The organism is Nonomuraea antimicrobica (assembly GCF_039536965.1).
Lineage (GTDB): Bacteria > Actinomycetota > Actinomycetes > Streptosporangiales > Streptosporangiaceae > Nonomuraea > Nonomuraea antimicrobica.
In genome coordinates this window covers 8384-114369 of sequence record NZ_BAAAZP010000036.1, presented here as the reverse complement: position 1 = coordinate 114369, position 105986 = coordinate 8384, and the positions used below count along the sequence as shown (strand labels likewise).

Sequence of the window (105986 nt, the reverse complement as noted above, 5' to 3'; positions counted from 1 at the left end):
GGGGCCGACGGGCTGATCACCGGCGCGGCGGACCGGCTGGTCGCCGAGGAGGCCGTGACGGTCGTGGGCGGGCTGCTGCGCGAGGAGACGCCCGCCACGCTGCCGGAGTGCCGCGAGGCGATCGACCGGGTCGACGCGGCGCTGGCCACGCTGCTGGAGCGGCGGGCCGGGCTGGCGGGGATCGTGCAGCGGATCAAGCCGGTCGGCGGGTTCGCCGGGCGCGACCTGGCCAGGGAGCGCGCGCTCGTCGCGCGGATGGCCGTACGGGCGCCGTCGCTGGGCGAGACGCGGCTCGCCGCGATCATGAACGCCGTCATCGAGGCCGGCCTGCACCTGGCCGAGGAACGCGCGGGCCGATGAGCGCCGCACCCGAGAGCGGTGGCGTCGGAGGCGGGGGCGGCTGTGCGGGGGCGGTGGCCGTCAGGGGCGTGGGGAGCTGGGGGTGGTGGTCAGGTGGAAGTTGTTCATCGGGCGGCCAGGCCCCCGGGCGATCTGCCCGGTGATCAGCTCGGCGAAGCGGCGGTAGCCGTCGCCCGTCGGGTGGTAGCTGCGGGCGTTGACCTTCAGCTCCTCCATGTCCATGGCCAGCCCGTTCAGGAACGGTTGCGGCTGCCCCACCTCGTGGCCGGTGAACGCCTCGTAGGCGTCCACGTACTCGGCGCTGCCGGGCGCCCCGAAGGCGGCGATCGCCCGGTCGAACTCGGCCACCACCGACCCCACCGTGTCGTTGAGGCGCCGCGTCACGCCGTTCAGCCAGCGCTGGTCCGCCACGCTCAGGTTGTCGACGCTCGCCACCGGGTCGGCGGGGAAGGGCCTGGGGTAGCCGAGCACGACGACCCGTGCCTGCGGCGCTCGCACGCGCAGCTCCCTGAGCACCTTGAGCAGGCTCGTCCGCAGCTCGTCGATGCGCCGGTTGACGGCGGCGTCCTGGTCGACGCAGGCCGACGACCACGGGAGCTTGACGATGCAGCCGGTCAGCACTTTCGAGAACCCGGCGTCGTTGCCCCCGATGCTCAGCGTCACCAGGCTCGCGTCACCGCTCACCCGGGTGATCTGGGGAGGCTGGCCGTGCTGGCCAGTCAGGATCTGGCGGGTGGTGGCGCCGCTGCAGGCGTAGAACGCGGTGCCGCCGCCGAACCGGTACGTCTCGGCCACCAGCGGCACGTACGAGCCCGTGGCCCGATGGCAGCGGTCGGCCCCGTCGTTGACCGGCTCCTTGTCGAGGTCGTAGACCCCTTCGCCGGAGGAGTAGGAGTCGCCGAGCGCCACGTAGGCCCCGCTCTGCGCCACCTGCACGGCCGTCAGCCGGGTGACCTGCGGCAGCGCCCCGGCGGGCGCCCGCTCGGTGGGACAGCCCGCGTCCAGCACGGCGCACGCCAGTTTCGGGAAGACGTCGAGCGCCAGGCACGCCAGCGCCAGTGCGACACCCGTCGCGGCCGCCGCCGCGACCTGGACGATCTTCCGTCTCGCCCCGTCCAGCGCGACCTCCCGAGCGGCGACTCCTTCTGGCTGCGCCATCGAGACTACCCAGCCGATGATCGGCGCGGGCGCCCGACTTTCCTTCCGCTAGGCGGCCGGGCTCAGGCGGAGACAGGGCTCAGACGGCGCGCGGCGGGTCGGGGTGCAGCTCGGGCGGCAGGCGCGCGGTGCGGGCGGCGCCGCGGCGGCGTACGATCAGCCAGCCCACGGCGATGCCCGCCGCCAGGACGGGGATGAGGTAGAAGGCCACCCGCTGGTCCTGGTCGGCGAACGGCATCAGCAGCACCACCAGCGCCAGGAACGCCAGCGTCAGCCAGTTGGTGTAGGGCGAGCCCGGCATCGGGAAGGTCGAGCGGTGACCGGCGCGGCGCAGGCGGGTCTGGCACCACACCAGCACGCCCCACGTGGTGACCACCCCGAGCGAGGCCACGGCGGTGGCGATGTTGAAGGCCCGCTCGGGCAGGAAGTAGAACAGCGCCACCCCGCCCAGGAACATGATCGCGGTGAACAGGATGCCGCCGGTCGGCACGTGCCGGGAGCTGAGCACGCCGGCGAAGCGGGGGGCCTCCTGCTTCATGGCCATCGAGCGCAGGATGCGGCCCGTGGCGTACAGGCCGGAGTTGCAGGACGACAGGGCGGCGGTGATGACGACGAGGTTCATCGCGTCGGCCGCCCACGGCACGCCCAGCCCGGAGAAGACCGTCACGAAGGGGGAGGTGTCCGCCCGGTAGGCGGTCCACGGCAGCACCATGGACAGCAGCGCCACCGAGCCGACGTAGAAGATCGCGATGCGCCACACGACGCCGTTGATCGCCCGCGGCATGACCTCGTGCGGCCTGGCCGTCTCGCCCGCCGTGATGCCGACCAGCTCGATCGAGGCGTACGCGAAGACCACCGACTGCAGGCTCATCAGCACCATGGGGAACCCGGTCGGGAAGAACCCGCCGTGCGAGACCAGGTTGCCCGGCCCCGCCTCGCCCACCGCGAACACCACCAGCACCAGGCCCACCACCAGGAAGACCGTGATGGCCAGGACCTTGAGCATGGCGAACCAGAACTCCAGCTCGCCGAACAGCCGCACCGACAGCAGGTTGACGACCAGGACGAAGCACAGGGAGATCAGGGCGGTGAGCCACTCGGGGAAGGCGGGGGCCCAGTAGTGGATGTACGCGGCGATCGCGGTCAGCTCGGCGATGCCGGTGAAGGCCCAGTTGACCCAGTACATCCAGCCGCTGGCGAAGGCCGCCCACGGGCCGATGAACTCCCCGGCGTACTCGACGAACGAGCCGGAGGCGGGGCGGTAGAGCACCAGCTCGCCCAGCGCCCGCATGACGAAGAACGCCGCCAGCCCGGCGGCGGCGTACGAGAGCACGAGGGCGGGCCCGGCGGCGGCCAGCCGCCCCCCGGCGCCCAGGAACAGCCCCACGCCGATCGCCCCGCCGATGGCGATCATCTGAACCTGGCGGTTGCCCAGCGCGTGGCTGTATCCCTCGTCCGACTGCGTGCGCACCGAGTGACTCCTTGACTACCTTGGGTGAGTTCGAGGATATCGGCGCTGCTGGCCGCGGCGGCCCCGGCACGCCGGTCTGAACGGGGGCGCGAGGCGGCTCCGGGATGTCGGCCGGGCCCACTAGAGTCGGATCACACCACCGCCAGCACACACCGCCATCGAGACCGGGAGGCGCCGCTCCATGTCGTCCAGCGACTCGTTCGTCCATCTGCACGTCCATACCGAATACTCGATGCTGGACGGGGCGGCCCGCCTCAAGCAGATGTTCAAGCAGGTCGGCGACCTGGGCATGCCCGCGATCGCGATCACCGACCACGGCAACATGCACGGCGCCTACGACTTCTACAAGCAGGCCACGACCGCCGGGATCAAGCCGATCATCGGCATCGAGGCATATGTCGCGCCCGAGTCGCGGCACAACAAGAAGCCGGTGCTGTGGGGCGAGCCGCACCAGAAGCGGGACGACGTCTCGGCGGGTGGCTACTACACCCACATGACGATCTGGGCGCGCAACAAGACGGGCCTGCACAACCTGATGCGGCTGTCCTCGCGCGCCTACACCGAGGGGTTCGTGCGCAAGTGGGCGCGCATGGACGCCGACACGCTCGCCGAGCACGCCGACGGCCTCATGGCCACCACCGGTTGCCCCTCGGGCGAGGTGCAGACGCGCCTGCGGCTGGGCCAGTACGACGAGGCGCTCAAAGCCGCCGCGAAGTTCCAGGAGATCTTCGGCAAGGACAACTTCTTCCTGGAGATCATGGACCACGGCCTGGACATCGAGCGCCGCGTCCGCGACGGGCTGACCCGCATCAGCCATGAGCTGGACATCCCGCCGCTGGTCACCAACGACTCGCACTACACCTACGAGTCCGACGCCCCCTCCCACGACGCCCTCCTGTGCATCCAGACCGGCAAGCAGTTGTCCGACCCCGACCGGTTCCGCTTCGACGGCAGCGGCTACTACATCAAGACCGCCGACGAGATGCGCGCGGTCGACTCCTCCGACCTGTGGGCCGAGGGCTGCCGCAACACGCTGCTGGTGGCCGAGCGGGTCGATCCCGCCGGGTTCTTCGAGTTCAAGAACCTCATGCCGACCTACCCGATCCCCGAGGGCATGACGGAGAGCGAGTTCTTCCGCCAGTCCGTCTGGGAGGGCATGGCCAGGCGCTGGCCCGAGGGCTACGACGAGCAGCACAAGAAGCAGGCCGAGTACGAGATCGGCATCATCGAGCAGATGGGCTTCCAGAGCTACTTCCTCGTGGTGGCCGACTTCATCATGTGGGCCAAGGAAAACGGCATCCCGGTCGGCCCGGGGCGTGGGTCCGCGGCGGGGTCGCTGGTGGCGTACGCGATGGGCATCACCGACCTCGACCCGATCCCGCACGGCCTGATCTTCGAGCGCTTCCTCAACCCCGAGCGCGTGTCCATGCCCGACGTCGACATCGACTTCGACGAGCGCAGGCGCGGCGACGTGATCCGCTACGTGACCGAGAAGTGGGGCGCCGACAAGGTCGCCATGATCGCCACGTTCGGCACCATCAAGGCGAAGGCCGCCATCAAGGACGCCGGCCGCGTCCTGGGCTACCCCTACGCGCTGGGCGACCGCGTCTCCAAGGCGTTCCCGCCGGCCGTCATGGGCAAGGACATCCCGCTGTCGGGCATCTTCGACAAGGACCACCCGCGGCACGCCGAGGCCGGCGAGCTGCGCAAGCTCTACGAGGAAGACGTCGACGTCAAGGCGACGATGGACCTCGGCAAGGGTCTCGAGGGCCTGATCCGGCAGACCGGCGTGCACGCCGCGGGCGTGATCATGTCGCGCGAGGTGCTGACCGACCACATCCCGATCATGCGCCGCGACTCCGACGGCGTGATCATCACGCAGTTCGACTACCCGACCTGCGAGACGCTCGGCCTGCTCAAGATGGACTTCCTGGGCCTGCGCAACCTCACCATCATGGACGACTGTCTCAAGATGATCGAGTCGACCACGGGGGAGAAGGTCGACCTGCTCGCGCTGCCGCTCGACGACCGCAAGAGCTACGAGCTGCTGGCCAAGGGCGACACGCTGGGCGTGTTCCAGCTCGACGGCGGCGGCATGCGCTCGCTGCTGCGCCTGATGCGGCCCGACAACTTCGAGGACATCTCCGCGGCCCTCGCCCTCTACCGGCCGGGCCCGATGGGCGCCAACTCCCACACCAACTACGCGCTGCGGAAGAACGGCCAGCAGGAGATCACGCCGATCCACCCCGCGCTGGCCGACCCGCTGAAGGACATCCTCGACACGACCTACGGCCTGATCATCTACCAGGAGCAGGTCATGGCCATCGCCCAGCGCGTGGCCGGCTACTCGCTCGGCGCCGCCGACCTGCTGCGCCGCGCGATGGGCAAGAAGAAGAAGTCGGAGCTGGACAAGCAGTACGCCTCCTTCGAGCAGGGCATGAAGGACAACGGCTTCCCCGACGCCGCGATCAAGGCGCTGTGGGACATCCTGCTGCCGTTCTCCGACTACGCCTTCAACAAGGCCCACACCGCCGCCTACGGCCTCATCGCTTACTGGACCGCCTTCCTCAAGGCCAACCACCCGGCCGCCTACATGGCCGCGCTGCTGTCGTCGGTCAAGGACGACAAGGACAAGTCGGCCCTCTATCTCAACGAGTGCCGGCGCATGGGCATCAAGGTGTTCCCGCCCGACGTCAACGACTCCGACTTCGACTTCACCCCGCGCGGCACCGACATCCGCTTCGGCCTGTCGGCCGTCCGCAACGTCGGCGCCAACGTCGTCGACGGCATCATCTCCGCGCGCAAGGAGAAGGGCCGCTTCGCCGACTTCAAGGACTTCCTGCGCAAGGTGCCGGCCATCGTCTGCAACAAGCGCGTGATCGAGTCGCTGGTCAAGGCGGGGGCGTTCGATTCGCTGGGCCACGTGCGCAAGGGCCTGGTCATGGTGCACGAGCAGGCCGTCGACGCGATCATCGACATCAAGAAGAACGAGGCCATCGGCCAGGACTCCCTCTTCGGGGCGATCGACGGCGGCGAGGACCAGACCTTCGACGTGCAGATCCCGGTCGGGGAGTGGGACAAGAACACGCTGCTGCAGTTCGAGCGGGAGATGCTCGGCCTCTACGTGTCCGACCACCCGCTGTTCGGCGTCGAGCACATCCTGGCCGCCGGGGCCGACTGCTCGATCGCGGCCGTGCAGGACGAGAGCCGGGCCGACGGGCAGGTGGTGACCGTGGGCGGCATCCTGAGCGGGGTGCAGCGCAAGGTCACCAAGAAGGGCGACACCTGGGTGCTGACCCAGCTCGAGGACCTCGCGGGCTCGATCGAGGTGATGATCTTCCCGTCGGCGTACCAGTTGTGCTCGACGATCCTGGCGGAAGACGCGATCGTCTTCGTCAAGGGGCGCATCGACAAGCGCGAGGACGTCGCGAAGGTCATCGCCATGGAGGTGACCGCGCCCGACCTGACCCAGGAGGCCGGGGGGCCGCTGCTGGTGAGCCTGCCGCTGACCCGCTGCACGCCGCCGGTCGTGGGCCGGCTGAAGGAGATCCTGACGACGCACCCGGGCACGTCGGAGGTGCACCTCCAGGTGCACAACGGCCCCAGGACGACGGTGATGCGGGTTGGTGACCGTCTGCGGGTCACGCCGTCGCCGGCGCTCATGGGCGACCTCAAACAGCTCCTCGGCCCGGCCTGCCTGGGCGCCTGACCTCACCGTCCGAGTTCGACGCCTGGGCGCGGCATCCGCCGAGTTCGGCGTCTGGGTTCGGCGTCTGGGTGTTCGTGGCCTGGGTGTGTCGTCCGGGTTCGCTGCGCGTCGTTGGCAACCCTCGCCGTCGCCTCCCGGGTGGCGGTGGGGGAGGATCGCAGGGTGAGCGAACTGCACTACCTGACCGCCACCGAGCTGGCCCGCCTGATCAAGACCCGGCAGGTCAGCGCCGTGGAGGTGCTCCAGGCCCACCTCGACCGCATCGAAGAGGTCAACCCCCGCCTCAACGCGATCGTCACCCTGGCCGCCGAGCGCGCCCTCGACGCGGCCAGGGCGGCCGACGCGACCCTGTCCGAGGTGGCGCGGTCCGGGGCGGCGCGGTCCGGGGCGGCGCGGTCCGGGGCGGCGCGGTCCGGGGAGCTGCCCCTGGGGCCGCTGCACGGCGTGCCGGTGGCGCACAAGGACCTGGTCGACACGGCCGGGATCCGCACCACGTACGGGTCGCCGCTGTTCGCCGAGCACGTCCCCGACCAGGACGACGTGATCGTCCGGCGGCTGCGCGCGGCGGGGGCCGTCACGGTGGGCAAGACCAACACCCCGGAGTTCGGCACCGGCTCCCACACCGTCAACGAGGTGTTCGGCGCCACCAGGAACCCCTACGACCTGGACAGGTCCGCCGGAGGCAGCAGCGGGGGAGCGGCCGCCGCGCTGGCCGCCGGCCTGGTGCCGCTGGCCGACGGCTCCGACATGGGCGGCTCGCTGCGCAACCCGGCCTCGTTCTGCAACGTGGTCGGGCTGCGGCCCACGCCCGGCCGCGTCCCCGACCCGTCCGACCTCGCGGCCTGGTACACGCTGGCCGTGCCAGGACCGATGGCCAGGACGGTCGACGACGTCACGCTGATGCTGGGGGCCATCGCCGGGTTCGACCGGCGCTCGCCGTACTCGATCAAGGAGGTCTTCGCGCCCGAGCCCGAGCAGGGCGTGGCGGGGCTGCGCGTGGCGTGGAGCCCCGACCTGGGCGGGCTGCCGGTCGACGCGGCCACGGCGGCGGTCACCGCTGCCGCGCCCGCCGTGTTCGAGCGGCTCGGCGCGCGGGTCGAGCAGGTCGAGCTCGACCTGAGCGGCGCCGAGGACGCCTTCAGGACCTACCGGGCCTGGTACTACCTGCTCGCCCACGGCGACAAGAGCGGCCTGGGCCCCAACACGGCCTGGAACGTCGAGCAGGGCCGCCGGGTCACCGGCGCCGACCTGGCCCGCGCCGAGGTGGCCCGCAGCCGCCTCTACCAGCGCATGGCCGCCTTCTTCGACACCTACGACGTGCTCATCGCGCCGGTCAGCCAGGTGCCGCCGTTCCCGGTCGAGCACCCGTACGTCGGCGAGATCAACGGGGAGAGGCTGCCCGACTACCTGTCGTGGATGCGCTCGGCGTACTGGATCAGCGTCCTGCACGCGCCGGCCGCGTCGGTGCCCGCCGGGTTCACCCCCGACGGCCTGCCGGTGGGCGTGCAGATCGTCGGGCGGCCGTTCGAGGACGCCAGGGTGCTGCGGGTGGCGCGCGCCTTCGAGCAGGCGACGGGGCACGGCCTGCGCAGGCCCCCGCTCTAGCGGCGCTCGCCCAGGTCGGGCCCGATCCCGTACGGATGCCGCAGCGGCGACTCCCGGTAGCCGTGCATGCCCTCCAGCAGCCCGAAGAACCCCACGGCCAGCAACGGCCACGAGACCAGCACGCCGGAGGCGGTCAGCCGCAGCGCGCCTGGGACGACCTTGACCCCGGGCGCGGCGGCGGCCTCGACCGTGACCGCCCCGATCGTGAACGTGGTGCCCGTCCACAACGTCAGGAACGCGGCCAGCACGCCGCCCGCGCACAGCCCCAGCAGCACCGGCAGCATCCACTGCCGCCCGCTGAACCAGGCGACCCCGCCGCACAGCAGCCCGAGCGCGCCCGTGATCACCGCGTACCAGCCGTCGGCCGCGATCAGCGCCTGCGTGGCGGGGTCGGCGAGCACGGTCGTGCCCTGCTCGGTGACCTGGTAGGGAGCGCGCGGCGTCAGCCCGGACCAGACCAGGCCGGCGGCCACCCCGAGAGCGGCGAGTGTGAGGACAGTTACCGCAAAAGCGCGTACTTCCCTCGCCACGCCACTCCCCCTCACATGTACGTCCGAATCAGCTCGATGGTATCCCCCGGCTAGGCTCGCTCCGTGATTGCAGAAGAGGTCTGGCTCATAGAACCCTCCGGCCCGCTCCGGGGTGACGTCGAAGTGCGCGGTTCGAAGAACGGCGTGTCCAAGCACATGGTCGCGGCCATGCTCGGCTCCGGCGAGAGCAGCATCCACAACGCGCCCGAGGTGGGCGAGGTCGAGATCACCGCCGCCATGCTGCGGGCCCTCGGCATCCACGTGGAGATCTCGGGCACGGAGATCAGGATCGAGCAGGGCACGGAGATCGAGCCGCGCGTGCCCGCCGCGTTCACCGGCCTGAACCGGATCCCGATCCTCATGCTCGGCCCGCTGCTGCACCTGGCGGGCGAGGCGTTCGTGCCGCTGGTCGGCGGCGACCCGATCGGGCGGCGGCCGGTGAACTTCCACGTCGAGGCCCTGCGCGCGATGGGCGCGGAGGTGGAGGTGGGCGACACCGGCATCTTCGCCAAGGCCAAGCGGCTCAACGGCACCCGGATCGAGCTGCCGTACCCGAGCGTGGGCGCCACGGAGACCGTGCTGATGTCGGCGGTGCTGGCCGAGGGCAAGACCGTGCTGAAGAACGCGGCCATGGAGCCCGAGGTGGTGGAGCTGGCGCTGTTCCTGCAGCGGATGGGGGCCAGGATCGAGCTGTCGCCCGACCGCAGGATCGTGATCGAGGGCGTCGAACGGCTGCGCGGCGCCTCCACCTGGCTGACCGGCGACCGCATCGAGGCGTTCTCGTACCTGGCGGCGGGCCTGGTCACCCAGGGCGAGGTACGCGTGCACGGCTGCCCCCAGGACCGCCTGGTCACCGCGATCACCACGCTGGCCAGGATGGGCGCCCAGTTCGACATCAACGACGAGTACCTGTGCGCCACCGCGCCACCCGAGGGCCTGCGCTCGGCGGCCGTCCAGACCGACACCCACCCCGGCTTCATGACCGACTGGCAGACGCCGCTCATGGTGCTGTTCACCCAGAGCCACGGCATGTCGGTGCTGCACGAGACGGTCTTCGAGAACCGCCTGGTCTACGTGCCCGCGCTGCAGAAGATGGGCTGCGAGATCGAGGTGTTCGACCAGTGCCTGGGCGGCCCCGCCTGCCGCTACCACGACACCAACGCCCGCCACTCGGCCGTCGTGCGCGGCGTGTCGCGGCTCAAGGGCGCCGACGTGACGCTGCCCGACATCAGGGCCGGGTTCTCGGCCGTGCTGGCGGCGGCGGTGGCCGACGGGCCGTCGACGCTGCGCGGCGTGCACCACATCGAGCGCGGCTACCACCGGCCGTTCGAGCAGTTCGTCTCGCTGGGTCTCAACATCACTCGGCAACGGTAAAGACGTTGGAAGCGGACGTTTGCCGCTGATCGGGACGTCGCAGATCATCTGACGTGACCGTACTCAGATCCGTCGGAGCTCTCGGGCTCGCGGGGGCGCTGGGCGGAGTGCTGGCGGCAGCGCTGGCCGCGCCGGTGGTGGGCGGGGGTGGCATCGCCGCGAAGGATGTCGCGAACACCTTCGTGGACCTGCCGCCCGCCCCGCGCGAGGAGCCGCTCGCGCAGGTGACCAGGCTGCTCGACAAGGACGGCCGGCAGTTCGCCCAGTTCTACGAGGCCAACAGGACGGCCGTCCGGCTCGGCGCGGTCGCGCCCGTGATGCGCAAGGCCATCGTGGCCATCGAGGACGCCCGCTTCTACGAGCACGGCGGCCTCGACGTCAGGGGCACGCTCCGGGCGCTGCTCACCAACACCCAGGCGGGCGGCATCCGGCAGGGCGGCTCGTCGCTGACCCAGCAGCTCGTCAAGAACATCCTGGTCGAGAGCGCCCGCAGCGATGCCGAACGCGACAAGGCCCGCGCGCCCAACCTGGCGCGCAAGATCACCGAGCTGCGGCTGGCGCTGGCGCTGGAGAAGAAGTACCGCAAGGACGAGATCCTTGAGCGCTACCTGAACATCGCCTACTTCGGGGCCGGGGCCCACGGCGTGGAGGCGGCGGCCAGGCGCTTCTTCTCCACCTCGGCCGCCCGGCTGAGCCTGCCCCAGGCGGCCACGCTGGCGGGGGCGCTGCGGATGCCGTACTCGACCGATCCCTCGCTCGGGAACACGCACAGGGCGCGGCTGAAGATGCGCCGCGACCTCGTCCTCGACCGCATGGCCGGGCTCAAGTGGATCACCCCGCAGGAGGCCGGCGCCGCCAAGGCGACGCCGCTCAACATCCGGCTGCGGCCCGAGCCCGGCGGCTGCGAGCAGAGCGACTACCCCTTCTACTGCCTGTACGTCCAGCGCGAGCTGCTGTCGAACCCCGTCTTCGGCAACACGGCCAGGGAACGGCAGGCCAGGATGGCCAGGGGCGGCCTGGTGATCAGGACCAGCCTCGACCCGATCGCCCAGCGGGCCGCCGAGCAGGCCATCCGCCAGCACGTCTCGCCCGAGGACACCGAGGTGGCCGCCGAGGCCATGGTGGAGCCGCGTACCGGCAGGATCAGGGCGATGGCGGCCAGCAAGCGCTTCGGCCGCAACGCCGGCAACCGCAAGAACGGCCCCAAGACCACCTTCAACCTGGTCGCCGACATCGCCCACGGTGGCGGGCAGGGTTTCCAGGCCGGTTCGACGTTCAAGGTGTTCACCCTGGCCACGGCGTTGCAGCAGGGGTGGCGCTTCGGCGACGGCTTCCAGACGCCGGGCTCGATGACGCCCTCCCAGGGCTACCGCAACTGCGCCGGCCGCTCCGTCAACGACCCCAACGCGCGCGTGCTCAACGCCAGCGGCGAGGGGTCCGGCGGCCCGCACAGCATCGAGACCGGCACCTGGAAGTCGGTGAACATCTTCTACATGATGCTGGAGCGCAAGGTCGGGCTCTGCAGCGTCGTCCGTACGGCCCAGGCGCTCGGCGCCGTACGGGCGGACGGGGCGCCGCTGCGGGAGGTGCCGACGTTCACGCTCGGCATCAACGAGATGGATCCGGTGACGGTGGCGGCGTCGTTCGCGGCGCTCGCGGGGCGCGGGCTCTACTGCCGGCCGCTGGCCATCGTCGAGATCACCGGACGGGACGGGCGGCGCACGCACGTTCCACCCTCGTGCGACCAGGTCATCGAACGGCCGGTCGCGGACGCGGTCAACCACGTGCTCAGCGGCGTGTTCGACAAGGGCACCATGCAGGGGCAGAGCATCGGGCGGCCGGCCGCCGGCAAGACCGGCACCAACAACGGCTACACCTCGGCCTGGTTCGCCGGGTACACGCCCGACCTGGCGGCGGCGGTGAGCGTGGGGGACATCCGGGGGTCGTACCGGTTCCCGCTGCAGGGGGTGCAGATCGGGGGCCAGTACTACGGGTCGGTGCAGGGCGCGTCGCTGCCCGGGCCGATCTGGGTGCAGTCGATGCAGGCGGCCCTGGAGCGTACGGAGCCGCGCGGGTTCTCCGCGCCGGACATGTCACGCTTCGGGGGCGGGCACACGCCGGGGCTGGAGGAGGCGCTGGCCGAGGAGGCCCGCCGCAATCAGGGTGACCATCCCTTCGGGCGGCACCGACGGCTCTTCGAATGGCTTCTCGGGCAGGTGGGGCCGTCGCTGGAGCAGCCGCGGCGCGGGCGCGACGAGCGGTCGGTGGACTGGCCGCCCTCCCGCGAACCGGCCCTGCCGCCGCGCCCCGCCCTGCCGGACCGGTTCGACCGGCCCAACCCGTACGTCCGGCCTGACCCGTTCGTCCGGCCTGACCGCTCGGCCGAGCGGCCGTGGCGCGGCCGTGCGGAGTACGGTCTGCCCGAACGCCGCCGCTACGGCCGCCCTTAGGCCCGCCGATAGCCCGGAGGGACGGGCTGGCCGAGCGCCGCCCGGCCGTCCTGGGAAGGCCGGAGGGGCGGGCAGCGGCGCCGCAACGGCTGCCCTTGGCGCGGCCGACGGGGACGTGGCGGGGGTCAGGCGGTCTTGCCGATCCGGGCGGTGACGGCCCTGGTGAGCGTGATGAGGTTGTCGGGCGCGGTCTCGATCTGCAGACCGCGCTTCCCGGCCGAGAAGTAGATCGTCTCGAAGTCGAGGGCCGAGGAGTCGACCACCGTCGGAAGCTGCTTGCGCTGGCCCAGCGGGCTGATGCCGCCGACGACGTAGCCCGTCACCCGCTCGACCTTCGCGGCGTCGGCCATCGCGGCCCGCTTGCTGCCGAGCGCGGCGGCCAGCGCCTTGAGGTCGAGCCTGCCCGCCACCGGCACGACCGCCACCGCCAGCCCGCTCTCCACCTCCGCGACCAGCGTCTTGAAGATCCGCTCGTACGGCACGCCCAGCGCGTCCGCCGCCTCCTCGCCGTAGGCCAGGGCGGAGGAGTCGTGCGCGTACGGATGGAGCGTGAACGCGGCCTTCGCGCCGGCCAGCGCCACGGTGGCCGGGGTGCCGCCGGTGCTGTGCCGTGACGCGTCAGCCGGAGCCGAGGCGTTGCCGTGAGCTGCGGTTCGGGTTTTCCTGGACATGCCTGTCGACCCTAGCGGGTCACGGCACCCGGCACTGATGTGCGAGCATTCGCAGGTGCAGGGCACCCGCCCCGCCGCCCGGGCGTCCGTACGGACGCGGAAAACAGTCCTGCCCCGCTGCCAACCTTTTCCCCCACCCTCCGCGTTGAGGCCATGTGAGCGACCCAACGGAAGACGCGGCGTACGCCGCCTTCGTCGAGGCGGCCTGGAGCAGGCACATGGCCGTCGCCATCCTGCTCACCGGCGACCGGCACCGGGGCGAGGAACTGCTCCAGGACTGCCTGGTACGGCTGTACGTGCGGTGGCGACGCGTAGGCGCCACCGACCCGCATGCCTACCTGCGACGAATGCTGGTCAACGGGAACGTGAGCTGGTGGCGGCGACGGCAACGCGAACTGCCCACCGCCAGCCCGCCCGATCACGCCGATCCCCGGTCCGGGCCGTACGAACCGCACGAGGACCTGCGGCGCGCGCTGCTCTCCCTGCCCCGCAGGCAGCGCGCCATCGTCGTGCTCCGCCACTACGAGGACCTGACGGAGAAGGCCGTCGCGGCGGCCCTCGGCTGCACGGTCGGCACAGTCAAGAACCAGCACTCCAGAGCGATGGCGCGGCTGCGCACGACTCTGCGGGAAAGCCAGGAGGCGGCACGATGAACGACGACCGGGAACACCTCGCCCAAGCGCTGCGCACCCTCGCCCAACGTGAACCGGCCACGCCCGCACCCGTGTCGGAGCTGGTGCGCCGGGGACGCCGCGCCAAGCGGACCCGTGCCGCGGTGAGCGCCATCGCCGGAACGGCCCTTGCCTCGGCAGCCGTCGTCGTGGTCCTGGGCGCCGGCGGACTCGGCCCGGCCGGCACGCCGCCGAGCGCGGTTCCCGGCACGAGCGCCCCACACGCCGGAGAAGGCACGCGGCCCGCGCAGCCCTCCCGTTCACCCGCTCTGGACGCCCGGTCCTTCCTGCTGGCCGCGGCCGAGACCGCCGCCCGTGAGCCGGCCGAGTCGGGCTCCCACTGGTACACCCGCCAGCGCACCGTCCAGCCGGCGCACCACCCGGGACAGCGGGAACGCGAGACCCCGTTCTCGGCGACCGTGGCGAGCACCCAGGAAACCTGGTACGCCCTCGGCAAGGGCGCGCGCAACCGGACCATCACCGGCCAGGACCAGCAGGTCGCTTTCGCCTCCCCCGAGGACGAGACGGAGTGGAGGAAGCTGGGCTCGCCCGACCTGACCCAGGGCAAGCCGTCGACCAACGACTACGACATGCAGCTCTACTTCCAGATCGGCACCCACCGGTTCACCGCCCAGCGACTGCTGGAGCTGCCGGCCGAGAAGGACGGTCTGGAGACCCTGCTGCGGCGCCTGTTCGACGAGGAGTCCGCAAGCGACTGGGGGCCGAGCAAGCCGGAACTCCCCGGCTACCTGTGGTCGACGGCCCAGGACCTGCTGGCCGGCCCGATCAGTCCCGGCACCCGCTCCGCCCTCTACCGGCTGCTCGCCGAACAGCCCGAGATCAAGTCACTGGGAGAGGTCACCGATCCGCTGGGACGCACGGGCATCGCCCTGACGCTGAACAGCTCGGACAACGGGGACGGCGCGGGCGAGTCCCGCCTGATCGTGGACGACGGCACCGCGGAGCTGCTCGCCTACGAGTTTCGCCCGCAGGGGCAATCGGCTCCGGCACTGCAGGTCACCTATGAGGACATGGGCTGGGTCGACGGCTTGGACGAGCGCCCGCAGAGCTGACCCCGGCCCGAACCGGGGCGCAGGCCGCTCACGGAGTCCGATCGTTGCGAATCTACAGTGTAAAGGCCCGGCCCGGAGTGTAGCCGAACGCCCTCCTGAACACGTCGATGAACGCGCTCGCCGAGGCCCATCCGCACCGATGGGCGACCGTGGTGACGGGTTCGCCGTCGGCGAGCAGGAGCAGGGCGTGGTGCAGGCGAAGCTGGGTGCGCCACTGGGGGAAGCTCATGCCCAGCTCGGCCCGGCACAGGCGGGCGAGGGTGCGGTCGCTGGTGCCCGTACGGGCCGCCAGCCGGGCCAGGGTGCTGTTGTCGGCCGGGTCGCGGTGCAGGGCGTCGCAGACGGCGGCCAGGCGGGAGTCTCTGGCGGTGGGCAGGTGCAGGGGCTGCTCGGGAGCGCGCCTGAGCTGGTCGAGCAGCACGGCCAGCAGCCGCGCCCGCTCCCTGCCGTCCCTGCCGCGGTGCCCGTGCCAGTGCCCGTGCCCGCGACCGTCGCCGTCCTGTGCCTGCTCGCCCGCATGATTGCCGGTGCGGTCGCCCGCCGGGTCGGCGGTGTAGGCGATGATCAGCTCGCGGAGCAGGGGGCCGACCGCGAGCACCGCGGGCCGGTCCAGGGCGAGGGGGTTCTCCGTCAGCCCGACCAGCCGCAGGTCCGTGTCGCCGTGCGCCAGGTGCCGGTGGACGGTGCCCGACGGCACCCAGATCGCCCGGTTGGCGGGCGCCACCCAGGTGCCCGCGTCGGTGGTGACGGAGAGGACGCCGCGGCAGGCGTACACGATCTGGTGGTTGTCGTGCCGGTGCGCGTCGATGCCCGCCCCGGAGGCCAGGGGGCGCCGGCCGGTGGGCGCCTCGGCCAGGTGGCGGATTGTCGACATGGATTGGCATTTTATCGGAAGCGAGCCAGCGGCGGCCGGGAAATCATCGAAGCGTGAGTCGAAGTGTGGGTCGCAGCGTGAACGGGGTGAACAGGATCCCCCTGCTCGCCGCCGGTCACGCCACCGTGGACTTCTACCAGGGCGCGGTCCCCGCCCTCGTGCCGTTCCTGGTCGCGGACCGCGGCTACGGGTACGTCGCCGCCTCCGGCATCGTGCTGGCCGCCACGCTGCTGTCGTCGATCGTGCAGCCCGTGTTCGGCGTGCTGACCGACAGGTGGCGGATGCCGTGGCTGATCCCGTTGAGCATGCTCCTGTCCGGGGCCGGGGTGGCCGCCGGGGGAGTGACGGACTCGTACGTGCTGACCTGGCTGGCCGTGGCCCTGTCCGGGCTGGGCGTGGCCGCCTACCACCCCGAGTCCGCCCGGCTGGCCAGGATCGCCAGCGAGGGCAGCCATGTGCGGATGAGCTGGTTCTCGCTGGGCGGGACGCTGGGCTTCGCCTCGGCCCCGGTGCTGGTGACGCCGCTGCTGTCGGTGTGGGGCCTGGGGGCCTCGCCGCTGCTCGCGCTGCCCGCGGTGCTGGGCGCGGTGCTCACGCTGCCCGCGATCAGGGCGCTGGGCGGACAGGGGTCGCGGTCGCGGGCCGCGGCGCCGGTCGCGGGGAGTGACGACTGGCCGGCGTTCACCAGGTTGTCGATGGTGATCGTCTTCCGTTCCGTCGTGTACGTCGGCCTGAGCGCCTTCGTGGCCCTGTTCATGGGCGGCGGGGCGGCGGGGGCCGTGGCGTTGTTCGTGCTGTTCGCGGGTGGGGCGGTGGGCACGGTGCTGGGCGGACGGCTGGCCGCGCGCTGGGGGCGCGTCCGTACGATGCGGCTGGCGTACGCGCTGGCGGTGCCCGCGGTCGCCGGGGTGGTGCTGGTGCCGGGGCCGGCCGCGTACGCGTTCATCGCCGCCTCCTCGATCGCCCTGTACGCCCCCTTCTCCCTCCACGTCACCCTGGGCCAGGACTTCCTGCCGACCCGGGTGGGCACGGCCAGCGGCGTCACCGTGGGGCTGGCGGTGAGCGTGGGCGGCCTGGCCAGCCCGCTGGTGGGCGCGGTGGCCGAGGCCGCCTCGCTCAGGACGGCGCTGGCCTGCCTGATCGTGTTCCCGGTGCTGGCCTGGCTGCTGTCGCGCGCGCTCAAGGAGCCCGCGGCGGCGGCCTGACGTACGTCCTGCCCTGCCTCGGCGATCGGCGTCCGGGCGTCAGTCAGCCGCGGGCGGACAGGCGCAGTTCGTCGGTGTTGTCGCGCTGGGTCGGGTCCAGGCGGGTGGAGGTGACGCGGGCGGTGATCGGCAGGTTGCGGCCGGAGTTCCGCTCGACGTACGTGCGGGCCGTCAGGCGTACCGGCCTGCCGGGACGGACGGCGCCGATCGTGCAGGCGGCCTCCCGGCCGTCGATGCGGCACGTGGCGCCGCTGACGGAGTTCAGGCGGACGCCCGGCGGCACCTTGAGCGTGACGGGCACCTGCGCGGCGGCCATCAGCCCGCGCATGGTGACCGTGGCCGTGACGGTGGCGGACCGGCCGCGACCTGACGTCTGGCGGGGCCTGGCCAGCTTGACCGACAGCGCGTCGTAGACGCCGCGCGGGTCGGCCTTCTTGACGATGGCGCCGTAGCCTTCGAGGTTGAGCGCGTTGGCGACGGAGTTGCCGTCGGACGCGCCGTCCTCCGTGCCCGCCGATAGCACGCCGACCAGGTCGCCGGTGCCCCTGATGATCCACGCCCCGCCGCTGTGCCCCTTGTACAGATGGCAGTTGTACGTCTCCAGCCGCCCCGTCGTCGCGGGCAGGGCGGCGTGGCGGGCGGCGAGCATGGTCTCCGGCTCGCTGACCCCCTCCGCCTGCCTGGTCCTGGCCAGGCACCAGAGCTGGTCGCGGCCGTCGTACGGCTTCCTGCCGAGCAGGCCCGGGTAGCCGGTGGTGGCGATCGTGTGCCTGCCGCCCTGGTTGAGCATGGGGGTGAAGGCGCCGACCTCGTCCTGAAGGGTGCGCTTGCGGCGGCCGACCTCGATGAGGGCGATGTCGTAGATGGAGTTCCAGTCGCCGCCGCTCATCCCGGTGTAGCCGTCGGGTTTCCACGCGCGCCGCCCGCCCCACCGTCCGTACGGTTCGCGCTGCCGTACGTTCTCCGCCCGCCCGTCGTAGGCCGGTACGAAGGCGAAGTTGGTGTGCCAGCGGCCGGTCACCGTCCCCTCGGGGACGCCGTAGACGCAGTGGGCGGCGGTCACGATCAGCAGCCCGGCGGCCGAACGGACCACGGAGGCGCTGCACGAGTCGCCGGTCCCGCCGGCGTTGACGAAGAACAGCCGGCCGCTGATGCGGCTGAAGGGCGTCGCGGTGTAGGGGCGGCGGACACCGGCGTAGCCGTTGGCGTCCGCGCCGGGGGTGAGCCGCTTGGCAGAGGGCACGCTGCGCAGGACGGCCGTCCGCTCGGCGCCGGAGGTCGCGAACTTCCTTGGGGTGCTCGTCGCCGAACGCGGCGTGGCGTCCCGGACCGCGCTGGTCGCGACGCCGCCGATCCTGGTGCCGATCTTGGTGCCGATGGTGGTGCCGGTGGTCGCGCCGGTCCTGGAGCCGACGGCGGTGCCAGCGGGAGTGCCGGGAGCGGTGCCCGAGGTGCCGCCCGTGGTGGTGCCCGTGGTGGTGCCCGAGACGGGCAGCTCGGCGGCCCTGGCCCTGGCCTGCTTGCCGGGGGTCCAATAACGCACCGCCCGCCCGGGACGCATCAGCGGCGACGCCTCGGCGCCCCACCGCCGGTCGCCCGCGGCCGCGACGGCGGCGGCACGGCCGTCCGCCGGCGGATCGGCCTTCAGCGGCGTCCCATGACCGGCGTTCAGCGGCGTCCCGCGCCCGGCCCGAAAGGGGGTCCCGTCCCCGGCTCGAAACGAGGTCTCACGCCCGGCTCGCAAATGGGTCTCGTGCCCGGCCCACAAGGGCGTCCCGCGTCCGGATGTCAGGGACGTCGCGGGGTGCAGGTCCGCCTGTGCCTGGGCGGGCGCGGGCGGCCGGTCGGCGGCCGCGGGCAGTGCGAGCGTGACGCCGGCCAGCGTGGTCAGCATGGTGGCGAGTGTTTTCTGCACAGTGTCCCCCCGAACGGCTCGACAACCTTCCAGTCACTGTAAGTCACCATAAGATGACGAAGAGTAGCGAGGGGGGTGCGTGTCGGTTATCGGCCCACGGGCACGGATGGTGAGCGCCGGTTGCCGGTCGGCGGCAGCCGGTGATCAGCCTGCGGCGGCGTCGCCGTCGCGGTGCGGGAGCTGTTCGGTGCGCGCCTCGGCGGGCTCCCGGTCCGGCCGCAGCCCTCGCCAGGAGGGGTGCCGCAGCCGCCCGTCACCGGTGACCTCGGCGTACTGCACCTCCCCGACCACCACCGGTGTGACCCAGTGCGTGTCCCTGGCGTGCTCGCGCGGCACCGCCTCGTCGAAGGGCGGGTCGGGGCGCTCCAGCGGCGCCAGCCGCTCGCCCAGGTCACGCAGCACGGCCTCGGTGAACCCGGTGCCGACGTGGCCGACGTACCGCAGCCGCCCGCCGGGGTCGTACGCGCCGAGCAGCAGCGACCCGATCATCCCTGAACGGCGTCCGCCGCCGGGCTTCCAGCCGCCGATGACGACCTCGACGGTGCTGACGTTCTTGACCTTCGTCCATTCGCCGGTACGCCGCCCCGGCCGGTACGGCGAGCCCATCCGCTTGCACACGACCCCTTCGAGCCCGAGCTGCCGGGAGGAGTCGAACGCCCGCGAGGCGTGGTCGGCGAACCAGACGGGCACCTCCCACCGGTAGCCGGGCGTGAGCGTGCCCTCCAGCAGCTCGCGCCGTTCGGTGTAGGGCCGGGCGATCACGCTCGCGCCGTCGAGGTGCAGGAGGTCGAAGGCCATGAACGTCACGGGCGCCGTCCTGGCCAGCTCGGCCACGGCCGCCGGGTGGCGCTGGTGCATCCGGGGTTGCAGGGCCTCGAAGCTGGGCCGTCCCGCCTCGTCGAACGCCACGATCTCGCCGTCGATCACGGCGGCGTGCCCGCCGGTGGCGCCGCCCATGAGCCGCAGTTCGGGGTAGGCGGCGGTGATGTCCTTGTTGTTGCGTGACATCAGGCGGACGGCGCCGTCCTCGACGTAGGCGAGGGCGCGTACGCCGTCCCATTTCATCTCCACGGCCCAGCCGTCGCCCTGGACGGAGGTCAGCGTCCCGAGTTGGGCCAGCATCGGGGAGTAGGACGGCAGCCGAACCATGGTGCATGCCGTACCCCGTCCGCTTGATCGACAGTGGCGGACGGGGGTCTACAGATGGTCAAGTGGCGTGTCTTCCACCAGCTCGGCCAGGTCGACGCCGTGGTCGGCCAGCTCGGAGACCGTCGAGCAGTAGGCGCGCAGGTAGGTGCGGTCGTCGACGCGGTGGGAGACGCGCAGCAGCGGGCGGTCGTCCAGGATGATCGCCTCGACCAGGATGCCGTCGGGCCCGCGCCACTGTCTCATGGCGTAAGGGTAGGAGCCGGGAACGGCGGGTTCGCGGGCAGCCCCCGGGTGGCGCGTCGGGCCGCTCGCGGGCGGCCGCCGCAGGCCGGGACGGCCGATGCCGGAGTGACGGATGTGGCGTCCGTGCACGACACGGACTCCAGGTAAAACAACGTAACGTTACGTTTTCATCACGCAGGATTTTTCTTGGCACAGCGCGTTAGGCGGGGCGAGTCCCGGGCACAAGGCATGCCTCTGGCTTTCCCCGGCCGTGGCCGTACCCCCGTGACGGCCACGGCGCCGGCCCCGGCAGGCCCGGTCCGGGGTCATGACGGCCGCGGAGGCGCGCGTGGCGAACGCCGCCCCGCGGCCGTCAGGCGTCCGGATGGTGGATACACGATGACTCCAGGCCCGGACTCCGTAGACTGTGGGGGTGATTTCCCGTATCGACATGCGCGGCCCCCTGCCCGAGGGCCTGCGCGACGTGCTGCCACGCGCCGAGCTCGACGTCGAGGCCGCCCTGGAGAAGGTGCGGCCCATCTGCGACGACGTGCGCCATCGCGGGGCGGCGGCCGTACGGGAGCTGACCGCCAGGTTCGACGGCGTCGAGATCGCCTCCGCCCGCGTCCCCGCCGAAGCGCTCGAAAGGTCCCTGGCCGAGCTCGACCCGAAGGTCAGGGCGGCGCTGGAAGAGTCGATCAGGCGGGCCCGGCTGGTCCACCGCGACCAGCGGCGGGCCGACGTCACCACCCAGGTCGTGCCCGGCGGCACCGTGACCGAGCGGTGGGTGCCGGTCGAGCGCGTGGGCCTCTACGTCCCCGGCGGCCGCGCGGTCTACCCCTCCAGCGTGGTGATGAACGTCGTGCCCGCCCAGGAGGCCGGTGTCGGCTCGCTGGCCGTGACGAGTCCGGCCCAGAAGGCGTACGACGGTCTGCCGCACCCCACGATCCTGGCCGCGTGCGCGCTGCTCGGCGTGGACGAGGTCTACTCGGTGGGCGGGGCGCAGGCGGTGGCCATGTTCGCGTACGGCACCGAGGAGTGCCCGCCCGCCACCATGGTGACCGGGCCGGGCAACATCTGGGTGGCGGCGGCCAAGCGGCTGCTCAAGGGCCGCATCGGCATCGACTCCGAGGCCGGTCCGACCGAGATCGCCATCCTGGCCGACGAGACGGCCGACCCGGTGCACGTCGCCGCCGACCTGATCAGCCAGGCCGAGCACGACACGATCGCCGCCGCCGTGCTGGTCACCACGAGCCCCGAGCTGGCCGACGCGGTCGAGAAGGAGCTGCCCGGCCAGGTGTCCGCCACCCGGCACTCCGAGCGCATCACCGAGGCGCTGTCCGGCAGGCAGTCGGGCATCGTGCTGGTGAGCTCGATCGACGACGGCCTCGCGGTCGTCGACGCGTACGCGGCCGAGCACCTCGAGATCCACACCGCCGACGCGGCGGCGGTCGCGGCGCGGGTGCGCAACGCCGGGGCGATCTTCGTGGGCCCCTACGCCCCGGTCTCGCTCGGCGACTACCTCGCCGGCTCCAACCACGTGCTGCCCACGGGCGGCTGCGCCTGCCACTCCAGCGGCCTGTCGGTGCAGTCGTTCCTGCGCGGCATCCACGTCGTCGACTACACCCGCGAGGCGCTGGCGGAGGCGGCGGCCCACGTGTCGGTCCTGGCCGACGCAGAAGACCTGCCCGCCCACGGCGCCGCGATCCGCGCCCGGTTCGACTGGCGAGTGCCCACGGAGTCCGTGTGAACCGCGACCTGCCCCGTGACGTGCCCCGCGACACCGACGGCGAGCTGACGCTCGACGCGCTGCCCATCCGCGACGACCTGCGGGGCAAGTCGCCCTACGGCGCCCCCCAGATCGACGTCCCGATCCGGCTCAACACCAACGAAAACCCCTACCCGCCCTCGCCCGAGCTGGTCGCCGACCTGGCCAGGGAGATCGGGGAGCGGGCGGGCGAGCTCAACCGCTATCCCGACAGAGACGCGGTGGAGCTGCGCGCCGGGCTGGCGGCCTACCTCGGCCACGGCCTGACCACGGCGCAGGTGTGGGCCGCCAACGGCTCCAACGAGGTGCTCCAGCAGATCCTGCAGGCGTTCGGCGGCCACGGCCGCACCGCGATGGGCTTCGAGCCGTCCTACTCCATGCACCCGATCATCACCGGCGGCACCAACACCGAGTGGATCAAGGCGTTCCGCGAGGACGACTTCTCGCTCGACCCGGGCAAGGCCACCGCCGCGATCGAGGAGCACCGCCCCGACCTCGTCTTCCTCACCTCCCCGAACAATCCCACCGGCACCGCGCAGCCGATGGAGACCATCGAGGCGGTGCTGGCCGCCGCGCCCGGCATGGTCGTGGTCGACGAGGCCTACTTCGAGTTCGCCCGCGAGGGCACGCCGTCGGCGCTGACCCTGCTGCCCGAGCACCCCAGGCTGATCGTCACTCGGACGATGTCCAAGGCGTTCGCCATGGCCGGCACCCGGCTGGGCTATCTGGCCGCGCATCCGGCCGTGGTGGAGGCGCTGCTGCTGGTGCGGCTGCCGTACCACCTGTCCACGCTGACGCAGACGGCGGCGCTGGTGGCGCTGCGGCACCACGGCGAGCTGCTCGGCACGGTCGACGCGCTGCGGCGCGAGCGCGACGAGACGGTGGCGTGGCTGCGGGCCAGAGGGCTGGCCGTGGCCGACTCCGACGCCAACTTCGTGCTGTTCGGGCGTTTCCCCGACCGGCGGGTGGTGTGGGAGGGGCTGCTGGCGCGCGGGGTGCTCATCCGCGAGGTGGGCCCACCGGAGTGGTTGCGTGTGTCGATCGGCACGGGCGAGGAGATGGCGGCCTTCCGCGCCGCCCTGGAAGGAGTGTTGTGAGCCGGGTAGGTCGCGTCGAGCGTGTCACGAAGGAGACCTCGGTCCTGGTGGAGGTCGGCCTCGACGGCACCGGCCGGGTCGAGGTGGCCACGGGGGTCGGCTTCTACGACCACATGCTGGCCCAGCTCGGCAAGCACGGTCTGTTCGACCTGACCGTCAAGACCGAGGGCGACCTGCACATCGACTCCCACCACACGATCGAGGACACCGCGCTCGCGCTGGGCGCCGCCTTCCGCGAGGCCCTGGGCGACAAGTCGGGCATCAGGCGGTTCGGCAGCGCGTCGTGCCCGCTGGACGAGTCGCTCGCGCAGGTCACCGTCGACCTGTCCGGCCGCCCTTACCTCGTGCACTCCGAGCCCGAGGGCATGGCGCCGATGATCGGCCCCGAGTACGACACGACGATGACCCGGCACATCCTGGAGTCGTTCGTCGCGCAGGCGGCGATCTGCCTGCACGTGCACGTCCCCTACGGCCGCAACGCCCACCACATCGTGGAGGCCCAGTTCAAGGCGCTGGCCAGGGCGCTGCGTGAGGCGTCCGAGCTCGACCCGCGCGCGACCGGCGTGCCCAGCACCAAGGGCGTGCTATGACCGACAACCTGCTCGCGGTGGCGATGGTCTTCATCGGGTTGTTCCTGATCGGGGGTGTGTTCTCGCTGGCCAGGCAGGGTCTCAAGATCGGTGCGGGCATCTGCGTGCTGGGCGCGGCGATGGCGATCACGGCGGGGGTGCTGTGGTGGTGAGCAAGAAGAACGTCGTGGTCCTCGACTACGGCTCGGGCAACCTGCGCTCGGCCGAGCGCGCCCTGGCCAGGGCCGGGGCCGAGGTGACGGTGACGCCCGACTTCGAGGCGGCGCTCGAGTGCGACGGGCTCGTCGTGCCGGGCGTGGGCGCGTTCGAGGCGTGCATGAAGGGCCTCAAGGCCGTGCACGGCGACCAGATCGTCGGCCGTCGCCTGGCCGGGGGCCGTCCGGTGCTGGGCATCTGCGTCGGCATGCAGATCCTGTTCGCCAGGGGCGTGGAGCACGGCGTGGAGACCGAGGGCTGCGGCGAGTGGCCGGGCACGGTCGAGCGGCTCGACGCGCCCATCCTCCCCCACATGGGCTGGAACACGGTCAAGGCGCCCGCGGGCAGCGTGCTGTTCGACGGGCTCGACGCCGCCACGCGCTTCTACTTCGTGCACTCCTACGGGGTGCGCGAGTGGGTGCTGCGCACTGGTGACGGCTTCGCCGAGCCCGTCGTGACGTGGGCCGAGCACGGCGTGCCGTTCGTGGCCGCGGTGGAGAACGGCCCGCTCATGGCCACCCAGTTCCACCCGGAGAAGTCCGGCGACGCCGGGGCCGCCCTGCTGAAGAACTGGCTCAGGACACTGTGAGCAAAGAACGCGCGCGCCGCCGAGCCGAGCGGGAGGCGGAGCGGGCGCGTGCGATGCGGGCCAACGAGGAGCGGCAGGCCCGAAGGGCCCGCCGCCACGCCCTGCTGGCCCGCCTGACACCGCGCCCCGTGCGCTTCTACCGCCAGGGCGGGCTGCTGGCCCGCCGCCACCGGGCACAAAACGCCGTGGTGGGGGTGGGATTCCTGCTCGTGCAGGTGGTCGTCTGGCTGGTGTGGGGGTCGTTCCCGCTCAGCTTCGGCGTCCTGATCCTGTCCCTGCTGCTCGCACCCGTTGTCGTGACCCTCGCTTTCGACCGGAGGATCTGATGTCGCTCGTATTGCTGCCCGCCGTGGATGTGATCGACGGCCAGGCCGTACGCCTGGTGCAGGGCGAGGCCGGGACGGAGACCGGCTACGGCGAGCCCTTGGCAGCCGCGCTCGCCTGGCAGGAGGCGGGCGCCGAGTGGATCCATCTCGTCGACCTCGACGCCGCCTTCGGCCGGGGCACCAACCGGGAGTTGATCGCCGACGTGATCGGCAGGCTCGACGTCGACGTCGAGCTGTCCGGCGGCATCCGCGACGACGAGTCGCTGGCCGCCGCGCTGGCCACCGGCTGCCGCCGGGTCAACATCGGCACGGCCGCGCTGGAGAACCCCGAGTGGTGCCGGAAGATCATCGCCGAGCATGGTGACCGGGTCGCGGTCGGCCTCGACGTACGCGGCACCACGCTGGCCGCCCGCGGCTGGACCGAGGACGCCGGAGACCTGTGGGAGGTCCTCGACCGGCTGGAGGCCGACGGCTGCCCCCGCTACGTGGTCACCGACGTGACCAAGGACGGCATGCTCCAGGGCCCCAACCTCGACCTCTACCGCCGCATCTGCGCCCGTACCGAGCGGCCCGTGGTGGCCAGCGGCGGCGTCTCCAGCCTCGACGATCTGGTCGCACTCGCCTCTCTGGTCCCCGACGGACTGGAGGGCGCCATCGTGGGCAGAGCGTTGTACGCTCACGCGTTCACACTGGAAAACGCACTGGCCGCGGTCCGCGCGTAGCTCTTGTCGGGAGGGGGCGAGATGAGCGTCAGCAGCATCGGCATGGAAAGCACCGGTTACCGGGTGTTCTCTGGTGGCATCTGGGAGGAGAAGTACGGTTACGCCCGTGCGGTGGTGGCGGGTGAACGCGTGATCGTGTCCGGCTGCACGGCCACGGTTGACGGAGAGGTACGCCACATCGGCGACGCCTACCACCAGGCACTGACCGCGATCGACATCGCGCTCGAAGCGGTCCTGATGGGCGGCCTGGCGCGCGAGGACGTCGTCATGGTCCGCTACTACGTGGTGGAGCAGCGCCACTTCGACCCCGTCGGGCAGGCACTGCGCGAGGTGTTCGCGAAGGTGCGCCCGGCCTGCACGGGGGTCAGGGTGGCCGGGCTGGTCGACCCGAGAATGCTGGTAGAGATCGAAATCGAGGCACTGCGAACATGACCGTGGCGGTAAGAGTGATCCCCTGTCTCGACGTGGACGCCGGGCGTGTGGTCAAGGGCGTCAACTTCGAGAACCTGCGCGACGCGGGCGACCCCGTCGAGCTGGCCAGGCGCTACGACCAGGAGGGCGCCGACGAGCTGACCTTCCTGGACATCACGGCGTCGTCCGGGGAGCGGGAGACGATGCTCGACGTGGTGCGCAGGACCGCCGAGCAGGTGTTCATCCCGCTCACCGTCGGCGGGGGGATCCGCTCGGTCGAGGACGTCGACCGGCTGCTGCGGGCCGGGGCCGACAAGGTCTCGCTCAACACGGCCGCCATCGCCCGTCCTGAGCTGCTCACCGAGGCGTCCAGGCGGTTCGGCGCGCAGTGCGTCGTGCTGTCGCTGGACGCCCGCCGGGCACCCGGCACCCCGAGCGGCTTCGAGGTGACCACCCACGGCGGGCGGCGCGGCACCGGGATCGACGCGGTGGAGTGGGCCGCCCGCGGCGAGGCGCTCGGCGTGGGCGAGATCCTGCTCAACTCGATGGACGGCGACGGCACGCTCGACGGTTACGACCTGGAGATGCTGCGCGCGGTCCGGGCGGCCGTGCGGGTGCCGGTGATCGCCAGCGGCGGCGCGGGCCGGCTGGAGGACTTCCCTCCGGCGGTGGCGGCGGGCGCGGACGCCGTGCTGGCGGCCAGCGTGTTCCACTTCGGCACGCTGAAGATCTCCGAGGTCAAGGAGACGCTCCGGATGGCGGGCCACCCGGTCCGCTAAGGGGGGTCAGAAGACCCGCAGGTGCTGGGAGAGCTCGTAGGCGACGTCTCTGGCGGCGAACGCGGCTGCCTCCGACCGCTTGACGGCCAGGTACGCGCTGCGCCGCAGCGGTCCGAGCGCCTCCATGAGCACCTCGTCGGCCTCCAGCGCGTCGAGCGCCTCGTCCAGCGAGGCCGGCAGGCGGGGATAGCGGCCGGGGCGCGTGTCGGGGTCGACCTCGACGGGCTCGCCCGGGTCGAGCCCGCGCCGGATGCCGTCGAGGCCGGCGTGGATGACGGCGCCCAGCGACAGGTAGGGGTTGGCCGAGGAGTCGGACGGTTTCAGCTCCAGGTTCGGCTCGCCGTACTCGCCCACCGGGGAGCACACCCGGACGGCCGCCTCACGGTTGTCCGGGCCGTGCACCGCGTACGCGCCCGCCCACGTACGGGGGATCAGGCGGCGGAAGCTGTTGACGCTGCCGCAGGTCAGCGCCGTGAGCGCGGGGAGGTGCGCGATCAGGCCGCCGATGAACCCGGCGCGCACCCCGCCGTCGTCGGCGAAGACGTTGCGCGTGTCGTTCCACAGCGACAGGTGCAGGTGGGCGCCGTTGCCGGCCTGGTCGGCCAGCGGTTTGGGGGCCAGCGAGGCCCACATCTGCATGCGCATGGCCACGCCGCGCACGCTCTCGCGGTAGATCACGTGGTTGTCGGCGGCGCGCAGGGCGGGCGCGTGGCGTACGGAGAGCTCCTGCTGGCCGGGGCCCAGCTCGGGGTGGTAGTGCTCGACGCGCAGACCCTGGGTCTCCAGCGTGCGGACCAGCTTGATCGTGTAGTCGTGCGCGGTGTCGAAGCCCGTTCCCGCGTAGCAGAGTGAGTCGTCGAGCGGCACCAGCCGGTCGGGCCCGCCGGCCGGGTCGGGCAGCCGCCGCCCCAACGTGAACTCCGGCTCGAACGCGGCCGCCAGCGTGTAGCCCGCGGACCTCAGCTCGGCGATCGCGTCCTTCAGGAACGTACGGGCGCACGCTCCCCACGGGCTGCCGTCGGCCTGGCGCAGGTCCGACAGCATCGCCGCCGCGCCGGGCGCGTAGGGCAGCGGGACGTAGGTGGCGGGGTCGGGAACGATGCGCACCTCGCCCACCGGACCCAGGTGCTCGACCTCCTGGAGCTGGTCGAGCATGTTCATCGCCATCATGGCCACCGTGTGCCCGATGCCTGAGCTGAGCCTTTCGGCCAGCCGTGACCGGGATGCCGCCTTCCCACGAATCACGCCGCCGTGGTCGGCGTACAGGAAACGGATCAGCTCGACGCCCTCGAGCTCGGTTCGCTCGAGGATGCGCCGCGCATCGGCGTCGAGCCGATCGGGCTTGGCGGTGGGGCGATCTCTCATCCTGCCTGCGTAACACGATCCGGCAGCGCGGGGAAGCACCCCGGCGCAGACAGGACCGACCGTCAGGTCAGAACACTTGAGAAGAACACCGCCAACTGATTAGCTCCTTGGATGATTCCGTCGAACACACCGTTGACCGCGGCGGCGGCTTGGGCCGGCCGGGTGAACAGGTAGAAGACCACGAACGCGACAGCCACGTAGGTGATCACCTTCTTGACCTGCATGGGGGGCCTCCTGCAGTCCATTCCCAGCCGTATATACCCGGATCTGGGCGATCACTAGGCATCTTCTGTGAAGATGTTCATGATCCTAACCGGGGGGCTTCTTTCACCTGCCATGGTACGGGCTTGAGGTTACCCGCGAGCGTCCGCCGCGCCGGGATTTCCGCGGTAACCGAGCCCGATCCGACGCGAACGCGGTCACGGGGTGACCGCTCTCCTAGCCCTCGGCGCGGTCACCGCCACGCCGAGGGTGGCGACGACCAGGACGCCCAGTACGGCCAGCGTCGCGGCGTCGGGGTGGACGATCGACTGCCCTCGTAGGGCCTGCCACAGGACGGCCGCGAAGAGACCGGCGTAGAAGAGACCGGCGGCGAACACCAGGCGCAGCCTGACGCCCTCCTGGCGCAGGACCGCCCAGCGCGCCGACAGCGCCACCAGCAGCAGCGCGAACAGCGGCAGCAGTTGCAGGGCGTGCATGCCGACGAAGTGGGGCACGCGCAGGTCGCCGCCGACGGTGCTCCACCCGACCAGCGGCAGCCCGGGGCCGCCGTCGGCGACGCCCACGCTGTGCGCGCCGGCGAAGTCCTCGGCCCAGGTCTGCCCGGGGACGCCGGTGGCCATCAGGGCGCCGGAGGCGACGCCGAGCGTGGAGACGACCAGGCCGATCCGTACGGTCCAGGTGCTGACACGGTCGGCCTGCCGCTCGACGATGACGAAGATCGCGGCGACGAGGTTGGCGAGCATGAGCACGCCGATCGTGGCGCCCATCGCGATCCAGATCGCCCCGTCCAGCGGGGTCGCCTCGTTGAAGTGGCTGTGCCGGCCGCGGGCGGCCTGGAGGGCGATGAGGACGACCTCGCCCAGGCCCGCCGCGGCCAGCGTCGTGCCCATCCACCAGCTCACCCGCCCGGCCCTGTGCCGCAGGGAGAGTAACCAGGCCCAGGTGAAGGAGTAGAGGGCCAGGGAGATCGTGAACTTCAACGGCTTGATCCAGATCGGCAGGCCGTCCAGCATCCGCGGGTCCACGAAGACGAGAACGAGGAGGACGGGGCTCGCCGCGGCCATGAGCGCGGCGAAGAGCATGAGGGGACGGTGCCAGCGGGACATGGGAAGCGCCCTTCTGTTGAGCGGATAGTGGATAGTGCTACTTGTCACTATCTATAGCTAAACTATCCAGGAACTACAAGAGGGGACGTGAAAGCGTGCGGATGGCGGAGCTCAGCCAGACGACCGGAATCCCGGTCCCGACGATCAAGTACTACATGCGGGAGGGACTGCTGGCCCCTGGGCGGCCGACCGGCCGTAACCAGGCCGACTACGGGGAGGAGCACGTACGCCGGCTCCGCCTCGTACGGGCGCTGGTGGAGTACGGCGACCTGTCCATCGCGGTCATCCGCGACCTCACCGCGCGCATCGACAATCCGGACCTGGAGGAGTTCGACCTGCTGGGCGCCGCCCAGAAGACCGTGACCCAGCGGAAGGAGGCGCGGCCGGGGCCGTACAAGGACGAGGCGGAGCAGCGCCTGTACGACCTGCTGTCGGCGCGCGGCTGGCGGATCCGCACCGGCGACCCCGCCTACCGCACCGCCGTGGGCGTGCTGGCCACGCTCGACGAGGTGGGCAGGCACGACATGCTGGAGGCGCTCGACGCCTACGCCGACGGGGCCGAGCGCATCGCCGAGGCCGACGTGCGCCTGCTCGGCGGCGATGTGAGCGATCGGGAGCGGGCGGTGGAGATCGTGGTCATCGGCACCTCGGTGGGCGACACGCTGATCGCCTGCCTGCGGCGGCTGGCCCAGTCCACCGTGGCGGAACGCATCTACGCGCGCGGGCCGTCCGCCGGGGAACGCGAGCCCGGCCTCCCCGGAGCCCGGCGGCCCTGAACCACACTCGCCCCGACCGGCGGGTCAGGGGTGCGGGTCGCGGGCGATGCTCCTGTAACCGTCAGAGGCCGAGGGCGGCCTCGCGCAGGCGGGTCACGGCCTCGGGGTCGCCGGTCAGCTCGACCCTGGCGTGCCGCTGCCGTCCGAAGCAGAACAGGAGCAGCTCGGCGGCCTGGCCCGTGACCTCCACCCGTGCGCCGCCCCTGGGCCCGCCGAGCGCGACGCCCCCGCCGAGCCGGTGCAGCGCCACCCCCACGGGCGCCTTGCGCAGCATCAGCCGCGCGCCGGTCGCGACCCGCTTCCAGATCAGTTGCTCCAGGTCGGCGGGCAGCTCGCGCGGCTCCCACGACGGCTGCGCGCGCCGTACGTCCTCGTGGTGCACGAACAGCTCCAGCGCGTTGACCGCCTCGTCGAGCGCGGGCAACAGGCCGTAGACACCGCCGGGCCGGCGGACCAGGCCGACCAGCTCGGGGTAGGGGTGGCGGGCCTTGAGCCCGCTCTGCACGGAGGCGGTGTATCCGGCCAGGGGCTTGATCCCGATGCCGGCCATGGCGTCGGGCCTGCGCTCGCGCAGTACGAGGTGGGCGGCCAGATCGTAGGTGGTCCAGCCCGTGCACAGCGTCGGCGCGTCCGGGCCGAGCCGGTCGAGCAGGTCGCAGAGCGCGGAGCGTTCGCCAATGGCGTGAGTCACGTATCCAACCCTACCGGCGGGAATAACCACATGATCGGGCGTGATAGGGACATACGTAGAAACGTCGGACATGAGAGGAAACCCGTCGAGTGGCGAGCAAGGTCACCTCGGCCGTGATGCGTCAGGGGCTCCGCGTCCTTGGGGTGGCCATTCGCACAGAGAAGACGGTCTTCACCGTGGCCGTACTGGCCAGCGGCGTCTATGGCGGCATGACCGTGGCCTCCGCCTGGGCGCTCGGCTGGGCGACCCAGAACGTCGTCCTGCCCTCGTTCGCCGAGGGCCGGATCACCACGGGCGCCGTGTGGACCGGTGTGCTGCTGATCCTCGGCACGGCGCTGCTCAAGGCGTTCGGCGTGGCGGGGCGGCGGATCCTGGCCGGGGTCATTCAGTACCGCATGCAGGCCCGCTCGCGCCGCGACGTCACCAGTCAGTACCTGCGCCTGCCGCTGTCGTGGCACCACCGCCACCCCACCGGGCAGCTCCTGTCGAACGCCAGCGCCGACGCCGAGGCCGCCTGGGCGCCGCTCGCGCCGCTGCCGATGGCGGTCGGCGTGATCGTCATGCTGTTCACCGCGGCGATCGCGATGTTAGTGACGGACCTGCCGCTCGCGCTGGTGGGCTTCCTCATCTTCCCGGCCATCGCCGTACTCAACCTGATCTACCAGCGCAGGCTCAGCCCGCTGGCCACCCGCGCCCAGCAACTGCGCGCCGAGGTCAGCGAGATCGCGCACGAGAGCTTCGACGGCGCGCTCGTCGTCAAGACGCTCGGCCGCGAGGACCTGGAGACCGAGCGGTTCCGGCGGCGCGCACACGAGCTGCGTGACGCGAACGTGGCCGTCGGCCGGATCCGCGGGCTGTTCGACCCGATGCTGGAGGCGCTGCCCACGCTGGGCGTGCTCGCGGTGCTGGCCGTCGGCGCGGTACGGCTGTCGGCGGGCGCCATCGGCCCCGGCGACCTGGTGCAGGTCGCGTACCTGTTCACGCTGCTGGCCTTCCCCATCAGGGCGCTCGGCTGGGTGCTGGCCGAGCTGCCGCGCAGCGTCGTCGGCTGGCAGCGGGTGCAGGCGGTGCTGGAGGCGACCGGCTCCATGGAGTACGGCACGACCCCTGCCACGGAGACGGCCGCCCCCGCCGCGCTGGAGATCGAGGACGTCTCCTACGCCTACGGCACGGCCGAGGTGCTGCACGACGTCACTTTCCGCGTGCCCGCCGGCCGTACCGTCGCGCTCGTCGGGCCCACCGGGTCGGGCAAGTCGACGCTGGTCCAGCTCCTGGTCCGGCTGGTCGACCCCGACGCGGGCCGCGTGCTGCTCGATGGCGTGGACCTGCGGGAGCTGCCCTACGGCGGCGTGGCGGCCGCGGTGGCGCTGGTGCCGCAGCAGACGTTCCTGTTCGACGACACCGTACGCGGCAACGTGGCCCTCGGCGCCGACGCCACCGACGAGGACGTGGCGGCGGCCCTGCGCCTGGCCCAGGCCGACGGGTTCGTGGACCGCCTGTCCGCCGGTCTCGACACCCGCGTCGGCGAGCGCGGCGCGTCCCTGTCGGGCGGCCAGCGCCAGCGCCTGGCCCTGGCCCGCGCGCTCGTGCGCCGGCCCCGCCTGCTCATCCTCGACGACGCCACCTCCAGCGTGGACCCGCAGGTCGAGGCCAAGATCCTGTACGGACTGCGGGACGCCGCCGAAGCCTCCACGGTCGTGGTCGTCGCCTACCGGATGGCCACCATCGCCCTGGCCGACGAGATCGTCTACCTCGACCGGGGCCGCGTCGTGGACCGGGGCACGCACGAGCAGCTCATCGAGCGCTGCCTCGGCTACCGGAACCTGGTGACCGCCTACGAGCGCGAGGAGGCCGAGCGCGCCGCCATCGACGTCCCGGCCGCGCCAGGGCCGGTAGCACCCGGTACGGGCCCCGCCGCCACTCGTCCCGCCGACGAGGAACCCATCGAAGAGGAAGAGATCAGCGCATGACGGCGCAGGGCATCCAGCGCAGCTCCGACCGCTCCGCGCTGGCCACGATCCGCCAGGGACTCTCGCTCACCCCCGAGTTCCGCCAGGGATTAGCGGGCACGATGGCGCTGGCCGTGGTCGCCACCATCGGCAAGATCATCGTGCCGATCGCGGTGCAGCAGACGATCGACACGGGTCTCAAGACCGGCACGCCCGACATCCCGTACATCACCAGTGCCGTACTGATCTGTGCGGCGGCGGTCGTGCTGACGGCCCTGGCCGGCTATGTCATGAACGTCCGCCTCTACCGGGCCACCGAGTCCTCCCTGGCCACCCTGCGCGTACGCGGCTTCCGGCACGTCCACGACCTGTCGGTGCTCACCCAGAACACCGAGCGCCGCGGCGCCCTGGTCTCCCGCGTCACCAACGACATCGACCAGATCAGCGCCTTCATGCAGTGGGGCGGCCTGATGATCATCGTGGCATTCGGCCAGCTCTTCGTGGCCACCGTGCTGATGTTCGTCTACTCCTGGCAGCTCACGCTGCTGGTCTGGGCCTGTTTCGTCCCGCTGCTGATCGCGCTGCCGCGCTTCCAGCGGCTGCTGTCGCGGGCGTACACGGTCGTGCGCGAGCGTACCGGGGACATGCTGGCCGCCGTCAGCGAGTCCGTCGTCGGCGCCACCGTCATCAGGGCGTACGCCTCCGAGCGCCGCACCGCGGAACGCATCGGCACGGCCGTGGACGCCAACAGGAAGGCCCAGATCAGGGCGCAGACCATCGTCGGGTTCGTGTTCCCGCTGACCGAGATCGTGGCCGCCCTCGCCATCGCCGGGATCGTGCTGCTCGGCGTGCGGCTGGGCGTGTCGGGCGAGATCACGCAGGGGCGGCTGGTGGCGTTCCTGTTCCTGGTCACGCTGTTCGTCTCGCCCCTGCAGACCGCCACCGAGGTGCTGAACGAGGCCCAGAACGCGGTCGCCGGCTGGCGGCGCATCCTCGGCGTCATCGACACGCCGCCGGACGTGGCCGACCCCGGCGAGAAGGGCGTGGTGCTGCCGCGCGGCCCCATCGAGGTGGCCTTCGAGGACGTGCACTTCTCCTACCCCGGCGGCGCGCCCGTGCTGCGCGAGGTCACGGTCGAGATCCCGCCCCGCTCCCGCGTCGCCGTGGTGGGGGAGACCGGCTCGGGCAAGACCACGTTCGCCAAGCTGCTGACCAGGCTCATGGACCCGGGCTCCGGCCGCGTCACGGTCGACGGCCACGACCTGCGCGACGTGCGCTTCACCTCCCTGCGCGAGCGGATCGTCATGGTCCCGCAGGACGGCTTCCTGTTCGACGGGACGCTGGAGGAGAACGTCCGCTACGGCAGGCCCTCCGCCACCACCACGGAGATCGAGCTGGCGCTGACCGAGCTGGGCCTGGCCGACTGGCTGGAGGGCCTGCCGAACGGCCTCGGCACCCCGGTCGGCCAGCGCGGCGAGTCGCTGTCGGCGGGGGAGCGCCAGCTCGTCGCGCTGGCCCGCGCCTACCTCGCCGACCCCGACCTGCTCCTGCTCGACGAGGCCACCTCCGCGGTCGACCCGGCCACGGAGGTACGCCTGGCGCGCGCGCTCGAAGGCGTCACCCGGGGCCGTACGGCCGTCTCGATCGCGCACCGGCTGTCCACGGCGGAGAACGCCGACGAGGTGCTCGTCTTCGACGCAGGACGGCTGGTGCAGCGGGGGTCGCACGCGGAGCTGGTGCGGGAGCCGGGCGTGTACGCCGACCTGCACGCCTCCTGGGTCTCGGCGGCCCGCACGTAGAGGGCGGGGCGCCGCGTACGGTGGCGGACGGCGCGGTGTTCCCGGTGGGCCGGGCGGGCGACCCGGCTGGTTGAATGGGGTGCATGTCCCTTGATCCCAAGATCGCGTCCCGGCTGAGGCGGAACCCCGACGGGCTGGTGCCCGCGATCGCCCAGCAGTACGACACCGGCGAGGTGCTCATGCTGGCCTGGATGAACGACGAGGCCCTGCACCGGACACTCACCACGGGCCGGGCGACCTACTGGTCCCGCAGCCGCGGCGAATACTGGGTCAAGGGCGGCACCTCCGGGCACGTCCAGCACGTCAAGTCGGTGGCGCTCGACTGCGACGGCGACACCATTCTGATCAAGGTCGACCAGGTGGGGGCGGCCTGCCACACCGGAGACCGCACCTGCTTCGACGCCGACCGGCTCGAGCTCGCGCTCGGCTGAGGCGGGCGCCATGCGAGACGACAGGCGGGGCCTGTGGAGCTGGGTGGCGCTGACCGCCGCCGGATGCCTGCTGGTGCTGGTCGCCGCGGGCCGGGCCTGGGTGCGGGTGCTCCAGGGCTCGGGGGCGGAGGCGGTCGCGCCGACGGGCGGGCAGCTCAGCCCCGTGCTGACGCCCGTGGCCCTGGCCGGGCTGGCCGGGGTGGTGGCCGTGCTGGCGACCAAGGGCACCGGGCGGCGTGTCATCGGCGGGCTGCTCGCCGTGTGCGGCGCGGGCGCGGGCGCGGCGACGTGGACGGCACTCGACGACGCGGGCGTCACCGGCTGGCTGCGCGAGCAGAACGTGCTGCACGGCGCCGCCGATCTCCCCTGGGAGGCCATGCCCCTGTGGCCGAGCGTGTCGGCGGTCGGCGCGGTGCTGGTGTTGGCGGGCGGAATCGTCGCGGTCGTCCGCGGGGGCCGCTGGAGCGGCATGTCGGCCCGCTACGACCGGGGCGCGAGCCCGTCGGCGGAGGCCGCCACGCAGGTCAGCGACGACAGAGCCCTCTGGGACGCGCTCGACAGAGGAGACGACCCCACCGACTCGCGCCGCGACTAGGCAATGGCGAATCCTCCACTGTTCTGAATCCTTGTCTGCTTGGCAATCGTTTCCTCAATAAGCTGCCGTTGCAACTCGCGACGAATACTTGAGGAGCCAGCTCATGAGCTACGGGGATCAGGGCGGTAACGGCGGCTATGGCGCGCAGCCGTCCGGCGGCGGTTACGGTCAGCAGCCCCAGAGCGGCGGCGGTTACGGCCAGCAGCCGGGGAGCGGGGGAGGCTACGGCCAGCAGCCGGGGAGCGGCGGGGGTTACGGTCAGCAGCCGGGGAGCGGCGGGGGCTATGGCCAGCAGCCCCCGAGCCACGGCGACTACGGCCAGCAGCCGCCCAGCCACCCGCAGGATCTCGGCTACGGCCAACTGCCCCCGAGCGGCGGCTACGGCCAGCAGCCCCCCAGCTACGGCGGCTACGGCCAGCAGGGTCACGCCCAGCAGGGCTATGGCCAGCCGGGCTACGGCTACGGCCCGCCCCAGCAGCCCCGCTCCACCAACGGCATGGCGGTGGCCTCGCTCGTGCTGGGCATCATCGGCCTGGTCTTCTGCGGGATCACCAGCATCCCGGGCGTGATCCTCGGGCACATCGCGCTCAACCGGATCAAGCGCACCGGCGAGGAGGGCTCAGGCATGGCCGTGGGCGGCCTCGTCACCTCCTACATCACGGTCGTGATCTGGGTGCTGTGCTGGATCATCTTCGGCGGCATGCTGCTGTCGCTGATCGGTCTGAGCGCCGCCGCCACCTCGTCCACGTACGAGTAGGCCCGCCCGCGGGCGACACGCGCCCAGCGTAGCCGGACCGTGACGACGCGCTTGCGGTCCGATTACGAATTGTCCGCAAAGCGGATGTTCGACCACGTAGAGGGATGGTTTCTCGCTAGGCTGCCGCGCGCACCTCGACTCAGATGACGACATAAGGGGTCATGAGCATGAGTTACGGAAACCAGGGCGACGGTGGTTACGGCGCCCAGCCGCCCGGCGGCGGGTACGGCCAGCAGCCTCCGAGCGGCGGCGGTTACGGCGGTGGTTATGGTCAGCAGCAGCCTCCGAGCGGCGGTGGCTACGGTCAGCAGCCCCCGAGCGGTGGCGGGTATGGCCAGCAGCCCCCGAGCGGCGGTGGCTACGGCGGTGGTTACGGTCAGCAGCCTCCCTCCGGCGGTGGTTACGGCGCCCCCGGGTCCGAGCCGCCGGACAACCACCTCGTCGCCGCCATCCTGACCACGCTGTTCTGCTGTCTGCCCTTCGGCATCGTGTCGATCGTCAAGTCGACGCAGGTGAACCAGAAGTGGCAGATCGGCGACTTCGCGGGCGCCCAGCAGGCGTCCGAGGAGGCCAAGACGTGGTGGAAGCGCGCCCTGATCACCGGCATCATCGTGAACGTCGTGTCCATCATCCTCGTCATCGTGTACTTCGTGGTGATCGCCGCCAGCATCAGCGCGTCGTACTCCAGCTACTAAACCGCCGGACGGCGCGGCGGGGGTCACGTGCGGAAGGCGGATACTGGACATATGAACATCGCAGCAACCGGGCGGCGGGGCACGGATCGCCTCAAGGGCATGCTGGCGCCGCTCGGTGTTGCGGCCGCGACGGGGGCGGTGTTCGCGATCGTCGCCGTGGTCGACCCCAACGAGCCGGGTCACTACCCGACTTGCCCGTTCCTGTGGCTCACCGGCCTCTACTGCCCGGGGTGCGGCACGCTGCGCACCATCCACGCGCTGGCGCACCTCGACCCGGTCGCCGCGCTCGGCCTCAATCCGCTGGCCGTGGCGATGATGCCGTTCCTGCTGTTCTGGTGGGGGCGGTGGATGGTGCGGGCCTGGCAGGGGCGTCCCCGGCGCACGACTCTGGCCCATCCGGCGTGGCTGTGGGCGTTCCTCGGAGTCGTCATGGTCTACTGGGTCGTCCGCAATCTGCCTTTCGGGGCGTTCCTCGCTCCCTAGGCGGTGCCCACTTGGGGGACCGGTGGTGAGGTGACCGCGCGAGGGCCGATACCATCGCAGGACAAGGGCAGAGAGCGAACGCGACGCGAACTCTCCGCCGACCCCCAGCAGCCGACCGGAGGGACCCCAAGCGCGTGAGTGAGCGGACCGAAGGGCCGAGCGTCCTCGACGACATCCTCGACGGGGTGCGCGCCGACCTCGCCGCACGTCAGCAGGCCGTCTCGATCGACGAGCTCAAGCAGCGGGCCGGGCGGGCGCAGACGCCCAGAGACGCCATGGCCGCGCTCGGGGGCGACCGGGTCTCGGTGATCGCGGAGGTCAAGCGCTCGAGCCCGTCGAAGGGCGCGCTCGCCGCGATCGCCGACCCGGCCGCGCTGGCGGCCGACTACGAAGCGGGCGGTGCCCACGTCATCAGCGTGCTGACCGAGCGGCGCAAGTTCGGGGGCAGCCTCGAAGACCTGGCCGCGGTGCGCGCCCGGGTCGACATCCCGATCCTGCGCAAAGACTTCATCCTCACCTCCTACCAGCTCTGGGAGGCCCGCGCCCACGGCGCCGACCTGGCCCTGCTCATGGTCGTCTGCCTGGAGCAGGAGGCGCTGGTCTCGCTCATCGAGCGGGCCGAGTCGATCGGGCTCACCCCGCTGGTCGAGGTGCACACCGAGGAAGAGCTGGAGCGGGCGGTCGCGGCCGGTGCCCGGGTCATCGGGATCAACGCGCGAAATCTGAAGACACTCGAGGTCGACCGCGAGGTCTTCACGAAACTCGCGCCGAAGATCCCCGATAATGTGCTCAAGATTGCCGAGTCGGGCGTGCGCGGCCCGCATGACCTGCTCGCCTACGCTCGTGGCGGCGCCGACGCCGTCCTGGTGGGGGAGAGCCTGGTCACCGGCAAAGACCCGCGCAAGGCAGTGGAGGCGTTGGTGACCGCCGGCGCTCATCCGTCGACGCGCCCCGACCACTCAGCAGAGGGATAGCAGTGGCACACGAAGACACCATTCTGACGGCCGCCGATCTGGCGGGCAACGGCGTGCACGGCGACGACCCCGACGTGCACGGCAAGTTCGGCGTCTTCGGCGGCCGATACGTACCCGAGGCGCTCATCCCGGCGCTCGACGAGGTGGCCGCGGTCTACGACAAGGCCAAGAACGACGCGCAGTTCCTGCGCGAGTTCGACCACCTGCTGCGCACCTACGCGGGCCGCCCCACCACGCTGACCGAGGTGCCGCGCTTCGGCGAGCAGGCCGGCGGGGCCAGGATCGTGCTCAAGCGCGAAGACCTCACCCACACCGGCGCCCACAAGATCAACAACGTGCTGGGCCAGGCGCTGCTGACCAAGCGGCTGGGCAAGCGGCGGGTGATCGCCGAGACCGGCGCAGGCCAGCACGGCGTGGCCACCGCCACCGCCGCGGCCCTGCTCGGCCTGGAGTGCGTCATCTACATGGGCGCGGTCGACTGCGAGCGCCAGGCGCTCAACGTCGCCAGGATGAAGCTGCTCGGCGCCACCGTGGTGCCGGTCAAGAACGGCTCCCAGACCCTGAAGGACGCCATCAACGAGGCGTTCCGCGACTGGGTGACCAACGTCGACACCACCCACTACCTGTTCGGCACGGTCGCGGGGCCGCACCCGTTCCCCGAGATCGTCCGCGACTTCGCGCGCATCATCGGCGTCGAGGCCCGCCGCCAGATCCTCGAGCTGACCGGCGAGCTGCCCGACGCGGTGTGCGCCGCGGTCGGCGGCGGCAGCAACGCCATCGGCATCTTCCACGCCTTCATCGGCGACGAGGGCGTCCAACTCCACGGCTACGAGGCCGCCGGGCACGGGCTGGAGAGCGGCGAGCACGCGCTCACGCTCACCGCCGGCTCGGTCGGCGTGCTGCACGGCTCGCGCACCTACGTGCTGCAGGACGACGAGGGCCAGACCATCGAGTCCCACTCGATCTCGGCCGGGCTCGACTACCCGGGCGTCGGCCCCGAGCACGCGTGGCTGAAAGACTCCGGCCGCGCCACCTACCACGGCGTCACCGACGACCAGGCGATGGCCGCGTTCTCGCTGCTGGCCCGCACCGAGGGCATCATCCCCGCCATCGAGTCCGCCCACGCCCTGGCCGGCGCGCTGGAGCTGGGCCGCGAGCTCGGCCCCGAGGCGACCATCCTGGTCAACCTCTCCGGACGCGGCGACAAAGACATGGGCACGGCCATGAAGTACTTCAACCTGTGACGCGCTTCGACCTGTGACGCCGTGCCCCGCCGACGGCCTGCGCCGGGCCGGTCGGGGCCCGCGACACGGCCGCGTCCGACCGGCCCGGGGAATGACCGGCGCGGGGAATTCTGCGGTTGGCGCGCGGCAGGGCATCATGGTGAGACTCGACCTTCGAAACGGACAGACATGACGACTCTTCAGACGGTTTTCGCCAAGGCGAAGGCGGACAACCGGGCCGCGCTCGTCGGCTACCTGCCCGCGGGCTTCCCGTCGAAAGACGGCGCCATCTCCGCCGCCGCGGCCCTGGTGGAGGCCGGCTGCGACGTCATCGAGATCGGCCTGCCCTACTCCGACCCGCTCATGGACGGGCCCACCATCCAGGACGCGGTGCACCGGTCGCTGACCAACGGCACCCGCATCGCCGACGTCATGCGCACGGTCGAGGGTGTGGCCGCCACCGGGGCCGCCACGCTCGTCATGACGTACTGGAACCCCGTCGACAAGTACGGCGCCGACCGCTTCGCCCGCGACCTGGCCAACGCCGGGGGCGTCGGTACGATCACGCCCGACCTGACGCCGGAGGAGTCCGAGCCGTGGCGGGCGGCCTCCGCGGCGGCGGGCATCGACACGGTGTTCCTGGTCGCGCCCAGCTCCACCGAGCCGCGCATCGAGGCCGTCGTCGAGTGCTGCACCGGCTTCGTGTACGCCGCCTCCCTCATGGGCGTCACCGGCGCCAGAGAGAGCGTCAACATCGCCGCGGAGGGCCTGGTCAAGCGCACCAAGGCGCACACCGGCCTGCCGGTGTGCGTGGGCCTGGGCGTCGGCACGGGCGCGCAGGCGGCCGAGGTGGCGGCCTACGCCGACGGCGTCATCGTGGGCTCGGCGTTCATCCGCCGCCTGCTCGACGCGCCCGACGAGGCGACCGGGCGCGAGTCCGCGGCGGAGCTGGCGCGCGACATGGCCAAGGGCGTGCGCCGCTGAAGGAGGGCGTCAGGCGTTCCCGGGTCCGTGGCGTGTGAGCGACGGCTACCCGTACGACGGTGTGTCGCCCTGGCGAGGAGCGCGGCCCGCGCGTCGGCGTACTCGTCCAGGTCCGCCTCCGGATCGGCCGCAGGCAGGAGCGGAGGCCCGTCCAGCGCCCACTGGACCACCCGGAGGTCGAGCGGGCGGACTCGCCGGTGCCGTGCCCCCAGGCCCTCAGACGTTCGACGCGGGAGCGCGCCGACAGGCCCATGGTGCGCCCGGAATGTGGAACTGGCGACCGACTCGTCCGTTCTCGCTTGTATGGGTAATTTTTACCTCAGTTAGGTAAAAGTGGGGAACTCGCCCAGGTCAGCGGCAGGAAACCCGCTTAGCTGACGCTTATCTTCGACGTGATCGGATGACATCCGGGTACTGTGCCCATCCCGGCGCAGAGACAGAGGAGAACATTCGTGGCCGCGTCACCATCGTCGCCTTGGGCGAGAAGAGCGATACCCTGGGTGACGACCGTCGCTCGGCTCGTGCTGGGCGGGGTGCTGATCGCGGCGGGTGCGCTCAAGATCGGCAACCCGGCCGACTCCGTCGTGGCGGTCAAGGCTTACCAGTTGCTGCCGGAGTCGATCGCCGTCGCGGTGGGCTACGCCCTGCCGATCCTGGAGATCGTGGTCGGTGTGCTGCTGGTCGTCGGTCTGCTGACCAGGGTGGCCGCGGTCATCGCCGGGCTGCTCATGTTCGCGTTCGTGTTCGGCATCGCCTGGGCGTGGGCGAACGGTCTGCGGATCGACTGCGGCTGCTTCGGCGGCGGCGGCCAGTTGGGGGCGGGCCAGGAGCCGACCTACTTGCTCGACATCCTGCGCGACTTCGGCCTTGTGCTGCTCGGCGCCTGGGCCGCGCGTTTCCCGCCGGGCCGTTTCGCGCTCGACGGGGCCCTCGGGCTCGGGGGCGACACACGTGAGGAGGAAGACGAGTGATGAGCAAGGGCGAGCGCACCAAGACGAAGTCGCAGTCGGCGCGCGAGAAGATCAAGGCGCAGCAGGCCGCGCAGCGGGTCCGCGACAAGCGCCGGCGCGTGGTGACGTATGTCACCGCCGGGGTGGTCGCGGTGGCCGCGGTCGGGCTCGGCTGGTGGTACGCCGCCAGCATCTCACGCTCGGAGGAGGCCACCGGCGCGCTGGCGCCGATCACCGTGCAGTCCGACGGCAGCGTCGTGATGGCCCAGAACGGCGTCACGCGGCCGGTGGTCGACATCTACGAAGACTTCCAGTGCCCGGCCTGCAAGGAGCTCGAGCGGGTCAGCGGCCAGACCTTCAAGAACCTCGCCGCGGAGGGCAAGGCCAAGGTCGTCTATCACCCGATCACGATCTTCTCCCAGGAGCCCACCAAGTCCAACTCCGTACGCGCGAGCAGCGCCGCCCGGTGCGTCGCCGATGGCAAGCAGTGGCTGACCTTCCACAACCTGCTCTTCGAGAACCAGCCTTCGGAGACCGCGCAGGGCTTCCTGCCCGACCAGCTCAAGGAGTGGGGCAAGGAGGCCGGGGTCACCGCGCCCGACTTCGACCAGTGCGTCACCTCGAACAAGCACGCCGACGCGCAACTCGCGTACAGCAAGAAGATCATCGACGAACAGAAGATCGATCACACGCCGACAGTGAAATTGAACGGCACGGAAATAGACAATCCGGTATTGTTCAGCCCGTCGCAGCTACGCGATGAGATTACCGAGGCGGCCAAATAGGCTCGCGTCCGCTACCCTCACCTGACATGCCCCTAGCCTCGATTCCCAGCCCTTCCGAAGGGGTCTGGTATCTCGGAATCATCCCGATCCGGGCTTATGCGCTTTGCATCGTGCTCGGCGTCATCGTCGCCGTCTGGCTGAGCGAGCGGCGCTGGCGCGCTCGCGGTGGCCAGAAGGGGACGATGATTGACATCGCCGTCCCCGCGGTCATCTTCGGCCTCATCGGCGGACGGCTCTACCACGTCATCACCGACTGGCAGACCTATTTCGGCAGCCGCGCGATCAAGGAGCCCTACAAGGCGCTCTACATCTGGGAGGGCGGCCTCGGCATCTGGGGCGCGATCGCCCTCGGCGGGGTCGGCGTCTGGTTGGCCGTGCGCAGACGCGGCCTGTCCATGGGCGCCGTCGCCGACACGGTCGCGCCCGGCATCGCCTTCGCCCAGGCCATCGGCCGCTGGGGCAACTGGTTCAACCAGGAGCTCTACGGCTCGCCCACCACGCTGCCGTGGGGCCTGGAGATCGACGTCGACCACGGCGGCGAGCCCGGCGTCCTCTACCACCCGACGTTCCTGTACGAGTCGCTGTGGGACGTCGCGCTCGGCTTCGTGCTCATCTACGCGGGCCGGCGCTTCGCGCTGCACCACGGCCGGCTGTTCGCCGTCTACGTCGCCGGATACACGCTCGGCCGCTTCTGGATCGAAGGGCTGCGCATCGACCCGGTGGGCGGCGTCGACCACGCGGTGGAGTTCCTCGGGTTGCGGATCAACCAGTGGACCTCGATCGTGCTGTTCGTCGGCGCGCTGGTGTACCTCTGGTTGACCAGGAACAAGTCGGGCGAGGAGATCGTGGTGGCGCCGTCGCCCGACGACCCGGTCGACCCGGCCCACGCCTCCGGCCAGGCCGACCCCGGCACGGGCGAGTCCTCGGCGGCCGAGGCCGCTTCGGACGACTCGGCGGACGCTCCCGAGGGCTCCTCCAGGGATGCCACGAAGGACGCGTCCACCGCCACCACGGGCGACGCCTCCGGCGATGCCACGGCTGGTGCCACGACGGGTGCCACGGGTGACGCCTCCGCCGAGACCTCCGCCGACGCCGAATCCCCGAGGGCGGAGGGCTCCGACGCGGAAGCCTCCTCGTCCTCGTCCTCCTCCACATCGGAGGAATCCGCTGAGGAGAAGGTCTCCGACGCCGAGCCCGAAACCGTGACGAAGGAGAAGAACTCGCGATGAGCGGTCGCGCGGAGGTCCACCACCGGTACCGCGACGTCACCGGAGGTCGGTCACGGCCATCGGTGTTCGGCGCGACGGACGGCCCGGTGTCGAACTTCGCGCTCATCGCCGTCGTCGCGTTCGGCACGGGCGGGGCGGCGGGGCGGTGATGGCCCGCAGACGCGCCACGCCCGGCGGCTCCAATGGTGGCGGCCGTTCGGCGGGCAACGGAGAAGGAACGGGCCGCTCCCGGGGCTCCCGCTCCGGGCGCGACACCGAGCGTGGCGCCGAGCACGGCCGGCACTCGTCGAGCGCCGGCGACGGCACCCGGCCCGACCCGGCCGCCGGTGGCGGCGGCCGTCGGTCTGCTGGTGGCGACGGCGGCAGGCCCGTGGGTGGCGATGGCCGTGGCCGGGGTGCCACGGGCGCCGACGGCGGCTTCTGGCAGTCTTCCGGCCCCGCTCCTGGCGACGCCCAGCCCGCTGGGTCGGACAGTGGCGCCTGGCACTCTACTGACGCGGGCGGTGGTGCTTGGCAGTCGGCTGGTTCGGAGGGCGGTGCCTGGCAGTCCGCTGGTTCGGATGGTGGTGCGCGGCGGTCGGCTGGTTCGGGCGGTGGTGCTTGGCAGTCGGCTGGTTCGGAGGGCGGTGCCTGGCAGTCCGCTGGTTCGGATGGTGGTGCGCGGCGGTCGGCTGGTTCGGACGGTAGTGCGTGGCAGTCCGCTGGTTCGGACGGTGGTGCGCGGCGGTCGGCTGGGGCGGAAGGTGGGCGTGGCGGTCGAAGGGCCGCTCGTTCGCGTGGCGACGCCCCCTCCTCAGAGCAGGGACAGGGCCCCTCGGGGCAGGTCAGCGGCGACTGGCAGGCGGCCGGTTCCGCCACAGGCGGTCGGCGGGCGGCCGGTCCGTCCGGTGGTGATCGGCCGGATGCTGGCTCGGCGGGTGATGGCCGGTCGGGTGCCGGTGCTGACAACGGTGGGCGGTCGGTGGGCCGTCGAGGTCGGCGGCGGTCGAGCACCGACGGCGACACCGGGCGAGCGGCCACCGACGGCTGGCGGACGGCCACCGACGGCGGCCAAGGCCGGGCTGCCACCGACGGTGGTGGATGGCCCGCCGGAACTGGCTCCCATGGTGGTGCGGGAGCGGCGGGCACCGACGGTGGTGGTCGGCCTGCCGGTGGCTCCCGTGGTGGTGCGCGGTCGGCAGGCACGGATGGCGGTGGTTGGCCTGCTGGAGGCGCGCGTGATGGCGTGGGAGTGGCGGGCACGGATGGCGGTGGTTGGCCTGCTGGTGGCTCCCGTGGTGGTGCGGGGTCGGCAGGTACGGACGGTGCGGGTTGGTCGGCCGGTGGCTCCCGTGGTGGTGCGGGGGTGGCGGGCACGGATGGTGGTGGATGGTCTGGTGGTGGCGCTCCCGGCGGTGTGGGGATGGCTGGCACCGATGACGGTGGTTGGTCGGTGGCGAGGTCTGGGAACGACGCGGCGGCGGGCTACGGAAGCGGCGCGGCGCAGGGCTCGGGGAACCACGCGGCGGCGGGCTCGGTAAACGACGCGGGATTGGGCTCTGAGCCCGGCGGACGGTCGGTGCCGGATGCTGAGGCCGGAGGACGGCAGGGTGCGGGCGGTGAGGGTCGGCGCTCGCGTGGCCTCGGCTTCCGGGGCCGTGGTCGACAGGCCGACGCCGGTCGGCGGTCGGCTGGCGAAACCGAGCCTGGTGCGGCGTCGGCGGGTGGGACCGACGGCGACGAGTGGTCAACAGGCGGTGCCGGTGGTGGCACGTGGACCGCAGGTGGCGTAGCCGGAGGTCTGTGGGCTGCGGGCGGTGTCGATGGTGGCCGGCGTTCCAGGAGGGGTGGGCGCTCTGCGACCGGCAAACGGTCAAAGGACAGCGATGATGACGGTCAGTGGCTGGCGGACGATGGCCGGTCAACGGACACCGATGGCGGTGGTTGGCTTTCTGCGGACACTGATGGCGGTGGCTGGGGTTCTGGGGACGCTGATGGTGGTGGTCGGCGGACAGCGGTGGCGGCGGACGCTGGTGGCAGCCGTCGGCGGTCGGCGGACAGTGGTGGCGACGGTCGGCGGTCGGCGGACAGTGGTGGTGGCGGACAGCGGTCGGCGACCGGCGACGGTGGCAGGCGGTCTGCTCGGGGTGCTGGTGGGCGGCGGTCGGCCGGGGATGACGATGACGAGAGTGGGTGGTCGCTCCGAGACCTCGGCGGCGGGATACGTCCTGTCGCGAAGGAGGGCGGGAGGCGGTCTGCCCGGGATGCCGATGGGCGGCGGTCGGCCGGGGGCGACGATGACGGAGAGGCCGCCGAGAGTGGGCGCGACGTGGTGGGTGTGTCGCGTAAGCGGCGCCGGACGCCGCCCTCCGACTGGCAACTGCCGCTGCTCACCGACCTGGGTCTGCGCCCCGGACAACAGCGGATGCTCGTGATCATCGCGTCGGTCGCCGGTGTGCTGGCGGCCGCCGTGGGGTTCGTGGCGGTCGCGAATTCGATCGGTACGTACACGCCCGAGCGGCCGGCCAGTGCCGCCGTGGTCGACCTCGGAGCGCCGCTGCCCCAGGTGTTCCATGGCTGGGCCTCGCCCAAGCTGTTCGACCCCGTGGCCGAGAGGTCCAAGGACGCCAAGGCGCTCACAGAGAAGGAAGTGTTCAGCGAGACCGAGCTGACCGTGTCCAAGAAGCTGAAGCTCAAGCTCGTCTCCAAGCAGCTCGACGCCGACTGCGCCCAGGCGCTGTGGGGTGCCGACCTCCTCGAACTGACGTCGGACGCCGGTTGCACCCAGGCCGCGCGCGGCCTCTACGCCAGTTCAGACGGCCGCTACATCGGCCAGTACACGCTGCTCAACCTCAAGGACGGCCAGTCGGCCGGTGAGTTGGTGGAGTCCTTGAAGACTCTTTACCGTGGCGGATGGGTCCACCCCCTGAGCACGGACAAGGCCGCCTTTCCCGCCGGCGGTTACTCGGAGGCGGGCAGTTACGCGCTCGGCCACTACGTTGGGCTGGTGTGGCTCGGCCGGGCCGACGGCGCGGAACCCACCGTCAAGGACGACTTCGTCTCCCTCACGCTGGCGCTGCGGGGAGCGGAAAAGGCCGTCTACCGCCGTGTCGTCTCGATCACGGGGCCGTCCTCCTGATGTCGGGCGACGTGGCGTTCATCCGTGTGATGCGTTGCCCTCTGGGCTCCGCTGACTGCGCCGCCCTTGCGTCGGTTGTTCCGGGGCTCCCTGGAGGGGTGGCGGTGTTCCCTGGAGGGGCGGCTTTCGGTCGGAGGGGCTTTGTGCGAGGGTTCCCTGGGCTCTCTGTACGGGGTGGCGTGTCCGTGGGGGGCGTTCGAAGTGGCGTGTCTGTGGGAGTCGTACGGGGTGGCGTGTCTGGGGGAGTTGTACAGGGTGGAGTGCCTGTGGGGGTCGTTCGAGGTGGCGTGTCTTCGGGGGTCGTACGGGGGGAAGTGCCTGTGGGAGTCGTACGGGGTGGCGTGTCTGGGGGAGTCGGCGTCTGATGTCGCGACGTGTCCTGATTCCTGTCGTGCTTGCCCTCGTGGCCGCAGTCGCCGTGGCAGGTTGGTTCTGGTTGGGGCGGGAGGAGCCTCGTCCCGCCACCTTCCGGGGCGAGCCGACCTCCGCGTTCTACGCGGCCATCGACACCCGCCAGAACGACGCAACGCCGCTGACCCTCCAAGAGGTCTTCACCTCGGCCACGCGTACCCTCGGGTCCATGCGCCTGGCCGCCACCCGCTCGTTCGCCGATTGTGGCGAGGTGCTGTGGGGCACCACGGCCGCCGGGTGCACGCAGGCGCTCCAGGCCACCTACCAGGGGGGCTCTTTGGCGGGGCAGTTCGTCATCTTCAACCTCAGTGACGGGCAGGCGGCCGATGCGCTGGTGGCGGCCCTGCAAAAGGACGCGTTCGTACGGCAGGAGGCCGCGTTCGACCCTGCGGGAAGCCGTGCCCAGGCCCGTGCCATGGGGCATTACGTGACGGTGAGCTGGGCCGGTGGGACGGCGTCCGCATCGGCATCCGCGTCCGCGTCCGCTCAGGATCTTGTGGCTGCCCTGGTCGCGCTGGACGGCCTCGGACGCGTGGTCCAAGGCCGCATCGTCGCCGTCACCTGAGCCACCCCAGCACCTAAGCCCCCGTCGCCATCACCCGGGTTCTGTCGCCCGGGTCCTGTCACCCGGGCCTCGGCAGCCGGGTCTGTCGCCCGGGCCCTGTCACCCCGGCCCCGTCATCCGGGCCTCGGCAGCCGAGCAGCCCGCCGGACTTGCCGGCGGGATCCGCTGATGGGGCTGCTCTTTGGACTCGCGCCGATGGGATGCTCTGAGGTCACGTTCATGGACGTGATCGCGGGCGAGAGGCGATGGTCTCGGGCGATGGGCGGGTGAGGGGTGGGCAGAATCGGTGGTTCTGGGTGAAGGGTGATGGTTTCGCGTGGTGGGCAGAGGGCTTTGGTGGGATGGGGTAGGGGGAATTGGGTGGGTTAGGTGGTTGTGGTGAGGGCTGTGATGGTGGTGGTAACGGCGGGGGCGAGGGACGAGAGGCGGTGGAGGGGGGCCTCCAGGGGGGTGAGGTCGTCTGACCAGTCGGCCGCCTCGCGGATCAGGGTCCGGGCCTCGTTCTTGGTCAGGGTCGTGCCCTGGGCGCGGGCCACTGCGATGAGCCCTTCCCGCCACGTGTTCGCCAGCTTGGAGTGCCCGTTGTCCAGGATCCTGCGCAGCACCGACTCGGCCTGCCCGTCGGGCTGCGGCAGTCGTACGGCGTCGAGCACGCCCTCGCCTGCCTCGCTCACCGTGTACACAGCCGACAGCACCTCGGGCACGGATGCGAGGGTGGCCCCCACGACGCGTACGTGCGCGGCCCGGGTCGCCAGGAGCAGGCGCGGGAGCGCGGCCTCCAGGCCGGGCGGTACGGCCATGGCCACTCGGACGGGCGCGGCGGCGTACGGCTTGGCGAGCCAGGTCGAGAGCTTGACCCGAGGGCGGTCGAGGTCCTTGGGCCATTCGCCCACCAGCAGGTCGGGCTCGAACCCGGACAGAGCCCGCGCGATGCCCGCAGAGGCGGAGGCCGCGCTCTCACCTGCGGTACGTCTCTCAGCGGTGGCACGCGTGTCGGCGGTGGCCCGTCTCCCGGTGGCGGTGCTCTCGACGGACTGCGGGCCCTGCGTGTAGATGGCCGTGGTCTGGCGGCTCAGCCGGGACTGTACGGCCGGGCGGGTCTTCGTGGTGGGGCGCAGGATGTACAGGTCGGCCGCCGACCCGATGGCCTCGGCCCCGAAATATCGGTTGAAATCTGGGTAAATTGCCTCGTACGCGAGGTTGAGCTCCGTGAGTTCCTGCTGCACCTTGAGCGCCAGCATCGGCGTACGCTCGCTGGCCCCGTACGCCAGCAGCACCCGTCCCTCGTCCTTCAGCCCCTCCACCGCGCGCGCCACGAACAGGCCCGTGCCCTCCGGTGTGTACGGCGGGTCGGTGAGCGCCAGGTCGTGGTCGCGGGCCGAGCCCGGCAGGCCGAGCCGCAGGTCGGCCCAGCGGGTGTGTACGCCCAGCCGCTGGTCGTCGATGTAGGCCAGGATGCGCTCGTCGACGTCGACCACGGTGACGTCGGTCTCGGGATGCACCAGCTTCACGGCCAGCGAGGTCAGGTCGTGGTCGCCCACGCACAGCAGGCGCGCGCCCGGCAGCCAGAAGCGGGCCCCGAGCAGCAGCGCCCGCCGCAGCACCGTCTCCGGCGTGGCCGAGACGTGGTCGAGCACGTGGCGGGCGCGCGGCGCCTTCGCGACGAGGTCGCCGAGGCGGTCGAGCACGTGGGCGTAGTGGGGGAGCAGGTGGGCCACGGGGTCTTCCGGCTGCGGCGCCACGGCGAGAAGGTCCTGGTAGGCGGGGGTGTCGACGAGCGGGACGCGCAGCCGGTCACCGTCGCGCTCCAGGACCAGCTCACGCAGCAGGGCCTCGATGGTACGCCGGGCCGTGGCGGTCTCCCTGACCAGGTCGGCCAGGGTGCGCCACTGGCCGTCGCAGAGGAGGGCCAGGGCGTGCCTCAGCCGCCTGCTGTCGGCCCCGGCCTCGCTGAGCAGCCCTTCCAGCCCGTCACGCTCCATGCGCGAACCCTATCGGGGTTTCGGCTGTTGAGGCCGCCGAGACCACTGCGGCTGCTGGGGTCGATGCAGTCAAGTCGATGCAGTCAAGTCAAGTCGATGGGGCCGAAGATTCGAATTGGTGCTGGTAGCGCTGGCGACGCAGTGGCGCAGTGGCGCAGTGGCGCTGATGGTGCTGTGGCGCTGATGGTGCTGTGGCGCTGATGGCGCTGATGGCGCTGTGGTGCTGATGGTGCTGCGGTGCTGTGGTGCTGTGGTGCCGGTAGTCCTGTGGTGCTGAGGGTGCTGGCTTGAGCTGGTGGTGCTGATGGGGCTTCGAGCGTTTGGCGCTCTTGGGGCTGGCGAGGCCAGTGGGGCCGTTGAGGGTGCTGCTGCCCATACCGCTGAGGTCGCTGGGGCCGTGGGGCCGGTGGTGCCGTCGAGGCTGCCGATGTCCGCGAAGCGCTCCGGGCCAGGGGGCGGCGGGTACGGGACTCGCTTCCTCTGGCGTATTCCCGTGGTCGCGCTCGGGAATTTCAGGGGGTATGCCCGGGGTTTGGGATAAGGAGTTCGGATGTCGAGACGGCCGGAATGTTCGCAATGTGGATGCGGCGGGCACCATTCCGGCAGGGTGAGGTAACCTCTACCCACGATACGCAGCAGGGCCAACGTCGTCCCCGCCTGTAGAGCAGTTTGAGACAGACGATGACGACGGGAGGGATTCAATGCCTGCTGCCCACCTCGGGTTCCCCGAGCCTCAGGGTCTCTACCACCCCGCCAACGAGCACGATGCCTGCGGAGTCGCCATGGTGGCCGACGTCGCGGGCCGCCGTGGTCATGCGATCGTGGTCAAAGCCCTGACGGCGCTGTGCAATCTCGATCACAGGGGGGCCAAGGGTAGCGAGCCGGACACCGGCGACGGAGCCGGGATCCTGACGCAGATCCCCGATGGGTTCTACCGGGCGAGCGTGCCGTTCACGCTGCCCGCCGCCGGTTCGTACGCGACCGGCATCGCCTTCCTGCCGATCGACGACGAGGCCAGGGGCATCGCCACGCGCCTGATCGAGGAGATCGCGGCCGAGGAGGGCCTCACCGTGCTCGGCTGGCGGGAGCTGCCCGTCGACCGGGCCCTGCCCGGGCCGAGCGCCAGGGCCGTCATGCCGCACTTCGCCCAGCTCTTCGTCTCCAGCCCCGCCGGGCTCGAGGGGCTGGAGCTCGACCGGCTGGCGTTCTGCCTGCGCAAGCGGGCCGAGCACGAGGCCGACGTGTACTTCCCCTCGCTGTCGGCCCGTACGGTCGTCTACAAGGGCATGCTCACGCCCGAGCAGGTCGAGCCGTTCTTCCCCGACCTGAGCGACGAGCGTTTCGATAGCGCGATCGCGCTGGTGCACTCGCGCTTCTCCACCAACACCTTCCCGAGCTGGCCGCTGGCCCACCCCTACCGTTACATCGCACACAACGGCGAGATCAACACGGTCAAGGGCAACCGCAACTGGATGCGGGCTCGCGAGGCGATGCTGGCTTCTGCCCACATTCCGGGCGAAATTTCACGACTTTTCCCCATCTGTGACCCGGATGGGAGCGACACCGCCAGCTTCGACGAGGCCCTCGAACTGCTGCACATCGGCGGACGCAGCCTCCCCCACGCCGTGCTCATGATGATCCCCGAGGCGTGGGAGAACCACACGGAGATGGACCCGGCGCGGCGGGCCTTCTACGAGTTCCACTCCACGATGATGGAGGCCTGGGACGGCCCCGCCTCGATCACGTTCACCGACGGCACCCTGGCCGGCGCCGTGCTCGACCGCAACGGCCTGCGCCCAGGACGCTTCTGGGTGACCGCCGACGGCCTGGTCGTGCTGGCCTCCGAGGCCGGCGTGCTCGACATCAAGCCCGAGGACGTGGTGCGCAAGGGCCGCCTCCAGCCGGGCCGCATGTTCCTCATCGACACCGCCCGCGGCAAGATCATCGAAGACGACGAGATCAAGGCGGAGCTGGCGGCCGAGCTGCCGTACGTGGACTGGCTGCACGCCGGGCTCGTCCGCTTCGAGGAGCTGCCCGCCCGCCAGCGCGAGATCCCCACCCACGAGGCGCTCGTCAAGCGGCAGCAGACCTTCGGCTACACCGAGGAAGAGCTGCGCGTCATCCTGTCGCCCATGGCCAGGGTCGGCCAGGAGCCGATCGGCTCCATGGGCACCGACACGCCCGTGGCCGTGCTGAGCGAGAAGCCGCGGCTGCTGTTCGACTACTTCACCCAGCTCTTCGCGCAGGTCACGAACCCGCCGCTGGATGCCATCCGGGAAGAGCTGGTCACCTCCCTGGCCAGCACGCTCGGGCCCGAGGGCAACCTGCTGGACCCGGGGCCCAGCTCCTGCCGTCAGCTCGTGCTGCCGTACCCGGTGCTCGACAACGACGAGCTCGCCAAGATCATCCACATCAACGACGAGCACGACCTGCCCGGCTTCCACCCGTACGTGATCAGCGGCCTGTACGAGGTCGCCGGGGGCGGCGAGGCGCTGCTGCGGCGGCTGGAGGAGATCAGGGCCGAGGCGTCGCGGGCGATCGCCGACGGCGCGCGCATCATCGTGCTGTCCGACCGCGGCTCCTCCGACGCGCTCGCCCCGATCCCGTCGCTGCTGCTGACGGGCGCGGTGCACCACCACCTGATCCAGGAGAAGACCCGCACCAAGATCGGCCTGGTCGTCGAGACCGGCGAGGCCCGCGAGTGCCACCACATGGCGCTGCTGATCGGCTACGGCGCCGCCGCGATCAACCCGTACCTCGCGATCGAGACCATCGAGGACCTGGTCGACACCGGCGTCCTGCGGATCGGCAAGCACAAGGCCGTGCGCAACCTGATCAAGGCGTACGGCAAGGGCGTCATCAAGGTCATGTCCAAGATGGGCGTGTCCACGGTGGCCTCCTACACCGGCGCGCAGATCTTCGAGGCGCTCGGCCTGAGCCAGGAGGTCATCGACTCCTGCTTCACCGGCACCACCTCGCGCCTGGGCGGCGTCGGCTTCGACGTGCTGGCCGCCGAGGTCGAGCAGCGACACCGGCACGCGTACCCGCGGGTGGAGAACGCCCACCGCCGGCTCCAGGTCGGCGGCGAGTACCAGTGGCGGCGCGAGGGCGAGCCGCACCTGTTCAACCCCGAGACCGTCTTCAAGCTGCAGCACGCCACCCGCACCCGCCGCTACGAGATCTTCAAGGAGTACACGAGCCTCGTCGACTCCCAGGCGGAGCGGCTGATGACCCTGCGCGGCCTGTTCAAGCTGCGCAAGGGCACCCCGGTGCCCCTCGAAGAGGTCGAGCCGGTGGAGGACATCGTCAAGCGCTTCTCCACGGGCGCGATGTCGTACGGGTCCATCTCGATGGAGGCGCACGAGACGCTCGCCATCGCGATGAACCGGCTCGGCGGCAAGTCCAACACCGGCGAGGGCGGCGAGGACCCCGAGCGGCTGCACGACGCCGCCCGCAGGTCCGCGATCAAGCAGGTGGCCTCCGGCCGGTTCGGCGTCACCTCCGAGTACCTGGTCAACGCCGACGACCTGCAGATCAAGATGGCCCAGGGCGCCAAGCCCGGCGAGGGCGGCCAGCTCCCCGGCCACAAGGTCTACCCGTGGATCGCCAAGACCCGGCACTCCACGCCCGGCGTCGGCCTCATCTCGCCGCCGCCGCACCACGACATCTACTCGATCGAGGACCTCGCCCAGCTCATCCACGACCTGAAGAACTCCAACCCGCGGGCCAGGGTGCACGTGAAGCTGGTCGCCGAGGTCGGGGTGGGCACGGTCGCGGCGGGCGTGTCCAAGGCGCACGCCGACGTGGTGCTCATCTCCGGGCACGACGGCGGCACCGGCGCCTCGCCGCTCACCTCGCTCAAGCACGCGGGCGCACCGTGGGAGCTGGGCCTCGCCGAGACCCAGCAGACGCTGCTGCTGAACGACCTGCGCGACCGCATCGTGGTCCAGGTCGACGGCCAGCTCAAGACCGGCCGCGACGTGGTCATCGCCGCGCTGCTCGGCGCCGAGGAGTACGGCTTCGCCACCGCTCCGCTGGTCGTCTCCGGCTGCGTGATGATGCGGGTCTGCCACCTCGACACCTGCCCGGTGGGCGTGGCCACGCAGAACCCCGAGCTGCGCAAGCGCTTCACCGGCAAGCCCGAGTTCGTGGTCAACTTCTTCGAGTTCGTCGCGCAGGAGATCCGCGAATGCCTGGCCGAGCTGGGCTTCCGCTCGCTCGACGAGGCCATCGGGCACGTCGAGCTGCTCGACACCACGGCCGCGGAGGAGCACTGGAAGGCCGGCGGGCTCGACCTGTCGCCGATCCTGCACCGGCCCGACCTGCCCGCCGGCACCGCGCTGCGCAGGCTCGTCGAGCAGGACCACGGCCTGGAGCACGCGCTCGACAACACGCTCATCCAGCTCGCCGAGGGCGCGCTCAACGAGGGCACCCCGGTCACGCTCGACCTGCCCATCCGCAACGTGAACCGCACGGTCGGCACCATGCTCGGCTACCAGGTCACCCAGCGGTACGGCGGCAAGGGCCTGCCCGACAACACCATCGACATCTCCTTCACCGGCTCGGCGGGCAACTCGTTCGGCGCGTTCCTGCCGCGCGGCATCACGCTGCGCCTGACCGGCGACGCCAACGACTATCTCGGCAAGGGCCTGTCGGGCGGGCGGATCACCCTCCGGCCGCACGAGGAGGCCCCGCTCGACGGCCACATCATCGCCGGCAACGTCGCCCTGTACGGGGCCACGTCCGGCGAGGTGTTCATCAGGGGCGTCGTGGGCGAGCGGTTCTGCGTCCGCAACTCCGGCGCCACGGCGGTCGTCGAGGGCGTGGGCGACCACGGCTGCGAGTACATGACCGGCGGCAGGGCCGTGGTGCTCGGCCCGACCGGGCGCAACTTCGCGGCCGGCATGTCGGGCGGCGTGGCGTACCTGCTGGATCTGAAGCCCGAGCGGGTCAACCGCGAGATGGTCGCCGTCGAGGCGCTCACCGAGCAGGACTCCGAGTTCCTCAAGGAGACGGTCGAGAAGCACTTCGCGGAGACCGGCTCGCCGGTGGCCAAGCGGCTGCTGGCCGACTGGCACGCGGCGCTGGCCAGGTTCGGCAAGATCATGCCGACCGACTACAAGAGGGTGCTGGAGGCCGCCGAGGCCGCCCGCATCGAGGGCAGGGACATCGACGAGGCGGTCATGGCCGCCGCTGTGCAGGGATAAGGGAGGCGTACCGAATGGCTGACCCGAAGGGTTTTCTCACGCACGACCGGGAGCTGCCGGCACGCCGCCCCGTGGACGTCCGCATCACCGACTGGCGCGAGGTCTACCAGGACTTCTCGCAGGAGCGGCTGACCAGGCAGGCGGCCCGCTGCATGGACTGCGGCATCCCGTTCTGCCACAACGGCTGCCCGCTGGGCAACCTCATCCCCGAGTGGAACGACCTCGTCTTCCGTACGGACTGGCGCGAGGCGATCGAGCGGCTGCACGCCACGAACAACTTCCCAGAGTTCACCGGCAGGCTCTGCCCGGCTCCGTGCGAGGCGGCGTGCGTGCTCGGCATCAACGCCGACCCGGTGGCGATCAAGCGGGTCGAGGTCGAGATCATCGACCGGGCCTTCGCCGAGGGCTGGGTGACCCCGCAGCCCCCGGCCGTCAGGACCGGCAAGAGGGTCGCGGTCGTCGGCTCCGGCCCCGCCGGGCTCGCCGCCGCCCAGCAGCTCACCAGGGCCGGGCACGACGTGGTGGTGTTCGAGCGGGCCGACAGGATCGGCGGGCTGCTGCGTTACGGCATCCCCGAGTTCAAGATGGAGAAGCGGCACATCGAGCGCCGCCTGGAGCAGATGCGGGCCGAGGGCACCGAGTTCCGCACCGGCGTGGACGTCGGCGTCGATCTCACAGCCGCCGAGCTGCGCGAGCGGTTCGACGCCGTGGTGCTGTCGGGCGGGGCCACCCAGTGGCGCGACCTGCCGGTGCCGGGGCGCGAGCTGGCGGGCGTCCACCAGGCGATGGAGTACCTGCCGCTGTCCAACAAGGTGCAGGAGGGCGACCTGGACCGGTCGCCGATCTCGGCCGAGGGCAAGCACGTGGTGGTCATCGGCGGTGGCGACACCGGTGCCGACTGCATCGGCACGGCGATCAGGCAGGGGGCCGCGTCGGTCACCCAGCTCGAGATCATGCCGCAGCCGCCGGCCAGCCGGCCCGGCAGCCAGCCGTGGCCGACGTACCCGATGTTGTTCAAGATGGAGAGCGCCCACGAGGAGCTGGCCGACGGCGGGGGAGCGCGGGTCTACGCGGTCTCCACCACCGCGTTCGTCGGCGACGACGACGGCAACGTGCGGGCCCTGCGGCTGGTCGACGTCGAGGGGCCGCAGAGCGGGTTCAAGCCGGTGCCGGGCACCGAGCGGGAGGTCCCGGCCGAGCTGGTGACGTTGTCCATGGGCTTCGTCGGGCCGGAGAAGGGCGCCCTGCTGCGGGACCTGGCCGAGGTCGCCGGTGACGGCTTCTACGACGCCAGGGGGAACGTGGCGCGCGACAAGACGTACATGTCCAAGGTGGACGGCGTCTTCGTGGCGGGCGACATGGGGCGCGGGCAGTCGCTCATCGTGTGGGCCATCGCCGAGGGGCGGGCCGCCGCCTCCGGGGTCGACCGGTTCCTGACGGGCGAGACGGCGCTGCCGTACCCGATCCCGCCCACGGCCCGGCCGCTGGTCTGACGTCTTTACGCTCCGGCGGGTCCGCTCATTGGGCCCGCCGGATGACGGCGTCGAGCACCCGCTGCGACTCGGGGTCGGCGGCCCGGTAGATGACCAGCCGCTGGCCCTGGGCCTGCAACGGCATCAGCACCTCGTACGCGACGGTCAGCGGCCCCTCGGTGGCGTGCCGCAGCCGCTTCTCGCCCCGGGCGTTGACGCGTACGTCGCGCTTGGCCCATAGCTGGGCCGCCTCCTCGCTGCCCGTGGTGAGCTGCTCCACGAGCTGCGCCATCGCCTTGTCGCCGGGATGGGCCGCCCACGAGGCCCGCAGGTCGGCGATGCCCTCGCGCAGCGACCGCTCGCGGTCGCGGTAGAAGTGGCGCAGCCCCGGGTGCAGCATGCACAGCCACAGGGTGTTGCGCTGCTCGGGCGGCACCGCGCCGAAGTCGAGCATCAGCGCGGCCATCTCCGGATTCCAGGCCAGGATGTCGAAGCGGTGGTTGACCAGCATGGCGGGCAGCGGCGAGAGGTCGAGCACGAGCTGGGCCAGCGGCCCCGCCTCCTCCTCGGCCGCCTGCCGAGTCGGGCGCTGCTGGGCCAGGTCGAACAGGTAGGCCCGCTCGTCCTCGCTCAGCCGCAGCGCGTCGGCCAGCGCCTCCAGCACCTCGGGCGAGGGCCGCAGCCCGCGCCCCTGCTCCAGCCGGACCACGTAGTCGACGCTGACCCCTGCCAGCTCGGCGACCTCCTCACGGCGCAGGCCGGGAGTGCGGCGGTGGGCGCGGCGGGACGGCAGCTCGACCGTGTCGGGATGCAGCCGCTCGCGGCGGGTGCGCAGAAAGGCCGCGAGCTCGCGGGCCTGATCGACGGTGCTCATCATCTTCGATGGTACGGCCGGCCTTCCTGGGACTTGCGATCCCAGGAAGAGCCTTCCCTTACCCACGCCACCCGGCCGGGGCAGCCTGGTGAGCATGACGACACTTGACACCTTCCGTCTGCTGGGCCGCTCCGGGCTGCGGGTCTCGCCGCTGTCGCTGGGCACGATGACGTTCGGGACGGACTGGGGCTGGGGCGCCGACAAGGACGAGTCGCGCCGCATCTTCGACACGTACGTGGATCGCGGCGGCAACTTCGTCGACACCGCCAGCCAGTACACCGAGGGCACGGCCGAGGCCCTGGTGGGCGAGTTCGCGGCGGGGCGGCGCGAGCAGCTCGTGCTGGCCACCAAGTACAGCATGGCCCGGCGCAAGGGCGACCCCAACTCCGGCGGCAACCACCGCAAGAGCATGGTGGGGTCCGTGGAGGCCAGCCTGCGCCGCCTGAACACCGACCACCTCGACCTGCTCTACCTGCACGCCTGGGACTTCACCACCCCCGTGGAGGAGATCCTGCGGGCGATGGACGACCTCGTCAGGGCGGGCAAGGTGCTCTACGTCGGCGTCTCCGACCTGCCCGCCTGGCAGGTCTCCCGCATGCAGGCCATCGCCGACCTGCGCGGATGGTCGCCGCTGATCGCCCTGCAGATCGAGTACAGCCTGGTGGAGCGGACGGTCGAGCGTGACCTCGTCCCCATGGCGCGCGAGATGGGCCTCGGGGTCATCCCGTGGTCGCCGCTGGCCAACGGGGTGCTCGCGGGCAAGTACACCCGCGCCGACCTCGACCTGGGAGAGGGCACCGGCGACCCGTCCGGCACCCGCAAGAACGTGGCCGCCGCCAACGGGTCGCTCACCGAGCGGTCCCTCGCGATCGCGGAGGTGGTCAAGCGGGTCGCCACCGAGATCGGCTCGACGCCCTCGCAGGTGGCGCTGGCCTGGACGCTGCTCGACCCGGCCGTGACGGCGCCCATCGTGGGGGCGCGTACGCTGCGCCAGCTCGAGGACAACCTGGGCGCCCTCGACGTACGCCTGGACGCGGAGCACCTCACCGCCCTGGACGAGGCCAGCAGGGTTGACCTGGGCTTCCCGCACGAGTTCCTGCGCCGGCCGATGTCGCGCGGCGTCATCATGGGCGGCGTCACCATCGAATCCCGCCGCTGACATCCCGGCCTATGAATCCGCTTCGCCCAGCTACGACCGAAATTTCACTATTAAGGGGCATCGCTGGTTAACTGTCGGGAAGATTGAGATTCTGCGACAGTCGGCGGATGGGGGAACGATGCGGCGCGTCGCCTCTGGCTTGACGGCGGTGGCCGCCGTGCTCGCGATCAGCGCGTGCTCGCCCGCCGCGCCACGACCCCTGGCCGCGGCGGGCTCGACCGCCGTGGCCGCCTCGGCCGGCTCGACCACCTCGGCCGCGCCGGCCTCCTCCCAGGCCGAGTTCCTGGTCTTCTACGACCGCGGCAAGCAGGACGAGGCCCGCGCCGCCGTCGAGCGCGCCGGCGGGCGGACCGTCTCCGCCGACACCAAGCTCGACTATCTCATGGTCACCGGCTCGGGCAGCGGATTCGAGGAGGCCGTGGGCGCGGACGACACCGTCGCCGGGATCTCGCCCGACCGGAGCATCGGCTTCGCCACCGCCCGCCCCGCCAAGACGTTCCCCGACGCGGACGCGTTCACCAAGAACCCGGCCAAGAACACGGAACAGGGCACGGACCAGGCCGAGCCGCTCGCCGGACGCCAGTGGGACATGCGGATGATCGGCGCCGACCGCGCGAACGCCAAGGCGCCCGGCACCAAGCAGGTCCTGGTCGGCGTCATCGACACCGGCGTGGACGGCAAGCACCCCGACATCGCCCCCAACTTCAACCGTGAGCTCAGCCGCAACTTCGTCACCGACAAACCCAAGGACGAGCGCGGCGAGACCCTCGACGGCCCCTGCGAGGCCGCCGACTGCAAGGACCCCGTGGACGTCGACGACGACGGCCACGGCACCCACGTCGCCAGCACCATCGCCTCGCCCGTCAACGGCATCGGCATCGCCGGGGTCGCGCCCGGCGTCCAGATCGTGAACATCAGGGCCGGCCAGGACTCCGGGTTCTTCTTCCTCAAGCCCAGCCTCGACGCCCTCACCTACGCCGGCGACATCGGCGTGGACGTCGTGAACATGAGCTACTACGTCGACCCCTGGCTGTTCAACTGCCCGGCGAACCAGGCCGACACCAGGAAGCAGCAGTTGGAGCAGCAGGCCGTCATCACCGGCATGCAGCGCGCACTCGACTACGCCCGCCAGCGCGGCGTCACGCTCGTCTCCGCCCTCGGCAACGGCTCCACCGACCTCGGCCACCCCAGCGTCGACAAGCAGAGCCCCGGCTACCCGAAGGGCGAGGAGAAGGAGCGCAAGGTCGACAACACCTGCCTCAACGTGCCCGCCGAGTCGAAGGGCGTCATCTCCGTCTCCGCGCTCGGCCCCTCCGGCCGCAAGGCCATCTACAGCGACTACGGCGACGAGCAGACCGACCTGGCGGCGCCCGGCGGCGACGTGCTCGACGGGGAGGGCACCCAGGCCACCCGGTCGATCCTGGCCGCCGCGCCCGAGCGCGTGCTGCGCGCCACCGGCCGCATCGACGCCGCGGGCAAGCCCAAGGGCGCCGACGTCGTCGCGGACTGCACCGGCGGCACCTGCTCCTACTACCAGTACCTCGAAGGCACCTCCATGGCCTCGCCGCACGCCGCGGGCGTGGCCGCGATCCTCGTCAGCCGCTTCGGCAAGCCCGGCAAGGGCGGCCTCGACCTGTCGCCTGACACCGTCGAGGACCTGCTCTACAAGACCGCCACCCAGAAGGCGTGCCCCACCCCGCGCCAGTACGTCTACAAGGCGTTCGGCCAGACCGCCACGCACGACTGCGAAGGCGGGCCGTCCGACAACGGCTTCTACGGTCACGGGATCGTGGACGCCTGGAAGGCGGCCACCGTCGAGCCATGATGTACCGCCTCCTCGCCGACGCAGCGATGGTGGTGCATTTCGCTTTTCTCGCCTACCTGGTCGTGGGCGGGTTCGTCGCCTGGGTGTGGCGGTGGACGATCTGGGCCCATCTCGCGGCCGTGACCTGGGGCGTGCTGTCGGTCGTGGTGGGCCTCGAGTGCCCGCTCACGCTGGTGGAAGACTGGGCGCGACGCGCGGGCGGCGAGCCGGGGCTGCCGCCCAGCGGGTTCATCGACCACTACATCGAGGGCGTGATCTACCCGGAGGAGTACACGAACTTGGTGCGACTGGGGGTCGCCGTTCTCATAGTGTTCTCCTACGTCGGGTACGTTCTCCGTCGTCAGTGACTACCAAGTGGTCTGTACCAATTAAGGTAGGACTCGTGACTCGTCGCGCGAAAATAGTCTGCACCCTAGGCCCCGCCACTTCCTCCAAAGAACGCCTCCACGAGCTGATCGCGGCAGGCATGGACGTGGCACGGTTCAACCTCAGCCATGGCAATCATGACCTGCACAGAGAGATCTATGACCGGGTCAGGGAGGTTGCGGCCGACCTCGGCCGCGGTGTAGGCGTGCTCGCCGACCTGCAGGGCCCCAAGATCCGCGTCGGCACCTTCGAGGAAGGGCCGGTCAGGCTGGGCTTCGGCGACGTCTTCACCATCACCACCGAAGACGTGCCGGGCGACCGCGAGCAGGTCTCCACCACCTACAAGGGGCTGCCCAACGACGTGCGTCCCGGTGACACGATCCTGGTCGACGACGGCCGCCTCGTGCTCGAGGCCACCCGCGTCGACGGCGAGCGCATCGTCACCCGCGTCGTCATCGGGGGCATGATCTCCGACAACAAGGGCCTCAACCTGCCCGGCGTCAACGTCAGCGCCCCCGCGCTCACCGACAAGGACGAGGCCGACCTGCGCTGGGCGCTGCGCACCGGCTTCGACATGATCGCCCTGTCGTTCGTGCGCCGCCCGTCCGACGCCGACGTGGTGCGCAACATCATGGAGCAGGAGGCCGTCCGGCTGCCGCTGCTCGCCAAGATCGAGAAGCCGCAGGCCGTCGACCGCCTCCCCGAGATCGTCGACGCCTTCGACGGCATCATGGTGGCCCGTGGCGACCTCGGCGTCGAGCTCCCGCTGGAGCAGGTGCCGATCGTGCAGCGGCGCATCATCGAGCTGTGCCGCGAGAAGGCCCACCCGGTCATCGTGGCCACCCAGATGCTCGACTCGATGATGAACTCCCCGCGCCCCACCCGCGCCGAGACGTCCGACGTGGCCTATGCGGTCATGGACGGCGCCGACGCGGTCATGCTGTCGGGCGAGACCTCGGTCGGCAACTACCCGATCGAGGCCGTCTCCACGATGGACCGCATCGCCTGCGCCGCGGAGAAGTCCTCCCTGCACGCCACCCACACGCTGGAGCGCATGCCCGAGACCACCGGCGGCGCCATCGCGCGGGCCGCGGCCGAGGTGGGGGCGATCGTCGGCGCCAAGGCGCTGGTGGCCTTCACGATGTCGGGCGAGACGGCACGGCGGCTGGCCCGCTACCGCTCGCCGATCCCGCTGCTGGCCTTCACCTCCGCGCCGCACGTGCGGGGGCAGCTCTCGCTGACGTGGGGGGTGGAGACGTTCCACGTGCCGTTCGTGCACCACACGGATGACATGGTGCGGCAGGTGGAGGCGTCGCTGCTGTCGCTGGGGCGGCTGGAGAAGGGCGACAAGGTGGTCATCGTGGCCGGTTCGCCTCCCGGCACGCACGGCTCCACCAACGCGCTGCGCGTCCACACGATCGGCTCGGCGGTCTCACACACTCACTGACACCACAGGACGAGCGTCCAGCCCGGCCCCGCGTCGGCCATCGCCACGCGGGGCCCGCCGCTTTCCGACGGCCTGCGCCGCCGCGCCTCCCTCCGGCGGGGGAGGAGCCGGGCGGGCCGCCGGCGCGTCAGTTGGCGTGCAGGGCGGCGTTGAGTTCGATCCGGCCGCCCGTACGCGGCACCGCCTCCACGGCCCCCGACTGCGAGTTGCGGCGCAGCAGGATCCCGTCGGAGCCCGACAGCTCGGCCGCCTTCACCACGGTGCCGTCGGGCAGGCTCACCTTGGTGCCCGCGGTGACGTAGAGCCCGGCCTCCACCACGCAGTCGTCGCCCAGCGAGATGCCCAGCCCGGAGTTCGCGCCCAGCAGGCAGCGCTCGCCGACCGAGATGACCTGCTTGCCGCCGCCCGACAGCGTGCCCATGATCGAGGCGCCGCCGCCCACGTCGGAGCCGTCGCCGACGACCACCCCGGCGGAGACCCGGCCCTCGACCATCGAGGCGCCCAGCGTGCCGGCGTTGAAGTTGACGAAGCCCTCGTGCATGACCGTGGTGCCGGCGGCCAGGTGGGCGCCCAGGCGCACCCGGTCGGCGTCGGCGATGCGCACCCCTTCGGGCAGCACGTAGTCGACCATGCGGGGGAACTTGTCCACCCCGTAGACCGTCACCGCGCCCCTGGCCCGCAGCCGCAGCCGCGTACGCTCGAAGCCGGCCACCGGGCACGGCCCGAAGTTCGTCCACACCACGTTCGTCAGCAGGCCGAAGACGCCCTCCAGGCTGATGCCGTGCGGCCGCACCAGGCGCGCGGAGAGCAGGTGCAGGCGCAGGTAGACGTCGTGGGCGTCGGCGGGCGGCTCGGAGAGCTTGGCGATCTCGGTGCGCACCGCCACCACCTCCACGCCGCGCGCCGCGTCGGGGCCGGTCAGCTCGGCCAGCTCGCCCGCCTCCTCGGCGGACAGCCGCCGCGTGCCCGAGGCGGGCGCGTCGCCCAGCTCGGGGGCGGGGAACCAGGTGTCGAGTACGGTGCCGTCGGCGGCGACGGTGGCCAGGCCGACGCCGAAGGCGCCGGTCGAGGCGGGATCGATAGCAGTCACGGGCCCAAAAATACCGTTTCGCAGGTCAGCCCAGGGCGCCCAGGTCGGCCGAGAGCCAGCGTTCTGGGCGCATCCTGAAGGTCACGAGCACGTTCAGGTCGGATCCCTGGACGTAGCCCGAGACCGCGTCGGGCGGCAGGTAGCGGCCCGAGATGCGGGTCAGCTCGTCGAGCGTGGTCGGCCCCGAGCCCACGACCGGCCCTTCCACCGACACGTAGCGGTAGGTGGGGCTCACCCGCTGCACCAGGATCGAGAACCGGCCCGACTTCGCGACCAGCCTGGCCTTGATCGAGTCTTCGTCGGTCAGGAACCTGATGTCGCCGCCGGGACTGTAGTCGTACCAGACCGGTACGGTCAGCGGGGCCCGGCCCTCGCCGGACTCGACGGCCAGGCTCGCGATGTGCGACTCCGCCAGGAACGCCTCCCGCACCGCCATGCTCAACGGCATCCCGCCCACCCCCGTAATCACCGATCTTGAAACGGCTATTCCCGCTGGGAGCGATTCCGAAAAGTCGCCCACGCCCCGCTTACGGGCTGACGGGGCGGTACGACGGCGGCCGGGTGGACGAGGGCCGGCACAGGACAGGGCGAGGCGCCCGGCCGATGAGGGCCCGGCGGCTCATGGTGGAGTGCCCCGGGTGGGATTCGAACCCACACTGTATGGATTTTGAGGCCATCGACTCTGCCGATTGGTCTACCGGGGCGGGGGTGACCGGTCTGGGATCTCGTAGCGTAGCGCCCGAGCCGCACCGGCGTGGATCTAATCTACCGGACGTCTGTACTCTTCTGCTCGTGAGTACGCAGCGGCGAGTAGTGATCGCGGAAGACGAGGCCCTGATCCGCCTCGACCTCAAGGAGATGCTCCAGGAGGACGGCTACGTCGTCGTGGGCGAGGCCGGTGACGGTGAGCAGGCGATCCAACTGGCTGCCGATCTGAGACCCGACCTCGTCATCCTCGACGTGAAGATGCCCGTGCTCGACGGCATCTCGGCGGCCGAGCGGATCGTCGCCGACCGGATCGCCCCCTGCCTGATCCTGACCGCGTTCTCCCAGCGTGACCTGGTCGAGCGGGCGCGGGACGCCGGGGCCATGGCCTACCTGGTCAAGCCGTTCACCAAGGCCGACCTGGTGCCGGCGATCGAGATGGCGGTCAGCAGGCACGAGGAGATGGTGGCGCTGGCCGCCGAGGTGTCGAGCCTGTCGGAGCGGCTGGAGACCAGGAAGCTGGTCGAGCGGGCCAAGGGCCAGCTGATGACGCAGCACGGCTGGAGCGAGCCGCAGGCGTTCCGGTGGATCCAGAAGGCGTCGATGGACCGGCGGCTGAGCATGCGCGAGGTTGCCCAGATCGTTATAGACGACGCGGCGGAGCGATCCTGAGAAGGCGCAATATCAGGTGATTTGACCCGACGGGTGGTGGTGCGGTCACGACTGGGCATCCAACCGGCATCGGGTGCTTCCGCGGCCGGCGTCCCGGCGCGTAACTGATGGGCGGACGGAACGTTCGCTCATCTTCGAACGGAGACGCTCTCGATGATCCGCATTTTCCGCGCGCCGCTCGCCGCCCTGTCGGCGTGTGTGGCGCTGGCGGCGTGTTCGTCCGGCGGCGCGGTCCCCGGCGCCACGGGCTCCGCCTCAGTACAGCCCTCTTCCGGGCACCCCTCGTCGGGCCAGGCGGCGAAGGGGGACGGCACGCTGACCATCGGCACGGTGCTGCCGCAGACGGGTTCGCTGGCGTACCTGGGGCCGCCCATGTTCGGGGGCGTCGACCTCGCGCTCAAGGAGATCAACGAGGCGGGCGGGGTGCTGGGCAAGCCGGTCGCCAAGTTCGACACCGACTCGGGTGACACGACGACGAACATCGCCTCGCAGTCGGTGGACAAGCTGCTGGCGCAGAAGGCGGACGCGATCGTCGGGGCCGCCTCGTCGTCGGTGTCGGAGTCGGTGATCGACAAGATCACGAGGGCGGGGGTGGTGCAGTTCTCGCCGGCCAACACCTCCGACGCGTTCACCACGATCAACGACAACGGCCTGTACTTCCGTACCGCGCCGCCCGACAAGCTGCAGGGGCGGGTCCTGGGCGACCTGGTGGTCTCCGACGGCAACGACACCATCGGGATCCTCGCCATGCAGGACTCCTACGGCTCGGGCCTGGCCGACCAGGTGACCACGACGGCCGAGGCGGGCGGCGCGACCGTGGTGGAGCGGGTCGACTACGACCCTAAGGCGGCCGACTTCTCCGCCGACGTGGCGAGGATCAAGGCCAAGAACCCCAAGGGCATCGTGCTGATCGGCTTCGAGGAGACCGCGAAGGTGGTGCAGGAGCTGGTCAAGCAGGGTCTGACCAGCGACAGGCACAAGTGGTACATGGTCGACGGCAACATGTCCAACACCAACTTCGCCACGGCTCCGAAGGGCACGCTGGAGGGGGTCAAGGGCACCCTGCCCGGGGCGGCGGCGCCGGAGGCGTTCCAGAAGCGGCTGCTGGCGGTGGACCCGGAGCTGAGCGAGTTCACGTACGCGACGGAGTCGTACGACGCCGTCACGCTCATCGCGCTGGCGGCCGAGGCGGCCGGCGACGACTCGGGAGCGGCGATCGCGGGCGAACTGGTGGAGGTCAGCAAGGGCGGCGAGAAGTGCAAGAGCTTCAAGGAGTGCGTCGACCTGCTCAAAGCCGGCGAGGACATCGACTACGAGGGCGTCAGCGGGCCCGTCGACTTCAACGACGTGGGTGACCCGTCGGTCGCGACGATCGGCGTCTACCAGTACGGCCCCGACAACACGTTCAACGCCGCCAAGGCCCTCGAATATCGCAAGGGCAACGTCGCCGGGTGACGTTCGCATTTACCCCCTGCTCCGGAAATTTCGGATCGTCGGTTACTTATCAGGAGGTGTCGGTAACTCTCGCGAAACAAACCATTACTTAGGGTGTTTGGGACATTACGAATCGGCATAAAAGCCTCGTAAGAACTCCCCATTAGCACCCAGAACAGGCATGCTGAGCTCGGAAAACCCGGCGAAGGTGATCGTCCTTCGCTGAGATAAGGGGAGTCTCTTTGATGTACCGCATTGCTCCAGCGGGACGCGTCCTGGCCGTCGCGGCCGCGGCGAGCCTGGCCCTGACGGCCTGTGGCGGCGGCGGTGACACGTCCGCACAGCAGTCCGCCTCCGCCGCGCCGTCCACGGCTGCCTCCTCGGCGCCGGCGGCGAAGGGCGACGGCACGCTGACCATCGGGACGGTCCTGCCGCAGACGGGTTCGCTGGCCTTCCTCGGCCCGCCCGAGTTCGCCGGTGTGGACCAGGCCGTCAAGGAGATCAACGAGGCCGGCGGGGTGCTGGGCAAGCCGGTCAACAAGATCGACACCGACTCGGGCGACACGACGACCAACATCGCCTCGCAGTCGGTGGACAAGCTGCTCGCGCAGAAGGCCGACGCCATCATCGGCGCCGCGTCCTCGTCGGTGTCGGAGTCGATCATTGACAAGATCACGGGGGCGGGGGTCGTGCAGTTCTCGCCGGCCAACACCTCCGACGCGTTCACCACGATCAACGACAACGGCCTGTACTTCCGTACCGCGCCGCCGGACAAGCTGCAGGGCCGCGTGCTCGGCGACCTGGTCGTGGCCGACGGCAACGACACCGTCGGCATCCTGGCCATGCAGGACTCCTACGGCTCCGGCCTGGCCGACCAGATCACCGCGACCGCCGAGGCGGGCGGCGCGAGCGTCGTCGAGCGGGTCGACTACGACCCCAAGGCGGCCGACTTCTCCGCCGACGTCGCCCGGATCAAGGCCAAGAACCCCAAGGCCATCGTGCTGATCGGCTTCGAGGAGGGCGCCAAGGTCGTGGCCGAACTGGTCAAGCAGGGGCTCACCGCCGACAAGGTGAAGTGGTACATGGTGGACGGCAACATGTCGAACACCAACTACAAGGAGATGCCCAAGGGCACGCTCAAGGGCGTCAAGGGCACCATCCCCGGCGCCGAGGCCCCCGGGGAGTTCAGGAAGAAGCTCCAGGAGATCAACCCCGACCTCGACGACTTCACCTACGCCGCCGAGTCGTACGACGCCGCCAACCTGATCGCCCTGGCCGCCGAGGCCGCCAAGGACGACACCGGCAAGTCCATCGCCGCCAAGCTGGCCGAGGTCAGCAAGGGCGGCGAGAAGTGCAAGAGCTTCAAGGAGTGCGTCGACCTGCTGAAGGCCGGCACGGACATCGACTACGACGGCATCAGCGGGCCGGTGGAGTTCGACGACAACGGTGACCCGTCCGTGGCCACGATCGGCGTCTACCAGTACGGCGACGACAACACGTACGACGCCGCCAAGGCGCTGGAGTACCGCACCGGCAAGATCGAGGGCTGACCGCCTTCCCCCCGCCCCCTGCCCTCCCTGAGGTCCTGCGAAGGGAGGGCGGGGGCTCTCCCGTTCCCCGCCGTACCTGGTGGGGGGCGGGATTTTCGTTCGCGCGGGTGGCGCCCGGTCAGCCGGGGAGGCCGCAGGCCCGCAGGGCGTACGCGATGAGGCGGTCCTGCAGCGGCTTGGGCGGCGTCACGATCACCACGCGCTCCTCGCCCCCGTCGACGGTGGCCCGCACCGGGAACAGGAACGCCTTCTTGGCCTCGGCGAACGCGTGCGGGTCGCAGCGACCTGGGCTCAGCTCGACCGGCACCTCCAGCCGCCGCGCCCCGGCCGCCAGCGTGCCCAGCGGCCTGCTCTCCGGGGTGACGATGTAGTGGGTCGTGCCGCCCACGTCGTTGAGCGTCACCGCGCCCGTCCCGCGCCGCGTGACCACCAGGTCGCCCCGCATGACCCGGCTCGCCCCGTCGCCCGCCCCACTGCCGAACTCGGCGTCCGTCTCCGTCCACTCAGGGCCGAACTCGATGCTCGCCGCCTGCTTGACCAGGAACTCCGAGCACTCGTCGCGCAGCAGCCTGGCCAGCAGCGGGTCGGGGTGCGGCACGGAGAAGACCACCTCGCGCAGGGCCTCGGAGCCGGTGCGGACGTGGGCCACGACCGTGGCAGGACGGACCTGAGGCAGCCCCTGCGGGGAGCATTTGGCGGGGCCGTACTTGATGGGCAGGTCCGTACGTTCGGTCCTCCCGATGGCCGCGTCGGCCCGCTGCGGCGGCAATGTCGTGAACGACGCCGACACAAGCTGAAGATCGGCGAAATAGACGGAGGTGTCACCGGTATTTCGGACGGCCACCTGAAGCTCGTGCACCGGCTCGTCCGAACGCCATTGCGCGAGCGAGACCGACACCCCGGGCGGAGGCGTGGCGGCCGGGGCCGAGGGCGGTGGCGGCGAAGCGCAAGCGGTGGCGAGGAAGGTCATCGCGAGGGGAACGGTAATACGCTTCACCTGTCGCAGATTAAGCGTCCTTACGCAGGTCCGTAAGTTGAGGAGTGATTACGACTCCGCATCCAAGTGCCGACAGTTCCCCACCGGACCTGGTTGGAGTACACAGCTATTTTGTACGTTTCCTCCATTCGATCGGGAACGCTCGGCGGTGCTGACGGATCCCGGCCTGGAGATGAAGGAGACACTTCATGATCCGCATTGCTCCCGTGGGGCGGGCGCTGGCTGTCGTGGCTGCCACCAGCCTGGCCCTGACAGCCTGCGGTGGTGGCGGCAGTGACACCGCCACGCAGACTTCCCCCAGTGCTTCCGCGCCCGCCTCCTCCGCGTCCGCCCCCGCGGCGAAGGGCGACGGCACGCTCACCCTCGGCACGCTGCTGCCGCAGACGGGTTCGCTGGCGTTCCTCGGCCCGCCCGAGTTCGCGGGGGTCGACCTGGCCCTCAAGGAGATCAACGAGGCGGGCGGGGTGCTGGGCAAGCCGGTCGCCAAGTTCGACACCGACTCGGGTGACACGACGACCAACATCGCCTCGCAGTCGGTGGACAAGCTGCTGGCGCAGAAGGCCGACGCCATCATCGGCGCCGCGTCCTCGTCGGTTTCCGAGTCCGTGATCGACAAGATCACGGGTGCCGGTGTGATCCACTTCTCGCCGGCCAACACCTCCGACGCGTTCACCACGATCAACGACAACGGCCTGTACTTCCGTACCGCGCCGCCGGACAAGCTGCAGGGCCGCGTGCTGGGCGACCTCGTGGTGGCCGACGGCAACGACACGGTCGGCATCATGGCGATGCAGGACTCGTACGGCACCGGTCTGGCCGACCAGGTCCAGAAGACCGTCACCGACGGCGGCGCCGAAGTCGTCGAGCGCGTCGACTACGACCCGAAGGCGGCCGACTTCTCCGCCGACGTCGCCAAGCTCAAGGCCAAGAACCCCAAGGGCATCGTGCTGGTCGGCTTCGAGGAGACCGCGAAGGTCGTCCAGGAGCTGATCAAGCAGGGCATGCCGGCCAGCAAGCACAAGTGGTACATGGTCGACGGCAACACCTCCAACACCAACTACGTGAAGATGCCCAAGGGCACGCTCACGGGTGTGAAGGGCACGATCCCCGGCGCCGCGGCTCCCGAGGACTTCCAGACCAAGCTGCTCGAGGTCAACAAGGACCTCGAGGACTTCAGCTACGCCCCCGAGTCGTACGACGCGGCGAACCTGATCGCGCTGGCCGCCGAGGCCGCCAAGAGCGACGCCGGCGTGGACATCGCGGCCAAGCTGGCCGAGGTCAGCAAGGGCGGCGAGAAGTGCAAGAGCTTCAAGGAGTGCGTCGACCTGCTGAAGGCCGGCACGGACATCGACTACGAGGGCGTCAGCGGCCCGGTCGAGTTCAACGAGGCCGGTGACCCGGCGGTCGCCACCATCGGCATCTACCAGTACGGCGAGGACAACAAGTACGCCATCAAGGCCCTGGAGTACCGCACCGGCAACATCGCCGGCTGAACATCCGCCCCAGAGTCCCGGAGAAGCGTACGAAGAGGGCCCGGTCACCCGACCGGGCCCTCTTCGCATGCCGTTCACATCCCGCAACCAAAAAGACGGGGAAGGGGCCCTGGGGGAGCCCTTTCCCCGTCTCGGTCGTCGCGTCACGCCTTGGCGAGCGTCCCGAGGTAGAGCTCGATGACCTTGGGGTCGTTGGCGAGCTGCCGCCCGGTGCCGGTGTAGGCGTTGCGGCCCTGGTCGAGCACGTAGCCGCGGTGGCAGATCTGCAGGCAGCGCCGCGCGTTCTGCTCCACCATGATCACGGTGACGCCGGCCTTGTTGATCTGCTGGGCCTGGATGAAGACCAGGTCCTGCAGCTTGGGCGACAGACCGGCCGACGGCTCGTCGAGCAGCAGCACCGACGGCTCGGTCATGAGGGCCCTGGCCATGGCCACCATCTGCCGCTCACCGCCCGACAGGGAGCCGGCGCGCTGCTTGCGCCGCTCCTTGAGCGCGGGGAACAGCTCGGCCACGAACTCGAAGCGCTCCTTGAACTTCCCCGGCACCTGGAAGGCGCCCATCTCGAGGTTCTCCTCGATGGTGAGGCTGGGGAAGACGTTGTTGGTCTGCGGCACGTAACCGACGCCGCGGGCGACCAGCGAGTGGGCCTTCATGTTCGTGATGTTCTCGCCCTTGAGCAGCACCGTGCCGCTGCGGATGTTGACGAGCCCGAACATGGCCTTCAGCAGCGTCGACTTGCCGGCGCCGTTGGGGCCGATGATGCCGATCAGCTCGCCGTCCTTCACGTACAGGTCGGAGCCGTTGAGGATGTTGACGCCGGGCAGGTAGCCCGCGATCAGCTCGTCGCAGCGCAGCACCGCGTCCTCGGCGCCCGCCAAGTGGGCGGAGCGGTCGGTGACGGCCGCCTTGGACACCGCCTCGGCGTCCTGTGCCGGCTCTGGGGCCGCTGCTGCCGCTGCTGCTGCCGCTGCTGCTGCCGCTTCTGGGGCCGGGCCGGGGGCCGGCGCTTCGTCGGCGCTCACTTCTGCGTCTCCTCTTCGATCTCGGCCTCCAGGGCCGCCTCGGCCTCGTGAAGCTGGGCCGCCAGCTCGGTGTCCGACAGCGGGGCGTCGTGGTGGGCGCCCAGGTAGGCGTCGATCACGCGCTCGTCGGACATGATCGTGGACGGCGGGCCCTCGGCGATCACCGCGCCCTGCGCCATGACGACGACCCAGTCGCTGATGTCGCGGACCATGTCCATGTCGTGCTCGACGAACAGCACCGTCATGCCCTGCTCGCGCAGGTCCTTGACGTGCCCGAGCAGCGACTGCGTCAGCGCCGGGTTCACCCCGGCCATCGGCTCGTCGAGCATGACCAGCTCGGGCTGGACCATGAGCGCGCGGGCCATCTCCAGCAGCTTGCGCTGGCCGCCGGACAGCGACCCGGCGAAGTCGTCGCGCTTGGCGTCGAGCTTGAACCGGGCCAGCAGCTCCTCGGCGCGCTCGGTGATCTCGTCCTCCTGGCCGCGCCAGGAGCTCGGCACCAGGGCCCGCCAGAAGTTCTCGCCCTTCTGCCGCTGCGCGCCCAGGCGCATGTTCTCCAGCACCGTCAGGCGCGAGAGCGCCTTGGTGAGCTGGAACGTGCGCACCATGCCCGCTCGGGCGACCTTGTGCGCGGGCACGCCGTTCATCGACCGGTCGTTGAACCGCCACGACCCGGAGTCGGCCGTGTCGAAGCCGGTGAGCTGGTTGAAGAACGTGGTCTTGCCCGCCCCGTTGGGGCCGATCAGCGCGGTGATGGAGCCGCGCTGGATCTCGACGTGCTCCACCTCGACGGCGGTCAGGCCGCCGAAGCGGCGCACCACGTTGTCGACCACGAGGATGGGGTCGGGCTTGGGCACGCCGGGCTCGCGCGCCAGATCCTTGAAGGCCGCCAGTGCCGCGGCCTTGCGCTCGGTGGTCGTGGTGGGGGTCTCAGCGTGCATCGATCGCAATCTCCCTCTTGTCACCGAAGATGCCCTGTGGCCGGAAGACGAGCAACAGGATGAGGCCGAGACCGACGAAGACGTACCGCAGGGCGCCGACCTGGTTGGTGTCGATGAACGTGATGACGCCGGCGCCGACGGCCTCGCTGAGCACGCCGTTCAGCAGGACGAGCAGCACCCAGAACAGCATCGCCCCGACGACGGGGCCGAGCACGCGGGCGGCGCCGCCCAGGATGACCATCGTGTACAGGTAGAACGTGGTCTCGGTGCCGAAGACGTCGGGCTGCACCGACCCGTAGGCCAGGCCGTAGATGAAGCCGCCCAGGCACCCGATGACGCCGCCCAGGATGAGCGACTGCATCTTGTACGAGAACACGCTCTTGCCCAGGCTGCGCACCGCGTCCTCGTCCTCGCGGATGGCCTTGAGCACGCGGCCCCAGGGGCTCTTCATCAGCAGGAAGACGATGACGCAGCACAGGGCCACCAGCAGCCAGCCGACGACCAGCACCCACAGCGTGCGGTGGTTGAAGAACAGCGGCACGGGCCCGAGGTTGAAGCCGTACTCGCCGTCGGGGAACGGGTTGAGCGCGTAGAAGCCGTCCGTGAAGCCGCGCTGGCCGTCGGAGCCGCCGAAGACGCTCTTGAACTGCACCGAGCGGAAGATGAGCCGGACGATCTCCGCCGCGGCGATGGTGACGATGGCCAGGTAGTCGGCGCGTAGCTGCAGGGTCGGTATGCCCAGCAGGATCGCCAGAATCACGGCCGCGACCAGGCCGACGATGATGCCGATCCAGAACGGCAGCCCCATGACGGTGACCGTCACGGCCAGGCCGTAACCGGCCACGCCCATGAACGCGGCCTGGCCGAAGTTGAGCAGGCCGGTGTAGCCGAAGTGGATGTTGATGCCGATGGCGGCGAGTCCGTACAGCACCGTCTCGACGTTGACCGCGGCCTTGAGGGTGGTGCTGATGATCGTGATCCAGTCCATGGTGATCCTCCCCCGATCAGCCGATCCGCTCGCGGCGGCCCAGGATGCCCTGCGGCCGGACGAGGAGCACGATGATGAGTACGGCCAGCGCGCCGACGCTCTTGAGCTCCGGCGGCACCCACAGGGTCGAGACCTGGATGAACAGGCCGACCACGAGCGAGCCCACCAGGGCGCCGAACGCGGTGCCGAGACCGCCGAGCGTGACGCCGGCGAAGATGAGCAGCAGGATGTCCTGGCCCATCGTGTACTTCAGGTTCTGCGAGAGCCCGAGCATGATGCCGGCCAGTGCCGCGATGGCGCCGCCGAACGTCCAGATGATCCGGATGACCCGGTCGACGTTGATGCCGGACGAGGCCGCCAGCGCCGGGTTGTCGGCCACCGCGCGGGCGGCCTTGCCGGTGCGGGTGCGCAGCAGCGCGATGCCGACGATGATCAGGACCGTCAGCTCGATGCCCATGGCGACGAAGTTCTTGGGAGCGGCCGAGATGGGGCCGACCTGGATGCCGGGCTGGGCGGTGTACTGGGCGTACGCCTCGGTCTGGCCGCCGAAGAAGATCAGGAACACGTACCGCAGGAAGAGCGCCACGCCGATCGAGATGATCATCATGGCGATCGTGCCGGTGCCGCGCCGGCGCAGTTGCCCCCAGAAGAGCCGGTCCTGCAGATACCCGAGGACCGCGGCGACGGCGACGGCTATCACCGCCGCCGGGATGAGATGCAGCCCCATGCCGATGTTGAACGCGTAGGCCAGGATCGCGCCCAGGGTGACCAGCTCGCCGTGGGCGAAGTTGGTCAGGCCGGTGGTGCCGTAGATGAGCGACAGGCCGAGCGCGGCGAGGGCGATGATCAGGCCGAGGTTGAGGCCCTCGAACGTGAGCTGCGCCGCCTGCGCCCAGAACGTGCTCCCGCCACCGCCGTCCCCCTGCTGCTGGTTCGCGGCACCCTTGGGCTGGAGCGCGAACAGCACCGTGGAGCAGTTGCCCTCGTAGACCGTCGGGGTGCGGACATTGGTGCCGCCGCGCACTTCCGAGTTCGGTGGCAGACTGCTGACATCCAGGGTGACCTGGTACTTACCCGGTTTGTCGACCTGAACGTCCCACGTGCCTTGTGCGTTGGTTGCGACCTCCTTGACGGGTTGTCCGCCCTCGGTGGTCACGGCGACTTTGGCGCCGTTCACTGGCTGGCCTTGGAGTTTGAGTGTGCCCCTCAATCCCTGGCAATCGGCGGGGTCCGCGTGCGCGGGGCCGGCGATCAGGAAGATGAGTCCACTCAGAAAGGCCGTGAACGCGATCACGGCTCTGCGCAATGGTGCTCCCTCGGGTAGTCAAGGCGGGGTTGTGCCCCTCCATCTCGACATGCGCGCATCGCAGGCACAACTGGGATGCAATGGCGGGAGCTTATTCCTGCGACGCCCGTTTCAGCATGGTTCGTCACCAATTAGTGACATGCGTGTGTCACTCATGTGAGGAACCAACAATGCTGGTCAGGGGCTAAATCGGGGTATACACCTGGCGCATTGGGAAACAAGTCGGTAACGATCGCGGCGAAAGCCTGACGAGCCCGCGGGGCGGCCTTTGGGGCCGTGTAGGGCTTACCCTGCCGTACGCGGGAACCTCCGCGCTCGAGCGGGACCGAACACGTTTTCTACTGGGCCTCCCCGCGGGCTCTGGTGGGGACCACCGTAGCGACCCGTGGGGGCCGCGTGCAAAGAATCGGTCAAAGTGACGTCATGGTCAGCGGTCGCGCAGCATGCAGGTGAGGCGGGCGGTGCACACGCGCCGTCCCCGCTCGTCGCTGATCTCGATGTCGTACGTCGCCAGAGTGCGACCCCCGTGCAACCGCGTCGCGACACCCGTGACGTGACCCGAGGTCGCCGAGCGGTGGTGGGTGGCGTTCAGCTCGATCCCCACGGCGATGCGCTCGGGCCCGGCGTGGATGGCCGCCCCCGTCGAGCCCAGCGTCTCGGCGAGCACCGCCGAGGCCCCTCCGTGCAGCAGCCCGTACGGCTGCGTGTTGCCCGCCACGGGCATCCTGGCCACCACCCGCTCCGCGCTCGCCTCCAGGAACTCGATGCCCATCCGGTGGGCGAGCGTGCCCTCGTACACCGCGCCGAAGAACGCGGGATCCAGGAGGGCGGGGTCCGCGGACGTGGGGGCGGGTGCGGGGTCCGTGGGGCCGGTCTGCGTCAAAGGGACGCCTCCACTCTTCCGAGCTCAGGTTTTCTGTCGCAGACGCAGACTAGGCTGCCTCTGTGCCGAAGAGTGAAGTGACCCCCAACCGCCCGTGCCTGTTGCTGCTCGACGGGCATTCCCTGGCCTACCGCGCGTTCTACGCGCTCAAGGACGCCAACCTCATGACCACCGACGGTCAGCACACCGAGGCGGTCTACGGGTTCACGTCCATGCTGACCAACGTCCTGCGCGACGAGCAGCCGACACACGTCGCGGTGGCCTTCGACCGGTCGGAGCCCACGTTCCGCCACGAGGCGTACGCCGAATACAAGGCCAACAGGAGCGAGACGCCGGAAGACTTCCGCGGCCAGATGCAGCTCATCTTCGAGCTGCTCGACACGTTGCGCATCCCGCGCCTGTCCAGGGCCGGATTCGAGGCCGACGACCTCATCGCGACCCTGGCCACCCGCGCCGACGAGCAGGGCATGGACGTCCTGATCGTCACCGGCGACCGCGACGCGCTGCAGTTGGTCAACGAGCACGTCACCGTCCTGATGACCCGGCGCGGCATCAGCGACATGACCCGGTTCACGCCCGAGGCCGTCGAGGAGAAATACGGGCTCACCCCGGCGCAATACCCCGACTTCGCCGCGCTGCGCGGCGACCCCAGCGACAACCTGCTGAGCATCCCCAGCGTGGGGGAGAAGACCGCGGCCAAGTGGGTGCGCGAGTTCGGCTCGCTGACCGCGCTCGTCGACCGGGTCGACGAGGTCAAGGGCAAGGTCGGCGACAAGCTGCGCGAGCACGTCGCCCAGGTGCTGATGAACCGCCGGCTCACCGAGCTGCTGCGCGACGTCCCCGTCGAGGTCGAGCTGGGCGACCTCCAGCAGGGCGCGTGGGACCGCGAGGAGATCAACAAGCTGTTCGACAGCCTGCAGATCCGCGGCGAGCTGCGCGAGCGGGTGTTCAAGGTGCTCGGCACCGGCGAGGAGGAGCCCGAGCAGGGCTTCGAGGTCGAGACCGTGCTGCTCGGCCCCGACCGGGTCGCCGGGTGGCTCTCCGCGCTCCCCGAGGGCCGTGCCGGGCTGGCGTTCAAGGGCTCCTACGGCAGCGGCACCGGCCGCATCGACGCCATCGCCGTCGCCTCGCCCGACGGCACCGCCGCGCACATCGACCCCGTCAAGCTCACCGAGGGCGACGAGGCCGCGCTGCGGGCCTGGCTGGGCGACGAGACCAAGCCCAAGGCAGTCCACGACGCCAAGGGGCCCATCCTGGCCCTGTGGGCGCAGGGCATGGAGCTGCGCGGCCTGAGCTGCGACACCGCCCTGGCCGCCTATCTGGCCATGCCGGGCCAGCGCACGTTCGCCCTCGAAGACCTCGCCCGCCGCTACCTCCACCGCGACCTGCGGGCCGAGGAGGAGCCCAGCGGGCAGGCCGCGCTCTTCGGCGACGACGAGGACGCCCCGGCCAAAGACCTCGCCCTGCGCGCCCACGCCGTGCGCGAGCTGTCCGAGGCCCTGGAGGCGTTCCTGGCCGGGCGGGGCGGCACCCAGCTCCTGGCCGACGTCGAGCTGCCGCTGCTGTCGGTGCTGGCCGGGATGGAGCAGTCCGGCATCGCCGTCGACAGCGAATACTTCACCGGGCTGGAGGCCGAGTTCGGGGCCGCGGTCAAGCACGCGGTGGAGGAGGCCCACCGCTCGGTCGGCGAGCAGTTCAACCTCGGCTCGCCCAAGCAGCTCCAGGAGATCCTCTTCGTCCGGCTCAACCTGCCCAAGACGAAGAAGATCAAGACCGGCTACAGCACCGACGCCGACCAGCTCGCCTGGCTGGCCGCCCAGACCGAGCACGAGCTGCCCACGATCATGCTGCGCCACCGCGACCAGCAGAAGTTGCGCACCACGGTCGAGGGCCTCATCAAGGAGATCGGCGACGACGGGCGCATCCACACCACGTTCAACCAGATCATCGCGGCCACGGGCCGGCTGTCGTCGGAGAAGCCCAACCTGCAGAACATCCCGATCCGCACCGCCGAGGGCCGCCGCATCCGGCAGGGCTTCGTGGTCGGCGCGGGCTTCGAGACGCTGCTGACCGCCGACTACAGCCAGATCGAGCTGCGCATCATGGCCCACCTGTCGGGCGACGAGTCGCTGATCGCGGCGTTCGAGTCGGGCCACGACTTCCACCAGGCCACCGCGGCGCGGGTGTTCGACCTGCCGCCCGAGCAGATCGACGGCGAGCTGCGGGCCCGCATCAAGGCCATGAACTACGGCCTGGCCTACGGCCTGTCCGACTTCGGGCTGGCCCAGCAGCTCACCATCCCGGTGGCCGAGGCGCGGGCGCTGAAGGAGGAATACTTCCAGGAGTTCGGCGGCGTACGCGACTTCCTGCACGCGATCGTCGCCCAGGCCCGCGCCGACGGCTACACCGAGACGATCATGGGCCGCCGCCGCTACCTGCCCGACCTCACCAGCGACAACCGTCAGCGTCGCGAGATGGCCGAGCGGATGGCGCTCAACGCCCCCATCCAGGGCTCGGCGGCCGACATCATCAAGGTCGCCATGCTCCACGTGCACCAGGCGTTGCGCGAGGAGGCGCTGACCTCGCGGATGTTGCTGCAGGTGCACGACGAGCTGGTGTTCGAGGTGGCGCCCGGCGAGCTGGAGCGGCTCACGCAGCTCGTCCGCGACCAGATGAACGCCGCCTACCACCTGCGGGTGCCGCTGGAGGTCTCCGTGGGCGTGGGGCGCACCTGGGAAGACGCGGGCCACTGAGGCCGGGCCGCCCGGACGGCGGCGCTCCGCATCTGTGTGACCTTTTCACCGAACGGCCGGGAGTTTCGTGCGGCAACCAGCATCTCTCACGCGGATCGTCGGCATCGCGAACGTACTGGTGATCGTCGTCGCCGTCGCCGGCCTGAGCCTGTTACCCGGCGAGCCCCGGCCGCCCGGCGGGCAGGCACGCACCGAGCAGAGATCCGCCGAGCCGAAGGCGGCCGCCACGCCCGAGGGCAGCCCGGGGCCGCCGACCCCCTCCCCGGTCGGCCAGCCGCCCGGGGCCGTCGCCACCCCCGAGTTCGCCCGCCAGGTGCGCGCCAACGAGGCCGGGCTGGTGCCGGTGCTGATGTACCACCGCGTCCTGGCCAAGCGGATCGCCTCGCTCGACCGCACGCCCACCCAGCTCAGGGACGAGCTGGAGAAGCTGGCCAAGAAGGGATACGTGCCGATCACCGCCAGGGAGTTCGTCACCGGCGACATCCGGGTGCCCGCGGGGAAGTTCCCGGTCGTGCTGACGTTCGACGACGGGCACCGCAGCCACTTCGGGCTCGACGCGAGCGGCGCGCCACGGCCCGACTCGGCCGTGGGCGTGATCGAGGACGTCGCGCGCCGATATCCGGGCTTCCGGCCGACGGCCACGTTCTGGATCAACCGCGAACCCTTCGGGCTGCGCGACCATGACGCGCAGGCGGCCGCCGTACGCTGGCTGGTCGAGCACGGCTACGAGGTGGCCAACCACACCTGGAGCCACCCCGACCTGCGCCGTCTCAAGCGCAAGAAGGTGCAGGAGCAGATCGTCCGGATCGAGCGCCTGCTCGGGAAGCTCGGCGCGCCGCCGTCGGAGACGATGGCCCTGCCGTACGGGTCGCTGCCCCGGGGCAAGAAACCGGCCAGGACCGGGTCCTGGGACGGCACGCGATATGATTTTGCCGGAGTGTTCCTCGCCGGGGCCGAGCCGTCACTTTCGCCGTACGCGAAAAAGTTTGACCGCGGGGCGATCCAGCGCATCCAGAGCAACGGCAAGAAGGGCGAGTGCCGCAAGTGGTGCTCGCAATACTGGCTGGAGTGGCTGGACAAGCACCCTGGTGAACGCTTCGTCAGCGACGGCGACCCGGAGCGGATCTCCATGCCGGAGAATCTTCGAGGTAATATCGTCGCCAAGCGAGGGCGTGAGGTCATCGTCTATTGACTCCTCCCCGGATTGACCCCGTGGCGAAGGTCTCATATGCTGATCGCTGCGCTGTGGGCTCGCGCGCGCCTCAGACGGAGCGGGCTCGCGCTCGGTCACGTCGATGTCGTAATTCCTCGGCTTGATGCGGAAGAGGGCCTGCCGCGCATCCGCCACATCGACATCCTGTCCGCGTTCGGAGCAATTCCACACATGACGTCCAGCACTGAGGCCACCTCGAGCACCCCGCAGGTAGCGGTCAACGACATCGGGTCCGAGGAAGCCTTCCTCGCGGCGATCGACGAGACCATCAAGTATTTCAACGACGGCGACATCGTCGAGGGCACCGTCGTCAAGGTCGATCGAGACGAGGTTCTTCTCGATATCGGCTACAAGACCGAGGGTGTCATTCCCTCGCGCGAGCTTTCGATCAAGCACGATGTCGATCCTGCTGACGTCGTGGAAGTCGGAGAGCACGTCGAAGCCCTGGTTCTCCAGAAGGAGGACAAAGAGGGTCGCCTGATCCTGTCCAAGAAGCGGGCTCAGTACGAGCGCGCCTGGGGCACGATCGAGAAGATCAAGGACGAGGACGGCATCGTCACCGGCACCGTCATCGAGGTCGTCAAGGGTGGTCTCATCCTCGACATCGGCCTGCGCGGCTTCCTCCCGGCGTCCCTGGTTGAGATGCGCCGCGTGCGCGACCTGCAGCCGTACGTCGGGCGTGAGCTCGAAGCCAAGATCATCGAGCTCGACAAGAACCGCAACAACGTGGTCCTGTCGCGCCGTGCCTGGCTCGAGCAGACGCAGTCGGAGGTTCGCCAGACGTTCCTCAACACCCTTCAGAAGGGGCAGGTCCGCAAGGGCGTCGTCTCCTCGATCGTCAACTTCGGCGCGTTCGTCGACCTTGGCGGCGTAGACGGCCTGGTCCACGTCTCCGAGCTGTCCTGGAAGCACATCGACCACCCGTCCGAGGTGGTCGAGGTCGGCCAGGAGGTCACGGTCGAGGTCCTCGACGTCGACATGGAGCGCGAGCGCGTCTCCCTGTCGCTCAAGGCCACTCAGGAAGACCCGTGGCAGCAGTTCGCCCGCACCCACCAGATCGGCCAGGTCGTGCCGGGCCGCGTCACCAAGCTGGTGCCGTTCGGTGCGTTCGTCCGGGTCGAGGAGGGCATCGAGGGTCTGGTGCACATCTCCGAGCTGGCCGAGCGGCACGTGGAGATTCCCGAGCAGGTCGTCCAGGTCGGCGACGAGATCTTCGTGAAGATCATCGACATCGACCTCGACCGTCGTCGCATCAGCCTCTCGCTGAAGCAGGCCAACGAGGGTGTCGGCACCGAGGTCGAGTTCGACCCGACCCTCTACGGCATGGCGGCCACCTACGACGACCAGGGCAACTACATCTACCCCGAGGGCTTCGACTCGGAGACCGGGGAGTGGCTCGAGGGCTTCGACAAGCAGCGTGAGGAGTGGGAGCGGCAGTACGCCGAGGCCCAGCAGCGCTTCGAGGCCCACAGGAAGCAGATCGAGGAGGCCCGCAAGGCCGAGGCGGAGGCCGGCGAGGCCGCTCCCTCGTCCTACACCGGTGAGACGCAGCCCCAGCAGGGCGGCGGCTCCACCTCCTCCACCCCGGCCAGCGGCGCGCTCGCCTCTGACGAGGCGCTCGCGGCTCTGCGCGAGAAGCTCGCGGGTGGGCAGAGCTGAGGCCCTCCTGAGGGTCTCCGCCGCTGCCTGGTGATCACGGGCAGGAAGTAGGTCGTCAAGGCCCCGCACGGGAAACCGTGCGGGGCCTTTTCGTGTTGGCGCGGGGTTTTCGCCTGCTTCGGGCAGGGCTTGTGGGTGCTCGCGTGCTGCCGCCGGGGGTCTCGGAGGACGGCGGGTGGTGGGCTGCGGGAGGCCGGAGGTAATTGCGGAACGAAACGTTCCGCGTTGGGGGTTACGGTGCTGGTCATGGACGAAATCAAGCCCTTCCGTATCGATATTCCGCAGACCGACCTCGACGACCTGTACGACCGCCTGAGGCGTACCAGGTGGGCGGCGCAGTTGCCCGGCGGGTGGAGCAGGGGCGTGCCGGTGGCCTACCTGCGCGAGCTGGCCGCGTACTGGGCCGACGGGTTCGACTGGCGCGCCCAGGAGACCCGCCTGAACGCCTTCCCGCAGTTCACCACCGTCATCGACGGGCAGACGATCCACTACCTGCACGTACGCTCGCCCGAGCCCGGCGCGCTGCCGCTGATCATGACGCATAGCTGGCCGAACACCGTGGCCGAGTTCCTCGACGTGATCGGGCCGCTCACCGACCCGCGCGGCCACGGCCTCGACCCCTCCGTCGCCTTCCACGTCGTGGCGCCTTCGCTGCCCGGGTTCGGGTTCTCGCCGTTCCCGGAGCCCGCCGACCAGCGGCCGTGGAGCATCGAGCGGGTGGCGCGCACCTGGGCCGAGCTGATGAGCCGGCTCGGGTACGAGCGCTACGGCGCGCAGGGCAACGACGCGGGAGCCCTCGTCACGCCGCAGCTCGCGGTCCTGGCCGCCGAGCACGTGGTCGGCTCGCTCATCACGGCCGGGCTCGGCATCCCCACCGGCAAGCCCGGAGAACTGGACGGGGCCAGTGCCGAGGAACTGGCCGAGCTGGAGGTGATGGCCGGGCGGATGTCCGGGGGCAGCGGGTACGGGCCGTACCTGGCGGCCAGGCCGCAGACGCTCGCGTACGGGTTCGCCGACTCGCCGGTGATGCAGCTCGCCTATCTGGTGGAGAGGTTCAAGGAGTTCGACGGGTGGGACGAGCCGGAGGCCGAGCACATCGCCAGGGACCTGGTGCTCACCAACGCCAGCCTGTACTGGTTCACCGGCACCGGCGGGTCGTCGTCCTGGACGTACTACGACGGCGCGGCCGGGCTGCCCATCGAGCAGACCGTGGTGCCGTCCGGGGTGACGCACGGCGGGCCCTCGGTGCTGAGGCGGATCGCGGAACGCGGTAACGATCTCGCGTACTGGGGGCAGGCGCAGAGCCCCAGCCACATGGTGGCCATGGCGGCGCCCGAGCCGCTGGTGAACGGTATACGGGAATTTTTCGGGACACGGCGCTGAAGGGGGTGCAGATTTTACCTCCGGCCTTGGTAAGGCACTGATCCGCGCGGCCGGGCGCTGGGAAACTGGGCTGCGCTTTGTGGCGGCCGCGACTCCCGGGGGCGATGCACGTGAACATGGTTCAGTGGGCACGGCGCCGTCAGGGGGGTCAGCGGGGTCGTCAGTGGCTTCAGTGGGTCTGTCGTGTCGCGTGGGTAGGTGACCTTGGGGCGGCCCGTCGTGATGGGTCGGCCCCTCGTGTCGCGTCGGCCCGTCGTGTCGCGTTGGCTCGTCGTGATGGGTCGGCCCCTGGTGGTGCGTCGGTTCGCCGTGTGGCGTCGGCCCGTCGTGCCGCGTCGACCCGTCGTGATGGGTCGGCCCGTCGTGATGGGTCGGCCCGTCGCCTTGGGTCGGCCCGTGGCGTTCGTCGAATGTGGCGGGTCTGGTCGGTGTGTCGCGTTCAGTGGATGCGGCGTGTTTTGCCGGTGCGCCGGGTTGGGCGGATGCGGTGTGATCCGTCGGTGGGTCGCGTTCAGTGGGCGCCGGGCGTTCAGTGGGCGCGGCGGATTGGCCGGGCGGCGGTCGCTCTGATCGCCGCCACCGCCACTGCCGCCACGATTGTCGTCGCTGTTGTCGTTGGCGGCTCGGGGATGTCGGATGCCGGGGCCACGGCTCGCGGGAGGGCGGGGCCCGTTGTGGGCGGGCCCTCAGCGGGTGGGTCTGTAGCGGGCGGGCACTCAGTGACAGGTGCCCGGCCCGCTCGGGCTGTCCCCGCCGACCTGGGCGCGGCCGGTGGTGGACTCCCGGCGCCCGCCGGTGGCCTGGGCGTTGCGGGCGGCCGGTCCTTGGCGTCCGCTGGTGGTCTGGGTGCGACGGACGGAGGTCTTCCGGCGTCGGCTGGTGGCTTGGGCGTGGCGGGTGGCCGATTCGTGGCGCCCGCTGGTGGCCCGGGGGTGGTGGGTGGTGGTGGTCCGGCGTTTGCCGGTGGTCTGGGTGTGGTGGGTGGTGGGCTTTCTGGGCGCGACGGTGGCTCGGGTGGTGTGGTGGGTGGTGCTTTGGAGACGGGGAAGCGGGCTGGGGTTTTTGGCGGTGGGCGCGTGGCAGGGCGTGGGTGGGGGTGGGAGGGGTGGTGGGACTGTGGGGATGGGTTGCAGTGCGGGAGGTTGTCGGTGCCGGTCGACTGGGCTCGGCCGGGCGGCGCCCGTACGGAGATCGATCTGGCCAGGATGCCGGCCCGTGACCCCGTCCGGAGCATGGGGGCGCTGGTCGTGAACACGGGGGAGGGCTCCACCGTTCAGGGGGTGCGGCAGCGGCCCGACACCGTCAGCGAGCTGGCCCGGTGGTTCGACGTGGTGCTCGTGGAGCCGCGCGGCATCGGTGACCGGGGGAGTCCGGCCATGGTGCGGTGTTCCGTGCCGCAGCCCGACCCCCGCAGGCTCCAGATGGCCCCTGGGCGGGCCGCGTGGCGTGCGTACGCGCGTGACAACGCCGCCTACGACCGCAGTTGCCGCATCGCCGCCGGACCCGCCTACGCGGGCCTCACGTCCTGGCAGGTGGCACACGACCTCGACGCCCTGCGCGCCGCCCTCGGCGAGCGGCGGCTGCGGTACTTCGGCAACGGCTACGGGGCGGTGTACGGGCAGGCGTACCTGGAGCTGTTTCCACGCAGGGTCGAGCGGATGTACCTGGAGGGCGTTCCCGACCACGGCGAGCCCGGCGTCGGGCGGAGGCTGATCGCCCACGCGCGGGCGGCCGAGCGGCAGTTGGCCCGGTTCCGCGACTGGTGTGCCGCGCACCTGGGCTGTCCCCTCGACGACGACGCAGTGTCGGTGCTCGACGGGCTGCTCGACGGGGCGCCCCTGCCCGGCCCAGGACGTACGCTGGACGACCGCCGGATCGCCGCCGCCGTGTTCGCCGGGCTCGTCCCCCGGCGCTGGCCCGAGTTGGCGCGGGCGCTGTCGGCCGCCGAGGCGGGCGACCCGGGTCCGCTGGCCGCGATGGCGGACGAGCCGCCGCCGGTCGCGCCCGCGACGGTGACCCGGTCGATGCTGTGCCACGACTTCATGCCCGCCGTGCCCGGCTACCGCCGATTCCTGGCGATGGAGGAGCGGCTGCGCGCGGTCGCGCCCCGCGTGGGCTGGCTGAGCGGCCGCTACGAGGTCGGCCGTTGCCTGGGCCTGAGCGGACGTCCCGCCTGGCCGCCGCGCCCCGTGCACCTGGGCAAGGGCCCCTCGGTGCTCGTCGGCATCGGGCGGCTGGACACGGTCGGCCCCGCCTCCGCCTCCGCCCGCCTGGCCGCGCGGATCCCCGGCGCGACGACGCTCTGGCACGGCGACGGGCACGGCGCGTACCTGGAGCAGGGGGCCGCCAAGCTCCGCGCCACCTGCCTGCGCGCCCGGGTGCACGCCTACCTCGTCAACGGCCGGCCGCCCCCGCCCCGCACCTTGTGCCCGGCGGAGCTGACGGCCGGTCACGGCTCCTGAGATAGGGTGGCGCGGGTGATCATAGAAGCGGCTGTGGCGGCGGACGCGGGCGAGATCCTCACCCTGCAGCGGGCGGCCTATCTCAGCGAGGCCCAGCTCTACGGTGATCCGTACATCCCGGCGCTGGTGGAGTCGCTGGAGCAGGTGCGCAAGGTCGTCGAGAGCGCGGTCGTGCTCAAGGCGGTCGACGCCGGGCGGATCGTGGGCTCCGTACGCGGGCGGTCGTCGGGCGCCACCTGCCTGGTCAGCCGCCTCGTCGTCGCCCCCGACCGGCAGGGGCAGGGGATCGGCACGGCCCTGCTGCGCGCCCTGCACGAGCGGGTGGCCGAGGCCACGGCGTTCGATCTGTCCACCGGCCACCTGTCCGACGGGCACCTGCGGCTCTGCCGACGCCTGGGCTACCGGGAGACCAGCCGCGAGCGCATGGACGACCACCTGACGATCGTGCACATGCGCATGTCCCCGGACCGGTCACAGCATGCGCAGTGACCCTCCGATCCTGACCTGGCACCGGCCGTCTGCAGGGGTCGGCGGCTCGCGCTGAGGGTGGATAGGCTGCTCGCGTGCTGAAAATCGGGCTCACCGGCGGGATCGGTTCCGGCAAGAGCGAGGTGTCCAAGCGGCTGTCGGCCAAGGGCGCGATGGTGATCGACGCTGACAAGATCGCGCGTGAGGTGGTGGCGCCCGGCACGCCGGGGCTGGCGCGGGTGGTGGCCAGGTTCGGCGACGAGGTGCTCCATCCCGACGGTTCGCTCAACAGGGAGAAGCTCGGCTCGCTCGTCTTCGCCGACTCCGAGCAGCTCGCCGCGCTCAACGGGATCGTGCACCCGCTCGTGGGGGAGCGGGTGGCGCAGCTCCAGCGGGAGGCCGCCCTCGACGCGATCATGGTGTACGACGTGCCGCTCCTGGTGGAGAACAAACTGACCCCCATGTACGACGTCGTCATCGTCGTCGACGCCTCCGACGACCTGCGCATCAGGCGGCTGACCGGGCAGCGCGGCATGTCCGAGTCCGACGCCAGAGCCCGCATCGCCGCCCAGGCCACCCGGGAGGAACGCCTGGCGGCGGCCGACATCGTCATCCCCAACGAGGGCTCACTGGAGGAGCTCGACTCCCGGGTGGACGAGGTCTGGGGCGACCTGGTGCTTCTGCGCGCCGCCGGAGGCTGAGAACGCGCTGGGCCAGGAGGTTTGGCGCTCTTCCGCGCCGCCGGAGGCTGAGGACGCGCCGGGCCACGAGGTTGGGTTTCGGCCTGCGGGGTCACGCAGCCCCGCACCTGGTGCTCTTTCGCGCCGCAGAGGGCTGGAGCGGCCCGTCGGTGTGCCGGGGCTCCTGCTCTCCGCCCCGTTGACGGCATGACGTCCTTCCGTGACGATCGGAAAGATCGCCCGACAGGATCGTGGAAGGACCGCCGATGCCGCGTCCATCACTCTGGCGTGCCGCCTTGTCCGGCCTGGCCGTCGTCGTGAGCCTGATCGTCCCCACGGGCCCCGCCGTTCCCGCGGACGCGGCGGCGGGGTCGTTCCGTAACCCGGTCAACGCCGCCGCCGACCCCAGCCTGATGTACCACGACGGCAACTACTACGTGGCCACCACGCGCGGCGACCGGATCGGGATCTGGCGCTCGCCCAGCCTCGCCACCCTGCTGGCCGCGCCCGAGCAGGTCGTCTGGCGCGACGGCGACCCCGGCCGCAACACGCAGATGTGGGCGCCCGCCTTCCGCCACGTCGGATCCCGCTGGTACATCTACTACACCGCCTCCGACGGCGTGGACGCCAACCATCGCATGTACGTCCTGGAGTCGGCCGGCGACGACCCCATGGGCCCGTACGCGTTCAAGGCCAAGATCGCCGACTTCGGCGAGTACGCCATCGACGGCGAGCCGATCACCCACAACGGCGTGTCGTACTTCGTCTGGACCGGCCCAGGGCGGGGCATGGGCGGCCCCGCGCAGCTCTACATCGCCAGGATGAGCAACCCGTGGACCGTCAACGGCGGCCGGGTCGCCATCCCCGCCGACGGCGGCTGCGCCGAGGTACGCGAGGGCCCGACCCCGCTCTACCGCAACGGCAGGACGTTCCTGACCTACTCGGCCTGCGACACCGGCAAGCCCGACTACCAGCTCTGGATGAAGAGCATCGCGAACGGCGCCGACCCCATGGTGGCCGCCAACTGGACGCAGCACCCGGGCCCGGTGTTCTCCCGCAACGACGCGACCGGCGTGTGGGGGCCCGGCCACCACTCGTTCTTCCGCTCCCCGGACGGCACCGAGGACTGGATCGCCTACCACGCCAAGAACACCGGCGCCTACACCTACGACTTCCGCACCACCCGCGTGCAGCGGTTCACCTGGAACGCCGACGGCACCCCGAACTTCGGCCGCCCACTGGCCGCCGGGGCCACGCAGCAGCTCCCGTCCGGCGACCCGGGCGCGGCCACGTCGGCGATCAACGACTTCGACGCGCAGGTGACGTACGCGGGCACGTGGCAGTCCGGCTCCGGCTGCGGCACCCAGTGCTTCTGGGGCGACGACCACTGGAGCGGCCAGGCCGACGCGACCGCGACGGTCAGCTTCACCGGCACGCGGGTGGCCCTGCTGAGCGTGCGCGACCAGGGCAACGGCATCGCCGCCATCTCCGTCGACGGCGGCCCCGAGCAGCGCGTGGACTACTACAGCGGCATCCGGGTGGGTGAGCAGCTCAACTACCTGAGCCCGGTACTCGCGCCGGGGCCGCACACGTTGCGGGTGCGGGTGACCGGGGAACGCAATCCCGCCTCGGGCAGCACGGTGATCAGCATGGACCGGATCGAGGTGTACTGACCGCGCCATGCCGGGACCGTGCCAAGCCGGGACGGTCAGAAGGGCGAGTCGAGCGGCACCTGCCGCACCCCCGGCAGGTACGCGTCCAGCTCCCCCAGCTCGAACCGCGACATGCCCACCACGTGCCAGAACTGCCCGCCGGGCTCGCCGTGCACCTTGTACCGGCCGTCGGGCGCCAGCGCGGCCCACCCCTCGGGCAGCGCGAGCAGGGTCGCCCGCCGCTCGCCGCCTTCCCAGAGGATCACCACGCCGTCGTCGCCGGCGCTGGCCAGCAGGTCGGAGGCAGGGCTGAAGGCGACCGACCAGACCCGCCGGCTGTGCCCGGCCAGGACGTGCCGGGCCTCGCCGGTCGCGGTGTCCCAGACGCGTACGAGCAGGTCGTCGCCGCCGGTGGCGATCCTGTCGCCGGAGGCGTCGAACGCCACGCTCCACAGCCGCCCTTCGTGCCGCAGCGTGTGCACCAGCCGCGGCTGCCACGCCTGGCCCGGCCGCAGCTCCCACACCATCGCCCTGCCGTCGTTGCCCGCGCTGGCCAGGTGGCGGCCGTCGGGGGAGAAGGCCACCGAGAAGACCCGGTCGGCATGCCCCTCCAGGGTGGCCACCCGGCCGCCGGTGGCCACGTGCCACAGCCGGACGAGCTTGTCGTCGCAGCCGGTGGCCACATATTCGCCGTCGGGGCTGAACGCGATCGAGCGCACCCGCCCGCGGTGGTCCGTCAGGTTGACCACCAGCCGCCCGGTCGGGCGGTACCAGACGCGTACGCTGTCGTCGTCGTTGGCCGTGGCCAGCGCCTGGCCGTCGGGGCTGAACGCCTCGGCCCACACGTGGTCGGTCTCGGCGTGCAGCTCGCGCTCGTAGTCGCCGGTGGCGGCGTTCCAGAAGTGCACGCCGCCGTCGTTGCTGGAGGTGGCCAGCGTCGGGCCGGCGGGGGAGAAGGAGGCCGAGATCAGCCGGTCGGACGTGCCGGTGAACTCGCGCAGCCGCCGCCCGGTGCGCGGCTCCCACACGCGTACGATGCCGTCGTTGCCGCTGGTCGCCAGCATCGTGCCGTCGGCGCTGAACCTGACGGAGGAGATGCGCCGCCCGTGCCCGCGCAGCACCCGCTGGCTGTGGCCCGTCGCCGGATCCCACAGCCGCACGGTGCCGTCGTTGCTGCTGGTGGCCAGTTGCTGCCCGTCGGGGCTGTAGGCGAACGGCCAGACCGAGCTGCGGTGCCCGGTCAGCTCGACCCGCTGCCCGCCGCCGACGGGCTGCAGCCGCACCACGCCGTTGGCGTCGCCGCTGGCCAGCACCTGCCCGTCAGGGCTGAAGGTGACCTGGTAGACGGCCGCCGCGTGGGTGGTGTGCACGCCGCGGGACTCGCCGGACGGGCTCCACAGGCGTACCGCGCCCTTCGTGTCGCCGGAGGCCAGCAGCGAGCCGTCGGGCGAGAACGCCACGCAGTAGACGCTGCCCAGGTGCCCGGTCAGCGCGTGCAACTGGGTCCAGGTGGCGGTGTCCCACAACCGGACGGTGCCCGCCTCGTCGCAGGTGGCCAGCAGCCGGCCGTCGGGGCTGAGGGCGGCGCGGAAGACGCTGCCCCGGTGCTCGCCGAGCGTCTCCTTCATCTGCCCGGAGCCGAGGTCCCAGACCCGGACCACGCCCGCCGAGTCGCCGGTCACCAGTGCCGTGCCGCTGAAGCAGGCCGTGAAGACCGGCGCCCGGTGGCCGCTCAGCTCGTGCGCCAGCCGCCCGGTGGCGGTCTCCCACACCCGTACGACGCCGTCGCCGCCGCCCCCGGCCACCAGCTCGCCCGACGGGTCGAGGCGCAGCGGCCAGACGCCGTCGGGATGGCCCACGAGCTTGCGCACGGGTTCGCCGGTCAGCGTGTCCCACAGCAGCACGACGCCGTCGCTCGCACCCGTGGCCAGCAGGTCGCCGGCGAAGCCGACCGCGTAGACGCGGCCCCGGTGCCCCTGGAGCGTGCGCACGGGCGTGCCGCCCGCGCACAGCAGCACGCCGCCGTCCTCGTTGCCGACCGCGATCATGGCCCCGTCGGGGCTGTAGGCGATGGGCTCGGGCAGGCGGCTGGTGTCGAAGCGGTAGCCGTACGGGACGCCGATGCCGGCGGGCGCGAACTCCACCTCGACCGGCTGCCCCGGCACCACGGCCGCGCCCGGCAGGTGGGGCAGCGTGCCGGTCACGTCGATGAGCGAGGCCCGGTGCCAGCGGGCGCCCTCGACGGTCGCGTCGCTCAGGTCGACCCGGGTCAGCCGTGCGCCCGACAGGTCCGCGTCGCGCAGGTCGGCGCCGGTGAGCTGGGCGCCGTCGAGGCGGGCGCCCCTCAGCGCGGCCCCGCGCAGGGTGGCCCTGGACAGGTTGGTGCCGGCCAGCGTCGCCTCCGACAGGTCGGCGCCGGTCAGGTCGACCTCCCGCAGGTCTCTGGCCGACAGGTCCTCGCCCTTGAGGTTGGCCCCGCGCAGGTCGGCGCGGGCGGGGGTGCGCAGCCTGGCGGCGATCTTGACCGCGTTGGCCCTGGACACGTCGTCGGGCGGCGGGTCGTTCACCCACGCCCGCAGCGCGCGTACGTCGGCCAGGTCGCACAGGAACTCCACGGTCAGCGCCGACAGCGGCCGGCGCGACAGCAGGACCGGGTTGTCCACGGTGGTGGCGATGTGCCGGGCGATCAGCCACTCCATCACCGAGGCGTGGATGAACCCGAACATCCCCTCGTCGGTACGGACGAGCAGGCTCCCCGAGCCCATCCTGAACGCGGCGTGCGCGGCCGAGAGCTGCCCGTCGGCCAGGTCGGTCAGCGTCTCGCCGATCTCGGTCAGCTCGTCAAGGCCCAGCAGCGACTCGCCGGACTCCCACAGCCGCGCCGCCAGCGCGGTCACCGCCCGCCACAGCTCGTCGAGGGTCAGCCCGGCCGCCGAGCCGGGGACGCGCGCCCGCCGCTCCTCGAAGGCCAGCCAGGAGCCGAGGATCTCCTCGTACAGCAGGGCGGGGCTGATCGTGTGGCGGGCCTCGGCCACCGTACGCAGGCGGTCGGCGTCGAGGTCGGCGATGAAGCTGAGCATGCGCGGGTTCTGGGCCAGCGCCAGCAGGTCCTCGATCTCTCCCAGCAGCGACATGCGCGCGTGTGCCTCGTCGCCGCCGGAGAACCGGTTGGCCAGGTAGGAGCGGATCTGGTCGGGCGCGAAGTTCTGGACGGCGAGCACCCGCCGCTGGGGCAGCACCCCGACCATCTCGCCCAGCGAGGTCAGCACCTGGCTGTGCGACTTGAAGTGCTGGGTGCGGCTGGCCACCACGATCTTGGCCTTGTCGTCGGCCGCGGCCAGCAGCGTGGCCAGGTGGTCGGCCGCCCGGTCGTAGGTCAGCCGGGCCACCAGCTCGTCGAACCCGTCGAACAGCAGCACGATCCGGCCCTGCCGCAGCAGGTAGCGGAACGCCTTGAGGTCGATGAACTCCTCGCCATGGCTCGCCAGATGGGCCGCCACCAGCGCGTCCACCGACTGCGCCTTGTCGAGGGCGCGCAGCTCGATGAGGATCGGCGTCAGGTGCGGCAGCTCGGCCGGGATGCGGCGGGCCAGCTCGCGCAGCGCGAACGTCTTGCCGTGGCCGAAGTCGCCCAGCAGCAGCAGGAACCGGCCGTGGTCGGCGGCCAGCAGGCGCATCAGCTCGTCGGTCAGGCCGTGCTTGACCTGGCTGCCTGGGCGGTCGAGCTCGCGGTAGCGCTGGGGCACGTAGAGGGCGGGCGGGTAGCGGCGGTCGTTCGTCAGCCGGACGGTCTGCTCGGTGACGTAGCCGCTCAGGTCGAGCAGCCCCTGGAACTCGGTGAAGCTGCGCAGCCGCACACCCCTGCGCATCAGGTCGTCGCGCAGCGCCCGCGGCGCGGGCGGCCCCTGGTAGACCAGCTCGGCGGACAGGCCCGCCGCGTGCGCCCGCCGGACGAACTCCGCCGCCGCCTCCTCGGCCACCTCGCCCACGTGCGCGCCGATCATCATCTGCCGGACGAACCCGTCTTCGGGGTGGGTGACGACCAGGTGCGTGTCGAACCTGCGGATCCTGGCGCGCTCGTGCCGGGCCTCGCAGACCTCGGCGATGCGGTCGAGCAGCAACTCGACCGGGGTGGGCTCGCGTACTTCCGGCTCTGGCGCGGGCGGTGGAAGCGCCGGGCTCTCGCCGCTGAACGTGGCCTGCGCGGCCCGCCAGCGGGCGCGCACCCGGTCGGGGCGGCCCTCGTCGGGCAACCACGTACGCAGCCCGTCGGGGCCGATCTCGACGACCTGGTGCCGCCCGGCGCGCGGCGTGGCCACCCGGCCCTCGGCCGCCGTACCCGTGCCGCCGTGGAAGAGCAGGTTGAGCCGATGCCCCAGCAGGCGTTCGAACGTCGCCGCGTCTCTCAGCTCTTCCGGTGGGTGCCCCAGGGCGCCCAGGCGCAGCCACGCGCTCTCCTCGTACGGCCGCAGCCGCTCGGCGAACCAGGCCGCCTGGGCCTCCCCGAGCAGCGCGTACGCGTCGCGCTCCAGATGGCTCATCGCCATCGTCGAGTTGAGCCCGGCCACGACCACCTTCAGGTCGGGCACCTCGAACAGCGTCCACGGCTGCCCGCCGTCGAACACCCGGTCGTCCAGCCCCTGGTACACCTCGCCGAACAGCTTGGCGAAGTGGCGCCACTTGGGCCAGTAGGGCGGCTGCGGGCTCACGTCGTCGGCCTCGCAGGTCATGAAGTACGCGCTGGCGGCGGCCTTGGTGACGTCGCGCGGGCCGGGCAGCAGGACGAGGCGGTGCGGCTCCAGCCCGATCAGCAGCCGCAGGTCGGTCACGAACCGCGTCGCCTGCCCGAACTGCCCCAGGCTGCCCGACTCGGTCAGGTCGCCGCTGACGACCATCAGGTCGGGGCGGGGCATGCCGCGGTCGTACATGGCGGTCAGGTCGGCCCAGATGCGCGCCTGCATGTCCTCCGGCGTGAACGGGTCGCCGGGGTCGGGCAGCGCCCGGCCGAACCGGGGCCCGCCGATGTGCAGCACGCTGATCGACTCGCGGGCCCGGCCGTCACCGGCCGACGGCGGGAACTTCGGCGCGGTGACCGGCGTGCGCCTGGCCCTGGACCGCTCGGCGGGCGGCGGCAGCGTCGGGGCGGGCGGCGGCGGGCGGGAGCCGTCGGGGAAGGCCGGCGCGGCCTCCGGCTTGGCCCGGCCGGACATTGCCTCTCTGACCCGGCCCAGCAGCAGCGCCCTGGCCTGCCCCGGGTCGGTGACGCCCAGCAGGTCGACCCAGGTGATCGTGGACAGCAGCCCTTCGAGCCGCACGTCCTCCAGCCTGATCGTGACGAGCTTGTTGGACGGGTGGTCGGGGTCGGCGCGCAGCGCGGCCTGCCACTCCAGGCGGCCGTAGCGGGAGCCCAGGTAGTTGCGCGAGAGCACGGCCACGACGAGCTGCGCCTCGCTGACCCCGCGGTCCATGAAGTCGATGAAGTTGGTGCCGGGCACGAAGTCCCACGCCTGGATCATGGTCTTGTAGCCCGCCGCCTCCAGCTCCCAGGCGATCCAGGTGGCCCAGGCCGTGTCGGCCGGGGAGTAGCTGACAAAGATGTCGGTCGGCCTGCCGTCACGTGCCATCTGCTCAGTATCCCCCGTGGGATCGGTGATTTGGAGTCCGTGTGCGATCATCGTCGGGTGTGGCGGCGTCTGGGCGTACTCGACTGGGTGAGGATCGGGCTGCTGGCTCTGGGCCTGGTCTTCCTGGTCACCGGGCTGCTGCCCTGGGCCCGGGCCGCCGAGAGCTTCGAGAGCGTCGGGCCGCTGCTGATCTTCCTGGTGGCGATCATCGTGCTGGCCGAGCTGACCAAGGAGGCGCAGGTCTTCGACGCCATCGCGGCCAGGATGGCGGTGCTCGGGCGCGGTAACTACGCCGCGCTTTTCGTGCTCTGTACGGCCTTCGCGTCGTTCGTCACGATATTTCTGAACCTGGACACGACGGCCGTCCTGCTCACCCCCGTCATGCTCGCCCTGGCACCCCGGGCCCGCATCGCCGCGCTGCCCCTGGCCATGACCACGATCTGGCTGGCCAACACCGCGAGCCTGCTGCTGCCGGTCTCCAACCTGACCAACCTCCTCGGCATGGACAAGATCGGCCTCGACGCCACGGAGTTCGCCGCCCGCATGTGGGCGCCCCAGGTCGTCTCGATCGCGGTGACGATGGCGTTCCTGTGGGTGTTCTTCTGGCGGCGCGGCGAGCGGCGCGACCTGCGCTACACGCCGCCGGTGCTGGAGCCGGTCGCCGACCGCGCGCTCTTCGCGACCGCCTCGGCCGGCTGCCTGCTGTTCATCGTGCTGCTGCTGGCCGAGGCGCACGTCGCCCTCGCCGCCACCGCGGCGGCCGCCGTCGTGGTGGCGGCCTTCGTGCTGCGCGCCCGCGAGCGCCTGACGTGGAGCCTGATCCCGTGGCAGCTCGTCGTCCTGGTGACCGGCCTGTTCCTGGTGGTGCCCACGCTCAGCGCGCACGGCCTGTCCGGGCTGATGAGCTGGATGATCGGCGCCGAGGGCGACCCCTACCGCACGGCCGCCGTGGGCGCCGCGCTGTCCAACGCGATCAACAACCTGCCCGCCTACCAGGCCGTCGAAGCGGTCATCCCGGCCACCGACCCCGACCGCCTGCTGGCCCTGCTGGTCGGCACCAACGTCGGCCCGGTCATCACCCCGTGGGCGTCGCTGGCCACGCTGCTGTGGTTCGAGTCGTGCCGCCGTCACGGGGTGCGGGTGCCGATGCGCCGCTTCCTGCTCACCGGCGCGGGCCTGGCCGTCGTCGGGCTGGTGGCGACGGTGTGGGCGCTGGTCGCGTTCGCCTGAGGCGGCTTGCCCGAGGTGGCGGATCGGCCTCAGCCCAGGAACGCCAGCAACCCCGGCAGGGCCCGGGGGTGTGCGGCCACGAAGCTGCGCTCGTCGGCAGGGGTGTCGATGCACTCCTCGTACGGCCCGCCGTCCAGCGCCCGGATCTCGATGCCCGCCTCCTGCGCCAGCAGCGCCCCGGCCGGCAGGTCGACCACCCCGGCCCGGTAACCCACGATGCCGTCGATGTCGCCGCGCGCCAGCATCGCCCACGCCAGCAGCGGCGCCCATAGCTGGAGCACCCGGCGCGCGTTGAGGTCGAGCGCCGTCTTCAGCCGCCGTACGGTCGTGTCGTCCCTGGCCAGGCCGTAGCCCTGGGTCCAGGCCAGCAGCGGACCGTGCGGGCTCGGCGCGTACGGGGCCGCCAGGCGCGCCCCCGAGGACGCCACCGCGCCCCCGCCGCGCACGGCCGACCACGTCTGCGCGGAGACCGGGTCGTGCACCACGCCCAGTTGGGGGCACCCGTCCCGGCAGAGCGCCACGCCGACCACGTACGCGGGCAGCCCGATGGCCACGTTGTTGGTGCCGTCGAGCGGGTCGACCAGCCACGTCCACTCGCCTCCCGCCGCCCCCGCCAGCCCCGACTCCTCGGCTATCACCGTGTGCGACGGGTACGCCGTCAGTATCCGTTCCAGCAGCAGCTTCTCCGAGGCCAGGTCGAGATCGGTCACCACGTCGCCCGCCGCGCCCTTGGCCCGCACGCCCAGACCGGCCAGATCTTCTCCGGCGCTCCGCACGCCCTCCCGGAGCAGCGCTCCCGCTGCCTCGGCGGCTTCGACGGCGACCATGCGAGCGTGATCCAGGTCCATCGGGTGCCCTCTCAGGTCAGGTGCGCGGTGATCAGACGGACGGCCAGGGCGGTCTCCTCGGAGTCCAGCGACTGCCTGGACACGTGGTGGGCGGCGCCGCCCAGCGGGCCCAGCGACAGATCACGGCTGCCGGGCCGGCCGCGCCCCAGGGCGATCGTGGCCGCCTCGTCGCCCTCGGGCACGACGCTGCTGTGGAACCGGCCCGCGTCAAGAGTGTAGGTGTCGCCGGGCCCGAACACCTCCACCAGGCTCGTGGCGTGCCGCACCGTGCGGTGGGTGGGCGAGATGCGGTCGCCGTCGGCCCCGCTGACCACCTCGTAGACCCGGTGCGTGGCGTCGGAGCCGGCGTCGGTGACCACCGCGTGCACGTTGCGCATCTGGCCGTAGAGCACGTGGCTGACCAGGTCCCAGCTGTGGCAGTGGATCTGGGAGGTGGTGGTCTCGGCGTGCGGGAGCGAGCCGGACCACAGGTGCAGGCACACGCCCTCGCCGCCGTCGCGCTCCAGCGGCAGGCACACGAACCCGAGCGGGTGGCGCACCGCGCTCAGGTCGGGCCTGGACAGCTCCCCCAGGGCCCACGCGCGGGCCTCGCCCTCGCGTACGAGCCGCTGAACCCGTCGGTGACTCATGCGTACGGGTCCGGGGCACGGAGCGCCTTGAGGGCGATCTCCACGATGTCACGATCGCTGTAGGTCTTGGGCAGGGGCACCCCGATGCGTTCGAACAGCTCCTGCACCTCCTCCGTGGTGGGCTCCTTGCTGAGCGGCACGTCCTGGTACATCTCCAGCGGCACCCGCCGCGCCTGCTCGAAGCTGAGCCGCAGCTCGGTGTCGCAGTTTTCGTAGTAGAACGTGCCGGCCAGCGCGGTCATCGCCATGTTCGGGTCTTCGACCGTCATGATCAGCCGGGTGGTCGACAGGTCCCAGCGGAACGTGGTCATCGTCGACGACAGGCCCACCCCGATGTCGAGCAGGGTGTAGTCCTGGCGGTGCCAGAAGGCGGCGAGGATGGTGGCGTACGACTCCTTCCTGACCCGGTCGGTCGTCCACACCTCGCCGGTGCCGTCGGGGACGTTGGACAGCGAGCGGCGGTAGTTGGCGTACTTGGCGCACAACTCCTTGTCGGACGGGTCGATGACCTCGATCCGTACCGTGAGGTGGCGTTTGTCCCTGCGGGCGGCCTCCACGCACTTCGGCAGCGTGACCGCGCGCAGGTAGGTGCCGGTGCCGCCCTTGAAGCTCCACCGGGTGGTGTCCTTCCTGGCCTCGGCGTGGGACTGGGCGATCTCCTGCCTGCTGCCCAGGACCCGGACGAGCTGCAGCGCGTCGAGCGCCCTGCGCGTGCTGTGGGCCAGCGTCTCGATCTGCTCCAGGCGGGCCAGCCGCACGGGCAGCTCGGCCAGCGCGCCCGAGGTGATCGTCTTCTCGACGGGGGCCTGACGGGCGCGGTCGCGCAGCAGCGCCGTGGCCACCAGCGCCAGGATCACGAGCGTCGCGGCGGTCACGAGCTGCGTCTGGATCTCGTCGCCCTTGGGGCCGAAGATCTCGTCGGGCATGATGCCGAGCACGCCGACCACGATCGCCAGCCCGAGCGCGATGGCGCCGTCGGCGTTGCGCGCCGCCCATGGGGCGCTCCGCTTCAACGCCGCCATGAACCGTGCCATCGCTCGCCCCACCGTCCGACGATCGGTCAGTCCCCGACGTCATGGTAACGACCGCGCCAGGCGACTGCCAGCACACGGAAAGGAGCGAAGTGCCTAGCCTGCGGGACTTTCCCGCCCGCCTTCGCCCGCGCCAGGAACCCGCCGTGCTTCGGGACGGACGACGGCGGGCGGCGTCGAGCCGCTGCTCGACTCCGCCGGCTTGAGTGCCGGGGGCCCGGGGTCAGAACCAGCCGCGGTTGCGGGCCATCTGCTCCAGGCCGCGCTGCAGGGCCGCCTCCGCCGAGCTGGGCGACTCGTCGTAGCGGACGGTGAAGCGGTTGTAGGAGTCGTGGCTGGAGGTCAGGAAGCCGCCCCGCTTGTCGGCCTCCAGGATGACGTCCATCTGCCGCGGCCCGGCGATGAACGTCAGCTCCAGCTCGTTGAAGTGACGCCGCCACTGGCCGCCCGCGTAGTACTCGATCTCCTGGAAGAACGGCATGGTCGACCCGTAGAGGGTGCCGCGCTCCAGGTCGGCCTTCTTGAACTGGAAGCCCAGCCGGTCCAGCGCGCCGAGCACGTGGTCCTGGGCCGGCAGCGGGCTGACGAACAGCGGGTCGAGGTCGCCCTTGTCCAGCGCGCCCGCCAGCGCCAGCTCGGTCTGGACGCCCAGCTTCATGCCGTGCAGCGGGTGCCCGGCGATCGCGCTGATCGGCGTCTCCCACGGGATCGGGATCTCGAACGGGTGCTGGTGCTGCGCGCCCGCCGCGAGCTGGAACGTCCCGGCCACCTGCTGGCGCAGGAAGCTGTAGGACGTCTTGTACTCGCTGTCGCCCGACTCGACCTCCACCACGGCGGTGAGGTCGATGTGGATGCCCTCGACCTTGTACTCGGAGTTGCCGCCACGGAAGTGGACGACGCCGCGCAGCGGCTCGCCCGGACGCACGCCCGTGTTGGTCAGCACCGTGTCGACCTCGACGCCCGCACCGAACGCGGCCATCAACTTGCGGAACACCATGGGGTTCTCCTATGCGGAAGGTTTGTGACCGTTGATCTGGCCCGCTCCCGTGCCCGAGATGCGGGGGAGCAACTGGGCCAGGAGGAGGGTGGACAGAGCGGAGTCCGACTGGCCCTGCTGGGTGCGTACGACCAGCGGCTGGGGGGCGTTCTCCGCGAGTTTGGCGCCCACGTCGAGGCGTCGGCGGGCCAGCTCGTAGTGCAGCACGGCCCGGTTGTCCCGGTACGACTCGGCCAGCCGCCGCAGCGCCTTGGCCTCGTTCTCGGCGGCGGTCAGCTCGGCCCGGCCGCGCGCCTCGATCTCCCACGTCACCCGCTGCGCCTCGGTCTCCTGCTCCTCCAGCATGCGCGCCACGTCCTTGCGCGCCTTGTTGTGGGCGGCCTTGACCTCGACGACCCGGGCGTCACGGGTCTTCTTGGAGCGTTCGATCTCCATGAGCAGCGTGTCGATGCGGCGCTTGCGGGTCAGCTCCCACTCGCGCTCATATGCCGACAGCTCCTTGGCCACCTTCTCGCGGGTGGCCAGGTGCTGCTGGTACTGGTCGGGCAGTTGCACGTCGGGGATGTTGGCGCCGGTGACGCGCACGCCGTAGCGGCCGAGCTGGCGGTTGAGCGCGTCCTGCATGTCGCCGACGTCGGAGCCGCGCAGGTCGTAGGCGCGCTCGGTGTTGACCCGGCGGCTGCGCTGCCTGATCGCGTCCTGCACGGCGCTCGACAGCACCAGGTCGAAGTTGCCCGCGCCGATCGTGCGCACGAACGCCACGGGGTCCACGATCCGGAACTTCAGGAAGAACTCGATCGACTTCAGCGGCACGTTCTCGGCCGTGGGGCAGGCCACGATCGGCGCCGAGTACGGGATCTCGGTGGAGGTGTCGACGACCGCGTCCACCCGGTCCCACGGCAGCCACAGGTAGTGGCGGCCCGGCGGGAGGGTGCCGACGATGGCGCCCCAGCGGCTGCGCACGCCGGTGGTGCCCTCCTCGATCTCGATGATCGCCTTGCGCCACATCGTGACCAGCGCCGCGAGCAGGGACACCAGCGCCGCGAGCGCGGCGAGGAGGGTGAGGTCGGTGAGCGCCGCCATCCCCGCGAAGTACAGAGCCAGGAACACCAGCGTCATCCAGGCGAAGCCGCGCCGGTCCTTGGGGATGACGACGGGCACGAGCTGGCCCTGCTCGCCGCCCCGCAGGAGCTGGCGGATGTCCCCCCAGGAGGCCAGCGACTCCTTGATCTTCGAAAACTCGCGGCTCATCAGATCTCACTCCCCGGGTTGACATGGTGCCTGCCGCCCGGCAGCAGCCGCTCGACGGTGCTGTCCAGCTCGGAGTCCGGCTCCGGCGTCACCGGCGGCTGGGTGACGTCGGCGGCGGTCCGCTCCAGGAGGGCGCCGATCTCGTCCTCCCGCTCGCGTACGCGGGTGGCGATCTCGTCGAGCCTGGAACGGATGGCGGCCATGTCCTCGGGGGAGAACAGCACCGCGTCCTTGCCGCCCACGAGCTGCTGGGCCAGGGCCAGGAAGTCGATGTCGGTCTGCTCGCCCACCTGCACCACCTGGGGCAGCCGGGTGGCGACGGACTCGAGCTTGTTGAGCAGGTCCTGCTGGAAGCGGTAGTCGAGGATCTCGGGCGCCTCGGCGGCCGACAGCGCCCGGATGTCCAGCGCCTGCGCCTCCAGGAGCGCGGCGTTGGCGTTGGCCGTGGACTCGGCCTCGACCAGGCGCTGCCTGGCCTGCGCGGTGGCCTGGTGGCTGGCGCGTTCGAGCGCGGTGTCCATCCGGGCCTGGTAGCCGGCGATCTCCGCCTGGATGGCGCTCAGCGTCTCCTGCAGCCCGGCCAGCTCCTTGACCAGGTCGCCCTCGTTCTGCTCCTTGCGCAGTTGCAGCTCGTACTCGTAGGTGTAGGCCTCCTTGGCGACCCGGACCATCTCGGGGGCGGCCAGGTCCATGCGGTACTCCTGGCTGGACGGCTCGGCGTGCGTGATGTTGACGTCGGTGAGCCGTACGGCGGGCAGGAACTGCTGGTTGAGGCTCTCCAGCATGCCGAGCGTGCTCTCGCCGACGAGGTCGTAGATGTCCTCGGCGCGCTGGGCGTAGATCAGGGAGCGGGTGACCTCGCTGATGGCGTTCTGGAGCTTGGACTGGAAGCCGCTGACCGAGCCGAGCACGAAGATGAACTCCGCCGGGTTCTCGATCCTGAACTGCAGGAAGAGGTCCACGCTGGCCTTGACGCCCTGCTGGGTGGGTGCCTCGCTGATCGGCGCGTTGAACGGGTACTCGCGGGTGGTGTTGACGATGTAGCTGACCCGCTTCCACGGGTTGAACAGCGTCACCCGGCCGGGGTCGGCGATCTGCACCAGCTTGCCGAACTGGGTGATCAGCGCCTTGCAGCCCTCGGGCACCATCACCACGCTGCGCCGCCACCACAGGAACGCGGCGGCCAGCACCAGCACCACCCAGTAGTGCGGGCCGAACACCACGTCGGAGCTCGGGATGATGTTGCCGAGCGCGCCGATGAGGCCGAGCAGCACGAGGATGCCCAGCGGCACGACCATCTTGGCGGTGCTGCCCTTGGGGATCACCACGGGAGAGATGACGTGCATGCCGTTCTCGGCGAAGCTGCGGTTGACGATCTCGCCGGCCTCGTTCAGTGACGCGGACCTGGCCTCGATGAGGGTGCCGACGGACGCGCCGCCGTCGCGGGCGGCGGCGAAGTCGTACGGGTTCAGCCTGAACCCCGGGGCTTGACCAGCCAGGTTCCCCGCCTGGTCCATCACCTGCCCCACGGCCTGACCCATCGCATGGCGTACGTCACCCCCCTGGGCCACCGCTTGGGCTATGCCCTGCCCTGCCTGGATCAGTGCCTCTCTGGGTCGTGACATTGAACCTTCCTTTTCCGCTACAGGCGATTCAGACCGTATCGGGTGCGACTTACTGTTCGCTTGCAATGCGTGTCATATATCTATTGCAGGGTGTAGTAGGTGTGCTATTGATGTAGTAGACCTACTATCTGGAGGATCGATGGGAGCGTTGAGAGAGCTGACAGGCGGTACGGACATCGGGGAGACGGCCGCCGCCATCGAGGCGCGCGGGCTGCGGATGGCGTACGGGCAGAAGGAGGTCCTGCGGGACGTCGCCTTCGTCGTCCACCCCGGTGAGGTGATCGCGCTGCTCGGGCCCAACGGCGCGGGCAAGACGACCACGATCGAGATCCTGGAGGGGTTCCGGATGCCGTCCGCCGGCCACGTACGCGTGCTGGGCGTCGAGCCGGCCCGCGGCGACGAGCGCTGGCGGGCCCGGCTGGGCGTGGTGCTCCAGTCGTGGCGCGACCACGGGCGCTGGCGGGTGCGCCAGCTCCTGGAGCACCTGAGCCGCTACTACGAGCCGTACGCGGACCCCGGCAGGACACCGCTCGACACCGGCGAGCTGATCGAGGCCGTCGGGCTCGCCGAACACGCCGGCCAGCGCATCAACCGGCTCTCCGGCGGGCAGCGGCGCCGCCTCGACGTCGCCATCGGCATCGTCGGGCGCCCCGAGGTGCTCTTCCTCGACGAGCCGACCGCCGGCTTCGACCCCCAGGCCAGGCGCGACTTCCACGACCTCGTCCACCGGCTGTCCGACCTCGACGACACCACGATCCTGCTCACCACGCACGACCTCGACGAGGCCGAGAAGCTCGCCGACCGCATCCTCATCCTCGCCGGTGGCCGCATCGTCGCCGACGGCAGCCCCGACAGGCTCGCCCGCGAGTTCTCCCGCGACGCCCAGGTGCGCTGGAGCCGCGACGGCGAGCACTTCGTGCACGCCACACAGGACGCCGTCGGCTTCGTCCGCGACCTGCTCGACCAGCACCCCACCGGGATCGGCGACCTGGAGGTACGCCGGGCCACGCTCGAGGACACCTACATGACCATCGTCAAGGGGGAGGAAGCGTGAACCCCACGCTGCACGCCGCCCGGCTCGGGCTGTCCCGCGGCTGGATCGAGTTCAAGCAACAACTGACCACCCCACAGGACCTGGGGTTCACCGTGGTCAGCACCGTGGCCTTCGCCGTCGTGCTCTACTTCCAGCGCGACGCGACGCTGCCCGGCACCGACCTGCCGCTGGCGGCGGCCACGCTGCCCAGCCTGCTCGGGCTGCTGATCCCGGTCAACGGCCTGCTGGGCGCCGTGGGCTCGCTGTCCGTCGAAAGGGAGGACGGCACTCTGCTCAGGGCCAAGGCCCTGCCCCAGGGCATGATCGGCTACCTCGTCGGCCGGATCGTGTCGTTGTCCTTCTCCACCGTGGCGTCGCTGGTGCTGATGCTCGTCGCGGGGCTGTTCTTCGTACCGGGGCTGTTCGGGATCGGGCTGGGCAACTGGCTCACCATCGCCTGGCTCACGGTGCTGGGCCTGCTGTCGGCGCTGCCGCTGGGCGCGGTCATCGGCTCGCTGGCCGGCAGCCCGCAGACCGCGGCCGGGATGTCCATGCTCGCCATCGGCGGTCTCACCGCCGTCTCGGGCGTCTTCTACCCGATCACCGCGCTGGCCGGCTGGCTGCAGGCGCTGGCCCACGTCTTCCCGCTCTACTGGCTCGGCCTGGGCATGCGCTCGGCGCTGCTGCCCGACGCGGCCGCCGCCGCGGAGATCGGCGGCTCGTGGCGGCCGGTGGAGACCACGCTCGTGCTGCTCGCGTGGGCCGTGGCCGGGCTGGTGCTGGCGCCTCCGATCCTGCGCAGGATGGCCAGGCGCGAGTCTGGCTCGGCGATGGAACAGCGCCGCCATCGGGCGATGCAGCGGGTCACCTGAGAAACTACGTCCTGATGAGCGAGATCGTCTACAACCGCATCGCGCTGCTGCGCGCAGAGCGGAACGTGACCCGCAGGCAGCTCGCCGACGCGCTGGGGGTGCACTATCAGACCGTCGGTTACCTCGAACGCGGCGAATACAGTCCAAGCCTTTACCTGGCGCTGCGGATCGCCGAATATTTCGAGGTGCCCGTCGAGGTGGTCTTCTCCACCACCCCGTTCCCCCGCATCGGCGAGCGTACGGCCTGACGAAGGCACCCGGCGAAGATGTCGGTGGCGCCGCCTACAGTGGCAGCATGCGACCGGTCACTGATTTGCAGCGGAAGGTGGCGCCCTTCGAGGTCGTCACCGAGATGACTCCCTCCGGCGACCAGCCGACGGCCATCGCCGAGCTGGAGCGCCGCGTCAAGGCCGGAGAGAAGGACAACGTCCTGCTGGGCGCCACCGGCACCGGCAAGACGGCCACCATCGCCTGGCTGATCGAGCGGCTGCAGCGGCCCGCGCTGGTCATGCAGCCCAACAAGACCCTCGCCGCGCAGTTCGCCAACGAGCTGCGCGAGATGCTGCCCAACAACGCGGTCGAATACTTCGTCTCCTACTACGACTACTACCAGCCCGAGGCCTACGTCCCGCAGAGCGACACCTACATCGAGAAAGACTCCTCGATCAACGACGAGGTCGAGCGGTTGCGCCACTCGGCCACCAACTCGCTGCTCACCCGCCGCGACACCATCGTGGTCGCCTCGGTGTCGTGCATCTACGGCCTGGGCACGCCGCAGGAATACGTCGACCGCATGGCCCGGCTGCGCGTCGGCATGGACGTCGAGCGCGACCAGCTCCTGCGCCGCCTGGTCGACATGCAGTACACGCGCAACGACCTGGCCTTCACCCGGGGCACGTTCCGAGTGCGCGGCGACACGATCGAGATCATCCCGAAATACGAAGAGCTGGCCGTGCGCATCGAGATGTTCGGCGACGAGATCGAGAAGCTCTCGACCATGCACCCGCTGACCGGCGAGGTCATCACCGAGGACGAAGAGCTCTACATCTTCCCCGCCTCCCACTACGTCGCGGGCGAGCAGCGCATGGCCGCCGCCGTGGCCGGCATCGAGATCGAGCTGGCCGACCGGCTGGCCGAGCTGGAGCGGCAGGGCAAGCTGCTGGAGGCGCAGCGGCTGCGGATGCGCACGACGTACGACATCGAGATGATGCGCCAGATCGGCACCTGCTCCGGCATCGAAAACTACTCGCGCCACATGGACGGCCGCGAGGCCGGCAGCGCGCCCAACACGCTGCTCGACTACTTCCCGGAAGACTTCGTGCTGGTGCTCGACGAGTCGCACCAGACGGTGCCGCAGATCGGCGCGATGTACGAAGGCGACGCCTCCCGCAAGCGCACGCTGGTCGAGCACGGCTTCCGGCTGCCGTCGGCGCTCGACAACCGGCCGCTGAAGTGGGAGGAGTTCCTCGAACGCATCGGGCAGACCGTCTATCTGTCGGCCACGCCCGGGCCCTACGAGCTGGGGCGGGCCAAGGGCGACGTGGTCGAGCAGGTCATCCGCCCGACCGGCCTGGTCGACCCCGAGATCGTGGTCAAGCCCACCAAGGGCCAGATCGACGACCTGGTCCACGAGATCCGCGAGCGGGCCGGTCGCGACGAGCGCGTGCTGGTCACCACGCTGACCAAGAAGATGTCCGAAGACCTGACCGACTATCTTCTCGAACTCGGCATCCGGGTCCGCTACCTGCACAGCGAGGTCGACACGCTGCGCCGCATCGAGCTGCTGCGGGAGCTGCGCACGGGCGAGTTCGACGTGCTGGTCGGCATCAACCTGCTGCGCGAGGGCCTCGACCTGCCCGAGGTGTCGCTGGTGGCGATCCTCGACGCCGACAAGGAGGGCTTCCTGCGCTCGGAGACGTCGCTCATCCAGACCATCGGCCGCGCCGCCCGTAACGTCTCCGGCCAGGTCCACATGTACGCCGACAAGGTCACCCCGTCGATGGAGCGCGCGATCGACGAGACCAACCGGCGCCGGGCCAAGCAGATCGCCTACAACGAGGCCAACGGCATCGACCCGCAGCCGCTGCGCAAGAAGATCGCCGACATCCTCGACTCGCTCCAGCGCGAAGACGCCGACACCGACCGCCTGCTCGGCGGGGGCCGTCAGCAGTCGCGGGGCAAGGCGCCCGTGCCCGGCCTGGCCCGCCAGGCAGGTCAGGCCGGTCAGCACGCCAAGGCCATCGCGGGCGAGATGCCGCGGGCGCAGATGGAGTCGCTCGTCGAGTCGCTGACCGAGCAGATGCACCAGGCGGCGGCCGACCTCCAGTTCGAGGTGGCCGCGCGGCTGCGCGACGAGATCAAGGAGCTCAAACGCGAGCTGCGCGACATGCGCGAGGCGGGAGTGAAGTAGAGCCGTGCCCGCTGACCTGGGCGAATGCTTTGCCTTCTGGCGGGCAGCGTCCAGGTATGAACAAGACGATCATCGGGGCCCTGATCGGCGCGACGGTGCTCGCGACAGGCTGTGGCACTGCCGCCAGGGAGGCGGAACGGCTGTCCGAGCAGTCCTCGCCGACGCTCGGCTCGCCCACGGCCACCACAGAGCCGGCCAGCCCCACCGGGTCACCGACCGGCAGCCCAGGCACGGTCAGCCTCGAACACCTCAAGCAGGCCGCCCAGGCCGCGATAGCGGCGGTGCCCGGCTCCAAGCTCGTCGCCATCGAGAGCGAGGAGAATGGCCGGTGGTGGGAGGCACATGTCGTCGGGGAAGACGGCACCGAACACAAGATGGACATCGAGAACGGCAAGGTCGTGCGCGGCCCCACCACCGAGGAGGAAGACGCCGCCGCCAAGGCCAAGCGCAAGGAGGAGCTGGCCGCGGCCAAGGTCGACTACGTCCAGGCGGCCGACAAGCTCGTGGCCGCCGTGCCTGAAGGGCGGATCGCCGAGCTGCGGCTGGGCACCGAGCACGGCAAGACCGTGTGGGAGGGTGAGCTGGTCACGCCCGACGGCACCAAGCACGAGGCCACCGTCGACGCCGCCACCGGCGAGGTTGTGAAGGGCAGCCCGTCCCCGACGTGACACCGGGCCGTCGGTCGAGCGCGCACCCCTGACCGCCATCTGGGACGCCCGCTCGACCGCCGC

At 71.0% G+C, this 105986-nt stretch carries 88 protein-coding genes and 1 tRNA gene; 59 read left to right on the top strand and 30 right to left on the bottom strand.

Translation table 11 applies throughout. The features are described from left to right. Positions 1 to 360 (top strand): chorismate mutase (locus tag ABD844_RS11305; protein ID WP_425568540.1); only part of this gene is annotated, 360 nt, incomplete at its 5' end. 60 nt (positions 361 to 420) lie between these two features. Here the strand turns inward: ABD844_RS11305 and ABD844_RS11300 are convergent. Both ABD844_RS11300 and ABD844_RS11295 read right to left on the bottom strand, forming a co-directional pair. Continuing rightward, entirely contained in the window at positions 421 to 1518 is a 1098-nt protein-coding gene (locus ABD844_RS11300) for an SGNH/GDSL hydrolase family protein (protein WP_344875775.1), read from the bottom strand. A 79-nt stretch (positions 1519 to 1597) separates the two neighbouring features. Next, the gene (locus ABD844_RS11295) at positions 1598 to 2989 is read right to left on the bottom strand and encodes an amino acid permease (protein ID WP_344875773.1); all 1392 of its coding nucleotides are present in this window, start codon (positions 2987 to 2989) and stop codon (positions 1598 to 1600) included. A 181-nt stretch (positions 2990 to 3170) separates the two neighbouring features. Here ABD844_RS11295 and dnaE point away from each other — a divergent pair, with 181 nt between their 5' ends. Beyond that, entirely contained in the window at positions 3171 to 6698 is a 3528-nt protein-coding gene (gene dnaE / locus ABD844_RS11290; protein ID WP_344875771.1) for a DNA polymerase III subunit alpha, read from the top strand. A gap of 162 nt (positions 6699 to 6860) precedes the next feature. Continuing rightward, on the top strand, positions 6861 to 8303 hold the full coding sequence (locus tag ABD844_RS11285; RefSeq protein WP_344875769.1) for an amidase: 1443 nt from the start codon (positions 6861 to 6863) through the stop codon (positions 8301 to 8303). Here the strand turns inward: ABD844_RS11285 and ABD844_RS11280 are convergent. Next, on the bottom strand, positions 8300 to 8833 hold the full coding sequence (locus ABD844_RS11280) for a hypothetical protein (RefSeq protein ID WP_344875767.1): 534 nt from the start codon (positions 8831 to 8833) through the stop codon (positions 8300 to 8302). The two genes, ABD844_RS11285 and ABD844_RS11280, sit on opposite strands and share 4 nt — an antisense overlap. Positions 8834 to 8896: 63 nt before the next feature. Between ABD844_RS11280 and murA the strand changes: the two genes are divergently transcribed. Both murA and ABD844_RS11270 read left to right on the top strand, forming a co-directional pair. Beyond that, entirely contained in the window at positions 8897 to 10207 is a 1311-nt protein-coding gene (murA, locus tag ABD844_RS11275) for a UDP-N-acetylglucosamine 1-carboxyvinyltransferase (RefSeq protein WP_344875765.1), read from the top strand. Between the two features lie 53 nt (positions 10208 to 10260). Beyond that, on the top strand, positions 10261 to 12657 hold the full coding sequence (locus ABD844_RS11270; RefSeq protein ID WP_344875763.1) for a transglycosylase domain-containing protein: 2397 nt from the start codon (positions 10261 to 10263) through the stop codon (positions 12655 to 12657). Positions 12658 to 12782: 125 nt separating this feature from the next. Here the strand turns inward: ABD844_RS11270 and ybaK are convergent, their stop codons facing one another. Continuing rightward, a complete protein-coding gene (gene ybaK, locus ABD844_RS11265) occupies positions 12783 to 13328 on the bottom strand; it encodes a Cys-tRNA(Pro) deacylase (RefSeq protein WP_344875761.1) in 546 nt (181 codons plus the stop codon). A 155-nt stretch (positions 13329 to 13483) separates the two neighbouring features. Between ybaK and ABD844_RS11260 the strand changes: the two genes are divergently transcribed. Both ABD844_RS11260 and ABD844_RS11255 read left to right on the top strand, forming a co-directional pair. Then, positions 13484 to 13981 (top strand): SigE family RNA polymerase sigma factor, encoded by a 498-nt coding sequence (locus ABD844_RS11260; RefSeq protein ID WP_344875759.1) that lies wholly within the window; start codon positions 13484 to 13486, stop codon positions 13979 to 13981. Beyond that, positions 13978 to 15072 carry a CU044_5270 family protein gene (locus ABD844_RS11255; RefSeq protein WP_344875757.1) on the top strand — a complete coding sequence of 365 codons (1095 nt, stop codon included), beginning with the start codon at positions 13978 to 13980 and terminating at the stop codon, positions 15070 to 15072. The genes ABD844_RS11260 and ABD844_RS11255 overlap by 4 nt, the downstream gene beginning before the upstream one ends. Positions 15073 to 15124: 52 nt before the next feature. Here ABD844_RS11255 and ABD844_RS11250 read toward each other — a convergent pair whose 3' ends face one another. After that, entirely contained in the window at positions 15125 to 15946 is an 822-nt protein-coding gene (locus ABD844_RS11250; RefSeq protein WP_344875754.1) for an AraC family transcriptional regulator, read from the bottom strand. Positions 15947 to 16032: 86 nt separating this feature from the next. Here ABD844_RS11250 and ABD844_RS11245 point away from each other — a divergent pair, with 86 nt between their 5' ends. Further along, entirely contained in the window at positions 16033 to 17151 is a 1119-nt protein-coding gene (locus ABD844_RS11245; RefSeq protein ID WP_344875751.1) for an MFS transporter, read from the top strand. A gap of 43 nt (positions 17152 to 17194) precedes the next feature. Here ABD844_RS11245 and ABD844_RS11240 read toward each other — a convergent pair whose 3' ends face one another. The 3 genes from ABD844_RS11240 to ABD844_RS11230 all read right to left on the bottom strand — a co-directional run bounded on the left by ABD844_RS11240 (position 17195) and on the right by ABD844_RS11230 (position 20458). Then, complete coding sequence (locus tag ABD844_RS11240; RefSeq protein ID WP_344875749.1) at positions 17195 to 19066, bottom strand: trypsin-like peptidase domain-containing protein; 1872 nt, start codon at positions 19064 to 19066, stop codon at positions 17195 to 17197. A gap of 144 nt (positions 19067 to 19210) precedes the next feature. Next, the gene (gene ligD, locus ABD844_RS11235) at positions 19211 to 20215 is read right to left on the bottom strand and encodes a non-homologous end-joining DNA ligase (protein ID WP_344875747.1); all 1005 of its coding nucleotides are present in this window, start codon (positions 20213 to 20215) and stop codon (positions 19211 to 19213) included. A 48-nt stretch (positions 20216 to 20263) separates the two neighbouring features. Then, entirely contained in the window at positions 20264 to 20458 is a 195-nt protein-coding gene (locus ABD844_RS11230; protein ID WP_344875745.1) for a hypothetical protein, read from the bottom strand. Positions 20459 to 20870: 412 nt separating this feature from the next. On the opposite strand from ABD844_RS11230, the gene hisD reads away from it, so the two are divergent. From hisD to hisF, 9 genes are read left to right on the top strand one after another with little or no spacing between them, the layout of a single operon-like run. Next, positions 20871 to 22187 (top strand): histidinol dehydrogenase, encoded by a 1317-nt coding sequence (gene hisD, locus ABD844_RS11225; RefSeq protein ID WP_344875743.1) that lies wholly within the window; start codon positions 20871 to 20873, stop codon positions 22185 to 22187. Further along, positions 22184 to 23302, top strand: a complete 1119-nt coding sequence (locus ABD844_RS11220) for a histidinol-phosphate transaminase (RefSeq protein ID WP_344875741.1) — start codon at positions 22184 to 22186, stop codon at positions 23300 to 23302. Before hisD ends, ABD844_RS11220 begins: the two co-directional genes overlap by 4 nt. Next, complete coding sequence (hisB, locus tag ABD844_RS11215; RefSeq protein ID WP_344875739.1) at positions 23299 to 23892, top strand: imidazoleglycerol-phosphate dehydratase HisB; 594 nt, start codon at positions 23299 to 23301, stop codon at positions 23890 to 23892. Before ABD844_RS11220 ends, hisB begins: the two co-directional genes overlap by 4 nt. Then, entirely contained in the window at positions 23889 to 24044 is a 156-nt protein-coding gene (locus tag ABD844_RS11210; RefSeq protein WP_344875737.1) for a hypothetical protein, read from the top strand. Before hisB ends, ABD844_RS11210 begins: the two co-directional genes overlap by 4 nt. After that, complete coding sequence (gene hisH, locus ABD844_RS11205) at positions 24038 to 24676, top strand: imidazole glycerol phosphate synthase subunit HisH (RefSeq protein WP_344875735.1); 639 nt, start codon at positions 24038 to 24040, stop codon at positions 24674 to 24676. Before ABD844_RS11210 ends, hisH begins: the two co-directional genes overlap by 7 nt. Beyond that, positions 24673 to 25002: a hypothetical protein gene (locus tag ABD844_RS11200; protein WP_344875733.1), complete on the top strand. Its 330-nt coding sequence runs from the start codon at positions 24673 to 24675 to the stop codon at positions 25000 to 25002. The genes hisH and ABD844_RS11200 overlap by 4 nt, the downstream gene beginning before the upstream one ends. Next, positions 25002 to 25724: a bifunctional 1-(5-phosphoribosyl)-5-((5-phosphoribosylamino)methylideneamino)imidazole-4-carboxamide isomerase/phosphoribosylanthranilate isomerase PriA gene (gene priA / locus ABD844_RS11195; protein ID WP_344875731.1), complete on the top strand. Its 723-nt coding sequence runs from the start codon at positions 25002 to 25004 to the stop codon at positions 25722 to 25724. The genes ABD844_RS11200 and priA overlap by 1 nt, the downstream gene beginning before the upstream one ends. Before the next feature lie 21 nt (positions 25725 to 25745). Further along, the gene (locus ABD844_RS11190) at positions 25746 to 26156 is read left to right on the top strand and encodes a Rid family hydrolase (protein ID WP_344875728.1); all 411 of its coding nucleotides are present in this window, start codon (positions 25746 to 25748) and stop codon (positions 26154 to 26156) included. Continuing rightward, positions 26153 to 26914 carry an imidazole glycerol phosphate synthase subunit HisF gene (gene hisF, locus ABD844_RS11185; RefSeq protein ID WP_344875726.1) on the top strand — a complete coding sequence of 254 codons (762 nt, stop codon included), beginning with the start codon at positions 26153 to 26155 and terminating at the stop codon, positions 26912 to 26914. The genes ABD844_RS11190 and hisF overlap by 4 nt, the downstream gene beginning before the upstream one ends. A 6-nt stretch (positions 26915 to 26920) precedes the next feature. Here hisF and ABD844_RS11180 read toward each other — a convergent pair whose 3' ends face one another. The 3 genes from ABD844_RS11180 to ABD844_RS11170 all read right to left on the bottom strand — a co-directional run bounded on the left by ABD844_RS11180 (position 26921) and on the right by ABD844_RS11170 (position 29607). Further along, the gene (locus ABD844_RS11180; protein ID WP_344875724.1) at positions 26921 to 28279 is read right to left on the bottom strand and encodes a glutamine synthetase family protein; all 1359 of its coding nucleotides are present in this window, start codon (positions 28277 to 28279) and stop codon (positions 26921 to 26923) included. A 62-nt stretch (positions 28280 to 28341) separates the two neighbouring features. Then, the gene (locus ABD844_RS11175) at positions 28342 to 28503 is read right to left on the bottom strand and encodes a hypothetical protein (RefSeq protein ID WP_169789240.1); all 162 of its coding nucleotides are present in this window, start codon (positions 28501 to 28503) and stop codon (positions 28342 to 28344) included. A 195-nt stretch (positions 28504 to 28698) separates the two neighbouring features. Beyond that, on the bottom strand, positions 28699 to 29607 hold the full coding sequence (locus ABD844_RS11170) for a hypothetical protein (protein ID WP_344875718.1): 909 nt from the start codon (positions 29605 to 29607) through the stop codon (positions 28699 to 28701). A 101-nt stretch (positions 29608 to 29708) separates the two neighbouring features. Between ABD844_RS11170 and ABD844_RS11165 the strand changes: the two genes are divergently transcribed. After that, positions 29709 to 30383 (top strand): MerR family transcriptional regulator, encoded by a 675-nt coding sequence (locus ABD844_RS11165; RefSeq protein WP_344875716.1) that lies wholly within the window; start codon positions 29709 to 29711, stop codon positions 30381 to 30383. A gap of 61 nt (positions 30384 to 30444) precedes the next feature. Here the strand turns inward: ABD844_RS11165 and ABD844_RS11160 are convergent, their stop codons facing one another. Further along, a complete protein-coding gene (locus ABD844_RS11160; protein WP_344875714.1) occupies positions 30445 to 31074 on the bottom strand; it encodes a TIGR03085 family metal-binding protein in 630 nt (209 codons plus the stop codon). Between the two features lie 116 nt (positions 31075 to 31190). On the opposite strand from ABD844_RS11160, the gene ABD844_RS11155 reads away from it, so the two are divergent. The 17 genes from ABD844_RS11155 (at position 31191) to ABD844_RS11075 (ending at position 48022) form a co-directional block, all read left to right on the top strand. Then, positions 31191 to 33044 (top strand): ABC transporter ATP-binding protein, encoded by a 1854-nt coding sequence (locus ABD844_RS11155; RefSeq protein WP_344875786.1) that lies wholly within the window; start codon positions 31191 to 31193, stop codon positions 33042 to 33044. Next, entirely contained in the window at positions 33041 to 34822 is a 1782-nt protein-coding gene (locus ABD844_RS11150; protein ID WP_344875712.1) for an ABC transporter ATP-binding protein, read from the top strand. Before ABD844_RS11155 ends, ABD844_RS11150 begins: the two co-directional genes overlap by 4 nt. An 83-nt stretch (positions 34823 to 34905) precedes the next feature. Further along, entirely contained in the window at positions 34906 to 35253 is a 348-nt protein-coding gene (gene hisI / locus ABD844_RS11145; protein WP_344875710.1) for a phosphoribosyl-AMP cyclohydrolase, read from the top strand. A gap of 10 nt (positions 35254 to 35263) precedes the next feature. Further along, a complete protein-coding gene (locus ABD844_RS11140) occupies positions 35264 to 35848 on the top strand; it encodes a Trp biosynthesis-associated membrane protein (RefSeq protein WP_344875708.1) in 585 nt (194 codons plus the stop codon). A 103-nt stretch (positions 35849 to 35951) separates the two neighbouring features. Then, the gene (locus ABD844_RS11135; protein WP_344875706.1) at positions 35952 to 36605 is read left to right on the top strand and encodes a DUF4190 domain-containing protein; all 654 of its coding nucleotides are present in this window, start codon (positions 35952 to 35954) and stop codon (positions 36603 to 36605) included. Between the two features lie 167 nt (positions 36606 to 36772). Further along, positions 36773 to 37300, top strand: coding sequence for a CD225/dispanin family protein (locus ABD844_RS11130; RefSeq protein ID WP_344875704.1), 528 nt, complete (start codon positions 36773 to 36775; stop codon positions 37298 to 37300). A 51-nt stretch (positions 37301 to 37351) separates the two neighbouring features. Next, entirely contained in the window at positions 37352 to 37783 is a 432-nt protein-coding gene (locus tag ABD844_RS11125; RefSeq protein WP_344875702.1) for a DUF2752 domain-containing protein, read from the top strand. Positions 37784 to 37917: 134 nt separating this feature from the next. Next, positions 37918 to 38757, top strand: coding sequence for an indole-3-glycerol phosphate synthase TrpC (gene trpC / locus ABD844_RS11120; protein WP_344875700.1), 840 nt, complete (start codon positions 37918 to 37920; stop codon positions 38755 to 38757). 23 nt (positions 38758 to 38780) lie between these two features. Then, on the top strand, positions 38781 to 40001 hold the full coding sequence (gene trpB, locus ABD844_RS11115; protein ID WP_425568541.1) for a tryptophan synthase subunit beta: 1221 nt from the start codon (positions 38781 to 38783) through the stop codon (positions 39999 to 40001). A 168-nt stretch (positions 40002 to 40169) separates the two neighbouring features. After that, a complete protein-coding gene (trpA, locus tag ABD844_RS11110; protein WP_344875698.1) occupies positions 40170 to 40964 on the top strand; it encodes a tryptophan synthase subunit alpha in 795 nt (264 codons plus the stop codon). Between the two features lie 500 nt (positions 40965 to 41464). Continuing rightward, on the top strand, positions 41465 to 41935 hold the full coding sequence (locus ABD844_RS11105) for a MauE/DoxX family redox-associated membrane protein (protein ID WP_344875696.1): 471 nt from the start codon (positions 41465 to 41467) through the stop codon (positions 41933 to 41935). Next, positions 41935 to 42699 (top strand): DsbA family protein, encoded by a 765-nt coding sequence (locus tag ABD844_RS11100; protein WP_344875694.1) that lies wholly within the window; start codon positions 41935 to 41937, stop codon positions 42697 to 42699. Before ABD844_RS11105 ends, ABD844_RS11100 begins: the two co-directional genes overlap by 1 nt. Before the next feature lie 26 nt (positions 42700 to 42725). Beyond that, on the top strand, positions 42726 to 43928 hold the full coding sequence (gene lgt, locus ABD844_RS11095; protein ID WP_344875692.1) for a prolipoprotein diacylglyceryl transferase: 1203 nt from the start codon (positions 42726 to 42728) through the stop codon (positions 43926 to 43928). Beyond that, a complete protein-coding gene (locus ABD844_RS11090) occupies positions 43925 to 44077 on the top strand; it encodes a hypothetical protein (protein ID WP_344875690.1) in 153 nt (50 codons plus the stop codon). The genes lgt and ABD844_RS11090 overlap by 4 nt, the downstream gene beginning before the upstream one ends. Before the next feature lie 738 nt (positions 44078 to 44815). Further along, positions 44816 to 45448 (top strand): hypothetical protein, encoded by a 633-nt coding sequence (locus tag ABD844_RS11085; RefSeq protein WP_344875688.1) that lies wholly within the window; start codon positions 44816 to 44818, stop codon positions 45446 to 45448. 797 nt (positions 45449 to 46245) lie between these two features. Continuing rightward, complete coding sequence (locus ABD844_RS11080) at positions 46246 to 47046, top strand: hypothetical protein (protein WP_344875686.1); 801 nt, start codon at positions 46246 to 46248, stop codon at positions 47044 to 47046. Between the two features lie 364 nt (positions 47047 to 47410). After that, entirely contained in the window at positions 47411 to 48022 is a 612-nt protein-coding gene (locus ABD844_RS11075) for a hypothetical protein (protein ID WP_344875684.1), read from the top strand. Positions 48023 to 48387: 365 nt separating this feature from the next. On the opposite strand, the gene ABD844_RS11070 is transcribed toward ABD844_RS11075, so the two are convergent. Continuing rightward, a complete protein-coding gene (locus tag ABD844_RS11070; RefSeq protein WP_344875682.1) occupies positions 48388 to 50004 on the bottom strand; it encodes a bis-aminopropyl spermidine synthase family protein in 1617 nt (538 codons plus the stop codon). 701 nt (positions 50005 to 50705) lie between these two features. On the opposite strand from ABD844_RS11070, the gene gltB reads away from it, so the two are divergent. Next, the gene (gene gltB, locus ABD844_RS11065; RefSeq protein ID WP_344875680.1) at positions 50706 to 55211 is read left to right on the top strand and encodes a glutamate synthase large subunit; all 4506 of its coding nucleotides are present in this window, start codon (positions 50706 to 50708) and stop codon (positions 55209 to 55211) included. A 14-nt stretch (positions 55212 to 55225) separates the two neighbouring features. Continuing rightward, positions 55226 to 56704 carry a glutamate synthase subunit beta gene (locus tag ABD844_RS11060; protein WP_344875678.1) on the top strand — a complete coding sequence of 493 codons (1479 nt, stop codon included), beginning with the start codon at positions 55226 to 55228 and terminating at the stop codon, positions 56702 to 56704. Positions 56705 to 56729: 25 nt separating this feature from the next. Here ABD844_RS11060 and ABD844_RS11055 read toward each other — a convergent pair whose 3' ends face one another. Then, positions 56730 to 57557, bottom strand: a complete 828-nt coding sequence (locus ABD844_RS11055) for a helix-turn-helix domain-containing protein (RefSeq protein ID WP_344875676.1) — start codon at positions 57555 to 57557, stop codon at positions 56730 to 56732. Positions 57558 to 57651: 94 nt separating this feature from the next. On the opposite strand from ABD844_RS11055, the gene ABD844_RS11050 reads away from it, so the two are divergent. The 4 genes from ABD844_RS11050 to pyk all read left to right on the top strand — a co-directional run bounded on the left by ABD844_RS11050 (position 57652) and on the right by pyk (position 62354). Next, on the top strand, positions 57652 to 58716 hold the full coding sequence (locus tag ABD844_RS11050) for an aldo/keto reductase (protein ID WP_344875674.1): 1065 nt from the start codon (positions 57652 to 57654) through the stop codon (positions 58714 to 58716). Between the two features lie 118 nt (positions 58717 to 58834). Further along, positions 58835 to 60541: a S8 family peptidase gene (locus ABD844_RS11045; protein ID WP_344875672.1), complete on the top strand. Its 1707-nt coding sequence runs from the start codon at positions 58835 to 58837 to the stop codon at positions 60539 to 60541. Further along, complete coding sequence (locus ABD844_RS11040) at positions 60538 to 60888, top strand: DUF2784 domain-containing protein (RefSeq protein WP_344875670.1); 351 nt, start codon at positions 60538 to 60540, stop codon at positions 60886 to 60888. The genes ABD844_RS11045 and ABD844_RS11040 overlap by 4 nt, the downstream gene beginning before the upstream one ends. Before the next feature lie 35 nt (positions 60889 to 60923). Beyond that, the gene (pyk, locus tag ABD844_RS11035) at positions 60924 to 62354 is read left to right on the top strand and encodes a pyruvate kinase (protein WP_344875668.1); all 1431 of its coding nucleotides are present in this window, start codon (positions 60924 to 60926) and stop codon (positions 62352 to 62354) included. Between the two features lie 127 nt (positions 62355 to 62481). Here the strand turns inward: pyk and dapD are convergent, their stop codons facing one another. The 3 genes from dapD to ABD844_RS11020 form a co-directional block, all read right to left on the bottom strand. After that, positions 62482 to 63444 carry a 2,3,4,5-tetrahydropyridine-2,6-dicarboxylate N-succinyltransferase gene (gene dapD / locus ABD844_RS11030; RefSeq protein ID WP_344875665.1) on the bottom strand — a complete coding sequence of 321 codons (963 nt, stop codon included), beginning with the start codon at positions 63442 to 63444 and terminating at the stop codon, positions 62482 to 62484. 25 nt (positions 63445 to 63469) lie between these two features. After that, positions 63470 to 63892 (bottom strand): pyridoxamine 5'-phosphate oxidase family protein, encoded by a 423-nt coding sequence (locus tag ABD844_RS11025; RefSeq protein WP_344875663.1) that lies wholly within the window; start codon positions 63890 to 63892, stop codon positions 63470 to 63472. A gap of 182 nt (positions 63893 to 64074) precedes the next feature. Next, positions 64075 to 64148: transfer RNA gene (locus tag ABD844_RS11020), tRNA-Leu, on the bottom strand. An 88-nt stretch (positions 64149 to 64236) separates the two neighbouring features. Between ABD844_RS11020 and ABD844_RS11015 the strand changes: the two genes are divergently transcribed. The 3 genes from ABD844_RS11015 to ABD844_RS11005 all read left to right on the top strand — a co-directional run bounded on the left by ABD844_RS11015 (position 64237) and on the right by ABD844_RS11005 (position 67805). After that, complete coding sequence (locus ABD844_RS11015) at positions 64237 to 64821, top strand: ANTAR domain-containing response regulator (protein ID WP_344875661.1); 585 nt, start codon at positions 64237 to 64239, stop codon at positions 64819 to 64821. A 153-nt stretch (positions 64822 to 64974) separates the two neighbouring features. After that, positions 64975 to 66276 (top strand): ABC transporter substrate-binding protein, encoded by a 1302-nt coding sequence (locus ABD844_RS11010; protein ID WP_344875659.1) that lies wholly within the window; start codon positions 64975 to 64977, stop codon positions 66274 to 66276. Positions 66277 to 66500: 224 nt separating this feature from the next. Beyond that, positions 66501 to 67805, top strand: coding sequence for an ABC transporter substrate-binding protein (locus tag ABD844_RS11005; protein WP_344875657.1), 1305 nt, complete (start codon positions 66501 to 66503; stop codon positions 67803 to 67805). A gap of 118 nt (positions 67806 to 67923) precedes the next feature. Here the strand turns inward: ABD844_RS11005 and ABD844_RS11000 are convergent, their stop codons facing one another. After that, positions 67924 to 68802: a hypothetical protein gene (locus ABD844_RS11000; RefSeq protein ID WP_344875655.1), complete on the bottom strand. Its 879-nt coding sequence runs from the start codon at positions 68800 to 68802 to the stop codon at positions 67924 to 67926. 188 nt (positions 68803 to 68990) lie between these two features. On the opposite strand from ABD844_RS11000, the gene ABD844_RS10995 reads away from it, so the two are divergent. Next, positions 68991 to 70295: an ABC transporter substrate-binding protein gene (locus ABD844_RS10995; RefSeq protein ID WP_344875653.1), complete on the top strand. Its 1305-nt coding sequence runs from the start codon at positions 68991 to 68993 to the stop codon at positions 70293 to 70295. Between the two features lie 143 nt (positions 70296 to 70438). Here ABD844_RS10995 and ABD844_RS10990 read toward each other — a convergent pair whose 3' ends face one another. From ABD844_RS10990 to ABD844_RS10970, 5 genes are all read right to left on the bottom strand, one after another. Next, a complete protein-coding gene (locus ABD844_RS10990; RefSeq protein ID WP_425568538.1) occupies positions 70439 to 71317 on the bottom strand; it encodes an ABC transporter ATP-binding protein in 879 nt (292 codons plus the stop codon). Next, positions 71314 to 72258, bottom strand: coding sequence for an ABC transporter ATP-binding protein (locus tag ABD844_RS10985; RefSeq protein WP_344875651.1), 945 nt, complete (start codon positions 72256 to 72258; stop codon positions 71314 to 71316). The genes ABD844_RS10990 and ABD844_RS10985 overlap by 4 nt, the downstream gene beginning before the upstream one ends. Further along, a complete protein-coding gene (locus tag ABD844_RS10980) occupies positions 72248 to 73246 on the bottom strand; it encodes a branched-chain amino acid ABC transporter permease (RefSeq protein ID WP_344875649.1) in 999 nt (332 codons plus the stop codon). The genes ABD844_RS10985 and ABD844_RS10980 overlap by 11 nt, the downstream gene beginning before the upstream one ends. 16 nt (positions 73247 to 73262) lie before the next feature. Next, a complete protein-coding gene (locus ABD844_RS10975; protein ID WP_344875647.1) occupies positions 73263 to 74423 on the bottom strand; it encodes a branched-chain amino acid ABC transporter permease in 1161 nt (386 codons plus the stop codon). A gap of 556 nt (positions 74424 to 74979) precedes the next feature. Further along, positions 74980 to 75324: a PaaI family thioesterase gene (locus ABD844_RS10970; protein ID WP_344875779.1), complete on the bottom strand. Its 345-nt coding sequence runs from the start codon at positions 75322 to 75324 to the stop codon at positions 74980 to 74982. Between the two features lie 173 nt (positions 75325 to 75497). Here ABD844_RS10970 and polA point away from each other — a divergent pair, with 173 nt between their 5' ends. The 8 genes from polA to ABD844_RS10930 all read left to right on the top strand — a co-directional run bounded on the left by polA (position 75498) and on the right by ABD844_RS10930 (position 87726). Further along, positions 75498 to 78188 (top strand): DNA polymerase I, encoded by a 2691-nt coding sequence (gene polA / locus ABD844_RS10965; protein ID WP_344875645.1) that lies wholly within the window; start codon positions 75498 to 75500, stop codon positions 78186 to 78188. A 67-nt stretch (positions 78189 to 78255) separates the two neighbouring features. Beyond that, a complete protein-coding gene (locus ABD844_RS10960) occupies positions 78256 to 79380 on the top strand; it encodes a polysaccharide deacetylase family protein (RefSeq protein WP_344875643.1) in 1125 nt (374 codons plus the stop codon). A 192-nt stretch (positions 79381 to 79572) separates the two neighbouring features. Then, a complete protein-coding gene (rpsA, locus tag ABD844_RS10955; protein ID WP_344875641.1) occupies positions 79573 to 81060 on the top strand; it encodes a 30S ribosomal protein S1 in 1488 nt (495 codons plus the stop codon). A 246-nt stretch (positions 81061 to 81306) separates the two neighbouring features. After that, a complete protein-coding gene (locus ABD844_RS10950) occupies positions 81307 to 82443 on the top strand; it encodes an epoxide hydrolase family protein (protein ID WP_344875639.1) in 1137 nt (378 codons plus the stop codon). A gap of 1148 nt (positions 82444 to 83591) precedes the next feature. Continuing rightward, positions 83592 to 84905, top strand: coding sequence for an alpha/beta hydrolase (locus ABD844_RS10945; RefSeq protein WP_344875637.1), 1314 nt, complete (start codon positions 83592 to 83594; stop codon positions 84903 to 84905). An 18-nt stretch (positions 84906 to 84923) separates the two neighbouring features. Then, positions 84924 to 85394: a GNAT family N-acetyltransferase gene (locus tag ABD844_RS10940; protein ID WP_344875777.1), complete on the top strand. Its 471-nt coding sequence runs from the start codon at positions 84924 to 84926 to the stop codon at positions 85392 to 85394. Positions 85395 to 85468: 74 nt separating this feature from the next. Beyond that, positions 85469 to 86074, top strand: coding sequence for a dephospho-CoA kinase (gene coaE / locus ABD844_RS10935; protein ID WP_344875635.1), 606 nt, complete (start codon positions 85469 to 85471; stop codon positions 86072 to 86074). 245 nt (positions 86075 to 86319) lie between these two features. Then, positions 86320 to 87726: a glycoside hydrolase family 43 protein gene (locus ABD844_RS10930; protein ID WP_344875633.1), complete on the top strand. Its 1407-nt coding sequence runs from the start codon at positions 86320 to 86322 to the stop codon at positions 87724 to 87726. Between the two features lie 35 nt (positions 87727 to 87761). Here ABD844_RS10930 and ABD844_RS10925 read toward each other — a convergent pair whose 3' ends face one another. Further along, positions 87762 to 93329: a WD40 domain-containing protein gene (locus tag ABD844_RS10925; protein ID WP_344875631.1), complete on the bottom strand. Its 5568-nt coding sequence runs from the start codon at positions 93327 to 93329 to the stop codon at positions 87762 to 87764. 57 nt (positions 93330 to 93386) lie between these two features. On the opposite strand from ABD844_RS10925, the gene ABD844_RS10920 reads away from it, so the two are divergent. Beyond that, positions 93387 to 94559 (top strand): ArsB/NhaD family transporter, encoded by a 1173-nt coding sequence (locus ABD844_RS10920; RefSeq protein WP_344875629.1) that lies wholly within the window; start codon positions 93387 to 93389, stop codon positions 94557 to 94559. A gap of 29 nt (positions 94560 to 94588) precedes the next feature. On the opposite strand, the gene ABD844_RS10915 is transcribed toward ABD844_RS10920, so the two are convergent. The 6 genes from ABD844_RS10915 to ABD844_RS10890 form a co-directional block, all read right to left on the bottom strand. Then, positions 94589 to 95386 carry an inositol monophosphatase family protein gene (locus ABD844_RS10915; RefSeq protein WP_344875627.1) on the bottom strand — a complete coding sequence of 266 codons (798 nt, stop codon included), beginning with the start codon at positions 95384 to 95386 and terminating at the stop codon, positions 94589 to 94591. A 32-nt stretch (positions 95387 to 95418) separates the two neighbouring features. Continuing rightward, complete coding sequence (locus tag ABD844_RS10910) at positions 95419 to 96036, bottom strand: hypothetical protein (protein WP_344875626.1); 618 nt, start codon at positions 96034 to 96036, stop codon at positions 95419 to 95421. Further along, on the bottom strand, positions 96033 to 97070 hold the full coding sequence (locus tag ABD844_RS10905; RefSeq protein WP_344875624.1) for a hypothetical protein: 1038 nt from the start codon (positions 97068 to 97070) through the stop codon (positions 96033 to 96035). The genes ABD844_RS10910 and ABD844_RS10905 overlap by 4 nt, the downstream gene beginning before the upstream one ends. A gap of 220 nt (positions 97071 to 97290) precedes the next feature. After that, positions 97291 to 98064, bottom strand: a complete 774-nt coding sequence (locus ABD844_RS10900) for a sporulation protein (protein ID WP_344875622.1) — start codon at positions 98062 to 98064, stop codon at positions 97291 to 97293. Between the two features lie 9 nt (positions 98065 to 98073). After that, complete coding sequence (locus tag ABD844_RS10895) at positions 98074 to 99315, bottom strand: SPFH domain-containing protein (protein ID WP_344875620.1); 1242 nt, start codon at positions 99313 to 99315, stop codon at positions 98074 to 98076. Then, positions 99315 to 100940: an SPFH domain-containing protein gene (locus ABD844_RS10890; RefSeq protein ID WP_344875618.1), complete on the bottom strand. Its 1626-nt coding sequence runs from the start codon at positions 100938 to 100940 to the stop codon at positions 99315 to 99317. The genes ABD844_RS10895 and ABD844_RS10890 overlap by 1 nt, the downstream gene beginning before the upstream one ends. A gap of 139 nt (positions 100941 to 101079) precedes the next feature. Here ABD844_RS10890 and ABD844_RS10885 point away from each other — a divergent pair, with 139 nt between their 5' ends. Genes ABD844_RS10885 through ABD844_RS10865 form a run of 5 tightly spaced genes read left to right on the top strand, consistent with a single transcriptional unit; the run spans position 101080 to position 105923 of the window. Further along, positions 101080 to 101994, top strand: a complete 915-nt coding sequence (locus ABD844_RS10885; protein ID WP_344875616.1) for an ABC transporter ATP-binding protein — start codon at positions 101080 to 101082, stop codon at positions 101992 to 101994. Further along, entirely contained in the window at positions 101991 to 102845 is an 855-nt protein-coding gene (locus ABD844_RS10880) for an ABC transporter permease (protein WP_344875614.1), read from the top strand. The genes ABD844_RS10885 and ABD844_RS10880 overlap by 4 nt, the downstream gene beginning before the upstream one ends. Before the next feature lie 14 nt (positions 102846 to 102859). After that, positions 102860 to 103093 (top strand): helix-turn-helix transcriptional regulator, encoded by a 234-nt coding sequence (locus tag ABD844_RS10875; protein ID WP_344875612.1) that lies wholly within the window; start codon positions 102860 to 102862, stop codon positions 103091 to 103093. A gap of 47 nt (positions 103094 to 103140) precedes the next feature. After that, positions 103141 to 105255, top strand: coding sequence for an excinuclease ABC subunit UvrB (gene uvrB / locus ABD844_RS10870; RefSeq protein WP_344875610.1), 2115 nt, complete (start codon positions 103141 to 103143; stop codon positions 105253 to 105255). Between the two features lie 56 nt (positions 105256 to 105311). Then, on the top strand, positions 105312 to 105923 hold the full coding sequence (locus ABD844_RS10865) for a PepSY domain-containing protein (RefSeq protein ID WP_344875608.1): 612 nt from the start codon (positions 105312 to 105314) through the stop codon (positions 105921 to 105923). Positions 105924 to 105986 lie beyond the last annotated feature (63 nt).

Bases quoted from the DNA above. Each gene is read 5' to 3' on its own strand.
- ABD844_RS10980 (WP_344875649.1), bottom strand. From the start codon at position 73,246: ATGGACTGGATCACGATCATCAGCACCACCCTCAAGGCCGCGGTCAAC.
- ABD844_RS11155 (WP_344875786.1), top strand. From the start codon at position 31,191: ATGCGTCAGGGGCTCCGCGTCCTTGGGGTGGCCATTCGCACAGAGAAG.
- ABD844_RS10950 (WP_344875639.1), top strand. From the start codon at position 81,307: ATGGACGAAATCAAGCCCTTCCGTATCGATATTCCGCAGACCGACCTC.
- ABD844_RS10910 (WP_344875626.1), bottom strand. From the start codon at position 96,036: ATGAGTCACCGACGGGTTCAGCGGCTCGTACGCGAGGGCGAGGCCCGC.
- ABD844_RS10930 (WP_344875633.1), top strand. From the start codon at position 86,320: ATGCCGCGTCCATCACTCTGGCGTGCCGCCTTGTCCGGCCTGGCCGTC.
- ligD (WP_344875747.1), bottom strand. From the start codon at position 20,215: ATGGTTCGGCTGCCGTCCTACTCCCCGATGCTGGCCCAACTCGGGACG.
- ABD844_RS11125 (WP_344875702.1), top strand. From the start codon at position 37,352: ATGAACATCGCAGCAACCGGGCGGCGGGGCACGGATCGCCTCAAGGGC.
- gltB (WP_344875680.1), top strand. From the start codon at position 50,706: ATGCCTGCTGCCCACCTCGGGTTCCCCGAGCCTCAGGGTCTCTACCAC.
- dnaE (WP_344875771.1), top strand. From the start codon at position 3,171: ATGTCGTCCAGCGACTCGTTCGTCCATCTGCACGTCCATACCGAATAC.
- ybaK (WP_344875761.1), bottom strand. From the start codon at position 13,328: ATGTCCAGGAAAACCCGAACCGCAGCTCACGGCAACGCCTCGGCTCCG.
- ABD844_RS10885 (WP_344875616.1), top strand. From the start codon at position 101,080: ATGGGAGCGTTGAGAGAGCTGACAGGCGGTACGGACATCGGGGAGACG.
- ABD844_RS11090 (WP_344875690.1), top strand. From the start codon at position 43,925: ATGAGCGGTCGCGCGGAGGTCCACCACCGGTACCGCGACGTCACCGGA.
- ABD844_RS11040 (WP_344875670.1), top strand. From the start codon at position 60,538: ATGATGTACCGCCTCCTCGCCGACGCAGCGATGGTGGTGCATTTCGCT.
- hisI (WP_344875710.1), top strand. From the start codon at position 34,906: ATGTCCCTTGATCCCAAGATCGCGTCCCGGCTGAGGCGGAACCCCGAC.
- ABD844_RS11070 (WP_344875682.1), bottom strand. From the start codon at position 50,004: ATGGAGCGTGACGGGCTGGAAGGGCTGCTCAGCGAGGCCGGGGCCGAC.
- ABD844_RS11150 (WP_344875712.1), top strand. From the start codon at position 33,041: ATGACGGCGCAGGGCATCCAGCGCAGCTCCGACCGCTCCGCGCTGGCC.
- ABD844_RS11175 (WP_169789240.1), bottom strand. From the start codon at position 28,503: ATGCAGGTCAAGAAGGTGATCACCTACGTGGCTGTCGCGTTCGTGGTC.
- ABD844_RS11100 (WP_344875694.1), top strand. From the start codon at position 41,935: ATGAGCAAGGGCGAGCGCACCAAGACGAAGTCGCAGTCGGCGCGCGAG.
- ABD844_RS10970 (WP_344875779.1), bottom strand. From the start codon at position 75,324: ATGGGCATCGAGTTCCTGGAGGCGAGCGCGGAGCGGGTGGTGGCCAGG.
- ABD844_RS10915 (WP_344875627.1), bottom strand. From the start codon at position 95,386: ATGGTCGCCGTCGAAGCCGCCGAGGCAGCGGGAGCGCTGCTCCGGGAG.
- ABD844_RS10900 (WP_344875622.1), bottom strand. From the start codon at position 98,064: ATGGTGTTCCGCAAGTTGATGGCCGCGTTCGGTGCGGGCGTCGAGGTC.
- ABD844_RS10865 (WP_344875608.1), top strand. From the start codon at position 105,312: ATGAACAAGACGATCATCGGGGCCCTGATCGGCGCGACGGTGCTCGCG.
- ABD844_RS11165 (WP_344875716.1), top strand. From the start codon at position 29,709: ATGGCGGAGCTCAGCCAGACGACCGGAATCCCGGTCCCGACGATCAAG.
- uvrB (WP_344875610.1), top strand. From the start codon at position 103,141: ATGCGACCGGTCACTGATTTGCAGCGGAAGGTGGCGCCCTTCGAGGTC.
- ABD844_RS11140 (WP_344875708.1), top strand. From the start codon at position 35,264: ATGCGAGACGACAGGCGGGGCCTGTGGAGCTGGGTGGCGCTGACCGCC.
- ABD844_RS11190 (WP_344875728.1), top strand. From the start codon at position 25,746: ATGAGCGTCAGCAGCATCGGCATGGAAAGCACCGGTTACCGGGTGTTC.
- ABD844_RS11055 (WP_344875676.1), bottom strand. From the start codon at position 57,557: ATGAGCACCGTCGATCAGGCCCGCGAGCTCGCGGCCTTTCTGCGCACC.
- hisF (WP_344875726.1), top strand. From the start codon at position 26,153: ATGACCGTGGCGGTAAGAGTGATCCCCTGTCTCGACGTGGACGCCGGG.
- ABD844_RS11010 (WP_344875659.1), top strand. From the start codon at position 64,975: ATGATCCGCATTTTCCGCGCGCCGCTCGCCGCCCTGTCGGCGTGTGTG.
- ABD844_RS11180 (WP_344875724.1), bottom strand. From the start codon at position 28,279: ATGAGAGATCGCCCCACCGCCAAGCCCGATCGGCTCGACGCCGATGCG.
- ABD844_RS11135 (WP_344875706.1), top strand. From the start codon at position 35,952: ATGAGCTACGGGGATCAGGGCGGTAACGGCGGCTATGGCGCGCAGCCG.
- ABD844_RS10985 (WP_344875651.1), bottom strand. From the start codon at position 72,258: ATGCACGCTGAGACCCCCACCACGACCACCGAGCGCAAGGCCGCGGCA.
- ABD844_RS10995 (WP_344875653.1), top strand. From the start codon at position 68,991: ATGATCCGCATTGCTCCCGTGGGGCGGGCGCTGGCTGTCGTGGCTGCC.
- rpsA (WP_344875641.1), top strand. From the start codon at position 79,573: ATGACGTCCAGCACTGAGGCCACCTCGAGCACCCCGCAGGTAGCGGTC.
- lgt (WP_344875692.1), top strand. From the start codon at position 42,726: ATGCCCCTAGCCTCGATTCCCAGCCCTTCCGAAGGGGTCTGGTATCTC.
- ABD844_RS10890 (WP_344875618.1), bottom strand. From the start codon at position 100,940: ATGTCACGACCCAGAGAGGCACTGATCCAGGCAGGGCAGGGCATAGCC.
- ABD844_RS11230 (WP_344875745.1), bottom strand. From the start codon at position 20,458: ATGAGACAGTGGCGCGGGCCCGACGGCATCCTGGTCGAGGCGATCATC.
- trpA (WP_344875698.1), top strand. From the start codon at position 40,170: ATGACGACTCTTCAGACGGTTTTCGCCAAGGCGAAGGCGGACAACCGG.
- ABD844_RS11050 (WP_344875674.1), top strand. From the start codon at position 57,652: ATGACGACACTTGACACCTTCCGTCTGCTGGGCCGCTCCGGGCTGCGG.
- priA (WP_344875731.1), top strand. From the start codon at position 25,002: ATGTCGCTCGTATTGCTGCCCGCCGTGGATGTGATCGACGGCCAGGCC.
- ABD844_RS11255 (WP_344875757.1), top strand. From the start codon at position 13,978: ATGAACGACGACCGGGAACACCTCGCCCAAGCGCTGCGCACCCTCGCC.
- ABD844_RS10875 (WP_344875612.1), top strand. From the start codon at position 102,860: ATGAGCGAGATCGTCTACAACCGCATCGCGCTGCTGCGCGCAGAGCGG.
- ABD844_RS11025 (WP_344875663.1), bottom strand. From the start codon at position 63,892: ATGCCGTTGAGCATGGCGGTGCGGGAGGCGTTCCTGGCGGAGTCGCAC.
- ABD844_RS11060 (WP_344875678.1), top strand. From the start codon at position 55,226: ATGGCTGACCCGAAGGGTTTTCTCACGCACGACCGGGAGCTGCCGGCA.
- ABD844_RS11075 (WP_344875684.1), top strand. From the start codon at position 47,411: ATGTCGCGACGTGTCCTGATTCCTGTCGTGCTTGCCCTCGTGGCCGCA.
- ABD844_RS11005 (WP_344875657.1), top strand. From the start codon at position 66,501: ATGTACCGCATTGCTCCAGCGGGACGCGTCCTGGCCGTCGCGGCCGCG.
- ABD844_RS11210 (WP_344875737.1), top strand. From the start codon at position 23,889: ATGACCGACAACCTGCTCGCGGTGGCGATGGTCTTCATCGGGTTGTTC.
- ABD844_RS11045 (WP_344875672.1), top strand. From the start codon at position 58,835: ATGCGGCGCGTCGCCTCTGGCTTGACGGCGGTGGCCGCCGTGCTCGCG.
- ABD844_RS10925 (WP_344875631.1), bottom strand. From the start codon at position 93,329: ATGGCACGTGACGGCAGGCCGACCGACATCTTTGTCAGCTACTCCCCG.
- ABD844_RS10905 (WP_344875624.1), bottom strand. From the start codon at position 97,070: ATGGCACGGTTCATGGCGGCGTTGAAGCGGAGCGCCCCATGGGCGGCG.
- ABD844_RS11250 (WP_344875754.1), bottom strand. From the start codon at position 15,946: ATGTCGACAATCCGCCACCTGGCCGAGGCGCCCACCGGCCGGCGCCCC.
- ABD844_RS10895 (WP_344875620.1), bottom strand. From the start codon at position 99,315: ATGAGCCGCGAGTTTTCGAAGATCAAGGAGTCGCTGGCCTCCTGGGGG.
- ABD844_RS11130 (WP_344875704.1), top strand. From the start codon at position 36,773: ATGAGTTACGGAAACCAGGGCGACGGTGGTTACGGCGCCCAGCCGCCC.
- ABD844_RS11170 (WP_344875718.1), bottom strand. From the start codon at position 29,607: ATGTCCCGCTGGCACCGTCCCCTCATGCTCTTCGCCGCGCTCATGGCC.
- ABD844_RS11300 (WP_344875775.1), bottom strand. From the start codon at position 1,518: ATGGCGCAGCCAGAAGGAGTCGCCGCTCGGGAGGTCGCGCTGGACGGG.